Raw genomic sequence first — 114,805 nt, 5'->3', positions numbered from 1 at the left:
TGGAACCACTGTCCAGCTCATTCACGAGGGATTGTCGGAACAGCAGGAGGCGGGCCACGCCGAAGGCTGGAACCATTTCCTCGAGCGCCTCGTCCTGCTTGCCGCCAGCGGAGATGCCGGCCCGGACGAGTGGGCTGCTGCCCCGGACCCCATTGACGAACTCTCCAGCGCCGAGGCGGCCCTGGCGGTGGCCCAGCGGGTCCTCCGCGAGGTGGGGGAATCGGACCTGGGTTCAGCGACCCCCTGCGGGGACTTCACCGTCGCCGGCCTCCTTGACCATCTGTTCGGCTCGATCGCTTCAATCGGCACGGCGCTCGGCGTGACGGTGCCTGATCAGCAGTCTGCGACGCCGGAGGTCCGGATTGCCGATGCTGCGCAGGCCACCCTGGAGGCTTTCCGCGTCCGGGGCACGGAGGGAACCCTGGACATGGGCTTCGCCGAACTGCCGGCAACCGTCGTTGCCAACATCCTGAACCTGGAACTGCTGGTCCACGCCTGGGACTTCGCCAGGGCAACCGGCCAGGAGCTCAGCGTTACGCCGGTCCTTTCCGACTACGTGCTGGGTCTCGCCCGGAACACCATCAGCCCCCAGATGCGCGGCAAGAGCTTCGCCGAGGAAACCATTGTTGATGAATCGGCGGCAAGCCTGGAACGCCTGGTTGCCTTCACCGGCCGGCAGGTTGCCGGGCGATGAAGCCGCGAGTCCCGGGGGAAAGGTGCCGGAAATGGTTGATGTGGTGACGGAAATCGAGATCCGCCGTCCGCCCGAAGCTGTCTACGCTTACGCGGCCAACCCGGATAACGCGCCCGCCTGGTATAGCAACATCCAGGCCGTCAGCTGGGAAACTGACCCGCCGCTGGCCGTGGGCTCCAAGGTGGCGTTCAGGGCGGAGTTCCTCGGAAGGACACTGGAATACGTCTACGAATTTACCGAGCTGGACCACGGCAGAAAGCTGGTCATGCGCACGGCCCAGGGCCCGTTCCCTATGCAGACCACCTACACGTGGGCGGACGCCGGCGGAGGTTCCACCCGGATGACCCTGCGCAACACCGGAACGCCGGCGGGTTTCTCCGCCGTCGCCGGCCTGGTGATGACGCCGATGATGCGACGCGCCATGCGCAAGGACCTGGCAAAGCTGAAATCCGTCCTCGAAGCCGGGCTGTAAGACACCATTCCGCTGAACAGATGGGCCCGGCCGGTCAGGGCACTGCGTTGGAGAGTTCAGCCTCCAGGCGTTCGACGTCGGTGCGGTGGCAAAGTTCAGTGGCAGGCGTCATGACGGTGGCACTTCCGGCTGCCACGGCGGCCCGGAAAGCAGCATCAAGCGGGCGGCCCTGCGCGAGCCGGAGCACAAAAGCGCCCAGGAAACTGTCGCCGGCCCCGACGGTGCTGACCACCGGCACGTCCGGAACTGTCAACCGGACCAGGCCGGACTTCGAAGCGAGCAAGGCTCCGGCCTGGCCGAGCGTGAGGGCAACATGTTCCGCTGCGCCGTCAGCCACGAGGGCAGATGCCGCGTCCACCTGGCTCTGTTCCCCTTCGAGGGCGGCCCCGAAATGAATCCCCAGCTCGCGAAGGCTCGGTTTGACCAGGAACACGCCTTCGGCCAGCGCCTCGGTGAGGGCCGGTCCGGAGGCATCAACCACGCAGTGTGCGCCGGCCTGGCGCGCCAGGCGGGCGATCCTCGCGTAGAAATCCTCCGGAACTCCCGGTGGAAGGCTGCCGCTGGCCACCACGTAGCCTCCCGCCGGCATGGATTCCTTAACAAGGTCCAGGCAGGCCTGCCACTCCGGTTCGCTGAGCTCCGGGCCCTGGAGCACGAACCGGAATTGCTTCCCCGTGGACGTTTCATCCACGGTGAAATCCTGGCGTGTGCTCCCCTGGATCCGAACCGCAAGGGACGGGATGCGCTCGGCTTCGATGAGCCTGCGGTAGGCCTCCCCGGTGGGGCCGCCCGCGGTGTACACCGCCAGTGTCTGTCCACCGAGCCGCTGGATGACCCTCGCCACGTTGACGCCCCCGCCGCCCGGATCCAAGCGGCTCGCACCGCACCTCAGCTTGTGGCCGCTGCTGACCCGCTCCGTCGAGGTGCTGATGTCCAACGCAGGATTCACCGTGAGGGTGAGGATCGGCTTACTGCCCTGCTGCTGTGAGGCGTCCATGGCCCCAGCATAGGAGGCGTGCCCTTTGGGGCCATAGGCCTCCGGCGCTTCGGAAAACCTGCCGCCCGCCCGTTTGAACTGCCACACTGTTCCTGATGCAGGCATTCTTCGACGGACTCCTTAACGCCAGCCCGCTGCTGGTGGCCTGCGTCGTGTTCGCCCTGGTTTTCGCCGAAGACGCACTCTTCATCGGCTTCGTCATCCCCGGCGAAACGGCCGCCGTAGTGGGCGGAGTGATCGCCGGAAAAGGCGGCGTCCCGCTGCCAGTGATGATTGCGGTAGTGGTTTCCGCCGCAATCCTGGGCGACACGGTGGGCTACGAAATCGGCAGGCACCTGGGACCGCGGCTGATCTCACGAAAGATCTTTGACCGGAAGCGGCCCCAGCTGGAGAAAGCACAGGAGTTCCTCAGGCGGCGGGGAGGCCCTGCCATCTTCCTGGGCCGGTTCACCGCCTTCTTCCGCGCCGTGATGCCGGCGCTGGCCGGCCTCAGCGGCATGCCCTACCGGCGCTTCGCACTCTGGAACATCACCGGCGGCGTGCTGTGGGGGAGCCTCTTCGTGACCCTCGGATACCTGGCCGGCAACCTGTATGACGAGGTGGCGCGCACTGCCGGTAGCGCCGCGGCCATCGTTGTTGCCGCAGTGGCGGTGGCTGTCCTGGCCACCTGGCGGATACGACGGCATCTGGCCGGGGACGCCAGCCGCTGAGGCCGTGCAGGCGCTAGCCGCACGATCCGGGAATAAACACGCGTAGAATTGGCTACCCAGCTGGTGGTCAGGGACTCCACAGCAGCGCCCGCCGGGTGATTTCTTCCCGCAGCGTGCCGCACATTACACCACGGCGACTTAGTTCAAGGTGGTAGTGCGGGAATAAGGGTGCGATGGTGTAGGTTGCATTCCCGTCAGACAAGAACATCAGAAAAGAGAAACCCCCAAAGTGGCAACCGATTACGACGAAGTACGATCCGACGTCAAGGAATCCCAGGAGAACTCCCTGGAGGCGCTTCAGTCCGCCAATGCCCCCGATGCGCGAAGCGTCGTCCGGGAGCTGGATGAGACCGACGCACTGGACGACGGCATGGTCCCCGGCGGGGAGTTCGTCGCCGAGGAACTGGTGGTCCAGGTCATCCCGCAGGCGCAGGACGAATTCACCTGCTATTCCTGTTTCCTGGTCCGTCACCGCTCCCAGATCGCCCGCGAAAAGAACGGCCACGCCTATTGCGTTGATTGCGAAGGCTAAGGGCCGCCACGCCGTCTCCTGCCATCCCTGAGCCCGGGAGACGGGCCCCGGAAACCTCACGGAAACGTGACCGGCCTACTGTGGTCACAAAGCAGTACGTTGAAGGGATTTCCGATGCATCTGATGCCCCGTGAGCAGGAAAAGCTCATGATCGTGGTCGCCGCAGACCTTGCCCGGCGCCGCCAGGCCCGCGGCCTGAAGCTGAACTTCCCTGAGTCCGTGGCCATCATCAGCTATGAACTGATCGAGGGTGCCAGGGACGGCCGCACCGTCGCTGACCTCATGAGCTACGGCACCACGCTGCTGACCCGCGACGACGTGATGGAGGGCGTGCCCGAGATGATCCACGACGTCCAGATCGAGGCCACGTTCCCGGACGGCACCAAGCTCGTCACTGTCCACGATCCGATCCGATAGGGGCAGGCGATGATTCCAGGTGAGTACGTTCTCCGTTCAGCGCCCGTGGTGATCAACGCCGGACGCGAGGCGGCCGACGTCGTCGTAACTAACACCGGTGACCGGCCCGTGCAGGTGGGCTCGCACTACCACTTCGCGGAAGCGAACGCCGCCCTTGAGTTTGACCGCAGGGCCGCCTACGGCCGCCGGCTGGACATACCGGCCGGCACCGCAGCCCGGTTTGAGCCGGGGGACAGCAGGACTGTCCGGCTGATCGAACTGGCCGGCAGTCGCGAGGTGTACGGCCTCAGCAACGCGGTCAACGGCGCGCTGGCCACGGCCGATCCCAAGGCAGGAATGGGGGACGCCTCGTGAGCTTCGAACTGACGCGCAAGCAGTACGCGGACCTGTACGGCCCGACGACGGGTGACTCCATCCGTCTCGCGGACACCGAACTGTTCCTGGAAATCGAAAAGGACCTCACCGTATACGGCGAGGAAGTGGTGTTCGGCGGCGGCAAGGTGATCCGCGACGGCATGGGCCAGAACGGCCAGGTGACGCGGGACGGGAACGTCCAGGGCAGTATTGGTTCCGGCGGCGGAGTGCCGGATACCGTCATCACCAACGCCGTCATCCTGGACTACACCGGCATCTACAAGGCGGACGTGGCGATCAGGGACGGCCACATCCTCAAGATCGGCAAGGCCGGCAACCCGCAGATCGCCGACGGCGTGGACATCGTGATCGGCGCCAGCACCGAAATCATCGCCGGGGAGCGGAAGATCCTCACCGCGGGCGGCGTGGACACCCACATCCACTTCATCTCCCCGGACCAGGTGCCCACCGCCCTCACCAGCGGCGTGACCACCATGGTGGGCGGCGGCACCGGGCCGGCGGAAGGCACCAAGGCCACCACCGTCACTCCCGGCAAATGGCACATCCAGCGGATGCTGCAGGCCACCGAGGGGATGCCCATCAACATCGGCCTGTTCGGCAAGGGCCACGCGTCCGCCGTTGAACCCCTCGCTGAGCAGATCCGGGCCGGCGCGATCGGGCTCAAGGTCCACGAAGACTGGGGCTCCACCACCTCGTCGATCGACAACTCCCTGAAGGTGGCGGACGAATACGACGTCCAGGTGGCCATCCACACGGACACCCTCAACGAGTGCGGCTTCGTGGAGGACACCATTCGGGCCATCGGCGGCCGGGTGATCCACACGTTCCACACTGAAGGCGCCGGCGGCGGCCACGCCCCGGACATCATCAAGATCGCCGGGCTCCCGAACGTGCTGCCGGCCTCCACCAACCCCACCCTGCCGTACACCCGCAACACCATCGAAGAGCACCTGGACATGCTGATGGTGTGCCACCACCTCAACCCGGACATCCCGGAAGACGTGGCGTTCGCCGATTCCCGCATCCGGGCGGAGACCATCGCCGCCGAGGACGTGCTGCAGGACCTGGGGATCTTCGCCATCACGTCCTCCGACTCCCAAGCCATGGGCCGGGTGGGCGAGGTGATTACCCGCACCTGGCAGGTGGCGGACAAGATGAAGAAGCAGCGCGGGGTGCTGAAGGACCCCCGGGGGGAGAGCGCGGCCGGTGCCCATGGTTCCGAGGACAGCGACAACTTCCGGATCAAGCGCTACGTGGCGAAGTACACCATCAACGCCGCGATCGCGCAGGGCATGGCCGACTCCATCGGCTCGGTGGAGGAAGGCAAGTTCGCGGACCTGGTGCTCTGGGACCCCGCGTTCTTCGGGGTGAAGCCGGAGCTGGTACTCAAGGGCGGCCAGATTGCCTACGCCCTGATGGGCGACGCCAACGCCTCCATCCCCACCCCGCAGCCGCGCACCATGCGTCCCATGTTCGCAGCGTTCGGCAAGGCGGTGCAGCAGTCCTCCATCACGTTCCTGTCGCAGGCCGCGATCGACGCCGGGGTGCCGGAAGAGCTGGGCCTGCAGAAGGTCATCCGGCCCGTATCCGGGATCCGCACGCTGTCCAAGGCCGACCTCAAGTTCAACGACGCCACGCCGGACATCCAGGTGGACCCGGAAACGTACCAGGTGACGGTGGACGGCGAGGACATGACCTGCGAACCGGCGGACGTGCTGCCCATGGCGCAGCGCTACTTCCTTTTCTAACCTCCCGAGCACCGGAGCACCCCGTGATTATCGAAAAGATCCTCGGCAACCTGCACGACCTCCCCGCCGCTGAGACCGCGGCCTTCGCTGGGCTGCACCAGGAAAAAGTGGTGCTGCCCAGCGCCCAGCTGGTCAAACGGATCCAGCGCGTCACCACGGACCACGGCAAGGAGATCGGAATCCGGCTGCCGTCCGGTTCCGGGGACCTGCGCGACGGCGACATCCTGCACGTGGCCGACGCGAACATGATCGTGGTGTCCGTGCTGCCCACCGACGTCCTGGTGGTGGCGCCCCGAACCATCCACGAGATGGGTGTGGTGGCGCACTCCCTGGGCAACCGTCACCTGCAGGCCCAGTTCTTCGATTCGTCCTCCGAGTACGCGGCCGAGGTGATGGTGTGCGCCTACGACCACACCGTGGAGGACTACCTCAAACACGTCGGCTTGCCCTACGACCGCCAGGAACGCGTCATGCCCGTCCCCTTCCGCCATGCCGAACACAGCCACTAGCCACCAGCTGGCGCTCCAGCAGCTGACCGACTCCGCCCTGCCCACGGGGGCCTTCGCGCACTCGCTGGGCTTTGAGACCTACATCGAGCGCGGCCTGGTCCACGACGAGGCGTCCTTCGGGGTGTGGCTTTCGGCGTTCGTGGGGCAGCAGCTCACCTATTCCGACGGCCTGGCCATCCGCTTCCTCTACGAGGGCGTTCCCGTTGCGGAACTGGATGCGCTGCTGACAGCACAGCTCCTCCCTCGGCAGCTGCGGGAGGCGAGCACCAAGATGGGCACCCGGCTGCTGGAGATCGGCTCCGAGGTTTTCCCTTCCCCGGAGCTGGCGGAGTACCGGGAGCTGGTGACCGCCGGCCGCGCCGCCGGCCACCAGCCGCTGGCGTTCGCCGTCGTCGCCCGTTCCCTGGGGGTGCCGCTCACCGAAGCCCTGGCCGCCTACCTTTTCGCCGCCGTCACCTCACTGACCCAGAACGCCGTCCGCGCCATTCCGCTGGGGCAGAACGCCGGCCAGCGGCTGCTGCGGAAAGCGGCCGACGACGTCGCTGCCGCCGTCGGGCGGATCGGCCGCCTGGCGCCGGACGACTTCGGGGCCGTCAGCCCCGGACTGGAAATTTCCCAGATGCGGCACGAACGCCAACGTGCCCGCATGTTCATGAGCTAGCAGGAGGACACCATGTCTGAACCCATCAAAATCGGCATCGGCGGACCGGTCGGTGCCGGCAAGACCCAGCTCGTGGAGCGTCTCACCCGGCATATGAGCCGCGAAATCTCCATGGCCGCCATCACCAACGACATCTACACCATCGAGGACGCCAAGATCCTGGCCGCCAACGGCATCCTGCCCGAGGACCGGATCATCGGCGTCGAAACCGGCGGCTGCCCGCACACCGCCATCCGCGAGGACACGTCCATGAACACGGCGGCGATCGAAGAGCTCAAGAAGCGCCACCCGGACCTGCAGGTGATTTTCGTGGAATCCGGCGGCGACAACCTCTCGGCCACGTTCAGCCCCGAGCTGGTGGACTTCTCCATTTACATCATCGACGTGGCGCAGGGCGAGAAGATCCCGCGCAAGGCCGGCCAGGGCATGATCAAGTCCGATCTCTTCATCATCAACAAGACCGATCTCGCGCCCCACGTCGGCGCCGACCTGTCCGTCATGGAACGGGACTCGAAGGAATTCCGGGGCGAGAAGCCGTTCTGCTTCACCAACCTGAAAACCGACGAAGGCCTCGACGCCGTCATCGAATGGGTGCGGCGCGACGTCCTGATGCTCGACCTGACGCAATGAGGCAGAACAGTTCCGCTGCCGTCTCACCAGGGCCTGCTGCCGCGGGTGATAGGGGCCGTGCCCGCTTCGCGGTGCCCGCCACGCCGCGGCCCCTATCACCCGCGTCCGCTGATCGGCCCGAGATGGGTCGCCTTAAACTTCTCATTACGGAACGCTGTGGGAAATCCATTGCCTCGAGGCAGTTCCATCAAGGCGCCCTCCGTGTTCTGCGGCCGCACTACCTGGATGAGTCCGGGCAGGTTTGTTATGTCATGGTGAATCCTGGCGGGGCGTATCTTGGGGCCGATCTCTATGTCATCGACGTGGAGGTGGGCGACGGGGCGAGGCTGCTGCTGACCACCCAGTCCGCCACGAAGATCTACCGGACTCCAGGGTCGTTTGCCGAGCAGCGGATGACCCTGCGGCTGGGGGAGGGGGCGCAGCTGGAGCTGGCCCCGGACCAGCTGATCGCCTACCGGGAGGCCAGCTACCGGCAGAACACGCACATTACGGTGCGGCCGTCGTCGAGCCTGGTCATGGCTGAAGTGGTCACGCCGGGGTGGTCCCCCGACGGGGCGTCGTTCCGGTATGAGGAGCTGCGGCTCCGCAACGAGATCCATGTGGAGTCCCCCGGGGTCACCGAACTGCTGGCCCTGGATAACCTGCTGATCCGGCCGCCGCTCAACGACGTCACCGGCATGGGGTTCATGGAGGGCTTCAGCCACCTGGGCTCGCTGGTGGTGGTGGACGCACGCGTGGACCAGGCGCTCGCCGACGAGTTCCATGCGCTCACTTCAGGCCATGACGCCTACACCGGAGTGTCCCTGACGGCATCAATCGGAGGAACCGCCGGCCTGGTGCTGCGGTCATTGTCCAACTCCACGGGGGAACTCAACCGGCTGCTGGGGGCGTGCACCGCCCTGCTGCGGAACCGCTGGCACGGGCAGGCGCCCCTGAACCTGAGGAAGTACTGATGACCGCTCCCACCGGGTTCGCCGCGATGTACCGGGAACGGGAGCAGCTGCCGCTCCGGACCCGCTTGCTCTTCGCCTTCGGCGCGGTGGCCGCATTGCATCTGGCCGCCGTCGTACTTCTGCTGGCCGGAAGCTTTGGGGCCGGGACTATGGAAGGGGCGCAGCCGCTGGCGCTGGGGCTGGTGCTCACTGCGTACCTGGCGGGCATCAAGCACAGCTACGACTGGGACCACCTCGCCGCGATCGACAACTCGACGCGGAAGTTCGTGGCGCAGCACAAGGACCCGGTGAGCGTGGGGTTCGCCTTCAGCCTGGGCCACAGTTCGGTGGTGATCCTGGCCGGAATCCTGGTGGTGGGCGGCGCGGCAATGGTGGGCCGGTTCATGGAGGACGGCACCACCGGAAACCTGGTGCTGGGCCTCATCGGCAGCGGCGTTTCCGGGTTGTTCCTGCTGGCCATGGGCCTGTTCAACGGCTCGGCGTTCATCCGGGCAGCGCAGGCATACCGGAAGGTGCAGGGCGGCGGGCAAGTTCGGGACGAAGACCTCGAGGCGAAGGGCTTCGTGGCACGCCTGCTGGCCGGGCCCCTGTCCAGGGTCCAGCGGCCGCGGAACATTTACGTGATCGGTTTCCTGTTCGGCCTGGGTTTTGATACCGCCACCACCATCGGGCTCCTGGTCATGGCGACGGCGGCATCCCTTGCCGGAGTCTCCCCGTTCATACTCCTGGCGCTGCCCTTGGCGTTCACGGCCGCCATTACCCTGTGCGACACGGCCAACGGTGTGGCCATGATGCGCATGTACCGCCGTGCCATCCACCATCCGCAGCGGAAACTCGGCTTCAATGCGCTGGTCACCGGGATCTCGGCCGTGTCCGCCCTGTTCATTTCGGCCATCACCCTGGGCGGATTCTTCAACGCGGCGTTCGGATGGCACGATCCCCTCACCACCTGGCTGGGCGGTGTGGACCTGGGCGAGGCCGGACTGCTGCTGGTGGCCATGCTGCTGGCTGCCTGGGGTGTCGCGGTGTGGCGGGAGCGGTGGAAGGGCCGCGCGCAGGCCGTTTAGCGTGGCGGAGACGGGTCCTTGATACAACCCATGACGCGGGCCCGGGCGGGTGGCAGGATAGGACGCATGGAACTGCACATCACCGGGGACCCGGCTGCCGACAAACTACTCAGCGACGACGCGTTTGCACTGCTCACCGGCATGCTGCTTGACCAGCAGGTGACCATGGAGTCGGCGTTTGCCGGTCCCGAAAAGATCAGGACCCGCATCGGTTCCATGGACCCGGCAGCGATCGCCGGGTATGACCCCCAGGACTTCGTCGAGATGTTCAAGGAGCGCCCGGCCGTCCACCGCTTCCCGGGATCCATGGCCGGACGCGTCCAGGCGCTCGCGGAGACCGTGCACCAGGACTGGAACGGGGACGCCACGGCCATCTGGACCAAGGGCGACCCCGACGGCAAGGAAGTGCTCCGCCGGCTGAAGGCCCTGCCGGGCTTCGGCGAGCAAAAGGCGAAGATCTTCCTGGCGCTGCTCGGGAAGCAGTGCGGCCTCAAAGCCGAAGGATGGCGCGAAGCCGCCGGCCACTACGGCCAGGAGGACGCTTTCCTGTCCGTGGCCGACATTGTGGATCCGGAGTCCCTGGTCAAGGTGCGCGCCAGCAAGCAGGCCGCCAAGGCCGCTGCCAAGGCCGCGAAACCCGCCGGGAACTGACCGCCCGGCCATCGGGGACGGCGTGAAAGGCGGGACCGTGAGTGAGCAGCCTGCAGGCAGGCCCGTTTCCCTCTGGGCGGCCACCAGCGGGCCGACCAGCTACCCCGCGCTCGGGGAGGCCATCGACGTCGATGTGGCCGTGATCGGCGGCGGCATTGCGGGTCTGACCACTGCGCTGGCGCTCAAACGGGCCGGACAGACCGTGGCCGTGCTGGAAGCGGCCCGGGTGGGCACCGGAGTCACCGGGAACACCACCGGGAAAGTCACGTCCCTGCACCGGCTGGCCTACACCGACCTTGCTGCACATCACGGCACAGAGGCAGCCCGCCTCTACGGGCACGCCAACGAGGCAGCGATTGAGCATGTGGCCGCCACAGTGGCGGACGAAGGGATCGACTGCGGCTTCCGGCGGGTCGCCAACTACACCTACGCCGAATCAGACCGCACGCTCGCCCTGGTCCGGGAGGAAGCGGCTCTCGCAGCCAAACTTGGACTTCCTGCGTCCTTCACCACCGACGTGCCGCTGCCGTTCGCGGTCAAGGGGGCGGTCCGCTTCGACAACCAGGCGCAGATCCATGCGCTCCAATACGTACAGGGACTGGCCCGCGCCGTGGACGGGGACGGCAGCTTTGTCTTCGAGGAGTCGCCCGCCACGGGGTTCCGCGACGGCGTTCCGGCGGTGGTAGACACGGAGCGGGCCACAGTCCGCGCTCGCGAGGTCATTGTGGCGACGAACGTGCCGTTCGGGGACAACGGAACCTTCGACGAACGGTGTTACCTGCACCGCTCGTATATCGTTGCCGCCCGTTCCGGAATGCCCCCGCAGGATGCCACGTTTGTCAGTGTTGACGAGCCGATGCGCTCCATCCTGACAACAGACGTCGACGGCGTCAGCTATGTTCTGGCCGGTGGTGAGGGACATCCCGCCTCGGAGCCCGCCGACTCCGCCGAACGCTACCGGAGGCTCACCGCCTTTGCCGGGGACCGCCTGGGCGCCGGGGAGATCGCCTTCCGCTGGTCCACCCAGGACGCCATGCCCGCCGACGGGGTGCCCTACGTCGGGCGCCTGTCGCCGGACTTCCGGCATGTCCACGTGATCACCGGACTGCGCAAATGGGGGCTGACCAACGGAACGGCCGCTGCCCTGATCCTCCGGGACACCTTCCTGGGCCGACGCAACCCCTGGGCGGCACTGTTCGACAGCACCAGGTCGGTCCGCTTCACCGGTGGGGCGCCGGCGGCGCGGGCGCCGGCAATGCACGGGCAGGATGCGGTTCGGCCGGAGGCACCCGCTCCAGCGTCACCGCAGCCGGGCCAGGGCAGGGTGGTTGACGTGGGCGGCGCGAAGACCGCCGTTTACACCAGCACCTCAGGAGAGGTCAGCGCGGTCTCGGCCGTCTGCACGCACCTGGGCTGCACCGTGGAGTTCAACGCTGCCGACGTGACCTGGGACTGCCCGTGCCACGGCTCCAGATTCACCACCGACGGGACGGTAATCCAAGGCCCGGCCACCAGGAACCTCGATCCCGGCCAGGCGCCTGCCTAGGACAATCATCCTGGCGCCTTTCCCCGGGCAGGGTCCTCTTCCAGCGACGCAACGCCGCCATCACACGCATGGACAGCGCCCAGTACACCACTCCGGCGGCAAGCGAAGCGGCCACCGCCAGTGCAGGGCTGATGTCGACCAGCATCGGATAAACCAGCCAATGGGTGAGGTAGGCGTAGAGCGAGGACGCAGCCAGCAGGCCAACGAAGCGGTGCAGGCGGGCGGGCACCGGGATGCTGGGGAGCCAGATGAGCAGGAGGACACCGACAACGAGCGTCGCCTCACGGTTCGGGTTGTCGAAGAAGCCCGGAACGGTGAGCACAGTGATGGCCGTGACAGCGAGCCGCCGGGCCAGGCCTTGCGAACGCGCCACCGCCCAGCCGAGTGCGAACAGCCACAGTACCGGTCCGGTGTTGGGCACCTCGGGGTCCACCAGTTCAAAGCGTTCCAGCAGCCCCACCCCTGTCAGCACCAGGGGGAAAGCCCAAGGGAAGCGCCGCTCCGCGCGGTCCGCCCAGGGAACGGCCAGCAAGGCGGCTGCCGCAGCAAGGATGTACACCAGCACCTCCACAAACCAGAAGTGCCACTGTGTGGTCACCTCTTCCGGGCCGATGATGGCGTTGAGGAGCAGGACGTTGGCGAGGCTGTACCGGTCAGTGAGCAGGTAGGCCGCGCCGATGAAGAGGACGCTGGGAACAACGACCCTGCCGAGGCTGCGCAGCTGGCGGCGAAGGCGGGGCAGCCGTTCGCCGGTGAGCTGGAAGCGGGCAAAGTTGAACCCGGCGACGGCCATCAGAACGTGCGCGGTGCCCTGCCAGCTGAAAAGCCCAACGTGGGTGCTGACGATGAACACGATCGCGAGGGCCCTCAGCACAATCCCCGTCTCCAGCGGGGCAAAGAACCGCCTGCGCCGTTGTTGCGGGGGCTTTCCGGGGTTCGTGAGTTCGGGGTTCATGAGTTCGCGGACCGTGCGCACATGCCAGTCGGGCGGGAGGTTGCCGAGGGCTTTTTCCAGCCGGACGGAGACGGCCACGTAGGACAGCGAGTCTCCGCCGAGGGTGACGAACGTGCTGTCGTCCGTGACGTCGTCGTGCTCCAACTGTTCCGCGAAGATCTTCCGGACGTCCGCCGGTCCCTCGTCAGGGGCGGAGGCGGGCGCATCGAATGTGGGTGCGGGGGCCGCCCTCGTGGCGGCGAGCTCCAGGATGGCCGGGTAGTCCACCTTCCCGCTCCCCAGCCGCGGAAGGTGCTCGACGCCGTGCACGTCGACGGACGGGCGCGGCAGGCCCAGGCTCTGCGCGAGGACCTTGCCCAGCAGCCGTTCATCGTGGTCGCCTTCCACGGCGACGACCAAGCCGTCGTCGGATCCCGTGCAGGCCCCGGCGACGCCCAGCCCGGAGAGGACCTGCTCCACCTGCCCGAGATCCACGCGCAACCCGACCACCTTGACGAACCGGCTCCGCCGTCCCACGATCTCGTAGATGCCGGCGGGATGCTGCCTGGCCAGGTCGCCGGTACGAAGTTCGGTAAGGGTTCGGCCCGCCGAGAGGTCGTCCGGGCTCTCGGCATAGCCGAGCATCACGTTCGGGCCGGAATACACGAGCTCGCCGTCGTCCAATCCCGGAACCGGGTCTATCCGGAAGGAGCCGCCCGGTACGGGGATGCCGATGGTTTCCGGCGCGGTTTCCGCCAGTTCAGGGGGCAGGTAGGCCATCCGGGCCGTTGCTTCAGTGGCCCCGTACATCACAAACAGATCCCAGCCCCGCCGCCGGCCCAGCCGTGAGAACTCGCGCACTTGCTCAGGGGCAAGCCTCCCGCCGGCCTGCGTCACGTAGCGCAGGTGCGGCAAATCCATCCCGGTGAACCCGACGCGGTCCAAAAGCTCAAAGGTGTAGGGGACTGCTGCAAAGGATGTCGCACCACGGGCGGCAAAAAGGTCCCAGAAGCACGGGTCGACGACGGACAGATCCGTGAGCACCAGCGCGGCACCGCGTGCCAGGTGGCTGTTGATGACGGAAAGCCCGTAGCAGTAGGACATCGGCAGGGTCGTGGCCGCACGGTCCTCCGAACGGATGCCCAGGTATTCGGCGATGGACTCCGCGTTCGATTGCAGATTGGCGTACGAGAGGCGCACGAGTTTTGGCGACCCGGTGGATCCCGAGGTGCTCAGGAGCAGGGCGAGGTCGGGATGGAGTACGTGCGATGTGCCGGGCCGCACTTCTTCGACGGCCGGGCGGCCGGCGCCGTCTCCGGACCGGAGAATGACGTCGGGTCTGTAGGCAGCTGCGATGGAGTCAACGGAGCCCGGTTTGTCCGCGGGAACCAGGATGAGCGGGTGGCCGGAGGAAAGGGCTGCCAGGTAGGCAACCAGCGAATCCAGGTCGTTCTGAGCGGCCAGCAACACGAGGCGCCGCACGGGACCCAGACGGTCCGCCGCCGCATCGACCAGGTCGGCCAGTTCCCGGTAGGAGAGGGACGCCGACCCCGTCAAAACGGCAGGACGATCGCCGTGCCGGGCGAGACTGCCAGCGAAGGTTGCCGGGCCGAGGTCATGCCCTGTGTCAGGGCATGCGAGGGGCGGGGCAGGAATCATGGTGGTCCTCAAATCCGTACTTAGGCTGGCCTAACCACGAAACAATACCGGTGATTGCCGGAATTAAGAAAACTTTATGTGCCCTATTTCTCCAGCCGTTTTTCTAACCCGGGAGGTCATCGACGTCTGTGTGGCCAGCCCGGTAGGACTCGTCCGGCCCGTGGAGACGGCGGACACCGCCCGACTTAGGGGGCGGCGGCGTAGTTGAACCGCTCGACGACGGCGCTCCCCTTGGGGACGGAGACTCCGACGACGCGTCCGGTGAAACCGCCGGCCACTTCGGTGGACAGGTACCGCCCGTCCAGCCGGGCGAGCGTTATCGCGCGGCCGTCCTGCAGCAAGCGGAGGGACACCTCGTCCGGGCCGGTATTCTTGCCCGGCTGCCCCGCAAGGGGCGCGTCCGCGCACGCGATCTCCAACTGGACGTTGCCCGCTGACGCCGCACCGGACACCGCCCGAGGCGCCGTTCCAAGGACCTGGTGCAGCGGCCCGATCTGTGCAACGGCCCGGACCTCTTGTTCGGACGCTTCGACCGCGTACCAGTGGGAGTCGTCGATTCTGAGGACGAGCCGGACGGACGCGCCCTCCGAAAGGCGGAACGTTGCACGGGCGCTCCACGCAAGGTCCCTCACCCTGGTGGCGAGGACGGGAGCCTTTCCGGGTTCTCCTCCGCTGATGAGGAGGCCGCCGGCAGCCGGGGCCGTGAAGGACGCGGGGTCGTTGCCGGGGGAGATCCAGCGGACGTGCAACCGGTCCGAGGCAAAGTCGTCGGAGAAGGACGTGGCGCCGGCAGGTACCTGGTAACGGTCCTCGTCGAAGTGCGGCCAGCCCTGGTCCCAGGTGATGCCGGCAACAAAGGTTTCGCGCCCCAGGACGTGATATCCGGGAACCACGCCGCGGGGACGGACGCCCAGATAGGCCGCCGCCCAGTCGCCGTCGGCCGTTTCGACAAGGTCGGCGTGCCCCACGTTCTGTACCGTGGCAGCGGTGCTGCGGTGGCTGAAGACGGGGTTGTCCGGGTGCGGCTCGAAGGGGCCGGCCGGCGTCTTGCTCCGGCTGACGGACACGGCATGGCCCCGTTCCGTGCCGCCCTCGGCCAGGACCAGGTACCACCAGCCGCCGTGCTGGTAAAGATGCGGGCCCTCAGGGAAGGCGAGGCCCGTTCCCTGCCACACCTTCCGGGGCGGTTCCAGCAACTGACCGGCCAGGGGATCCAGCCGCGCCTGGACGATTCCCGACTCGTTCCCGCCGGGGCCGAAGCCCACCCAAGTGAGGTAGCAGCCGCCGTCGTCGTCCCACGCAATGTCCGGGTCGATGCCCAACGTCCCGGGTATCTGGACCGGATCACTCCATGGCCCCGCCGCGTTGGCGGCGTGCATGAGCAAATGGCCGCCGCCGAAATCGCTCATGTTCGTGGTGACGAACCAGAACCTGTTGTTGTGGTGCCGGAGGGTGGATCCGAAGATGCCTCCTGACGGGCGGCGGTCGCCTGCGGCGAACTGGCTCCGCCGGGTGAGGATGTTCCCGATCTGCTCCCAGGTGACAAGGTCCCGGCTGTGGAAGACGGGCGCTCCGGGAAAGTATTCGAAGCTAGATGTCGCCAGGAAGTAGTCCCCGCCCACGCGGCAGATAGTGGGGTCCGGGTAGAAGCCCGGGATGACGGGTGTGGTGGCGGCTGAGGATGTGGCCGGCCGCGCCAGCCCGACTGCACTGTCAACCACCAGGGCTCCGTCCGTAGCAAAGTGTTCACTGCCCGTCCTTGCTGGGCGGGAAGTCCCTACGCTACGTCGTTGGTTTCCGCTGCCGAACCGGGCTTGTCAATGGTTGGAAGGCCCATTTTTGGCTGGCCGGAAGGACCGTCCCGTGACTGGCCCAGAACTCGCGGAGCGGGCCCCGGGGATCGAACTCCACCCGCGGCCCGGCGTCGAGGACCATCGTCGCCCGGACCCCGCGGCGAGCCCGGACCCCGGTGTGATCCCGGTATTCGGGCCAGGGCGGCAGCCCGGCCGCCACGGGTGCGCCGGACCCGGCAAAGGCCGACCACGCCGCGCTCATCCACTCGGCCAGGTCCGCCGGCGCCTTCCCGCAGGTCAGGTACGCCGCTTCCGCCGAGTCCAGTTGCCGGAACACGAACGGAATCTCCAGCGCATGGCATGAGCCGAGCTTGCCGCCCATGGCCGGGCTCTTCCACGTGAACAAGTAGCTGAAGTTCCTCCCCGTCGAACCGCTGCGGGCGTCGAGGAGCCTGGTGGTCGGTTGCCGGTACTGGGCATCTGACAGGTAGGCCTCCAGGAGTTGCTTCCCGGTGGGCGCGGTGCCCACGGTTTCAGCGAGTGCTTCCGCGTAGCGGGCCCGGTCCGCGGCCGGATCTCCGCTGTGTTCGGCCATCATCAGCTCCACCCGGTCAGCGAGGTCGGGCGGATCCGACGGCGACGCGGGCCTGAGTTCCACGGCAAAGGAACCCTCATTCAGGTTGGTGCCGGCCAAAAGGTCCACCCCCGCGTTGAGCCCCTGACGGATTGCGGCCAGCGGCGGCTCAGGAATTGCCGGCGTGGCGGTGGCGGGCTGGAAAGGAAGGGCAACGCCAAAGGTGCTGCCGGCAGACGCCTTGCCCAACGCCTCCTGCGCTGCCAGTAACCGGGCCACGGGCAGGGTCAGCAGTTCCGCGGCACGCGTCGGGTCCAGGCCGCAGTGCCGCAGGAATTCCCCGGTGATTTTTCGCGATTCTTCGGTGGTCCGGACCCGCTCGGCGGTACCGCTTTGCATGATGGCGCGCCGGAACAGTCCTTCCGAGGCCGGCATGCCCAACAGCGTGCCCACGGCCGCCGCGCCTGCGGATTCGCCGAAAAGAGTCACGTTGCCGGGATCGCCGCCGAAGGCCGCGATGTTGCGGCGCACCCAGCGCAGCGCCTCGAGTATGTCCAGCAGGGCAGAGCTGGACGAGTCCGCGTACTCCGGACCGAGGAGTTCCGGCAGGTGCAGGAAGCCCAGCGCTCCCAGCCGGTAGTTGACGGCGACCACCACCACCTCCAGCGCGGCAGCCAGCCTGCCGCCGTCGTGCAGTCCGCCGTTGTTGGACCCGGTGAGGTACGCGCCGCCGTGGACCCACAGCATCACCGGCCGGGCGCCGCCCGTGCCGCGGGTCCAGACGTTGAGGTTGAGGCAGCTGTCCTCGTCCCACCGTTCCGCGCAGCCGTCCGACGGCGGCAGGAACGGGTCCGGGTTCTGCGGCGCCATGGCGCCCGGCACCGTGCAGTCCCGGGTCCCGTCCCAGGGACGCGCGGGCACGGGCGGCAGGAAGCGGCGCAGCCGGGCGGGTGATTCCGCGTAGGGGATCCCCAGGAAGCGGTGCAGGGTTCGGCCGTCCGCAGTGCCGTCCGCCGCGCCGGCTGCAGCAAGGGCCGTGCCGCGGACTATGCCGTCAGGAGTGGTTGCGAGGCTCATGGCAGGGTCACGCCTGTGCCAGGTGCCGCACTCCGGCACTGACCTCGGCCTTGAATCCGAGGTTTCGGGATACCGCCCTTGCGGTGGCCTGGACCGCGGGCGCCAGCACGTTCGGGGGAGTGGCGCCGTCGGGAACCACAATGGAAAGGGCGGCGGCGACGGCGCCCTGGGCGTCGAAAATGGGCGAGGCCACGGACACTGTCCGGGAAGGCGCTGACCTTCTGATCATGGCCACGCCCGTGCGGCGAACGTCGGAGAGGGTGCGCCTGAGCTGACCCTCCGGCATGGCGTCCACGCCGGCCTCGACGTCAGCGGGCTGACGGATGACGGCGTCTTGGAAGGCCGTGTCCGCGCCGGCCAGAAGGACGAGCCCGACGGCGGTGGACCGCAGTGGCGCGCGGCCGCCCACCCGGTAGGCCACTTCCGTAGCCTCCTTGGAGGACAGCCGCTCGATCAGGACGGCCTCGTTCCCGTCGCGCACTGCCAGCAGCACGTGGTGGCGCGTCACTTCGAAGAGGTCCTCGAGGTAGGGCAGGGCGATTTCCCGCACGCCGTGGCCGCGGGGCGACAGGGACGCGACTTCCCAGAGCCGCACGCCCACCACGTACCGGCCGTCGTCGAGCCTTTCCAGCGCCCCCCAGGCCACCAACCGGGCGATGAGCCGGAGCGCAGTTGGAGCCGGTATGTCCGCGTACCTGGCCATCTCGGAAAGCGTCAGGGCCCGACGGCGGTCGGTGAAGACCGCGAGGAGGCTGAGTGCACGGTCGATGACCGGTTCGCCCTGCTTCGGCCTCTTGCCGCGGATCGCCGCGGGCGTGCCGGGTCCGGCGCTGTCCGGATGCCTTTCCGGGGCTGCTGTCATTTCACACCGTTCCTTCTTCGTCGCCAGTGACGTCCACCACCCTAGTGTTCCACCCAATGAAACTCCTAGCTGGTGCTCCAGGCTGGCTCATGAACAACCTGGCTGTTTTTTGTGCCCGTGGATACAGGTTCATCTTGCACATCCGGGCGCGCTCAGGCAGCACGATGCCGGGCACGTAGCGTTCTCCGCGAGACGTGCCCGGCGTTTGAAAGGCAATCTGCTAGGAAGCGGCCTCCTGCGCCTGGAGGCTGTCCATTTCGTCGGCCAGGACGGTCAACTCGACGCTGCCCGGCCGATCCACCGTGCTGTTGATGCGTACCGCCGAGCCGCTGTGGGCTGATTCGAGCACCGATTCCATGACTTCAAGGACGTGGTAGGCCAGGGTCCCGCCCGCCCGGGGTTCGGCTCCGTCAGGGGTGGAAGCGAGGTCCGCGATGCCAAAACCACGCCCGGCATCGACGTACCCGGCCGACACCGGGAGGGGTACCCAGGTGTCGGCGCCCAGGGAAAACAGCTGGACCTCGCCGTCAAAGTGGTTGGGGTCCGGCACAGCCAGCGACCCGCGTTCCCCATGGATCTCGATGTTCGGCGACTTGGACTTTACGGCATCGAAGCTCATGAACAGTGTGGACAGCGCGCCTGAGGCATGGACCAGGACGCCGGTGACGTGGGAGTCGATGTCTACGGGGACAGTTTCGCCCTGGCGGGCCCCGGAGCCGATGGTGCGTTCATTGCGCGTGTGGCTCGCGGCGCCCACCACTGAGACGACAGGGCCCAGCAGGGTTACGAGGGCGGTCACGTAGTAGGGGCCCATGTCGAGGAGCGGACCGCCGCCGGGCTGGTAGTAGAAGTCCGGGTTCGGGTGCCACCGCTCGTGGCCGGGTGTCACCATGGTGGCGGAGGCCGAGATGGGTGCGCCGATCAGTCCGTCATCGATCGCTTTGCGGGCGGTCTGGATGCCGGTGCCGAGGACGGTGTCGGGCGCGCATCCGACCGCCACGCCTGCCTCGCGCGCTGCGTCCAGCACCTGGCGTGCCTCCGCAATCGTGGCGGCAAGCGGCTTCTCGCCGTACACGCTTTTGCCCGCTGCGATGGCCTTCAGCGCCACTTGGGAGTGCGCGGCCGGGATGGTCAGGTTCAGGACAAGTTCGACGTCGTCCGCCGCGAGGAGCTCGTCAACGGATACGGCACGAACACCCTCATACTGCTCTGCTACCGCTTGGGCGCGCGCCGGATCCAGGTCCGAAACGGCCACCAGCTCAATGTCCTTGAGCTTGCGGAAATTAGTGAGGTACTGCGCGATGATGGCGCCGCAGCCGACGATTCCTACTTTCAACGGCTTGCCCACAGCAGGCCCCTTTCGATGATGGTACGGACGTTGTCGTCCTGGAGGATTTCGACACGGTGGCCCGGGGTGGCGACGAAGATGCGGCCCTTGCCCCACTGCCGCGTCCAAATGGCCGGAGAGGTGACTTCGCGGTTCCACGGGTCCCACTCGCGGACTTTCTGGGTGGTTGTGGCGAGCACGTCGATGTAGTCGTCCGAGAGCACCCAGTATTGTTCGGTGACAAGGTCGAAGTCCTTAATGCCCCGGGTGATGGAGTGCTCGGCGGCTGCTGGAAGCATGTTGACCGTGTAGGGCACGTAGTTGTCCGACTGCTCGCCGATGCACTCGTCAGGGTGCTTGCCGGGGTGGCAGGCGAACTGGCCGCCGATCAGGTGGAGGTAGTCGGAGTTGTTCCGGTAGGAATCGGCGATCCCGCCGTGCCAGCCGGCCAGGCCCGTGCCGTTTTCGATGGCGGTGCGCAGCCCGGCGAACTCGTCCTTTTCGATGGTGGTCATGGTCATGCATTGCATGATCAGGTCCACGCCTGCCATGTACCCGGCGTCGGCGTAGACCTTTGGCGATTCCTCCACACGGACGTCATAACCGTGGTCTTTGAGGTACGGGATGAAGAGCTCGGTGGCCTCATAGGGCTGGTGTCCGTCCCAGCCGCCGCGGACCACCAGGGCATTTTTGCGTTCTGTCATGTCGGGGTTTCCTTTGTTCAGCTAACGGGCCGGGGCAGGCCCGCTCAGACTTTCTGCCATTGGCTGGAGTTGGCCGCACTGGACTCCACGGCTGCCAGGACCCGCTGGACCTGCAACGCGTCCGCGAATGAGGGTTCCGGCTGGCGGTCTTCGCCGATCGCGGTGACGAGGTCCACTACTTGGTGCGTGAAGCCGTGCTCGTAGCCCAGTCCGTGGCCGGTGGGCCACCAGTTCCCGACGTACGGGTGCTCCGGCTCAGTGACAAAGATCCGACGGAATCCGGCGTCGGGGGATTCGGCTGCGTCGTAAAACGACAGGACGTTCATCTCCTCGAAGTCGAAGGCAAGTGAGCCCCGGGTTCCGTTGAGTTCCAGACGCATGGCGTTCTTCCTTCCCAGCGCGTAACGGGTGGCCTCGAAGACACCGACCGCGCCGGTGGAAGTAGCTCCGCCGTCGAACCGGGCGCTGAAGATGGCCGCGTCGTCGACCGTCACGTTCCCGCGGGGCGCGTCGCTGCTGAGGTCGCCGTGCCCGCCCAGGCCGACAAGGTCCCCGGCAAGGGGGCGTTCCGGGACGAATGTTTCCAGCAGTGCCGAGACGCCGGTGATGTTCTGTCCGGTGACCCACTGGGCAGCGTCGATGCTGTGCGCCCCGATGTCTCCCAGGGAGCCGGATCCGGACTTGGCCTTGTCCAGCCGCCAGGTCATGGGGGCGTTCTCGTCGGAGAGCCAGTCCTGCAGATACTGGGCACGGATGTGCCGGAGGTCGCCGAGCCTGCCTTGTTCGACGAACCGTTTCGCCAATGCCAGGGCGGGAGTCCGGCGGTAGCTGAAGCCGCACATCGAGAGGATGCCCTGCTTGGCAGCAGTCTCCGCCGCGAGAGTCATCCTTTCTGCTTCCTCAACGGAATTCGCAAGCGGCTTCTCGCACAGCACATGCTTTCCGGCCTCAAGGGCGGCGATCGCAATCTCGGCATGCGTGTCGCCGGGCGTGCAGATGTCGATCAGGTCTATGTCGCCGCGCTCGATCAGGCGCCGCCAGTCCGTCTCAACCGATTCCCAGCCAAGCTTGCCTGCTGCGGCCCGCACGCCGTCGGCGTTCCGGCCGGCAACGGCGGTGAGCCGGGGCTGCAGCGGGAGGTCGAAGAACCGGGGCGCCGTGCGCCAGGCGTGGGAGTGGGCTGCACCCATGAACGCGTAGCCCACCATGCCCACCCGCAGGGGTTTGTGATTGGTCACCGGAGTTCCTTTCTACTTGCTGAAGCCGGCGGTGAGGCCGCTGAGCAGCTGGCGGCGGGCGACGACGTAAATCACCAGGAGGGGGAGGGTCGCCAGCACGACGGACGCCAGAATGGCCGGGATGTTCACGCTGAACTCTCCCTGGAACGTCCAGAGCGACAGCGGCAGGACCCTGGTCGCGGGGCTTTGTGTCAGGATCAGCGGGAACAGGAAGCCGTTCCAGACGTGCAGGGCGTTGTAGATGCCGACGGTGATGACAGCCGGCTTGGTCATGGGAAGGGCAAGCCGCCACATCATGGCCCAGTCTGAGCAGCCGTCCAGCCGCATCGACTCGAACAGTTCGTTTGGCACATCCCGCATGAAATTGGACAGGATGAGGACGCTGACCGGGATGGCAAAAGCCACGGACGGCAGGATCAGCGCCAGCAGTGTGTCATACAGGTGGGCCCTGGTGATCATCCAGTAGATCGGGATGATGGTGGCGTGGAGCGGGATAGCGAGCCCAAGGAGGAACAAGTTGTTCGTCAGGCTCAGGAACCGGCTCCTGCCCCGGACGATGGCGTACGCAGCCATGAAGGACACCAGCAGGGCTGGGAGCACCGTACCGAGGGTGACGATGAGGCTGTTGGTGAAGTACGTGACGAAGTTGTTGTCCAGCACCAGCTTGTAATTGTCCAGGGTTGGCTCCGTGGCCGGGAGCATCGGATTGGAGGTAAAGAATCCGGCCTGGTTCTTGAAGCTGGTAATCACCACGTAGTAGATCGGGATGATGATGATCGCCAGCCAGAGCCAGCCGCCCAGGCCGCCCAAAAGGTTTGGCCGCAGCCGTCCCGGGCCCTTGGTGCGGGGGACAGGTTTTTCAGCGACACTGCTCGTGGCCGAGGAAGGAGGAATCGGGAGTTGAGTCGTGGACGCCATCAGGCACCTTCCAGTTGGCTAGCGTTGCGGTTCTTGCCGCCGAGGCGCTGCAACAGAAGCGCAAGTCCCAGACCGATGACGATGAGCATGACACCCAGTGCGCTGGCGGCTCCCATGTCGTTGGCTTTGAAGCCCGTCAGGTACATATGCAGCGGGAGGAGCCGGGTGCTGTAGCCCGGTCCGCCACCGGTGAGCACGAAGATGAGGTCGAAGTATGCCAGACTTCCGACCACCATCAAGGTGGAGGAAGTGATGACGGTGTACTTCAGCTGGGGCAGGGTGATGTTCCAGAACTGGCGGAAGCGCCCTGCACCATCAATTTCCGCTGCCTCGTACAGCGACGTGGGAATCTGGCGGACGCCGCCTTGGTAGATCAGTGTGTGGAAAGGGACAAACTGCCACGCGATCACGAAGACCACCACGAAGAGCACCAGATCGGAATTCCCGAGCCAGTCCTGGGCAAGGATAGGCATGTTGAATCCGGGGCCCAGGCCGAAGTTGGGGTCGAGCAGTGCTTTGAAGGCAATCGCAACCGCGGCAGAGGACAGCAGCAGCGGCAGGAAGTAGAGCACGGCCAAGGCGGCACGGTATTTCTGGCCGCCCGCGGTGAAGACGCCCAGCAGCAGGCTGACCGGTGCCTGGACAATAAATGAGAAGAACATGACCTTGGCGGTCACCACCAAGGCGTTGCCCGTTACCGGATCCGTCAGGACCGTGGTCCAGCTGGACAGGCCTTCCGGCTTGATCTCGCCCAGCCCGTTCCAGCTCGTGAAGCTGAGGAAGACGACGCCGATCAGCGGGACGACCGCAAATGCGAGGAAGAAGAACAGTGCGGGGGCCGCGAGCCACCCCGAGGGGCCCGCGTCGCGGACCCCCCGGTGAGCAGAACCAAGAGATGTCACGGTCTCTTACTTCCCGATCGTGGCGTTCATGGTGGTGATGAACTGGTCCGGGCTGATCTTCTTCAGGAAGATCTGGTCCAGGTTTGACAGCATCGCATCGCCCTGTGCCGGGCTGAGCGCCTGGTCCCAGGAGAGCGTGAAGTTGGGCGCGTTCTTGGCCATGCCGTAGACGAAGGTCAGGAAGTCTTTGTCCGGGGAAGCTTCGAGTTTGCTTTCGATACCTGTGACCACCGGCACGGCTCCCGAGTTGATCAGAGCATCGGTATTGGCGTCAGTGAACATGCCGTCCTTGACGTAGTCCAGGGCGGCCTTCTTCTGCGCATCAGTGGCTTTAGCGGAGATGGACCAGAAGTTGGACGGGTTGCCTACGACGTTGGCCGGGTCCCCCTTGCCGCCGGAAACGGTGGGGAAGGTGGTGTAGCCGAGCTTGCCGCTCTTGACGAAGTCGGCGGCGTCCTTCTTCATGCCCTGGTAGATCCAGCCGCCCTGGAGGATCATGGCTGCCTTGCCGGTGTACATCAGTGCCTGGTCGGCGTTGCTGTCAGCGGCAACGGACGAGAAGCCGTTAATGAACCCGCCGGCGTCCACCAGTTCCTGGATTTTGGTCAGCGCCTCTTTCACGGCAGGATCGGACCAGGCTCCGGGCTTGTCGGCTGCGATGTTTGCGAAGACGTCGGGGCCGCCGATGCGCTCAACGAGGTACTCAAGCCACATCAGATCCGGCCACTTCGACTGTCCGCCGAGCGAAAACGGCGCGACGCCGGCTTCCTTGAACTTCGGCACGAGGGCCATCAGTTCGTCCCAGGTCTTGGGCGGCTGCGCACCGACCTTGTCGAATACTTCTTTGTTGAAGTAAAGGACTACCGGCTGGACGTTGTTGTTCGGCAGGGCGTAGGTCTTGCCATCCACTTCGCCGTTCTTGAGCACGGACGGAAGGTAGCGGTCCCTGACCTCCGGGTTGTCCTTGACGAAGTTGGACAGGTCCTCCACCTGGCCGGCATCCACATAGGACTTCAACACTCCGCCGCCCCAGCCATAGATGAACGTGGGGCCTTCGCCGGCGCCGACGGCGGTTCGGACCTTGGTTTTGTAAGCATCGTTGGCGAAGAAGTCCAGTTTGATCGACTTGTCCGGATTCGCCTGGTTCCAGTCGTCCACCGACTTCTGCAGTACCGGCTGGTTACCGCCGGTCAGGCCCCACATGCTGGCCGAGCCACTGCTGACGTTTGACTCGGCAGGACCAGAAGAACCGCAAGCGGCGAGGCTTAGTGCCACTCCGGCGGCGGAAACTGCCAAGGCTACCGAGCGCAACTTTCGAATTTTCATTTCGTTTCCGTTCATCGTCCGGGCTCAACGCTGGGTCCCGGTAACGTGTGACGAGGGCCAGCCGTTCTCTGCTTCGAGGTGGAGTGCCCTGATCAATTGGTCCGTGGCCGCACTGGCAATCGTCGAAACATTTCGAAACCTTGCGACCGGTGAAGTAAATCTAACGGTGGTGCGGATCACAGTCAAGGAATTTCTTGCTCGGTTTGTGACTCATCCACCGGCATGGTTGACGATGCGCGGATCGGAAGCCAAGATAAGAGCAAGCGAAATGTTTCGAAAAGACGGGATTATCCCTTGGCCATGAACGCACGCGCGGAAAAGACGACCCTGGCAGCTGTCGCCTTGCAGGTCGGGGTCTCAACCCCCACGGTCTCCAAGGTGGTAAACGGCCGTGAGGACGTGGCGCCGGAAACGCGTGCCCGCGTTCTTGCCGCCCTGGAGCAGGCGGGGTACCAGTCGCCCCTTCAGCGCCGCTCCGCCACTAAGACCGCCACGGTGGTTGAGGTGGTTGTCGACGTGCTCACCGCGGCCTACACGGTGGAGGTCCTGAACGGGATACTGCAGTTCGCCGCTGGAGCCGATGTTGAAATCCTGGTGAGCGCCACCGGTCCGGCAACCTCAAGGGAGAACAACCCGGAGCGCCGCGCCCAGCGAATCATAGACGAGGGCAGGGCGGGAATGATTGTGGTGACATCAGCCTTCAGCGAGGCTCAACTGCACGCGTTCCGGCGCCGCCAGGTTCCCGTCGTCGTGATCGACCCGCTCAATCCGCCCCCGGCGGACGTGGTCAGCGTAGGAGCGACGAACTGGGCGGGCGGCAAGGCGGCAACGGAGCACCTGTTGGAGTTGGGGCACCGGCGGATCGCCTACATTGGCGGCATAGAGCGGGCCGAGTGCAACCAGGCGAGGCTGCACGGCTACATGGCCGCGCTGACGGCTCACGGCGTGCCGGTCGATCCCCGGTACGTCATTTCCGGCGGCAGGTTCCGGCGTGACAGCGGAACGGCCGGGCTGAAGGCACTGCTTGAACTTGATGAACGGCCCACAGCCATCTTTGCCGCAAGCGACAGCATCGCACTGGGTGTTTTGAGTGAAGCAGCCCGTCAGGGCATCAGGATTCCGGAAGACATGAGCCTCATTGGCTTCGACGGGACAACCCAAGGTGAGGAGTCCGTCCCGGCACTAACCTCCGTGGCCCAGCCGCTGGAGGAAATGGGGCGGGCTGCATTGCGGGCATTGCTCCGCCAGGCCCGCGGGGAGGTTCTCGACTCCCGCCGCGTCGAATTGGCCACGCAGGTGATTGTCCGTGACTCTACGGCCCCGCCTGCGGCCTGAGCGCATCTTCTCGAAAGGGAAAACCGCGGAGCGGACCCCTGGCCGTCACCCGAAATAGCGTCGGACCAAGGGCCGCCGAAGGTGGCTCAGGTCAGGCCGGCTGCGCTGCCTCGCTTGCCAGCGTCACCTCACGCTGCGCCGCGTGCGCCTGCCGGCCCAGCCACCATGCGCTCTCCTTGGGGGTCCGTTCCTGGGTGTTCCGGTCCACCGCGATCAGGCCGAACTTCGGACCGTAGCCAAAGACCCACTCGAAGTTGTCGAAGGCCGTCCAGGCGATGTATCCCCGGACGTCGATGCCGTCGGCCAGGCAGGACGCCACGCCGGCAACGGCCACCCGGAGGTAGGCCACGCGCTGCGAGTCGTCGTCCGTCGCCAGCCCGTTTTCCGTCACGATGACGGGAATCCTGGCGACGCGGGCGGCCTCCCTAATGGTGGCTTCGAGGGCCTGGGGGTAGATTTCCTCGCCCATTTGGTTTGTCGGCACGCCTTCCGGGGCGGAGGCGAGGCCGTCTGGCCCGAACACAGTCCGGCCGTACGTCTGGATCCCCACGAAGTCGTCTCCGCGGGATGCCTCAAGGAAGCGCTCATTGACGGTGCGGCGCACGCGGTCGGCACGCTCCTGGCCGCCTTCCGCCGCCTGAATGTCGGTGTTGGCGAGCGTCCACCCCACCATCAGCTCGGGGCGCCGGGCCTTGATGGCCGCGCGGCCTGCCCGATGGGCCGCAAGCATCACATCGAAGCCGGCCTCCGAGGCTGTGAACTGGAACGGAGCTATGCGCCGGGCTTCGACGCCGAGGCGCTCCGCCGCTGCGGCCCACAGGGGCACTTCCGACCTGGATTCCGCGGGTTCACCGCCGATGCCGAGCTCCCGCAGCAGCCACGGCAGGTTCGGTTCGTTCAACGTGCAGGCCACGCCGATGAGATCGCCGAGGTGCTCTGTCACCCGGTCGCAATACCGGGCGAACCGCGCCGGCGTCTCCGGGTCCTCCCAGCCGCCCACCTCGAGGAGCCACCTGGGCGACGTGAAGTGATGGTAGGTGACTACCGGGGTGAGTCCGTGCTCGTGGCAGGCTTCCAGCATTCGCCGGTAATGGTTGAGTTCCGCGATCGAGAACCGGCCTTCCACGGGCTCGATGCGCGCCCACTCCACCGAGAAGCGGTAGGTGGTGAAGCCGAGTTCAGCGATCAGGGCGATGTCCTCGCGGTAGCGGTGGTAGTGGTCCACGGCATCGCCGGACGGTTCAGCAAAAATCGTGCCGGGGAGGTGCTCCAGGAACCAGGTGTCGCTGTTGACATTGTTCCCCTCGACTTGATGGCCGGCGCTTGCGACGCCCCAGAGGAAATCCGGGGGGAAGGGGGAGGAGGTAGTCATGTGGTTCCTTTCCATGCGCCCAGGCGGCTGTGCATGGGCTGACTGTCCATCGTCCGCGCTCAAGGCCCGGCGGGGATGGCGGTTTTCATTGGGTGACAAACTCATCGCCGGAGCGTTTGGTCCACGAGGCGCCTCCGCCGTGACGGCCACCACATAAGTATTTCAACCAATGAAATCCTCGTGTCTCCGGCAAACAGCCGCCACTGATGCTTGAGGGGAGCCGGCCACACGCCTGGCCCCCATAACTGTTTCCCTCCGTTGTCACATCAGAATGCAAAGGCGCACTACATGAAACTTCTGAACTCCACGGCTCGTGCGAGCTCCGCCGTACTGGCCGGAGCGCTCCTCCTGGGATCGTTGACCGCCTGCGGCGGCTCCAGCCAGGCGACTGCCAAGGCGGACACCAGCAACCTGACCCTCGCCATCGATAGCGACTCAGCGTCGTTCGGGTTTGATCCGCTGCGTGTTGCCGACGCCCAGCGGCAGTTCTTCGAAGGCCTTTACGAAAACCTCATGACCCTCCAGCCGGACGGCTCCGCCGGTCCAGGCCTGGCGAAGGAGTTCAGCTACAACGCGGACAACACCGTCCTGACGCTGACCCTCAAAGAGGGAGTCACCTTCACGGACGGTTCCACCCTGGACGCCGCTCTGGTCAAGGCCAACTTTGACCGCCGCACGGATCCGGCGCTAAGTGCCTACTCGGCGGTCGCCAAGGGCGGCGCCCAGGAGATCACCTCGGTTGACGTCGTCAGTCCCACCCAGGTATCCCTCACGTTTGCGAAGCCCCAGCCGGGCTTTGAAAAGAACCTCACTGCCACCATGGGCATGATTGTCGGCAAGACCGGCGTCGCGGATACCGCCAGCCTGGCTGCAACCCCGGACGGCTCCGGACCGTACACCCTGGATCCCTCCACGGTGAAGGGCAACAAGTACGTGCTGGTCAAGAACGACAAGAACCCGGACGCTTCAAAATACGCCTTCAGCAAGGTCACCTTCAGCGTCATCCAGGATCCCCAGGCCCGTGCCAACGCCCTCGTCTCCGGCCAGGCCGACGTCGCCATGCTCACCTCCCCCACGGTGGACTTCGCAAAGTCCAAGGGCCTCGGCGTGTCCCAGATCGGCGGAACCCTGCACACCATGGTTTCCTTCGACAAGACCGGAAAGACCGCCCCCGCCTTCGCCAGCGAGAAAGTCCGCCAGGCGTTTCAGTACGCCATCAACCGCCAGTCACTGGTGGACGCACTACACAAGGGAGATATCCCGGCATGGAATGCACTTCCCAAGGATTCCGCAGGCTTCACCGAAGAGCTGACAACCAAGTTCGCCTATGACCCGGCGAAGGCCAAGAGCCTCCTGGCTGAGGCCGGCTACGCTGACGGCTTCGAGTTCACCATCGTCGGCAGCGCGGAAACACAGACGGACCTGCAGGCCGTCCAGAAGGATCTTGCCGCCGTCGGGATCAAAATGAACATCAAGATGGCCGCCTCAACGGATGAAGCCTTCGCAGCAGTCGCCACCACACCCCTCGGCTACGCCGCCCTCGGCTGGGACAATCCGGTAGGCCTGATGTACGGCGTGGTCCTGAACGGTTTCACCAATGTGCAGAAAGCCACCGACGAGCAGCTGACGGCCGCTACCGGCGAGGCCGCCGCCGCGAAGGACGACGCCGCCAGGAAGACCGCCCTCACCAAGCTCAACACCCGCCTGGTGGAATCCGGCTGGATGATCCCGCTCTACGAGTCACTCACCAACCAGGGCTACAACACCAAGAAGATCAAGCAGGTGGAGTTCGCCGGTACCAACGCCTACCCGCTGCTCTCGTCCTACAAGCCGGCCAGCTAATACCCGGCCAGCTACTCACCGGCTCTGCCGGGGCTGCCCTCCGCGCAACGGAGGGCAGCCCCGGCAGGTCCTGACCGATGGAGGTCACCATGGCACTATTCATTTCCAAGCGCCTGTTGATGGCGCTCGCCACCGTGCTGGTGGTTGCAGTGTTGGCATTCCTGCTGGTGCACGCAATGCCCGGCAGCCCCGGAGCTGTTTCGCTCGGAGCCGGCGCGTCCCAGGAAGCCATCGACGACGTAAACCAGCGGCTTGGCTGGTCCGATCCCCTTCTGGTCCAGTTCTTCCGCTGGCTGGGTGGCGCGGTCCAGGGCGATCTCGGGGTCTCCCTCATCGACGGCCGCTCCGTGTCCGCTGACCTGGCCAACCGGCTCCCGGTGACCGCGTCGCTCGCGGCCGGCGCGACGGTGCTGAGCGCCGTCCTGGGCATTGCCCTGGGCGTGACCGCAGCCGTGCGCGGCGGCCTCGCGGACCGCATCGTCGGGGGAATCTGCGGCCTGGCCGTGGCACTGCCCGCCTTCTGGATCGGCATCATCTTTGTGTACCTCTTCGCCGTCCAGTCCTCGGTCTTTCCGGCCACCGGCTACGTTCCCTTCGACGTCTCGCCGCAGGACTGGGCCATGTCCCTGGCACTGCCGGTGATCACCCTGGCCGTGGGCGGAGCGGCGTTCATTGCCCGCCAGACCCGGGCTTCCATGCTTGAGGCGCTGCAGCAGGAACATATTCGAACCCTCCGGGCCACGGCCACTCCCACCTGGAAGATCCTCTACGTCCACGCCCTCCGCTACGCCAGCCTTCCCATCGTGGCCGGCATCGCCCTGCAGTTCATCGGATTGTTCGGCGGCTCGGTCATCGCGGAGCAGCTGTTCGCCATGCCGGGCCTGGGCCAGGCAGTCCAAAACTCCGTCAGCACCCACGATGCCCCGTCCGTGCAGGGTGTGGTGGTCATCGCCACCGTTGTGGTGGTGGCTGTGAACCTGGTGCTGGAACTCGCCACCAAGTTCCTCGACCCGAAGTTGCGTGCCTCATGATGCCCTCCATCGCTCCCGCCCCGCTCCAGCGCAAGAACGCGCTCGCCCGGTTCTCCGCCCACCGCCTGTTCGCCTCTCCGGGCGGCGTGGCGGGCGTCATCTGGCTGGCCGCCCTGGTGGCCGCATCGCTGACCGCCCCATGGTGGCTGCCGTACAAGACCGAAGACCAGGACTTCACCGCCGTCCTGTCCGGGCCCACCCCGGCCCACTGGCTCGGTACCGACGAACTCGGCCGGGATCTCCTCAGCCGCATCTTCGCCGCCGCCGCAGGCACCCTCGGAACCTCACTGATCACGGTGATTGTCGGCGTCGGGCTTGGAACGGTCCTGGCGATGCTGGCGGCCGCCGCCGGCGAACGCGTTGAGGCTGTCATCAGCCGGGTCACCGAAATCATGATGTCGCTGCCCGGCACGGTGATCATCCTGGCCGTCATCGGCGCAGTAGGGACCAATATTCCGCTGATCATGGCGATCCTGGGCGTCCTCATCTCCGCCGGAATCTACCGCGTGATGCTCGGCCAGGCGAAGTCCCTCCAGTCCCAGCTCTACGTGGACGCCGCCAAAGTTGACGGCGTCAGCACGCTGAGCATCAGCCTCCGGCACGTCCTGCCCGGCCTGACGAACACCATCGTGGTGCAGTCCGCCCTCATCTTCGCCGTCGGCATGCTCATCCAGGCCGGCCTCGCCTTCATCGGCTTCGGCCCGCCCATCCCGCAGCCCAGCTGGGGCGGCATGATCCAGAGTGCGTCCCAGCACGTCTATGACGCCCCGTGGCTGATGGTCCCCACCGGCGCCGTCCTCGCCCTGACTGTCCTGGCGGCAAACGCCATCGGCAATGCCCTGGGCAAGACCCCCGACGCCACCGCCTCCCACCTGCCGTCAGCGGCGGCCCGCCGCCGGCATGCCAGTGTTGTGGCTGCAGCCGGAGCCGCCGTCGGAGCCGTGGCTCCTGCCGAAGGCACAGACGCCGCACCTGTGAATGGCCAGCTCAGCGTCCGCGGACTCTCCGTAGGGGTCGACGGCGGAACTCCGCTGGTCACGGACGTCTCGTTCGACGTCGAGCAGGGAACCGTGCTGGGGCTCGTCGGTGAGTCCGGCTGCGGCAAGACCATGACGGCGCTTTCCCTGCTGGGACTGCTGCCCTCCGGGGTCTCGGTAACGGGGGGCCGGATCCTGTGGAACGGCAAGAACCTTGCCACCGCCACGGAACGGGACATGGAAGGCATTCGCGGCCGCGAAATCGCGCTGATCTCCCAGGAACCCATGCGCGCCCTGGACCCCATGTTCACCGTGGGCTACCAGCTCACCGCCGCCATCCGGCGGCTCCGGAAGATGGGTAAGGCAGAGGCCCGGAAAGAAGCCCTCAGCCTGCTTGAAAAGGTGGGCATTGTGGATGCCGAACGCATCCTCAAGACCTATCCGCACCAGATCAGCGGCGGCATGGCCCAGCGTGTGGCCATCGCCCTGGCCCTCTCCGGCCGTCCCCGGCTGCTGGTAGCCGATGAGCCCACCACCGCGCTGGATGTCACGGTCCAGGCTGAAATCCTGTCCCTGCTCCGCTCCCTGGTGAAGGACACCGGCATGTCGGTGGTGATAGTGACGCACGACCTCGGCGTGGTGGCGGATATCTGCGACAACGTGGCCGTCATGTACGCCGGCCAGGTGGTGGAAAGCGGCCGGACCGCCAACATCCTGGACAACCCCCGACACCCCTACACGCTGGCCCTCCTTGCCGCGGACCCGCACGCCAACTCTGCGGCTGACATGCCTGAACGGCTGGCCACCATCAGCGGCCAGGTCCCGCAGCCCAAGGACTGGCCAACCGGCTGCCGCTTTGCGGCCCGCTGCCAGTTCGCCGGATCGGCTTGCGCCACCCCGGTGCCGTTGCTGGCCTCCGGTTCCGAGGAGGGACTGGTCCGCTGCGTCAAAGCCGACGAACTGGCCGTGGAAGGCCTGGAATGGCTTGCCACCGAAGTGCCCACGCACCGAGTACTGAAGATCGTTGAAAAGGACCTGGCATGAGCATCGAGACGGCGGAACGGCAGGACACGGCGGCAGTTGCGCCGGAGCAGCCCATGCTGGAAGTCAAGGACCTGGTGGTTCGCTACGGCCGCGGGCGAAAGGCTGCGGCGGTCCCGGCAGCAGTGGACGGGGTGAGTTTCAGCATCCTCCCCGGCGAGACGGTGGGCCTGGTAGGGGAGTCCGGGTCAGGAAAATCCACCATCGGCAAGGCGATCCTCGGCCTCCAGAAGAGTGCCGGCGGCACCATCACCTACCAGGGTGAGGACATCACCCACGCCGGTGCTGCAAAGCGCCGAGCCCTCGGCGGTGAACTGCGGGCCGTTTTCCAGGACCCCAACTCCTCGCTGAATCCGCGGCAGACCGTTGGTGCTTCGCTGGCGGAACCGCTCCGCCTCCGCGGCGTTACTGCCGCGGAGGCACGGGAGAAGGCCGAAGCCATGCTGGAACGCGTGGGCCTGCCGCGCGAAGCCGTGGACCGCTATCCCAGCCAGTTCTCCGGCGGCCAGCGCCAGCGCATCGCGGTGGCGCGCGCCCTGATCTGCGACCCCCAACTGGTGGTGTGCGACGAAGCCGTCAGCGCCCTGGACCTTTCCACCCAGGCCCAGGTGCTGAACCTGCTGGCCGACCTTCGGGACGAACGCGGGCTGAGCTACCTGTTCATCGCCCACGACATCTCAGTGGTCCAGTTCCTCGCCCAGCGGGTGGTGGTCCTGTACCGCGGCCAGGTGATGGAAAGCGGGCCGGCCGCTGCAGTGACGGAGGCACCCAAACACCCGTTCACCCAGGCCCTTGTGGCTGCCTCACCCGTGCCGAGGCCGGCGGAGCAGGCCCAACGGCGCGCGGCACGCGAAGCCCTGGGTGTGCGCACTGCCGCCGCCGCGGCCGTATCACCGGGCGGCTGCCCCTTCAGCCAGCGCTGCCCGCTGGCAACGGAACTGTGCACAACCGAACGGCCCGCGCTGCGCAAGGTGGGCGCATCCGACGTCGCCTGCCATTACGCCTGAGGGAGCCCACGTTGACTGAACGCGGTGCAGCCCCATGCCCCACGCGCCTCCGGACCGAGAACCTGCGCCAGGCCTTCGGCATCACCAAGACGGCCCCGCGGTTCAGCTGGACGCCGCCGCAAGGCACCGTCCGGCAGGCCGCCTACCAGCTCACCACGAGCAATGGCTGGGACACCGGGCGCGTGGACAGCGGAGAGCGCAGCTCGGTGCCGTACGCCGGCCCGGACCTTAGTTCCCGCGACCGCTTCGAGTGGAAAGTCCGGACCTGGAACGTGGCACCGGACGGCACCGAGGCGCTGTCCGGCTGGGCCGAGCCCATGGCCGTGGAGCTGGGCCTGCTGCACCCCTCCGACTGGAGCGCCCGGTGGATCGGCCCCGACGAGCCGGTGATCCCGGAACCTGGGCAACGCCCGGGCTATTCCCTGCACCGCGACTTCTGCTTGGATACCGTGCCGGATGCCGCCCGGGTCTATGCCACGGCGCACGGGATCTATGAACTGTTTATCAACGGGCAGCGGGTGGGGGACCAGCAGCTCACCCCCGGCTCCACGAGCTACCACAGCACGCTGCAGGTCCAGGCCTTCGATATCGCCGACCTGCTCCGGCCAGGCCCCAACACCGTGCGCGCCGTCCTCACGGACGGATGGTTCCGCGGCTCCTTCGGGTTCACGCGCGACGCCGACATGTACGGAACGCAGACGGCGTTCCTGGCGCAGCTGGAAATTGAGTCCGCGGGCGCCCGGACGGTTATCGGCACCGATGAGTCGTGGCTGGTTTCCGCGACGGAGATCGTTTCCGCGGACCTGATGGCAGGCCAGCACGTGGACCTCCGCCGAAGCCGCGACGCGGCTGATGGCCAAAAAGCCGGGCACGCGGTCCTTCGCGACGGCCGCTTCGAGGCGCTGGCCTTCGAGACCCTGACCGGGCCGGTGGCGCCGCCCACCCGGATCGTGGACGAGCTGGCCCCGGTGTCCATCACCCGCCTGGCACGCGGCAGCCAGATCGTGGACCTGGGGCAGAACATCAACGGCTGGGTCCGGCTCAACCGGCTGGGCGCAGCCGGCACGGAGGTGACGCTGGTGTACGGGGAAACACTCGACGCCGACGGCGAGGTCACCCGGGACCACCTCCGCCCCATCGACTTCAAGAACCCCGGCCAGTTCCTCGACGCCGGGCAGGTGGATTCGGTGGTCTCCGCGGGCGTGCCCGGCGAAGTGTTCGAACCGCGACACACCATCCACGGCTTCCAGTTCGTCTCCGTCCGCGGCCTGGCCGAAACGCTGCAGCCGGAGGACATCGCGGGCTGCATGGTCCAGACCGACCTGGAACCCCTGGGCACCTTCAACTGCAGCGACCGCCGGCTCAACAAGCTGCACGAGATCGTGGACTGGAGCTTCCGCGGCAACGCCTGCGAGGTCCCCACGGACTGCCCCCAGCGCGAAAAGGCCGGCTGGACCGGTGACTGGCAGCTGTTTGTTCCCGCCGCGGCCTACCTCTACGACGTGGCAGGTTTTTCGCGGAAATGGCTCAACGATGTCCGCGCCGACCAGTGGGACAACGGGGTCATCGTCAATATCTCGCCGTCCCCCGGGCCGGCGGTGACGGGTGCCGAGTTCATGGCCTTCACGAACGGGTCCGCAGGGTGGGGGGACGCGATCGTCATGGTGCCCTGGGAGATCCACCTCGCCACCGGTGACACAGTGCTCCTGGAAGAGAACTGGGACGCGATGAACCGGTGGCTCGGCTTCATCCGCCGCACCGCGGAGGGAAACCGGCACCCGGTCAAGGCGGCCGCACAGGCCACACCGGCGCCACACGAGCAGTACCTCTGGGACACCGGTTTCCATTTCGGGGAATGGATGGAACCAGGTGGCCCGGCGCCGGACCTCTTCGCCTCCCGGTCCATGGACAACGGCATCGTGGCCACCGCCTACTACCGGCACTCCTCTGCCATCATGGCCAGGGCTGCTGCCGTCCTGGGCAAGGACGCAGAAGCCCGCGAACTCCGGGACCTGTCCGAGAATGTCCGCCGGGCTTGGCAGCACGAATACCTGCTGGCCGACGGAACAGTGCGCGGAGGTACTCAGGCCAACTGCGTGCGGGCGCTAGCCTTCGACCTGGTGCCGGACGCTGCCCGCGCCGCCGTCACGGAGCAGCTCGCCAGCCTGGTCAGGGCGGCGGGCACCCACCTGGGGACCGGCTTCCTTGCCACGCCGTACCTGCTTCCGGCGCTCGCCGACAACGGACAGCTGGACCTGGCGTACGACCTGCTCATGCAGGACTCCGCCCCGTCCTGGCTGGTGATGGTGGACCGCGGCGCCACCACCATCTGGGAAGACTGGAACGGCCTCGGCCCCGACGGCAGCGCGCAAGGTTCGCTGAACCATTACAGCAAGGGCGCCGTAGTCTCCTTCCTGCACCGCTACACCGCCGGACTGCGCCAAGCCCCGGGGAGTGCGGGCTGGGAGCGGGTCATCATCGAGCCCAGGCCGGGTGCCGGTCTGACCTCCGCCAGCACCTCACACAGTGGCCCGCAGGGCCTTATCGGAGTGGACTGGACCATCCACGACGGCGTGCTGACGCTCACGGCCACCGTTCCGCCCGGAACCACGGCGGACGTCCGCCTGCCCGGTGAGCCGGCCGCCGCCGTCGGGCCCGGCACCCATACCTTCGCCGCCGCTCCGCCGCGCAGCGCAGAAACCTCACCCGACCTTGCAAGGAGCACTCCATGACCCAGGAAACCGATACCACCACAGCCCCGCGAAGGATGCCCGCACCGCCTCCCTTCCCGGCCTTCCACGCCCCGGGAACGCCCCATCCGGCGTCTGAGGTATCGATGGTGCACCGCGAAGTCAGCTATGCGATCGCGGTCGGCTTCCGGCGTTTGGCGATGGACATCTGGCTGCCGCGCGACGCCGCAGGACCGGTCCCTGTGGTGGTGTGGATCCACGGTGGAGCCTTCCAGCTTGGTGACCGCCGCGAACTGCCGCCCACCTTTGCTCCGGATTCTGTTTTCCGGCTCCTGAACGAGGCCGGCATCGCGTGCGCCACCGTGGATTACCGCCATGCCCTGGAAGCACCGTTCCCGGCGCAGCTTCACGACCTCAAGGCGGCTGTCCGGTACCTCCGGGAGCACGCCGGGGCCTTGGGTATCGACGCGGGCCGCATCGGCGCCTGGGGCGAGTCGGCCGGAGGACACCTCGCCGCGCTACTGGGAGTCACGGGGTCGCGTGAGGACCTCGAGGGCGGGCTGGGAGTCCAGGGGCACTCCAGCGCCGTCAGCGCCGTCGTCGATTTTTACGGTGTGTCCTCGCTGCCGGACATGCCGCCGATGAATACGCCCTCCGGCCTGATGTCCGGTGCCCTCGTGGCCGCCGTGCCGCCGGGCATGACCATGGAACCAGGTCCCATGCTGGTGGGCGGAACTGCCGATCCCGCCCTGCTGGCGGCGGCCAGCCCGCTTGGCCACGTGACTGCCGACGCACCGCCGTTCCTGTTGATCCACGGCGACAGCGACGGCCTGGTCCCGCTGTCCCAGAGCGAACTGCTGGCCGCGGCGCTGACGGACGCCGGTGTCCGCAACGAACTCGTCACCATCCGAGGCGGCGACCACTGCTTCTTCTTTGCCGAAGACCAGCTGGACGGAATCCTCGGCATGGCAGTGGACTTTCTCGTCCGCGAGCTCTAAATCCGCGGGGTTCAGCGACAGGCCTGACGGCGGGCGGTAGCATGCCGCTATGGCTATCGCACGCTACCCAAGCTTTGTTATTGACTGCCCCGACGCCGGTGCCCTTGCGGGCTTCTACGCTGCCCTGCTCGGCTGGAACATCAAGGCCGAGGATGGCTGGACCGAGATCCGCCCTGACGACGGCAGCAACTGTATTTCCTTCCAGCAAGTCGACGACTACCGGGCGCCGGAATGGCCGGGCCAGACCGTGCCCCAGCAGATGCACCTTGACCTCGTGGTGGCGGACCTGGACGAAGGCGAAAAGGAAGCCATCAAACTGGGAGCCACCAAAGCGGACACGCAGCCCGGCACCACCTTCCGCGTTTTCCTGGACCCTGCCGGCCACCCGTTCTGCCTTTGCTCGGACTGAGTTATTCGCCGGGGCCCCGCGGCAGCGATCCGCCGCCCCGGCGAACAGCCTGATGGACGCAATTTCAGTCAATGAAACTTCGCTAGCGGGGGTGTTGGCGATTCCGGGACGCTGGAGGAAGCACTGAATCCTCCTGCTTCTTTGACGAATCGAGCCGACGTTGACTCACCACACCCTGCGTTTCCCGTTCCAGGACTCCGCCCTCCCGGTGGCCCGGCGCGTGGAGGACCTGCTGTCCCGGCTGACGCTGGAGGACAAGGCGGGCCTCATGTTCCACGACGTCCTTCCCTTCGCGGCCGGCACCGGGCCGGCCCCTGAACTGATCGGCAGGCGGCGGCTTAACCACTTCAACATCCTGGGCGCAGCCGTCAATGCGCGGGACCTTGCCGAGTGGCACAACAGCCTCCAGGAGATCGCGCTGGCCACCGGGCCGGGCATTCCCATGACACTGTCCACCGATCCGCGCCACGCCTACACGGACAACCCAGGCACGTCGGCGCTGGCCGGACCGTTTTCCCAATGGCCCGAAGCCCTGGGCTTCGCTGCCGTTGGGGACCCCGACGCCGTCGAGGAGTTCGCGGACATCGCCCGGCAGGAGTACCTCGCCGTCGGGATCCGCTCCGCCCTGCACCCGCAGGTTGACGTTTTCACCGAGCCTCGCTGGTCCCGCGGCGGGATGACCTTCGGCGAATCCGCCGAGATGGCGGCCGAACTGGTGGGCGCGTACGTCCGCGGCTTCCAAACGGGAACGTTCGGCCCGGCGTCGGTGTCCACCATGACCAAGCACTTCCCGGGCGGCGGCCCGCAGCTCAACGGCGAGGACCCGCACTTCAGCTACGGCCGCGAGCAGGTGTACCCCGGCGGCAACTTCGACTACCACCTGCTGCCGTTCAAAGCCGCGATCGCCGCAGGAAGCCGGCAGATGATGCCCTACTACGGCATGCCGGTGGGCACCCCGTACGAGGAAGTGGGCTTCGGCTTCAACAAGGGCATCCTCACGGACCTGCTTCGCGCCGAACTCGGCTTCGACGGAGTGGTGTGCACCGACTGGGGGATCCTCACGGAAGGGGACATCTTCGGCCGTGTCTTCCCCGCCCGCGCCTGGGGCGTGGAGCACCTCAATCCGGAGGAGCGGATGCTCAAGGCCCTCGACGCCGGCGTGGACCAGTTCGGCGGCGAAAGCTGCGTGGAGCTCATGATCGCGGCTGTCCGCGTGGGACGGCTAAGCGAAGCCCGGCTGGATGCCTCCGTCCGGAAACTGTTGGCCGAGAAGTTCCTGCTGGGACTGTTCGAAAACCCGTTTGTGGACGCCGGCGCGGCAGACGCGACCGTGGGCACGCCGGAGTTCAAGGCCGCCGGCAGGGCCATGCAGCGCCGCTCCTACACCCTGCTGAAGAACCAGGAATTTGACGGAGTTCCGCTGCTTCCGCTCAGCACCGGCACACCCACCAACGTCTACGCCGAAGGGATCTCAGCCGGCGACCTTGGCCCGGCATTCACCGTGGTGGCAACAGCGGAACAGGCGGACGTGGCGATTATCCGCCTTCGCACCCCGTTCGAGGTGCGCGGGGAAGGCTTCGAATCCTTCTTCCACTGCGGCAACCTCGCCTTTGCCCCGGCTGAGGTGGAGCGGCTCACCGCCATCTGCCGCACCGTCCCCACCATCATCGACATCAACCTGGAACGGCCCGCCGTCATCCCCGAACTGGCCGAGCACGCCGCGGCGCTGCTGGCCAACTACGGTTCCGACGCCGACGCCCTGCTGGACGTCCTCACCGGCCGTGCTGAGCCGGAAGGCAAGCTGCCGTTCGACCTGCCCCGGTCCATGGCCGCCGTGGAAGCCTCCCGCGAGGACGTTCCCTTCGACACTGAAAACCCTGTCTTCCGCTTCGGCCACGGCCTCTCGCTGACTGCTACAGACCCCGCCGCAGCCCTCACCGCAACCTTTGGAGCCACCCGATGACCACAACCCCCTCCGCCCTCCGCTTTGAACACCATGAGGAGCCTTTCGGCATCGGCGAAGTCCGGCCGCGGCTGTCCTGGCAGGTCAGCACCGAAACACCGGACTGGAGGCAGGCCGCCTACGAGCTGGAGCTCGGGCCCGACGAAAACAGCATGGCCAGCTACGGCCGGACCGAATCCGCCGAACAGCTCCTCCAGCCCTGGCCGGCGCCGCCGCTGCAGAGCCGTCAGCGCGTCGCCGTCCGGGTCCGCGTGTGGGGCAACGACGACGGCGGTCCCTCCGAATGGGGCCCCGTCACCTACGTGGAAGCCGGGCTCCTGAACCCCACGGACTGGCAGGCGGCCATGATCCGGCCGGCCTGGCACGAAGCGAGCGAGGACACGGAACCCGCCTCCCGGCTGAGCCGGACGTTCGAAGTCACCGGCCCGGTGGCCTCCGCACGCCTCTACGCCAGCGCCCACGGGGTCTACGTCGCCTCAATCAACGGCCGGCGCGTCGGCCGCGACCGCCTGGCACCGGGCTGGACCAGCTACCACCACCGACTCCGCTACCAGACGTACGACGTCACCGACTACCTGCGGCCCGGCCCCAATGTCATCGGACTCGAACTTGCCGACGGCTGGTGGCGCGGCAACCTGGGTTTCCAGGACAAGCGCAACACCTACGGTGACCGCACAGCGGCCATCGCCCAACTGGAAATCACCGACGGCGGCGGCAGTATCACGGTCATCGGAACCGACAGCTCCTGGCTGGCGGGCAGGAGTCCGGTGCTCGGGTCCGATCTCTACAACGGCGAAACCTATGACGCCCGGCTGGAGGACGGCGGCTGGGCGGGGGCCGAGGATGCCGTCCTCGATCCCGTAGTCGTGGAGGACTTTGATGCATCGGTGCTGGTGGCCCCGGACGGTCCCCCGGTGCGGGCCACTGAAGAGCTGCCCGTACGCGCCGTGCTGGGCACACCGTCCGGGAAGACCATCCTGGACTTCGGCCAGAACCTGGTGGGGCACGTACGCCTCCGGGTCAGCGGCGAGGCCGGCACGGAGCTGGTGCTGCGCCACGCCGAAGTCCTGGAACACGGAGAACTCGGCACCAGGCCCCTGCGGGTCGCCAGGCAGACCGACCGGTACGTACTGCGTGGCAGCGGCGAGGAGATCTGGGAACCTGAGTTCACCATCCACGGCTTCCGCTACGTGGAGGTGAGCGGCTGGCCCGGTAACCTGGACCCGCACGCGTTCACCGCCGTCGTCATCCACTCGGACCTGGCGCGGACCGGTACGTTCGAATGTTCCGACAGCATGCTGAACCAGCTCCATTCCAATGTTGTCTGGGGGATGCGCGGCAACTTCGTCGATGTGCCCACGGACTGCCCGCAGCGCAACGAACGGCTCGGCTGGACCGGTGACTTCCAGATCTTCGCGGCAACGGCGTCCTTCCTCTACCGGATCCCCGGGTTCACCGCCTCCTGGCTGAAAGACCTGGCGGCCGAGCAAGGAACCGACGGACCCCCGCCGCTGGTAGTCCCCGAAGTGACGTTCGACAAGCCGCCGTTCCCTGTCCGCCCGGTGATGGCGGCGTGGGGTGACGCGGCCGTGCTGGTTCCCTGGGTGCTGTACCAGCGCACCGGCGACCTGGAGTTCCTGCGCCGCCAGTTGCCGGGAATGATCGCGTGGCTGGATGCTGCTGCCCAGGCTGCAGGGCCGGAGCTGCGGTTCGAACAGGGCTTCCAGTTCGGTGACTGGCTGGACCCGGCAGCTCCGCCAAACGAACCGGGTGAGGCCCGGACGCCCTGGCAGCTCGTGGCGCAGGCCTACCTGGCGTACTCGGCCCGGGTGGCTGGCGAGGCCGCGGAGCTGTTGGGCGAGGATGCCACTGGCCTCCGCGAACTCTCGCGGCGGGCCGCCGCGGTGTTTCGCGAGCGTTACATTGCCGACGGCGGCGAGCTGCTGCCGCCCACCCAGACGGCCTATGCCGTGGCGTTGAGCTTCGGACTGCTGGAAGGCGGGGAGGAAGCAGTGGCCGCCGCCGGACTGGCTGCGGCAGTGGAAGCCGACGGCTATCGCATCGCCACCGGCTTCGTGGGGACCCCGCTGGTGTGCGACGCCCTAACCGACCACGGCTACACGTCGGCGGCCTACCGCCTCCTGCTCCAGACTGAATGCCCGTCCTGGCTGTACCCCGTGACCATGGGCGCCACCACCATCTGGGAGCGCTGGGACTCCATGCTTTCGGACGGCAGTATCAACGAGGGCGAGATGACGTCCTTCAACCATTACGCCCTGGGTGCCGTGGCCGACTGGATGCACCGCAGCCTGGCCGGGCTGGCTCCGGCTGGACTTGGCTACCGGAAGCTCCTGATCCGTCCCATGCCCGGCGGCGGATTGGACTGGGCGCAGGCCCGGCATGAAACCCCCTACGGTGTGGCCGGTGTCCGCTGGGACCTGGCGGACGCGGACTTCACGCTGCAGGTGACCGTGCCGGCGGGCTGCACCGCCACTGTGGTGCTGCCCGACGCTGACGGCACCACCCATGACGTAGGCTCCGGAACGCATTCGTTCAGCTGCGCCGCGGCGTTGCCCTACGGCGCCGCCAGGGCACCCGAACTCGCGGCACGGCCATGACCGTGGACCCGGAGCTGGCCGGCCTCATGCACCACGTGGCAGGCGCCGGCTCCTTCGCCGAGCTCCTTGCAGATCCCTCGGGCCAGCAGCGGCTGGAGGCCTTCGGCGCCGGCACGGCCCTGTACACGGCGCCCGACGTAGCAGTCCGGACCGTGGACGTACCGGGCCCCAACGGCCCGGTGCCGGTGCGCATTTACGGCGGGCCGGCGTCGGGCTCTCTAAGCCGGGACTCTTTCGCGGCGGCGGCTTCCGACGGCGGCGCCGCCGCAGGCGGCGCACCCGGCGGCGCACCCGCCCTCGTGTGGTTGCACGGCGGCGGTTTCGCCGGGGGCGGGCTGGACATGCGGGAAGCCGACCAGCTGGCGCGGGAAGTGGCCGCCAGGAGCGGAGGTATGGTGCTGTCCGTCGATTACCGGCTGGCCCGCGACGGCGTGCATTTTCCGGTGCCGCATGAGGATGTCCTGGCGGCCTGGCTGTGGGCCGTGGAGCACGCCGCGGAGCTGGGGGCTGACCCCCGCACACTGTGCCTGGGCGGAGCCAGCGCCGGCGGCAACCTGGCAGTCGGCGCTGCCCTCTACCTCAAGGATTCGGGCCGCCACATGCCCTCAAAGCTGGTGCTCGCCTACCCTTTCCTGCACGCGGAGCTGCCCGCATCAGGGGACCCGGAAGCTGCCCGCATGGCCGGACTTCCGGCGATCCTCCGCTTCACTGCCGACGATTGCCGCGCCATGGTGGAGAACTACATCGGCGGCCCCATCCTGATGGCTTCCTCCTACGCCATGCCCGGGCACGCGGATCCGGCCGGACTGCCGCCGGCCGCCGTCCTGGTATCCGAATACGACGACCTCCGCGGCTCCGCCGAGCTGTTCATTGACGGTCTCCGGGCCGCAGGGATCCCCGTGGAGTGCAGGCTGGAGCCGGGCGCCACGCACGGGTACCTGAACCACTCGGCCGGACTGGGAATTGTCCAGCGGGGACTGCAGTTCCTGGCGGACGAAGTGGGCTCGGCGAAGCCCTTCCAATGATTGAAATTTCCCGTTTCCACCGGGGCTTCCGTCCAGCAGGCTTAGGAAAGACGCCGGATCGATCCTGATACCGGCCATGGCAACGGATGGAGTCATAGATGACTGCAGGACAAGTCCTGAAGGGGATCGAGTTTTCGCATCCCGGCGGGTTGCCGTTGCTGCTGGACCTCTACCTGCCGGCGGCGGGAACCCTCCGGGGTCCGGTGCCGGCCGTTGTGCATTTCCACGGCGGAGGCTGGCGGATGGGGGAGCGCTCCTCCCTCGGCCCCGTGACGGACGGGTTTTCACTGACTCCCTTTGAGCGGCTGGCGGCGGCCGGGTTTGCCGTGGTGTCTGCGGACTACCGCCTGTCCTCGCAGGCCGTGTTTCCGGCCCAGTTGGAGGACGCCCTGGCGGCGGTCTCCTGGATCCGGGCCCACGCGGCGGACTTCAACGTCGACCCGGGCCGGATCTTCGCCTGGGGAGATTCCGCCGGCGGCCACCTTGCCTGCCTGGTGGGCTTGGGCGCGGACGGTTCCGGCGCCCCCGCCGGTATTTCGCCCGTTGCCGCCGTCGCCGCCTGGTACCCGCCTACTGACTTGATCCGGATGGGCGCCCAGGCCCTGCCCGACGCCGTCGCAACAGCTGACGACCCCGGTTCCCGGGAGGCACTCCTCATCGGGGCGCAGCCGGCTGATGCCCCGGACAAGGCAGCCGCCGCAAGCCCGCTGAGCTACGTCGGCGGACACGCGCCGCCGTTTTTCCTGGCCCACGGCACCGCCGACCGGTTCGTCCCGCCCGCGCAGGCCACCACCTTTGCCGCGGCGCTGGAAGCTGCCGGGGCCGACGTCGAACTTCTCCTCATTGAGGGCGCGGACCACATGTGGCTGCTGCCGGACAAAGACCCGGCCGCAGCACAGAAGGTTTTGGACGCCACCATCGATTTTTTCCGCAGGCAAGCCCAGGCCTCCTGACCTTGCACCTCCTGACGTTGCACCTTCTGACGTGAAACCAGCCTGACCGGCATTCCTTGTGCCCGGGCTAGACCTGAAAGGCTCCACATGCAGTACATCGGCATCAACCACCGCGGGGAATCCTGGGCAGCGGCCCTGGTGGATTCCCGCGTTTTCCCGCTGGCGCCCGTGGGCGAGTTCTGGGCGGACGCCGCCGGCTGGCAGGACAAGGCTGTCTCCCTGACGGCTGGCAGTTCCCAGCCCGCCGCGTCTGTATCCGCCGCCAAAGCATCCGGCGCCTCACAGCCCGACGCCCCACAGTCCGACGGCGGCTCGCTGGAGCGCGGCAGCGTCACCGAGGTACCGCTGGTGCCCGCCTCGGCCCGGGTCATTTGCGTCGGCCTCAACTACAGGGCCCACGCCGCGGAGGGCAGCTACAAGGACCAGGATCTGCCGCCTTACCCCACCCTGTTCGGCCGCTGGACGGCCTCCCTGTCGGTGGGAAATGTGCCGGTCCCCGTGCCCGCCGGTGAGGACGGCCTGGACTGGGAAGGCGAAGTGGCGGCGTACATCGGCCGGCGTGTGGAATCAGCTGACGAGGCCGAGGCGGGCGGAGCGGTCTTTGGCTACTCCACCTTCAACGACCTGACCGCCCGCCGGGCCCAGAAGCTCACCACGCAGTGGACCCTGGGCAAGAACGGCGACTTCACCGGCCCCCTTGGCCCGCTGGTCAGCAGCGACGAGGTGGGCGACCTCCGTGACGGCCTGCAGGTCCGCACCCGGGTGAACGGCGCCGAAGTCCAGAACGGCAACACGCGGGACATGATCTTCTCCGTGCCGGCCATCATCTCGCTGATGAGCCAGACCCTTACCCTCCATCCCGGCGATGTGATCGCCACCGGAACCCCGGAGGGCGTGGGCTACGCCCGCACACCACAATGGCTGCTGCAGCCGGGCGACACCGTTGAAGTGGAAATCGAACGCCTCGGCACGCTGACCACCCCGGTCGGCGACATCTCACTCCGCGGCCGTGCCTGATGGTTACCCTGCAATCCGCATCTCCCGACAGGCTGCCGGAGGAGGTGCAGGTACTGATCTCCGGCGGCGGCCCCAGCGGACTCTTCCTCTCGCTGGACCTGGCGTCCCGCGGCATCCCCAGCGTAGTGATCGAGCCACGGACGTCCGTGGATCCGGCCCGGCCCCGCGCCAAGACCACCAACGCCCGCACAATGACGCACCTGCGCAGGCTGGGACTGGCGGACGCACTCCGTTCCGCAGCTCCGCTTCCCGTGGACTACGCCCAGGACGTGACCTTCTGCACCGGCCTCACCGGCCCGGCAGCCCATGAGCTGCGGACCTTCAAGCAGGCCTTCCAGTTGGTGCCCGGCCGCTACGGGCCGCAGCCCGAATGCGGCCAGCAGGTTCCGCAGCCCGTCCTGGAGGAAGTCCTCCGCGCGGCGGTGTCCGAGGCTCCGCTGGTCACCCTGCTGACCGGGTGGCACGTTGAAGACGTTGCTGTTCACCCGGGGGTTGCTCTTGCCGGGACGGCTGTGCCCGGAACCGCAGTGCCTGGAACCGCCGTGCCCGGGACCGCAGTGCCTGGAACCGCAGTGCCCGGAACCGCAGTGGTGGTGGCGGATGGCGCCGGACGTACCCGCACCATCGCCGCCGACTTTGTGATCGGGGCCGACGGCGGGTCCTCCGCCGTGCGCCGCAGCCTGGGCATCCGACTCGAAGGCGGCTCCGCCGCACTGTCCAACATCAGCATCATGTTCCGCTCCAAGGACCTGGGCTCCGCAATCACCCTGCCCCCTGCCGTCCAGTACTGGGTGGTGGGTGCGGAAACAGCCGGAATGGTGGGCCGGATGGATCTCGCCGACACATGGTGGGCCATCATCCAGGGCGTGGACGCCGCCGCAGCAAGCGTGTTGACGGACGAGGACGCCGCCACCATGGTCCGCGAACTGGTGGGCGCAGAGGTGGATGTCGACGTGGTGGCCACGGACCCCTGGACTGCCCGCATGCTCCTGGCCCCCGGTTACGGCCGCGACGGCGTGTTCCTGGTGGGCGATGCGGCGCACCTGAATCCGCCATGGGGCGGCCACGGCTTCAACACGTGCATCGGCGACGCTGCGAACCTGGCCTGGAAGATCGCGGCTCGCCTCGCGGGCTGGGGCGGGCCGGAACTCCTGGCCAGCTACGGGCTGGAACGCCGTCCGGTGGCGGCCCGGACTATCCGGGACGCCGCAAACAACGGCGAGGCGCTCGCCTACCATTTCGCTGATCCGGCGCTGCGCAGCACCGGCGACGACGGCCGCCGGGCCAGGCAGGCGGCCTACCAGGCGCTCGCCGTGAAGCAGAGCGAGTTCGATTCGCTGGGACTGGTGCTCGGCTACACCTACGGGGATTCGCCCCTGGTGGTGCCGGATGGCTCGCCGGTTCCCGCTGAGGACCCCATCCGGTACGTCGCTTCGGCCAGCCCGGGCGCGCTGCTTCCGCATGCCTGGCTGGCTGACTCCACGTCCGTCTACAACCTCCTCGGCCAGGGCTTCACGCTCCTTGCAGATGCCGCAACCCTGGGCGGCATGCCGGAAGTCAGGGTTTTCACGCCGGTACTCGAAGCAGCGGCCCGGCAGGGCATCCCGGTGACCGTCACCGCCGTCGGGCCTTCCGACGACGGGACGCCAATGGCGGACCTGTGGGGAGCCGACGCGGTGCTGGTCCGTCCGGACCAGCATGTGGCTTGGCGCGGCAGCGCGCCGGAAGCTGCCGCGGCAGCACTGTCCGTGGCCGCCGGTTGGGGCAGCTCAGCCGATATTTCTTCTCAGCACCCGACGCAGTACAACGAAACGCAGTACAACGAAAGGGACTCCCGTGTCAGCGCCGTCATTCCGTGATTTTCTTTTCGCTCCTGACCATCCGCGGGTGGCCGGGATCCGCGGCCTCACTGCCCGGGACTATGCCGAGGCCGCCAAGTCCGATTCCTTTGCCGGGCCCATGATCAAGGGCTGGGACGCGCTCTATCCGGAACAGTTCAAGGGCATAACGAACGACGGCGTCATCCGCCGAGGGCTGTATCCGCTGGAACCAGCCCGGTCCGGCGAGGAAGCTCCCACGGCCGCGATGGTGGCTGCCGGGCGGAAGTTTTTGGAAGTGGCCACGCCGGAGCAGGCGTCCCGGTTGAGCTATGCCGTGGACGCCCACGAGTGGCAAAGCTGGGCCAACCCGGAGTTCATGCAGCATGACACCGGGCTGCGGCTGGATGAACTCGATCCGCCTGTCCGCGATGCGGCGCTGGCGTTGGTGGAAGCGAGCCTGAGCCCGGCGGGTTTCGAGCTGGCCAGGAACCTCATGCGGATCAACGGGTTCCTCGGTGAACTGGTGGAACTGCCGCTGCTGATGAACGAGTTCAGCTACAACTTCGCCCTGTTCGGCGATCCGTCCGAGACCGAACCGTGGGGCTGGCAGCTTTTCGGGCATCACGTGGCGCTGAACTGCCTGGTGGCGGGCACGCAGCTGGTGATCTCACCTGTGTTCCTCGGAGCTGAACCCGATGGCATCGACGCCGGTCCGCACCGGGGCGTCAAGGTCTTCAAGGAGCGCATCGCGCTGGCCCGGCAGCTGATGGGGGCGCTGCCTGACAGCCTCCGCAAGGATGCAACGGTCTATGGCGCAATGGTGGATCCGGCCATGCCCGAAGGCCGGATCCACCCCGGGGATGAGCGGCACCTGGGCGGATGCTTCCAGGACAACCGCGTGATTCCCTACGAGGGCATTCCGGTCAGCTCGATGCCGCCAGAGGCCCGGGCCGTGCTGGATGATCTGGTGGAGGACTTCATTGCCTATCTGCCGGACGGGCCGAGGGCCGCGCGGCGCAGGGAAATCCAGGAGCACTACGGCGAGAGCTGGTTCAACTGGATCGGCGGCTGGGAGGGCCAGGAGGCCTTCTACTTCCGGCTGCAGAGCCCGGTGGTAGTGATGGAACTGGACCACCATACGGGCGTCTTCCTCAGCAACGACGAGCCGGCGCCATTCCACATGCACACCGTCCTGCGCACGCCCAACGGCAACGACTACGGCCGCGAACTGGTGCGCCAATTCCAATCGGCTGCTCCGTAACAGCCGTTATCCGGGGCGAAAAGGGCGCCTACGGAGCAATCGATGAACCCCTGAGAGCAGAAGTGGCCCGGACTTCCTTGCGGAGGTCCGGGCCATTGTTGTTGGCGCTTGTCAGATATCCAGTGCCGCGCGGCGCTGCGGCGGGGGACCGACCACCGTGAGGTCCATTTCGGCCTGGGCGCGGGCGAAGCCCTCCCTGTCCATGTACGGGGTACCGCCTTCGGTGTACATGTAGTCCTCGGTGGGCTTATTGAAGTACTCAAAGAAACCGTCAAAGACCGACGGCGTCAGGAAACCCACCATCTGGGTGTTGTGAGAATCGAACGCGAAGGAGTGGACGGTGCCGGCCGGGGCGTGCAGGAAGTCACCCTTGGTCAGGAGTACCTCGCGGCCGTTGGCGTAGAGCCACATCCGCCCCTCGGTGCACAGGAAGTTCTCGGTGTGCTCCGAGTGGAAGTGCAGCGGAATGTACGGGGACTTGGCTCCCTTGGTGTGCACCGCGAAGTAGTTTGAACCGGTGTTCGCCGGCCGGGAGAGGTAGGTGAACATGGTCTGGTAGCTCACCAGGCGGTCACCTTCGCCGGCGCTGAGGAAGTACGGGCTCTGGGCCGCCGGCAATCCCGCATCCTGCTGGAAGGTAGGCGCAACGCGCTCCACCTCCGGGAAGGTGATGCCGAATTCCGCGCCCACTTCGGCCTGCTCCTGGGCGCTGCGCTTGTGGCCCGCGTGCACGGGCGGGACATGCGAATCGATGGGAGTGCCGACGCGTTCGTAGTAGGCCTCGGCGCCGCCGGGGGTCATCCAGTTCAGGAAGCGGGTGTAGTGGCTGGCCATGCGGTAGGCGTGCGGGGTTCCTGGCGGGATCACCACTGAATCACCCGGGGTGAGGATGCGGCTCTCACCAGGCAGCCAGACGTGCAGGATGCCGTCGAAAACGTACAGGGTCTTGTGCTCCACCTTGTGGCTCACGAAGGGGGATTCGGCTCCCATGCCTCCGGAGATATAGGCGGCGCTAAAGATACCTCCGGTGTCCGCAGCGCGGGCGATGACGGTGACCAGCTGCCCGTTGATCTCGTACCGGGCGCCCTCGCCGGAGGCCATGTAGTAGGGGACAGCCTCGCCGGGCAGCGCGTTCGCCACCGGGAGTTGCGTGTTCATTTCCTCAACGCTGAGGGACATTGGTTCCTTCTTTCCAGTCCGGAGCTTCGCCGTGGCGTGGTCACCAGCATGCCCTCAAAGCCGTCCGTCCGGCGTCAGAGTTTCCAATGAGTGAAATACATTCCGTCTCACGGGACTGCTGTCCGGTCCGTTCAGTGCACGGGGTCAACCAACACCGGCACCATCAGACCGAGTGCGCCGGTGAGGGACAGGGCGGCGCGGACATGGTTTGCCCGGGTCCATGGCTGTTCAAACGCATCCCACATGGCCTCCAGTCCCCGGGGCCCTGTGCTGGCAAGCCTGTTGTTGAGCGGGACGTTCACTGCCATGGTCAAGGCCCAGCCGGTCAGGTACGCCATGGATCCGGCCACCCTCAGGGGCGTGGAATGCTGGGGATCGGTTGCCGCGGCGATGATGTTGGCCCCGCAGGCAGCCGCCGTTCCGAAGAAGAGGATCATGAACGGCGGCGTGACCGCCCGTTCGTTGATCGCAGCCATCGCTGCCGCTGCTTCAGGTGCGGGCCGCCGACGCAGCGCCGGCATCACCACAGCCGAAAAGGCAAAGTAAAAACCGCCCGCCACAGCGGAACCCGTCCCGGCAACCACCGGAAGCCACGCGTTCACAAGGAGGCCTTGGACGTGGGCTTGGAAAATGAACTTATGATCGTCATAACCTCAGCCTTCCGGCTTGGGGCTGGACGATGAATAGCTAAGCGTCCACTCAGCATCTTTGATCGTCTAGGCTCAGGGCATGGATCCTATGACGGAGTTCCTTGCCGGCCCCCAGGCGCGGCAGGCCTTCACCCTTCGGGTCGCGCTGGATCCGCCGTTTGCCATCGACGTCCGTGACAGGGCCGCGCTGACGGTGATAGTCCCTGTGCGGGGGACAGCCTGGGTTACCGCCGGAGGCGAAACACAGGCTGTGAATCCCGGCGAGGCCGCCACCGTCAGGGGACCGGACTGCTACGTCGTGGCGGACTCGCCTGACCGTGCACCCACCGTGGTGATCGGGCCGGACCAATCATGCCAATCGCCGTCGGGCGACCGCTTGGAGGTCACCATGCGGCACGGTGTCCGAACGTGGGGCGATCGGGAAGACGCTGAGACGGTGATGCTGATCGGTACGTACCAGAGCGATGCGGCGGTGGGCCGGCTCGTTACCGCGGTCCTGCCCCGGCTCGTCGCGTTCACCGAGGACGAGGCGGATCCGGCACTGCTGGGGATGCTGCACCGGGAACTCACGCTTCAGGGCCTCGGCCAGCGGACCGCCCTGGACAGGGTTCTGGACCTGCTGCTCCTCCACCTGGTGCGCGCCTGGGCCGCACGCCCCGGGACCGCAGTGCCCGGCTGGGTATCCGGCAACCGCGACCCGATCGTCGCCGAGGCGCTTTCCCTGCTGCACCGGGAGCCCTCGGCCCCATGGACTGTTGCTGAACTGGGCAGGCGTGTCCACGTTTCCCGGGCCGCGCTGGCCGCGCGGTTCCGTAGCACTGTGGGACAGCCACCCATGACGTACCTAACGGCGTGGCGCCTGGCTTTGGCTGCCGACCGCCTCTCGACGAGTGCTGACACACTGGCCGTGATTGCTGCCCGGGTGGGGTACAGCAACGCCTTCACCTTCAGCACTGCATTCACCCGCGCGTACGGCAGCAGTCCGTCGGTATACCGGGCATCACAACGGGGTGGCGTCCAGCCCGGTCCCCACCGCCCTGCCGGTCAAGTTGGCTAGGCGGCCGGCCGGTAGGGGCACAACGAAGCCAGGAAATAGCCGCCATTCAGCACCGGAAGTAGTGGTTCCGTCTGGGTACTTGGCGTGGGTCGATGTGGGGTGGCGGGATGAACCACGGGACGCCCGTTTTGACCTGGATGTGCCACTGCTCCTTGTGGATCAGGTGGTGGTGATGGCTGCACAAAAGGGTGCCGTTGTCCGTGCTGGTGGTTCCGCCATGTGACCAGTAGCTGATGTGGTGGGCTTCGCACCACGGGGCCGGGATGGTGCAGTCCGGGAACGCGCAGCCCTGATCTCTGGCGGTGATGGCTTTGCGGATGTGGGGCGGGAAGATCCTCGTGGTGCGGCCGACGTCCAGGATCCGTCCCTCGCTGCCGAGCAGGACCGGGATGATGTCCGCGTCGCAGGCGATCTTCCGGACGGTGCCGGCGGTGACGGGGCCGGTGAATGTGAACGAGCCTGTGCCGGTTTTGGTGGCGGTGGTTGAGGTTCCGGTGCTTGACGGATCCACACTGTCCAGCTGGTCCACGCGTTCCAACCGTTCCAACAGGTCGCGGTAGTCGATGGTGACCATGACCTGCGGCCGCAGTCCGCCCGCAGCAGGCAGACCTCCGGTGCTGAGGCCTGCTTTGGAGGCGCCCACCAGGCCGTCGAGGAGCCGCTGCGGACGGGTCCGCAGGTCCAGGGCATCGGCTGCAGCGGTGTCCGCGTCGCCGCTGCGGGTGCGGGGGTTGGTGGCGATGTTCATCGCGGTCAGGAGGGGCTCAAACTGGTCCGGGGTGGCGAAGACTTCAAAGTGCTGGAGCCCGCGGCGGGGCTGACGGAGGAACACGCCCTGGCGGCGGCGGAGTTCTTCCTCGGACGGTTCGGAGCCGTCCTGGTCGAGCCCGTCGACCCAGCGCCGGGCGACCCGGGCCAGGAAATCGGTGTCGTGTTCCGCTGCCGTGCTGGTGAGGTTGTGTTCCATCCGGGCCACGGCGTCTTCGGGGGCATGATGGCGGACCCGGTCCAAAGCCAGGGTGATGATGGTCGCGGCGCGGGACGCAACTGTTCCCGCAGCCACGGCCGCGGCGAGCTCGGGCCGTTCCGGCGGCTCGGTGTGCCCGGTGATCCCGGTCCTCGGGAGCAGAGAGTCGGCCAGGGCGAGCCGGCGGCGTGCTTCGGCGGTGCCGATCCGAAGCCGGGCACGGAGGAAGTCGGCTGCGTTCCGGCACCCGTCATCAACCGGGTCCGGGGCCCGGGTTTCTTGAGTTTCAGTTCCCGCGGGCGTCTCGGTGGCCGGATCACACCCGGTGCCAACGGTTTGGCGGGAGGCCCAGCCAATGGGCCCGTGGACGGCTGTGGCTTCGCCCCACCCGGTGGCCCAGCCAACCGCGGCACCGGAGCCCGAGCCAGCCCGCGCAGCCGCCTGGGCCTCCCGCCGGGTCCGGTCTACGGCCCCTGCCGCGACCACCTGCAGAAATTCAAGGTTCCGGGACATTTCCTCGACCTCGGCGGCAAAGTCCGCCGCCTCCCGAAAGCCCATCATCCCGGCGTCCTCAACCGCCGTCGAACTCAAAGCCCCCAGCAGCGCAAGGATCCGGGCCAGATCACCGTAACCGCCGCCGTCGGACGCCAATGCCTGAGAAGGCTGAGGCCCGGCGGGGACACTGCGCAGGCCCGGACCGGAAGCGAGCCGAACAGCAGAAGCGGCGGCGGGCAGTTTGGCCCATCGCAACGCCCCTCCTGCTGCAAGTTCCCCCATGACTTCCATGGGATAAGTCTGCCGCGGGGGTCGGACAATAATGCTGGCCCGCGCACAGGCCCTACTTCGCGCCGTATTCCTCGTCGGTCACGTGTTCGCCCCACGCAGTTTCCGGGCCCTCCTGGTCTTCGCCCAGGCCTTCCCACATGGCGAGGTGGCACATGAAGTGGTCAGCGGCAGCGCCGTGCCAGTGCTCTTCACCCGGCGGCGTGTAGATGGTGTCGCCGGGACGGATCTCGATCACCTCGCCGCCGCGGGACTGGACCAGGCCGCGGCCCTCGGTCACGTGCAGGGTCTGCCCATTCACGTGCGAGTGCCACGCGGTATGGGCGCCCGGGGCGAAGCGGACCATGTTCACGCGCAGTTGCGACGGTGCCTCGCCCTTGGCGATGACGTCGAACCAGACGTCGCCGGTGAACATTTCCGCCGGCCCCTTGTTGCTTTGCGTTTTGGGCTGGATTTCCAACAGTTCTCCTCAATCGCTGGTTACCCGTCCCTGTGGGGACGGCATTCCACCCCGTCAACACTAGGAGCCGTCGCCAGCTGCAGGGAGGCCCTGCCAGTACCTGTACCAACAGGACCTTCCGCGCGCGCAGGGAACGCGGTTTGCTGGATAGGCAGCGAAAACTTCCAAAGGAGCACCATCATGGCACCAGAGACCCCTTCGAAAGCCCAGCAACTGATCGGTGACGTCGCACCCAAGCTCGTGCAGCTCACCGACGACGTGCTGTTCGGAGACGTCTGGGAACGGCCCGGCCTCTCGCCCCGCGACCGCAGCCTGATCACTGTCGCCCCGCGCTCACGTCGCTGTACCGGACCGGCCAGTTGCCATCCCACCTGCGCCTGGCACTCGCGAACGGCGTCACTGCCGACGAACTCGTGGAAGCCATCACCCACCTGGCCTTCTACGCCGGCTGGCCCAACGCCATGACGGCCGCCACCGCGCTCAAGGAGGTTCTTGCAGAACAGGCGACTGAACAGCCGACGACGGCGCATGCCGGCTAAGCCGTCCGGCCCGCCGCTACTGCCCACTACCCCCTAAACTCCGAAAGGATCCTCATGCGAGCAACAGTCATGTACGGCGCCGGCGACGTGCGCGTGGAAAACGTGCCCGACGCAGCCATCAAGGAACCAACAGATGCTGTGGTGCGGGTGGTCCTGTCCTGCGTGTGCGGGAGCGACCTGTGGCCATACGCCTCCCTCCCCGCGTCGGATCACGGCCGGCGCATGGGGCACGAATTCCTCGGCGTCATCGAGGACCTCGGGTCCGACGTCCAGGGCTTCAAACGGGGCGACCTCGTGGTGGCGCCGTTCGTCTGGTCGGACAACACCTGCGATTTCTGCCGGGAGGGGCTGCAGACGTCCTGCCGCCACGGCGGCCAGTGGGGCCACAACCTCGACGGCGGCCAGGGCGAAGCAGTGCGCGTCCCACAGGCACAAGGCACTCTGGTGAAGCTGCCTGTGGGCGAGGACTCCCCGCTGCTTCCCTCCCTGCTGACGCTCTCCGACGTCCTGTGCACCGGACACCATGCCGCCGTTACGGCGCGAGTGAACCCGCGCACCACCGTGACGGTGATTGGCGACGGCGCGGTGGGCCTGTCCGCCGTGATCGCCGCCAAGCGCCTGGGCGCTGAAAGGATCCTGCTCATGGGCCGCCACGAGGACCGGACCGGCTTGGGCCGCGAATTCGGCGCCACGGACATCATCACCGAACGCGGCGAGGAGGGGATCGCGCGGATCCGTGAACTCACCGGCGGCGACGGCACGCACACAGTGCTGGAGTGCGTCGGGACCCAGGACGCCATCAACACCGCGATCGCCGCTGTGCGCGACGGCGGTGCCGTTGGTAGGGTGGGAGCTGCCCAGTACACCGATGTGCCCATGAATTTCGGCACCGTGATGCGCAATATCACCCTGACCGGCGGCGTGGCCCCTGCCCGGGCCTACATTGAAGAACTCATGCCTGACATCCTCGAGGGAACAGTCCAGCCCGGCAAGGTGTTTGACCAGACTGTGGCCCTCGATGATGTTCCCGCCGGCTACCGCGCCATGGCGGACCGTACAGCGCTCAAAGTGCTCATCCGCCCCTGAAACTGTCGTTCAACCACCTACCGAACCTCATCACCCAACGGATCCAACGATCACCCAACATTGGAGAAAATATTGCTTACCGCTAACGCTTACGCCGCCCCGTCCGCTGACGAAGACCTGGTCCCCACCACCATCGAACGCCGCGACGTCGGCCCCCACGATGTGCTGATCGAAATCAAGTACGCCGGCATCTGCCACTCCGACATCCACACCGTCCGCGGTGACTGGGGACCCCAGCAGTACCCGCTGGCACCCGGACACGAAATCGCCGGAATCGTCACCGAAGTGGGAGCCGAAGTCACCAAGCACGCCGTCGGCGACCGTGTCGGCGTCGGCTGCATGGTGAATTCCTGCCGCGAGTGCGTCAACTGCCAGAAGGGTGAGGAGCAGTACTGCCTCAAGGGCAACATCGGCACGTACGGCGCCGTGGACCGCGACGGCACCATCACCCAGGGCGGCTACTCCACCCATGTCGTGGTGACCGAAGACTTCGTGGTCCGGATCCCGGAGGGCATCGAGCTCGACGTCGCCGCGCCGCTGCTGTGCGCCGGCATCACCACCTACTCGCCGCTGCGCCACTGGGGTGCGGGCCCCGGCAAGAAGGTCGCCGTCGTCGGACTGGGCGGTCTCGGCCACATGGCCGTCAAGATCGCCCACGCCATGGGCGCCGAGGTCACCGTGCTGTCCCAGTCGCTCAAGAAGCAGGAAGACGGCCTGAAACTGGGCGCGGACCACTACTACGCCACCAGCGACGAGAACACCTTCGCCGACCTGGCCGGCAGCTTCGACCTGATCATCAACACGGTCAGCGCCTCGATCGACATCAGCTCCTACCTGCAGCTTCTGACCCTCGACGGCGCCCTGGTGAACGTCGGTGCGCCGGCAGAACCCCTCCCGGTCAACGCGTTCGCACTCATCATGGGACGCCGCTCCTTCGCCGGCTCCATGATCGGCGGCATCCGCGAGACCCAGGAGATGCTCGACTTCTGCGCCGAGCACAACCTGGGTGCCGAGATCGAGGTCATCCCGGCCGGGAAGATCAACGAGGCCTACGAACGCGTCCTGGCCTCCGACGTCCGCTACCGCTTTGTGATCGACACGTCGACCCTCAGCTAATCGCCACCGCACGGTAGCGACCCGAAAGTAGCAGCAACTAAAAAGCAGCGCCGCCCTCAGGAGAGGGCGGCGCTGCTTTGGCGGTTAATATCGACCAGTCGGCCGCTAACCGGCAGTCATCACGTGCGTGAAGTGGTCGTACCGGATGGTGAGCGGGCCGCCGTCGTGCACCAGGCTGATGTTGGCGCCGTTCGGCGATCCGCCGGCACCGTAGCTCACAGCCCAGGACCTGTCCAGGGCGGCTTTGAACTCATACGTGCCGGCCTTAAGGCCCTCCACGGACAGCTTCCACACCAGATCGTCCGGGTCCAGCGCCAGCTGGGCCTGATCGCAGGCGGGCATCCAGACGTCCGGGCACCCCTGTTCCGCGTTCATGCTCCCCGCGGCCGCGACGGCGCCGGGCTGCTGTGACGCGTAGACCGGGCTGAGCAGGTGGGTCGTGTGGTCGTACCGGAACGTCACGGCCCCGCCCGGGTGCTCCAGCACGATGTTCGCGCCTTTCAGTGCGCCGCCTGCTCCATAGTTCTCATCCCAGCCGCCGTTGAGCGCGGCCTTGAACTCGTATGTGCCCGCCGGCAGTTTAGGCAGTGTGAGGCGCCAGACCTTGTCCGCCGGGTCCAGCGTCATAAAGGCCGCCGAACAGGTCGGATCCCATTCCCCGCAGCCCATCTCCGAGTTCAGGCTGCCCGCCACGGTCACGGAGTCCGGCTGCGGGATCTCCCCGGCCACCACAGTCCGGATATCGCTCACCACGTTCTCGGCGCCCGGGGCTGACATGGTGGCCCGGTAGCGGAGTTCGGCGCCGTCCGCGAGGCCAAGCGCCGCAATGTCGTCAAAGACCGTGTAGGCCGGAGACGAGCTGTCCGAACCAATCGACGCCCACGCGCCGCCGTCCACGCTGCGTTCGAAGCTGACGGTGTAACCGGCCTTCTCCGGGCTGGCCGTGGCGCTGACTTCCACGGTGCCGTCCACGCTGCTTCCCTCCGCCGGTTTCTGCATGGCGAGGACCGGGGCGGGAACGGTGCCATTCCGGGCGGCGCTGACGGACGTGTGTCCGCCGTTGTCCAGAACCACTGCGCGGTATTCCACGGCAGTACCCGGGTTCAGCTCCGTGACCTCATGGAACACCTGGTACGGGGCGGTATCGTCCGTGCCGATCGGCTCCCATTCACCGCCCGCTGTCCGTGCCTGGAAGGTGACCTCGTAGAACGAGGAACCGTCGACGTCGGCCGCCACCCGGATCCTGCCGTTGTCACCTTCCGCCGTGGCCGGCTCCTGGAGGGCGACGGCGGGAGCCGCCTTGGAGTGGGGGATCCGCCCCGACGATTCGTAGACCACCGCGGAGAGCGGCGGAACGGTGACGCTGAGCTTGCCATCGTCGGCCGTCTTGACCTCGGCGGCGGAAGCGCCGTCGTCGCCTGTGTCGCCGTAAATTCGTGTATAGGTGCGCTTGGCAATAAAGGTGGGCACCGCGGCAGTCTGTGCGGTCCCGCTGTTGTTAACCGCCACGACATACTCGCGCTGGTCCGTTGCGTCAGTGCGGGAGAACGCGTAGATGCCCTGGGTCTCCGCTGCGTACCGGTTCTGGTGGGCGCCGTTGCGCAGGGCCGGGTGCTCGGCGGTTAGCGCCGCGAGTTCGCTGATCTTGCTGTACAGCGGGTGGGCGGTGTTGAAGTTGTCCGTGGCATGGGTGGCATCGGTGCCCAGCAGGTCATCGTCGAGGTACTCCGGCACCTGGCTGGCGAAGAGCGTCTGGCGTGCATCCTGGTCCCCGCCGGGGCCGGTGAAGCCCTGTTCGTCCCCGTAGTACACCACCGGGTTGCCGCGCGAGAAGTACATCAGTTCGTGGGCCAGCCTGTCCCGGGCAACGCGTTCGGCGTCGTCCGCACCGGGGTTGTCCGCGGCGATGAAGCTGCCGATCCGGCCCATGTCGTGGTTGCCCAGGAAGGTGGGCAGTTGGTAAACGTTGGAGTCGGCGTCCGTGTACCAGTCGTCGCCGGCGAAGAACGTCTCCAGCTGGCTGGCGGACTGGCTGCGGGAGGCGAAGTTGCGGGCGGCGTCCTGGAACGGGAAGTCCAGCACAGCCTGCATCTTGTTGCGGGTGGTGAACTGCGAGGTGAAGCTCTTGGAGGTATCGAAGACCTCGCCGAACATAAAGAACTCGTCCTTGCCCTGCTCCTTGGCGTAGTCCAGCACCCTGGGGCCGAACTCCTGCCAGAACTCGTCATTCACATGCTTCATGGTGTCGATCCGGAAGCCGTCCACACCGAATTCGCCGATCCACGTTTCATAGATGTCCGCCATGCCGTCCACCACGCGGGGGTGCTCGGTGAAGAGGTCGTCCAGGCCGAAGAAATCCCCGTAAAAGGAGTCCTCGCCCTGGAATGTGGTGTCGCCGCGGTTGTGGTACAGCGTGAGGTTGTTGAGCCACGACGGCACCTTGAGGTCTTCTTCTGCCTCATCCAGGACCGGCGTGTAGGGGAAGGACTTGGCCGGATTCAGCTCCGGGAACGTGTCCGTTCCGGCGTAGTCGCGGTCGTCGAACTCCTCGCCGGCCGCCGTCTTGTAGGGCTGCGTGTCCTTGGAGATGTAGGGCTTGCGGGCGTCCTTGGGGTCTTTCCCGTACCCGATCACGTCCGCGGTGTGGTTGGTGATGATGTCGAAGTAGACCTTCATCCCGCGTGAGTGCGCCTCGTCGATCAGCGATTTCAGCTCGGCGTTGGTGCCCAGATGGGGGTCGATCTGCGTGAAGTCGGTGACCCAGTAGCCGTGGTAGCCGGCTGATTTGTCCTCCGGCTGAACCGCTTTGTTCTTGAAGCTCGGCGTCAACCAGATGGACGTGGTGCCCATGCCCTGGATGTAGTCAATCTTGTCCAACAGGCCCTTCAGGTCGCCGCCGTTATAGAAGCCTTTTTTCGTGGGGTCGAAGCCGGAGACCATCGGATCCCCGCCCAGCCCGCCGTCGTCGTTCGCGGTGCTTCCGTTATTGAAGCGGTCCGCCATCACAAAGTAGAAGTTCTCGTCCGTCACCGGTGCGCGGAGCGAATGGGAAGCTGACGGCGCATCGGGGCCTATCGGCTCCGGCGCCGCGTAGGCCGGGGCCGCCAGCGCGGCGGCGGCCACCAGCACCGCAACCGCCGCGGCGACACCCCTGGCCGGCTGGCTGCAGGGCGGATTCTTGGGGTTCGAACTGCGGAAAAACACGATAGGAAAACCTTCCGGATAGCGACATTGCTGCTGTGAAGGATGATGCGGGAGACGGCTTCTGAGAGCCAAGTCACAACTGTAAGCGCTTGCACCGACTTTTTCCAGCAAGTTCCCAAGGTTGCTTGCTATCGTTCCGCGTTCGGTAGCATGAAACCCACCGACCGCAGCTAAGGGAGCCTGCTTTTGCCGCCAGAACGCCCCATCCAGTCCGGCCGGACCGCGACGTCGGATAGTCCGGAAGACGTCGTCTGCCGTCTCCGGGCCGCAGGCTGCGTTTTCGCCGAGGAGGAAGCACGCCTGCTGACCGGCGCTGCCGGCTCCGCCGCTGAGCTGGACGCAATGATCGAACGGCGCGCCGCCGGGCTGCCCCTGGAACACATCCTTGGCTGGGCCGACTTCTGCGGGCTTCGCGTCGGCGTGACCACCGGAGTGTTTGTGCCACGCCGCCGCACCGAGTTCCTCGTCCGGCAGGCGGAACTGCTGCTCGGCGGCACCACCCACGACGGCGCAACGTCCGACGGCGGCACCACCCACGACGGCGCAACGTCCGCCGGCGGGCGGCGCGCCGCCGCCGCGCAGGCCGTTGTCGTTGACCTTTGCTGCGGTTCCGGTGCCGTGGGGGCGGCCCTGCTGGCGCGGGTGGGCGGAATCGAGCTGCATGCCTCGGACCTGGACCCGGCCGCAGTATTGTGCGCCAGAGGGAACATCGAACCGGCTGGCGGGCACGTCCATGAGGGTGATCTCTTCGAGCCGCTGCCGGCGCGGCTGCGGGGCCGCATAGCCGTCCTGCTGGCCAACGCCCCCTATGTCCCCACGGCCGCCATCGGCACTATGCCGCCGGAAGCCCGCATGTACGAGCCGCGAATGTCCCTGGACGGCGGCCCGGACGGGCTGGACATCCAGCGGAGGGTTATTGCCGGCGCGCCGGCCTGGCTTGCACCGGGCGGGCATGTGCTGATCGAGACAAGCCGCGGCCAGTCGCGGCGGACCATCAGGCTTATGCGGGAGGCAGGTCTGTCCACCCGGCTCGCCCGCGACCCGGAACTGGACGCCACGGTAGCTATAGGTACGGCATCCTAGAAGCCCGCAGCTGCCCTGTTCTCCGCGGCCCGGGGTGATCCCGCCAGGAGTTCGGAATAGAACCGGAGGTACTCCCGGACCATCCGCTGGGAACTGAAGCGCTGCTCGGCCGCCCGCCTGCAGTCGCTGCGGCGCAACCAGCTGCAGCCCTGCAGCGCCTCTGCGAGGCCCTGCAGGCTGTCAGCCAGGAACCCCGTTTCGCCGTCGCTGATGATTTCCGGGGCGGAACCGCGGCGCGTGGCCACTATCGGAGTGCCGGCGGCCAGGGCCTCGATCATCACCATCCCGAACGGTTCCGGCCACTGGATGGGGTTCAGCAGTGCCACCGACTCGCCCAGCAGCCGGTACTTCTCCGCGGAGGCAAGCTCACCAAGGTATTCAACGTCCGGGCCCAGCAGCGGTTCGATCACGTCATGGAAGTAGTCCAGCTCAAACGGCTCGCGCATCTTTGCGCCGATCCGCAGCGGAATGCCCGCCTGGCGCGCCACCATAATGGCCTGCAGGAGGCCCTTGTTGGGGTGCATCCGTCCCAGGAAGCACGCTGCGCCGTTGTGCGACGGGCTGTACCGTACGCCGCGGACGTCAATGCCGTGGTGGATGACCGCAGCGATCTTCACGTCACGGGAGGTGGAAGCCTGGTGGTGGGAAATGGCCACCAGTGCCGTCTCACGCTGCATGGCCCGGTAGATCCGAGTGAGGTCTTCGTCGAAGGGTCCGTGCAGAGTGGTGACGCGGGGAATGTCCTGCATGCTCCGCTGGCACAGCGGACCGAGCAACGTGTGGTCGTGGATGATGTCCACGTCCCCCATGGCTTCGTACGCGCGGAGCACATGCAGGATCTCCTGCCGCCCCGAGTCCATGCTCAGCTCGGACGATTCCGGGAAGCCCGGAACCCTCGGAACGGGACAGGTGCTGTCACTCGAAGCGGCCAGCACAACGTCGTGCCCTTCCTCCGCGAGCCCCGCGGCAAGCGTGTGGACCACGGATTCCGTTCCGCCGTAGCTTGGTGGGGGAACGGGAATCCATGGTGGTGCCAGGATGCCAATACGCATTGCGCCTCCTACATCAGCCGGCCTTCCGGCCGGGGTCGTGGTGGACCCGGATCAGGTCCGCCAGGGGTTCCTGCGTCCCCAGATGCAGTTCAATCGACGGCGGCAGCCCCGTCACGTGTGCGGCATTGCCCGAAACCTCGATGGTGAGGCGGGAACCGGCCAGCGGCACCTGTTCTTTTTTGAGGTAGCCGAATCCGTCCGGGAAGGAGGGGCTCAGCCAGAGACGGCCGTTGGGAGCGGAAGGATCAAAGCGAAGAAGGACGCGGATGAGATGGATGGGTGTGGCAGAGGCCCAGGCCTGCGGAGAGCACGACGACGGGTAGGACACCGGGGGCAGGCCCGTCTCGCGAGGGAAGCCGCAGAAAAGTTCCGGAAGCCGGCCGCCGAAAGCCTCCGCGGCGTCGAAGATGGCCATGGCCACCCGCTGCGATTCCTCGATCAAGCCGTACCGCATCAGGCCGCCGGCAATCAGGGCGTTGTCATGGGGCCACACGGAGCCGTTGTGGTAGCTCACGGGGTTAAAAGCGCCCATGGTCGAAGCCAGTGTGCGGACTCCCCAGCCCGAGAACATGTCCGGTTCCATCAGGCGCTGCGCCACGAGGGGTGCCTTGTCGTCGTCCACGATTCCTGACCACAGGCAATGTCCCATATTGGAGGCGCATGCGTCCACGGGCCGTTTGTCCTTGTCCAGGGCCACCGCGAAGTACCCGCGTTGCGGCAGCCAGAACCTGCGGTTGAACTCCTCCTTCAGTGCGGCAGCGCGGTCACCCCAGCTGCGGGCAAGGGCGTTGTCGCCGGCGTCCTGGGCCAGCAGTGCCCGGGCTATGTAGGCGCTGTAGACATACCCCTGGACCTCGCACAGGGCGATTGGCGGTTCGGCGAGCGTGCCGTCCGCGAAGTTGATCCCGTCGTAAGAGTCCTTCCAGCCCTGGTTGATAAGACCGTGCCTGGTGGCGCGCTCGTATTCCACAAAGCCGTCGCCGTCGCGGTCCCCGTAGTTGGTCACCCAGTCCAGCGCCCGGTCTGCGTTGGGGAGGAGCTCCTGTACCGCCCGGGGCTCCAGCCCCCAGCGGCTGATTTCACCCAGGAGCGTGACGAACAGCGGTGTGGCATCGGCCGTACCGTAATAGGTCCTGTCTCCGCCCAGCGACAGGGCGGCGCCTGAACCCAGGCGCACTTCGTGGAGGATCCGTCCGGGCTGCTCCTCCGTGATCTTGTTGACCTTCTGGCCCTGGTATTCGGCGAGCGTCTGCAACGTGCCCAATGCGATTGCGGGATCCACGGGCAGCGCCATGAGTGAGGTCAGCAGGGAGTCACGGCCGAACAGCGCCATGAACCAGGGGGCGCCTGCGGCGATCACGGTGCGGTCCGGATGGGCAGGGTCCGCGATCCGCAGCGAGCCCAGGTCGCGCTGGCTCTGGCGCATGGTCCTTTCAAGGGCGGCATTATCCATGCTGATCTGGGGTGCAGCGGCGCGCCAGGTCCGGTGGCGCTGGGCGGGAACCGATTCGTGTTGAGGAGTGTTGGCGGAGAACCTGCCAGCCGGTTCGTTGCCGTCGGAACTCGGTGTGACCACAATCGTGGCGGTCCACGATCCTTTGGCGGGAACGGTCACTTTGTACATCACCCCGTGGCGGTTCATGACTGCTCCCGGGGCGCGGACTGTCACTGCCAGCAACCTGCCATTGTGGCGGCCGCTGATGATCAGCCGGTCGCCTTCGGGCCGGTGGGAGGGTCGTAGCTGCCGGGTCTTGCGGCCGGCTTTGACTTCGAAGAGGTCCGCGAAGTCGGCCTCCACCGCCAGTTTGAGGCTGCAGGGCGCCGGGGCGTTGGAGTAGTTGCGCACGGTGAGGGTTTCACGGACTCCGTCGCCCACCTGCCGGTCCCGCTCGATTACCATCGGCCGGTCGGCGGCCCCGTCGGGTTGGGGAGCCCGGCCGGTGAAGACGGCGCGGTAGGGTTCCGGGGTCACCGCCATGAGCCCTTCCACCACGTGGTCGTTAACCAGCAGGTTCCACCGGGACAGGATCCGTGTGTCTTGGTAGAAGACTCCGTGGGCCAGTCCAGGGTCCAGGTCACCATTGCCGGCAGAAATGAAGAACGATGACCCTTCAACGATTGTCACAGCGTTGTGGCCTATGGACCCGGCCGTGTCCAGGTTCCAGCCGTTCATGCGCACCGCCGGGCAATCGGCAGCGCCGCAGATGACGGGGATACGGCGGCCAGGCGTCGATAGCTCATGAATTCACTCCGGACCGAGGATTCAGCGGCTGACTTCTTAGCCACCCACATTCTAGAATTCCGCGCTGGCTCGGACAAGGTGCTTTGGACCCTTGCGGCGGGGGCCTGCGGGCAAAAAGGACCGACCCGCCCGGAACCATGGGTCCGGACGGGTCGGCGCGACTCCTGTGACGGTTCTAGGTCCGCTCAGGGTTCGTGTTGGTGGCGGCGCCGGCAGGCGTAGCGCCACCTTCGTCGGACCAGTCCTGCCCGGTGGAATCACTGCGCGCAGGATCGCTGATGACGTCCGGGGCGGCGTCTTTGGAGGCGCTGCCGGACGAGCTGCTGCTGTCGGCAGTGCCCAGGTTGACCGTCTCCGGGTGCGTGCTGTGGGACGGGACGTAGTCACCGGCCGGCAGCTCGCTTTCCGTGGCGGGAACGCCGGTTTTGGCAGTGCTGTCCTTGTTTGCCTTGGTGTGGTCTGTTGACTTGTCCCGGTGGACAGCGGAGCTGATAACGGTGCCCGCGCGGCGGGCAGCCTCGGTCAGCTGGTCGGAAACTTCGGGAGCCTTTTCCTTGACCGCCTCAGTTGCCGCAGTGACTTTGTCCTGCACCGGTTTGCTGTCCCAGAGTGCCGCGGCCCTCGCCTTGATTTTTTCGTAGGCGGCGCGGCCGGACCTTGACCCCAGGACGAAGCCCGCTGCCATTCCGGTACCGAAGAGAAGTTTCGATTTCATGTTGTACTCCTGCTCTGTGAGAAGGTTCCGTACTCGGGCGGCCCGCATGGGCGCCCGCAGATGAGGCCGCAGCCGAATCCTTCCTGAATGAAAAAACGGCCCCAGGAAGAAATCCCGGGGCCGTTTCTCAGGCCGGACTCCGCTTTAGCGGGCCGTGCGCTTGGTGATCATGCCGTAAACAAGCAGGACGATGATCGCACCGCCAATGGCCAGGAGCCATGTGGACAGCGAGAAGAACTCGTTGATGCTAACGCCGAAGAGCAGGCTGCCAATCCAGCCGCCGAGGAATGCACCGACGACGCCCAGGATGAGCGTCATGATGATGCCACCGCCCTGACGGCCGGGGAGGATTGCCTTAGCGATTGCTCCGGCGATAAGGCCCAGAATCAGAAATGCGAAAAAACCCATTTTATCGTTCCTTCTTCTTTCATTGAGGAGGTGCCCGGATCCCGGGCACGCTACATCCTTCTACCCAATACTAATCATGCTTAGTATTAATCTGCCAGTCGGCGGCCCTGTGAATTCTGTGGAGCGCCGATTTTCAGTGGCCTTGGACGTCAGAATTGACTCCGGACTCCTCACCTCCGTCCAGCGTGGAGATTGCTGTTGTGTCCTCCGCATCCAAGGCAAAGCCGAAGATGTCCAGGTTTTCTTTCATGCGTTCTGGATTGGCCGACTTGGGAATGGCAACCACGCCCTGCTCAACCAGCCAGCGGAGCACGATCTGGCTGGGTGTCTTGCCATGCTTATGGGCGATCCTGCCCAGTACTGGCGCGTTCAGGAGGTCGCTGCCCGCCCCAAGCGGACTGTACGCCTCGGTGACAATTCCGTGCCGTCGGTTGTACGCGACATCCACGATCCGGGTGACGGCGGGACTGAGCTGGATCTGGTTGACAGCCGGCACAACATCGCTTGCTGGCATCAGCCGTTCCAGGTGCGCCGGCTTGAAGTTCGAGACGCCGATTGACCGCACCTTCCCATCAGCCTGAAGCCGCTCAAAAGTTTTCCAAGTAGAGATGAATTCATCCCGGCGGGGGAGCGGCCAATGGATTAAAAGCAGGTCCACGTAGTCCAGCCCGAGGCGCTTAAGCGACCCGTCCAGCCCCGCCACGGCCCTGTCCTGACCTTGGAATTCGCCGTCCAGTTTGGTGGTGATGAACAATTCAGACCGGTCCAGGCCGCTGGTGCGGATGCCGTGCCCCACACCTTTTTCGTTGCCGTATTTCACCGCGGTATCGATATGCCGGTACCCGGCTTCCACGGCGTCCACGACGGCGGCAGCCACCTGCTGGTCGTCCAGCGGCCAGGTCCCCAGTCCGATCTGGGGAATCCGGTGTCCGTCATTGAGCTCAATCACTGGTGAAAGTGCCATTCCAAGAGTCTTTCCTATCGGAGTCGGTTTGCACAGATGTCGAATGGCACGGTATTCCAACGATTTCGCGGTCAAAGCGCTGCTGCAAGACTTACCAGGCGTAGTCTTCCGGGGCGGTGCGGTGGCCGGGGAAGATGTCGTCGAGGCGCTTGAGCGCATCCGCGTCGAGCTTGACGTCCAGCGCCCGGATGGCGGCGTCGAGCTGCTCCTGGGTGCGGGGACCCACGATCGGTGCGGTTACTGCGGGCTGGTGCAGCAGCCAGGCGAGGGCAACATCCCCGGGTTCGTGGCCGAGGTCGTCCGCAAGGTCCTCGTACTGGCGGATCTGGTCCTGGTGCTTCTTCAGCGTTTCGGCCGCCCGACCTTCGGTACGCCGGACGCCGTCGCGCTCCTTTTTCAGCACGCCGCCCAGCAGACCGCCGTGCAGCGGCGACCACGGGATCAGCCCCAGCCCGTACTGCTGCGCGGCCGGGATGACTTCCAGTTCCAGGTTGCGGGTGAGGAGGTTGTAGATGGACTGCTCGCTGACCAGGCCGGTGAAGTTGCGCCGGGCTGCGGATTCCTGCGCCTGGGCGATGTGCCAGCCGGCAAAGTTGCTGCTGCCCGCGTAGAGGATCTTGCCCTGCTGGACAGCCACGTCCATGGCCTGCCAGATTTCGTCCCAGGGTGTCTCGCGGTCGACGTGGTGGAACTGGTAGATGTCGATGTAGTCCGTCTGCAGCCGCTTGAGGCTAGCGTCCAGCGCCCGCCTGATATTCAGGGCAGACAGTTTGGACTCGTTGGGCCGGTCCGTCATGGTGCCGTAAAGCTTGGTGGCCAGCACCGTGCGTTCGCGGCGCTCGCCGTCCCCGGCGAACCAGCGGCCGATGATTTCCTCGGTCCAGCCGCGGTGGCCGGTGCCGCCGTAGACGTTGGCGGTGTCAAAGAAGTTGATGCCGGACTCCAGGGCGGAGTCCATGATGGAGTGCGCGGCCGTTTCTTCGGTCTGGGGCCCGAAGTTCATGGTGCCTAGGCACAGGCGGGAAACCTTCAGGCCGGAGCGGCCAAGGTGGGTAAACTGCATGCTGAGGGATCCTCTCTATTTGTTGGTCGAGCCTTGGAGTGAGCGGGCCCTTCGGCTACATCTGGCTGAAGGCGGCGACGGCGGGGTCGGCGCCTGCGCGCGCGCCCGACTCCAGGGCGGTGATTTGGCCGAGTTCGGCGGGGGAGAGTTCGACGGCGACGGCACTCAGGTTCTCCCGCATGCGCGCCGAATCGGCTGATTTGGGGATGACGATGGTGCCTTGCGCGAGGTGCCACGCCAGCACGACCTGGGCCGGAGTGGCGCCGTACTTGCCGGCAAGATCCTTCACGGCGGCTGCATTCAGGTCGGCGCCCTGGCCGAGCGGGCTGTAGGCCTCCACGGCAATGCCCAGGTCCCGGCACTTGGCGGCCAGTTCCTGCTGCTGGAACGTGGGGTGGATTTCGAACTGGTTCACCGCCGGGACCACGTCCGCCGCGGGGAGCAGCGTGTCCAGGTGTTCTGAGAGGAAGTTGGAGACGCCGATGGCACGGATCTGGCTGTTGGCGTAAAGCTTCTCCATCGCTTTCCAGGCTTCGGTGAAGAGCCCCTGGGACGGAACCGGCCAGTGGATCAGGTACAGGTCCACGAACTCGACGCCGAGTGCCTTGCGGCTGTTCTGGAAGGCTTCGTGGGCGTTGCCCTGTTCGCCGTTGCGGAGCTTGGTGGTGATGAAAATGTCCTCGCGGGGAATCCCGGAGGCGGCGATGGCAGCGCCGACTCCGGCCTCGTTCCGGTAGGCGGCAGCGGTGTCTATGTGGCGGTAACCTGCTTCGAGCGCGTCTTCGACGATGCGCTGCGTTTCTTCCGGCGGCACCTGGAACACGCCGAAGCCGAGTTGCGGGATCTGAACTCCATTGTTGAGGGCTAGCTGCGGGATGGTGTCTTGGTGCATCTGGGACATCGTCAGTTCTTCCGGTCGTTGGGTCCTGGGTGGCAAGCGGTTCGCGCGGTTTAGGCGGCCCGGGTCAGGCGGGTGGGAAACCGCTTTCATACTGGCTATTCATCGAGCCTATGCACTTTGCTGGTCCCTGTCAGCAGGGATGCCTGTTCCTGTTTTTCCTAGGACTGGCAGTCCTACGTTCGTTGTAGATACGAGTCGTCGCGGCCATGCACAATGGAAGGCATGGGTCAGAGCGCCGAGTTTGGAAAATTCCTGAAGGCCATGAGGTCACGGTTGAAGCCGGAGGAAGCCGGGCTGCCCGGAACCTCCGGCGCCCGGCGGGTCCCCGGGCTGCGCCGCGAGGAAATAGCCCGGCTGGCGGATGTAAGCACTGACTACTACACGCGCCTTGAACAGGGCCGGAACATCCACCCGTCCAGGGCGGTGCTTGATTCCGTGGCCCGGGCATTGCGGCTGGATTCCAGCGAGCAGGCGCACATGATGGACCTTCTGGAAAACTGCGCGGAATCCCAGCGCTCACCGCTCCAGGCGCAGGGTGTCCGCCAGGCGCTGCGCCAGCTCCTCGGTGCAGTGGGCGATGTTCCCGCGCTGGTCCTGGGCCGCCGCAGCGACGTTCTCGCAGGAAACCGGCTGGCCTTCCTGCTGTTTGCCGATTTCCCGGCCATGCCGGCAGGGGAGCGGAACCTGACCCGCTGGCTCATGCTTGAGCCGTCCGCCCGCGAGCTGTTCCGCGACTGGAAAGCCGTGGCGGCTGAGGCCGTGGGTGCCCTACGCGTGGACGTCGGGAGGCACCCGAACGATGCCCTGGCCAATCAGTTGGTGGGAGAACTGGCGGTGCACAGCGAGCACTTCCGGCAATGGTGGGCCGGGCACCGCGTGGCGGCGCCCTCCGCGGGTAGCCTCCGGCTCCACCATCCTGTCGTGGGCGACCTGGACCTGAATTTTGAGAACCTGGTACTGCCGGACGACCCGGACCAGGTCCTGCGGGTGTTCTCCGCGAAGCCGGGATCGCCGTCGGCGGATTCCCTTACCCTGCTGGGCAGTTTCGGCGCCGGCGTGGCGGGCGGTGAGCCGGAAGCAACGGCCCCTGCTGTGCAGCTGCCACATGAACAGGGCTGATTCTGGGCAAACGCCCATTGGGGGAGTGTGGCTGGTTTCCTAGCCTTGGGGTAGACCTTTTTCACTACCAAGGATGGGATTCAACGATGAAGCGCATCGCACTGCTCCGCGAACGGGTGGCCACCGCCGGCGCCACAGGAACCCACTGCCCGGCTTCCGGACTGTGGGCTCCTGTGGACGCACCGCATGATGGGCAAACCATTTTTGAGGGACACATTTTCCCGTCGTACAACGGCTCGCCCACCCTCTGGCGCCGCAACACGTCGGGCGAAACCGCCCGCTGAAACCTTGAGCTTTAGCGTTCCAGCCGGAACCCCAGTTTGATGGTCACCTGCCAGTCGGCCACCTGCCCGTTTTCCAGGTGTCCGCGGATTTCCTTGACCTCGAACCAGTCCAGGTTGCGGAGGGTCTTCGCGGCCTCGGCGATCCCGTTGCGGACGGCAGCGTCCACGCCTTCGTTTGAAGTTCCGACAATTTCAGAAATGCTGTAGGTGTGATTCGACAACTTCGCTCCTCATAATCTCCATTGACACCCGGAACTGCGGGCCGTCCCTGCAGAGTAGCGGACACGGGGCGGCGCGACTAGGGCTTTACGACGGTCATTGGACCTGTGGGGAACGGGCCCCCGCCTTTCGGTCCTGCAGGTAACGGGCCGCGTGCCACGCCGGGTCCGAACACCGGGCCCGGTTCCGGTCGTTTGGCTTTCAGGCCCAGGTTCGCGGGGCGTTGCCGGACCTGGCGAACCACCCAGGGGAAAAGGTAGTCCTTGGCCCACACCAGGTCGCTGCTTCTGGCCTGCCGCCAGCTGCTGACGGGCAGCACCTTGGGTTCCAGCGGCTTCAGGGTGTGGGTCACGTTGAGGGCTTCCAGCACCATGGCTGCGATGGTGTGGTGGCCCAGCGGGGAGAAATGGAGGCGGTCGGGATCCCACATGTGCGGAGCCGCCAACTGGCGCAGGGTCCACAGGTCGGCCACCACGCCGTCGTGCCGGGCCGCTATGGTGCGCAGGTTTTCGTTGAAGATGGCCACCTTGCCGCGGATACGGCCGAATACCGGGGTGCCTCCCCAATCCGGGCCGGTGAAGAGCACCACCGTTGCTCCGGTGGCGCTGAGGAGCCCGATGACCGGGTCCAGCTTCTCTGCCAGCTTGTCGGGATCACTGCCGCGAAAGACGATGTCATTGCCGCCCGCCGAAAGCGTGACCAGGTCCGGCTTGAGTTCAAGGGCCGGCCCTAGCTGGTCATCCACGATCTGCTGGAGCAGGCGGCCCCTGACCGCCAGATTGGCGTAGGCGAAGTCCTGGTGTCCCTGGCTCAGTTCTTCCGCAACGCGGTCTGCCCAGCCACGGACGCCGCCGGGGCTTCGCGGTTCCGGATCGCCGTACCCCTCGGTGAAGGAATCTCCCAGTGCCACGTATCGGTTCCAGGGGTGCGGAGCCGGAGTGCTCGCCGCGGAGGGTGTCCGCGCCGGTCCAGGAATGCTGAACGTACTCACGTTCCCATGGTGACCCCCGTCCCCAGGCCGAAAACAGGGCCGAAGGGCGCAATTTACGAGGCGCCGAGGCGGCCGTGAGCCGGTGTGATTCTTACGACAACATGGGGAGTCAATACCAAGGGGGGTATATGATAAAGGAAGTCCTAAAGCCAGGAGGAAGCAATGGAACTCGATCCCGCCGACATGAAGCCGGTCATCAACCGCCTGCGCCGCGCACAGGGGCAGCTCGCGGCCGTCACCCGGATGATCGAAGAGGGGCGCGACTGCAAGAGCGTGGTCACGCAACTGGCTGCTGTTTCCAGTGCCCTGGACCGGGCCGGATTCTCCATTATCGCTACAGGCCTGCAGCAGTGCATGCAGCAGGAAGACCCGAGCCTGGACAAGGCTGAACTGGAGAAGCTCTTCCTCTCCCTTGCCTAGCGGCCAACGCCTCTAGCGGCCAACGCCTCTAGCGGCCAACGCCTCGCTGGGACTTAATTCCTCGCCCAGGCAAGTCCTCAGGCCGTCTTGGCCTCGAGCACGTATGTCTTCAGGTCATCCAGCGTCTGCTGCATGTGGGCATCCATGGCACTGCGCGAGCGCGCGGCGTCCCTTGATTCCAGCGCCTCGGCAATTGCCTGGTGGTGCCCGATCGCATGTTCCTGGATGTCGCGGAACTTGGACGTCTCGGTCCGGCGCTTCTCGAGTACGCGGTGCAGCGGCTCAAACAGTACGGCCACAAAAACGTTCTCCGAGGCGCGTAGGATGACGTCGTGGAACGCGAGGTCGGCTTCCACAAAGGCTGGCAGGTCGTCCGAGTCATGGGCCTTGCGCATCGCGGCTACGTAGCTGTGGAGTACCCCGATTTCGTCGTCGCTGATGCGGCCGGCCGCCAGTTCACAGGCCCCCGTTTCCAGCATCCGGCGCAGTTCAATCAGCTGGATGGCGGCTGAGGCATCATTCACACCCTCTGACGCCGCGCGGAGGACGGCCTCAAGGGACGCCCAGCGGTTGAGCGGGTTGACGAACGTGCCCCGGCCCCGCTCCACGCTCAGGATGCGCTGCGCTTCGAGTGTTTTCATGGCTTCCCGCACAGTCATCCGGCTGACTTCGTGCTTCGCGCTCAGCTCCAGTTCGCCGGGGACGCTGGACCCGGGAGGGAACTCGCCGGCAATGATCCGGTCCAGGAGTTCATCGGCCACCACGCCGACCAGTGATTTACGTGCCAATTTTCCCCCGTTCAGCGGTGAGCGACGATTTGTCCGACAAGTCTACTTGCGCGTCCCTGTGCCTTGTGCCACACTAGCATTCAAATGTTAGATGTCTGACATCTTACAAATACCTTCCCGCAACAGAGATTTCATACACAACGGAGTGCAAAGTGCCCCTTGAAGCAGACGTACTGGCAGCCTTTCCGGCAGAGGTCCAGATTCCCGCTGAGCTGGTTGCCAACGCTGTCGCGGCGTCATCGTCGGCCGACCCCCGAGTGCTGGTAGTGCTCGACGACGACCCCACGGGCACGCAGTCCGTGGCCGACCTGCCTGTCCTCACCCGCTGGGACGTTGTAGATTTCACTTGGGCGTTTGCCCAGAACAAGCCCGCCGTCTATGTGCTGACCAACACCCGCAGCCTGGACCCGGCCGAAGCCGCTGCCCGAAACGAAGAAATCGTCCGCAACGCGCTGGCCGCAGCAGGCACGGCCGGAGCCACAGCAGGGGCAACCGAAGGAAATGCCCTCCGGCTGGGGTTCGTCAGCCGCAGTGACTCCACCCTCCGCGGCCACTACCCGCTCGAACCTGACGTCATCGCGGCCACCGTGGCCGCCGTCAGCGGCGAGGCGACTGACGGCGTCGTCATTGTTCCGGCGTTCCCCGACGCCGGCCGCGTCACCATCGGCGGCGTCCACTACATGCGCGGTACCGGCGAAAACGCCGGAACGCTGATCCCTGTGGCCGAGACGGAGTTCGCCAAGGACGCCACCTTTGGCTACGCGAACTCCGAAATGGCCAAGTATGTGGAGGAGAAGTCGCAGGGCCGTTTCGCCGCGGATTCGGTGATCGTCCTGGACCTGAACATCATCCGCGCGGCCGGGCCGGACGGCGACCCCATGGTCTCAGCGAAGGCGATCGCCGACGCGATCGAACCCGCCGCTGACTCCACGCCCATCGTTGCCGACATCGTCACGGAGAACGACTTCCGTGCCTTGGCCCTGGGCCTTGAAGAAGCGGAACGCCGCGGCAAGAAACTGCTGTACCGCGTAGGTCCTCCCTTCGTCCGTGGCCGCATCGGCCAGGAAATCCGGCCCGCCCTCAGCGGTGAGGAAGCCTATGAGGGCAACACCCCCTCCACCGCCGGCGGCCTGATTGTGGTGGGCTCCCACGTTGGCGTCACCACCCGCCAGCTCAATGACCTCACCGAACAGCACAGCGCCGCGCGCATCGTGGAGATCGACGTCGAGAAACTGCTCGCCGCTGATGACGTTGCGGAGGCCTACATCGGAACGGTGGTATCCGACGTCGTCGAGGCGCTGCAGAGCGGCGACGTCATCGTCCACACCAGCCGCCTGCTGATCAAAACCGGCGACGCCGCCGAGAGCCTGCGGATTGCGCGCACGGTGTCCGCCGCCGTCGTCGCCGTCGTGAACCGTACGCTCAAGACGTTCCCGCCGCGTTTCGTCATCGCCAAAGGCGGCATCACGTCCTCGGACGTGGCAGCCCACGGCCTGGAAATCCGGCACGCGATAGTCCGCGGGCCCATGCTGCCGGGCATCGTATCCCTCTGGGAGCCGGTGGACGGTCCCGCCAAGGGCATCCCGTACATCGTCTTCGCCGGCAACGTGGGCGACGACGAATCCCTCACCCAGGTGACGCGCAAACTCAGCAACACTTTCTAAACCTCCCCACCGGCACCACCCCTTCAATGGAGAACACCATGACCAGCAACTACACCATCACCGTCCTGGGCCTCGGCGCCATGGGCCTGCCCATGGCCACCCGTTTGGCCAGCCAGCTCACTGTCCACGGCTTCGACATCGCCGAACCGCGGCTGAAGCTCGCCGAAGAAGCCGGGATCCGCACTTTTGCCTCCGCACGCAAGGCCTCCGAAGGCGCCGACGCCCTGCTCCTGGCAGTGCGCAACGGCGAGCAGCTCAACGACGTCCTGTTCGGCGAGAACGGCGTGGCTTCCGTGCTCAAGCCGGGCGCCGTCGTCATCCTCGGCAGCACCGTGGGCACCGAGGCTATCCCGGCCACCGTGCACCGGCTGGCCGAATACGGCGTCGACCTGGTGGACGCACCCCTGTCCGGCGGCCCCAAGCGCGCCGGTGAGGGCGACCTGCTGATCGTGGTGGGCGCATCGCCGGAGGCGCGGGAAAAGGCCCGCCCCGCGCTGGAGCTGCTGGCCTCCACCCTCACCGTCGTGGGGGACAAGCCCGGCGACGGCCAGGCCCTCAAGACCGTCAACCAGCTTCTCTGCGGCGTCCACATCGCCGCCGCCGCCGAGGCCCTCGCTCTGGCCGACGCCCTCGGCCTGGACCAGGAGAAGACCCTCAAGGCGCTCGAAGCCGGTGCCGCCGGTTCGTTCATGCTCTCCAACCGCGGCCCCCGCATCCTCGAGGCCTACACGGAGGAAGGTGCCGAGGTGCTGAGCCGCCTGGACATCTTCGTCAAGGACATGGGCATCGTCGGTAAGGCCACCCGCGCCGCCGGCCTGGCCGCGCCCGTCGCTGCGGCAGCCGAGCAGCTGTACCTGCTGGGCCAGGCCCAGGGCCTCGCCGCCGCCGATGACTCCGCCGTCATCAAGGTCGTCGCCCCCACCAGGCGCACCGCCTAACACCCGCTCCGAACTCCACAACAATTAAAGCCCGACGACGGCGGTCCCCCCTCCGCCGTCGTCGTACCACCCCGTCGTAGTACTACCCGTTCCGGGGCCAGCAGTCCTGGCCTGTCAAAGGAGACACTCCCCAAATGAACCCCCTGATCAACTCTTTGATGGTGCGGGCCGCTGATGCCCCCGCCATCAAGCCGGCCGTGGAGCTGGGCACTCCGCTGCTGCTGACCATCGCCGCTCTTGGCATCGCACTCCTGCTGGTCATGATCATCCGCTTCAAGATCCAGGCCTTCGTGGCACTGCTGACGGTCAGCATCCTGGTGGCCGTGGCGTCGCAGATCCCGCTGAAGGACGTCTTCACCGTGGTTGCCAACGGTGTGGGCGGCACCATGGGCAAGGTCGCACTGTTGATCGCCCTCGGCGCCATCCTGGGCCGAATGATCGAAGTGTCCGGCGGCGTCCAGTCGCTAGCCTCACACTTCACCGAAAAGCTTGGCGCCAAGCGCGTCGCAGTGGCGCTGACCGCCGTCGGCTTCCTGGTGGCCATCCCGGTGTTCTTCGAAGTCGGCGTCATCGTCCTGGTGCCGATCGTCTACGCGTTCTCCAAGATCGCCAAGGTCCACCCGGTCAAGTTCGGCCTGCCCATGGCCGGCATCATGTTGTCCATCCACGTCGCCGTGCCGCCGCACCCGGGCATCGTCGCCGGGGCAGGCGTCTTCGGAGCCGACATCGGGCTCATCACGCTGATCTCCCTGATCATCTGCATTCCCCTCGGTTTCCTGTCCTACTGGGTTGCCAGCATCATGAACCGCAAGGAATACGAACTCCTCCCGAGCGTCAAGGCACAGGTTGACGAGTTCGGTTCCGCCTCCCTGGTGAATGTGGGCCACGACGGCCCCGGTGCCAAGGCCATCGCCCCGCCGCGCCCCGGACTGATCATCTTCCTCATCGCCGCACCCATCGTCCAGATCCTCCTCGGCACCGTGGGCACCCTCACCATCAGCAAGGACAACTTCTGGTACGGCGTGGCTGCGTTCGTCGGCAACCCCTTCCTGGCGCTGCTCGTCGCGGTTGGGTTGTCCTTCTTCCTGCTCGCCGTCCGCCGCAACTGGTCGCTGCGGGAAACCGGCGAGATCTTCGAAGGCGCGCTGCCTCCCATCGCCTCCATCCTCATGGTGGTGGCCGCCGGCGGTGTGTTCGGTGAAGTCCTGCGCACCTCCGGCATCGGCGCGGCACTCTCCCAGACCCTGGACCACCTTGGCCTGCCCCTGATCGTCCTCGGCTTCATCATTTCCCTGGCACTCCGTGCCGCCCAGGGTTCCGCCACCGTGGCCATCGTCACCACCGCGGGCCTGCTGACCTCGGCCGTGGCGGAAGGCGGCTACACACCAGCCCAGATCGCCGTGCTGGTCATCGCCATCGGCTTCGGCTCCCTGGGCCTGTCCCACGTGACCGACGCCGGCTTCTGGACCGTGGTGCGGTACTACGGGCTCACCGTGTCCGACGGCCTCCGCACCTGGACCGTCCTCACCACCATCCTGGGCCTGGCCGGCTTCGCCCTGACCTTCGTCGCCTGGATCCTGGTGGGAGGCCTGAGCGCCTGATGCGTGCCCGACTCGACCACCTGGTGGTTTCCGCCCTCCAGCAGGGCGCAGCCGTCCCGGCCTTCACCTGCTACGACTTCACCACCGCCCTGGCCGTGGTGGCGGCGGCGGAAGAGGCCGGCCGCGGCGCCATCCTGCTCGTGGCCCCCAAGACCGCGGCCACGCCCAACGGGCTGCGGCTCATCACCGCCCTCCGCGGACTGGCGGACTCCGCCGCCGTCCCGATTGCCGTGCAGCTGGACCACGCTTTCGATCTCCGGGTGATTGCCGACGCCGTCGCGGCGGGGGCGGATTCGGTCCTCGCCGACGGCTCGTCCTTGCCGTATGAGGACAACATCGCGCTGGTCCGCGAAGCGCGCGCCCTGCTGGCAGCGCAAGGCCATGCCGACGTCGTAATTGAAGCGGAACTGGGCGGCCTGGCCGGTGACGAGGACCGCGCCTTCGGTGCGGACACCGCCGGGCCGTTGACGGACGGTACTGTCACCGCTGCCGCCACAGGCACAGGAGCTGCCTCCGCCGGGTTGACCGATTCCGCCCAGGTGGAGGACTTCGTTGCCCGCACCGGCGCACAGCTGCTGGCCGTGGCCGTGGGCAATGTCCACGGGAAGTACAAGGGGGAGCCGCAGCTGCGGTGGGACGTGCTGCAGGACATTGCGGTGCGCACCCACATCCCGCTGGTCCTGCATGGCGCTTCCGGCATTCCGGCGGAGGAACTGGTCAAGGCCGCCGCCATGAACGTGGGCAAGGTGAACTTCAACACCGAACTCCGCACCGGCGTCCTGGCCACGCTGGAATCCGAGACCGCTTCGCACCGTGCCGACGGCGAAAACCTCCAGGGGTTGCTGGGGAAGTGGAACGCCTCGGCCAAGGACTTCGCCGCCGGCGCCCTGTCCACCCTCACGAAGTAAGGAGTTTTTGTCCATATATCGCGAGTTGGAGGGCCATTAGCTCGCGATAAGTGGACAAAAACTCCCAACGGGGGGTCCTCTGGGGCCAGCCTCAGGTCGGCTGGACCCTCATCCTCGCGTCCTGCGGCTCCATGCTGCTCGCCGCCGCCGTCCTGGCATTGAGCGGACGGAAGTACCTCCGCGCGGCCGCCACGCAAGGCACGACGCCGCTTTTCGCCGTCGTGCTGGGCCTCCTGGCGCCGCTCACCGCCTGAGCGGCGCCCGCGGCCGCCTGAGCGGCGGTTTCTGGCCCTTGACTGCCGCCCGGCGGACAATGGACAGTACGCAGGGAATCGTTCCGCGTCCGTAGGGAGCGCAATGGGTGTTCCACAGCAGCCGCAGCCGCAGCAACAGGCAAGCGCAGGGCAGGTCCTGCCCGCACCGGACCGCGACGTTGTGATCGACCTTGCCCGCTTCTTCTGCCTGGCGCTGGTGGTGGTGGGGCATACCATGATGGTCAGTCCCGTGCTCCACCCGGACGGCACTGTGACCACCGAGAACACCCTCGCCGTGCAGGACTGGTTCGAACCGGTCATCTGGATCTTCATGGTGATGCCGCTCTTCTTCGTGGCCGGCGGTATCACCGGGTTGCAGTCCTGGCGACGGCTCAAGGCCAGCGGCGGGACCGGCCTCGAGTTCGCCCAGGCCCGACTGCTCCGCCTTATCCGTCCGGCCGCCGCGCTGCTGGCCGTGATGTTTGCCGGGCTGTGGGCGGCGCGGCTGTTCGGCGTTGAGCCGCAGGTGGTGGAGCTGATCGTCACCGGCGCCGGAATGCCGCTCTGGTTCCTCGCCGCATATCTGGCCGCCCAGCTGAACATCCCGCTGCTCGCTGCGCTCCACGGCCGCGCCCCCTGGCTTTCACTGGCAGGCCTCACCGCGCTGGTGGTGGCCGTGGATTGCTTGCGCGGTGCCCTGCCGCTGCTTGCCTACGCCAACATCCTCTTTCTGTGGTGCGCCGTCCAGCAGCTGGGGTTCATCCTCGCCGACGCTACGGCGGGGAAGCCCCGAGCCTCCACGCTGATAGCCGTCATCGTGGCGAGCAACGTCCTCCTGGGTCTGGTGACGGGCCTGGGGCTGTACCGCGGCAACATGCTGGTGAACCTGAACCCGCCCAACTTCTGCCTGCTGCTCCTTGGCGCGGCGCAGGCGGCGGCGCTCCAGCTCTCCCGGCCGGTGCTCACCGGAGCTGCCTCCGCGCGGTGGGTCCGGGCAGTAGTGGGGCTGGCCGGACGGCGGGCCATGACTGTATACCTGTGGCACCTGCCGCTTCTTGCCGCGATGTCCGGGCTGCTCCTGCTCACGGACTTCCCAAAGCCCTCGGCCGGGACGGCTGAATGGTGGTGGTCGCGGCCGCTGGTCCTGCTCGGCATCATCGCCCTCCTGCTGCCGGTGCTCGCCGTTTTCGGACGCCTGGAGGAACGGACGACGGCGGCGGCCCGCTCCCGCCGTCGTCCGGCCGCCGCAGTGGTGACCGCCGTCGTCGTGGTGTTCATCCCGGTGGCCGACGCGGCGGTCAACGGACTGACGCTCGCCCTGCTGGGCGGGGGAGCGGCGTGCTTTACCTTGGCCGTGCGCCTGCTTGGCCGGATTCCCGCAAGGGTCGGCGCCGCGCCGGACGGCGCGCCGGGCGCCCCCGGCGGACCATTGCCACAGGCGCCTTTAAGTGCCAATGTCGAACCATGACGGAGAACACGGTATCCACGGAAGACACTTTCAGTCCGGACGTCACCACCATCCGGAATGATGCCCTCCACCGCTACGAACTGCGGGTGGGCGGGAAGCTGGCAGTGGAGTCGCGCTTCGTGGACAGACCCGGGCACGTGGACTTCATCCACACCGACACCGCGAAGGAATTCAAAGGGCAGGGGCTGGCAAAGGTGCTTGCGCACTTTGCCCTCGACGACGTGGTCTCGTCAGGGAAGCGGATCATCCCGCATTGCCCCTTCATCTACGGCTACCTTAAAAAGCACGACGCGTACGGCCAGTTCATCGACTGGCCTGAGCAGCCGCCCACGGACGAGGTGACCGCCTCCTAGGGGAAGTGACCTAGCCGTCGAAGTGTGTGGCTGGTGCTTCCGGGGCGAATGATTCAACGAGCTTTTCCGCCACGAGCCGGAGCTTCTGGTTCCGGCTGCTGGATGCCTTGGTGAGGATGGACATCGCTTCCGCCTGCGAGCACCGGTTTTGGCCCATGATGATGCCGGCCGCCAGGTCTATGGCCGTGCGGGACTCCATGGCGGACCGCAGGTCTGCAGCCAGTTGCTGCTGGACGCCGATCCTTACCGCAAGGCGAAGCGCCTTCTCCGCCTGCGAAGCGAACATTTCCGCCTTCCGAATGGCGGCGTCGTCGAAAACGTCCGCCGTGGGAGCAAAAACGTTCAGGGCAGCGGTGGCGCCTGAGTCCAGGGTGAGCGGGACGCCCAGCACACTCAATTGCCCCAGCGACGCAATGGCGTGGCAATACTCCGGCCACCGGGAGTCGGCGCGTGTGTTCCGGACCAGAACTGTGGTGCCCGTGGACATCGCATGGAGGCAGGGGCCCTCACCGTAGTTGTGCTGGATCTCGTCGAAGAGGCGGGCCTCCGGGTCGCTCCAGGCTGCCGTGGTGGTCCGGTGGTGGCGGTTCATCGTGACGGCGCAGGAAACCTCCTGGCCGAGGGTGCGCGAGAGGGCGCTGGCGGAAAGCTCGCAGAGCTCCGCCAGGAATCCGTTGACGTCCTGGCTGCTGATGACCAGATCCTGCAGCTGTTCGGCCACGGATGCGCCCAGCGTGATCTCGTCCATCTTTCAAGTCTAGTTCTGAGCAGGGCCTGGTTACCCGGCGCGATGAGCGCGGCTTGTGGCGGGGGCAACTAAATCGTATGGTTTAGGTGAGTTATGAAGCTGGCTCTTGGATGTCTCATTTGGAGAAGCTTTGAACCATAAGCTGCGTGTACTGGTCCGTGTGGATATCGACCCCGGACGTGTGACCCTCGAAGTCACCGGCTGCCTGACTCAGGCCAATTACCCCGTGCTGTTGCACATCATGCGCCGCGGGCGCCGGCTCTCACCGGAGCAGGACATCACCGTGGACCTCCGGAGCGCATTCCATCTTGACCCGGAAGTCCTGATGTACCTGCGCCACATTGCCGGACACGAGGCTGAGGGCGGGCACAATCCCGAATCCCGCGGAAGCGACGTCGAAGCTTTCCGGCTTACACTCGCCGAGCCCGCGGAACTACCCATCTGCCTTGAGCATGCCGGACTGGCAGGCGGCGAAGAGGCCACCCTGGACAGCAAGATCAACGCTCTCCTGGACGCTGACGCCGCCTCCGGCTTTGACATTGACGCATCCCAGACAGTTGTGGGCGAACAGCGAACCATCGAGGGCCTGGAGTTGTCCGAGTACCTCGAGGGGAACCTGGATCCCGCATCGACGGTCCGGGCTTTGTCCGACGATGCCCTCGGCAAATTGGCCGACGCCCTGTACCGGCACCTGGACACCCGCAGTCCTTCCTTCGGCGCGCACACCTGGTACGAGCTGGCGGCCGAGGAACTCCACCTGCGGCACCTGACGGAGCCAGAGGGCCCGTCCCAGGAGGAAATCGCCGCCAGCTGACGTTGCACGGCTGCCCGCGCGGCACCGGCTGCCCGGGTCATGCCATAGGCGGACACGTGGGCCCAGCTGCCGCATGTGCGGATAGTGTTGGACTGACTCAGGTCAGTCAGCCGGTCCAGCTCCCTTGGTCTCACTTCGGAGCCGGATCCTCAACGGGCGGCTGACTCCACCGACGAGGACCCAGGGGGACATCCGGGCCATGACAACACGGCGGCTGATTATCAGGCTGATCGTTCTGGCCACCGCCATACTGGGCCTGAACTACATCATTTGGCGTTGGATGGTGTCCATCAACTGGGAGGCCTGGTGGATCGCAGTCCCGCTGGTCCTGGCCGAGACCTACTCCTTGGTGGACTCCTTGTTGTTCGGGCTCACCATGTGGCGGTACAGGCAACGGGATGCTCCGCCCCCGCCGCCTCCCGGCCTGACAGTGGACGTGTTCATTACCACCTACAACGAGCCGCTGGACCTCGTGATGGGGACGGCGCGGGCCGCCAGGAACATTGAGTATCCGCACAAGACCTGGATCCTCGACGACGGCAACCGGGCCGAGCTGCGGGCCATCGCCGAAGCGGAAGGCATCGGCTGGATCACCCGCTCCGAGGACTGGGCCAACCGTCCCCGCCACGCCAAGGCCGGCAACCTCAACAACGCACTGCTCGCCACCGACGGCGAGTTCATGCTGATCCTGGATGCCGACCAGATGCCGGACCCCCGGATCCTGGACCACACGCTGGGCTATTTCAACGACCGCAGGATGGCCCTGGTCCAGACTCCCCAGGTGTTCGTCAATGTGCCGCCCAACGATCCGCTGGGCAGCCAGGCACCGCTGTTCTACGGGCCCATCCAGCAGGGCAAGGACGGCTGGAACGCAGCGTTTTTCTGCGGTTCCAACGCGATCATCCGCCGGGAAGCGCTGATGCAGCTGGGTGTCATGCGCTACGTCTCGGAAACGGAGCTGGCACTGAACAAGGCGCTTCGGACAGCGGACAAGGTGGTGGCCAAGGCGCGGCGCCAGCTTGGGCCCGGGCAGGAACGGCTGGCGGCCGCACTGTCCACTGTGGCCACGGACCTGCAGCAGGTCCGTCGTGAGCTGAGCGACGGCCAGGCCATTGCCGATGTCACGTACCGGTTCCAGGAGCGCGTGGACGCCGTGGCCCGGAACCTGGTGGCGGAAGACTTCGCGGCGCTGCACGCGGAGCTGAACTCCATCGAAGGGCTGTCCCGGACCATCGGCGTCGACGGTTCGCTCGCCGTCGTCGACGATGTTGCGCTGGACAGGCTGTCGCAGCGCGACTGGTCCCCGCTGGGAGCGGTGGAAACCGTCCGCGTGCTGGTCGAATCGGTTAACGCCGAGAAAGCCGGCGAAGCGCAGGCGCTCATGCCGCTGGCCACCATTTCCGTCACCGAAGACATGGCCACGTGCATGCGGCTGCATGCCCTCGGCTGGGAATCCGCCTACCACCACGAAAAGCTGGCCGACGGGCTGGCCCCCGAGGACCTCGATTCGATGCTGACGCAGCGGCTCCGTTGGGCGCAGGGCACCATGCAGGTCATGTTCCGGGAGAACCCGCTGCTGCAAAAAGGCCTGAGCCTGGCTCAGCGGCTGATGTACCTGGCAACCATGTGGAGCTACCTTGCCGGTTTCGCCGCGGTGGCCTACATCGCCGCCCCGGTCATCTACCTCACCCTCGGGATCCTGCCGGTGCAGTCGCTGAGCAACGAGTTCTTCCTCCGGCTCATTCCGTTCCTGGTGGTCAACCAGATCCTGTTCCTGGTGGTGGGGCGCGGAGTGAAGACATGGCGCGGCCAGCAGTACTCACTGGCCCTCTTCCCCACCTGGATCAAATCCGTCACCTCCGCGTTCGGAAACGTGTTCCTGGGCCGTGACCTGGACTTCCGGGTCACGCCCAAGACGCTCCAGGCCCGCAACCGGCTGCCGTGGCACCTGGTCCGGCCGCAGCTGATCGCCATGTCTGTCCTGGTCCTGGCGGCACTGGTGGGCGTCATCCGCCTGCTGCTGGGCCAAGGGGACCTCCTGGGCAGCTCCGTCAACTTCGTGTGGATTGCCTTCGACCTGCTGATCTTCAGCGTCGTCATCGAGGCCGTCCGCTACCCCGGCTACGATGCCTGGCTGGACAGCAACAAGAAGAAAGAGGAAATTCCGTGATCGAATTCAACAATGAAACCCTGGCCAACGGAGTGGGCGTGATCCGTCCCGTGGGCCGGCTCAACATGGTGTCGGCGCCGCACCTGGGTGCCAACATCGACTCGCTCATTAGCGACGGCACGGTGCGGCTGGTGGTGGACCTCGCCGGCACCGACTTTATTGACTCATCCGGCCTTGGCGCCCTGATCACCGGGCTGAAGAAGACGCGGCAGGCCGGCGGCGACCTTCGGCTGGCCAACCCCACAGCGCAGATCACTGCCGTCCTGGAAATGACCAACCTCAACAAAGTGCTGCAGCCGGTCGCTACGGTGGACGGGGCCTATTGATGAGCCGCCAGTTCAGCCTGCGCGCCGCCGCGGTTCCCGAAAGCCTGGAGCTGATCCATCAACTGCTTGGGGACGTGTGGGAGGGCGAACCCGGGATTGAACCCATGGACCGCATCAGGTTCGAAACGGCGCTCATCGAGGTGGCCTCCAACATCATTGAGCACTCCCAGCCGGCCGGCACCGAACCCGTGCGGTTCGTCCTGGCGGTGGAATGCGAACCGGAGCGGCTCTATGCCGAATTCACCGACAACGCCAAGCCGGCCGGAATCGACCTCGCGGAGGCGGTACTGCCGGAGGACATGTCGGGAAGCGGTCGCGGACTGGCCCTTGCCAAGGTGGCGCTGGACCAGTTCTCCTACGCCAAGGAGGACGGCGGAAACCGGTGGACCCTGCTCTGCCGGCGAAAGTCAGCGGCCAACGCCACGCATTAGGCGGCATAGTCTGCCTCAACAGCGGCTCCGGCCACAGTCAATGACGTTCCATTGAGCCCCGACAACCCCGCCATTCCGCCAATTTAATAATTAGCTCATAAAAGTTTGACTAAAAGGTTCACCTAAGTAAGGCTTGCCTTGCTACCTTAGCGCGCCTCCAAACGCCTACCAAAGGAAAACCTTGTGACGCTGTTGCCCCGTGTGGACGAGAAACCCCTGGATCTGCCCGCCCCGACTGCCGGGAACGATTTCGGCTCCCGGGTAGAGCTCGCCCTCGCCGCCACCAACCACCTTTTCAACTCCCGCAATGCGCCCCGCTACGTGGCGCAGGTGCTCCAGGGCGTCAATGCCGTGGCCACCAAACTGGAGCGGACCTCCCGGCCGTTTACCGGCGTCGGGCCGCAGGAACTCAGGGCGCGCGTCGCCGCCGTCGACCTTGACCGTCCGCTCCCGGATACCGCCGCCGCGCTGGCGGAACTGGAAGAGGTGTACCTGCGGGACGCCGTGTACTTCCACGACGCGAAGTACGCAGCCCACCTGAACTGCCCCGTCGTGATCCCGGCGCTGGTGGGGGAGAGCATCCTCTCCGCCGTGAATTCCTCCATGGACACGTGGGACCAGAGCGCGGGCGCCACCATGATCGAACGCCGGCTGATCGACTGGACCGCGGCGCGGCTGTCCCTGGGTGATGCGGCGGACGGCGTGTTCACGTCCGGCGGGAGCCAGTCCAATTTCCAGGCCCTGCTCATCGCCCGCAACCATGCCGTGGCCGGACTGCGGAAGGTTCCTGGCTACGAAACCCTCCGGCTGCCAGGGCTGCTGGACAAGCTGCGCGTCTTCACCTCGGAGGACAGCCACTTCAGCATCCGCAAGTCCGCCTCCATGCTGGGACTGGGGTACGACGCCGTCGTGCCGGTGGCGTACGGGGCGGACCACCGCATGGATCCAGCCGTGCTTGCCGGCGCGCTCGCGCAGGCAGCCGACGCCGGCCTGGTCCCGATGGCCGTGGTGGGAACCGCCGGGACAACCGACTTTGGTGCGGTGGACCCGCTCCCCGAGTTGGCCGCCCTCGCCAGGGCCTACGGCGCATGGTTCCACGTGGACGCCGCGTACGGCGGCGGCCTGATGCTCTCCGGCCGCTACGGTCACCGGCTGACCGGAATCGGCCTGGCTGACTCGGTCACCGTGGATTTCCACAAGACCTTCTTCCAGCCCGTCAGCTCCAGCGCCCTGCTGGTGCGGGACCGGGCCTTGCTGCGGCACGTGACCTACTACGCGGATTACCTCAACCCGGAAAGCGCGGCCCTGGCGGACATCCCCAACCAGGTGGACAAAAGCATCCAGACCACGCGCCGCTTCGACGCCCTGAAGCTCTGGCTCACGCTCCGGATTATGGGAGCCGACGCGGTGGGTGCCCTGCTGGACGAGGCGATCGACCTCGCAGCCCGGACCGGCCGGGCCCTGGCCGAAGACCCCGACTTCGAACTGGCCGCCGCGCCGCAGCTGAGCACGCTCGTGTTCCGCTACCGCCCGGTCCTGGCTGACGGCACCCGCCTGGCTGAAGACGCCGCGGATACCCTCAATCCGGCGATCCGCGCCGCGGTGTTTGCCTCAGGCAAGGCGGTGGTTGCCGGAACCACGGTGGCCGGAAGGCACTACCTGAAGTTCACGCTGCTCAACGCCGAGGCCACCCCGGAGGACATCAACACGATCATCAGCCTGCTCCGCAGTACCGGCGAAGCGCTGCTTGCCGGGCGGGAGGCGGCGGCGTGAGCGGCGCACACATCTTCGACGTCGCAGGTATCGGCGTCGGGCCCTTCAACCTGGGCCTCGCGGCGCTGAGCGAGTCCGTCGCCGGGCTGGACGCCGTCTTCCTGGAGCGCAGCGACTCGTTCGACTGGCACCCCGGGATGATGCTGGAACCGGCCCACCTGCAGGTCCCCTTCATGGCAGACCTCGTAACGCTCGCGGACCCCACATCGCCTTATTCGTTCCTGAACTTCCTCAAGCAGACGGGCCGGCTGTACCGCTTCTACATCCGGGAAAACTTCTACCCGCTGCGCGCCGAGTACAACCAGTACTGCCAGTGGGTGGCCGGCCAGCTCGATTCGGTACGGTTCGGCGCAGACGTCCGGGAGGTCACGTACGACGACGGCGTGTACACGCTTTCCGTGGCCGGCCCCGCGGGGCCGGAGGTGCTGCGCGCGCGGCGGCTGGCGCTGGGCACCGGAACGTCGCCGTATGTGCCGGCGGCCTGTGAAGGAATAGTCGAAGCGGCAGCCAACGGCGGCGGAGTGGTCCTCCACAACGCCGAGTACCTGTCGAGGAAGAGTGAGCTGCAGCGGCAGCCGAGCATCACCATCGTGGGCAGCGGCCAGAGCGCGGCGGAAATCTACTACGAGCTGCTGCAGGAGATCGACGTCCACGGGTACCAGCTCAACTGGGTCACCCGGTCCGGCCGGTTCTTCCCGTTGGAGTACACCAAACTCACCCTGGAAATGACGTCGCCTGAGTACGTGGACTACTTCCATGGACTGCCGCAGGAACAGCGCGACGGCCTCATCAAGGGCCAGAAAAACCTGTACAAGGGCATCAACTCCGAGCTCATCGACGCCATCTACGACCTCCTCTACACCAAGAGCCTCTCCGGAATCGTGGATACCCGGCTGCTGACGCACTCGGCTCTCACCGGGGCAACGTGGGACCCCGAGTCCGGCGTCCACACCCTGCAGCTGCGGCACGGGGAACAGGGCGCGGACTACTCGCTGGACACCGCAGCCGTGGTGCTTGCCACCGGCTACGGCTACCGCGAGCCGGAGTTCCTGGCCGGGGTACAGGGCCGCATTGCCCGGGACAGCGCCGGCAGGTTCGCCGTCGAGCGCAACTACAGCACCGGCGTCGAGCCCGGCGAAATCTTCGTCCAGAACGCCGAACTCCACACCCACGGCTTCGTCACCCCGGACCTGGGAATGGCGGCCTACCGCAACTCCTGCATCCTGCGCGAGATCTGCGGCCGCGAGGTTTATCCCGTGGAACGAAGCATCGCCTTCCAGCAGTTCGGGGCGCCAGCGTCGGGGATGGCGGAGTCGGCCTTGGGTGAGTCGGGGATGCCTGAGCCGGCGATGCCTGAGCCGGCGGGGGTGCAGGCATGAGCTTCACCTTCAGCTGCTTCGATCCCGAGGCTGACGCAGAGCTCCTCCACGGCTGGGTGACCCTCCCGTACGCCTCCTTCTGGGGGATGCAGTCCGCCACCATGGCGGACGTTGTGGAGGAATATGCGAAGATCCAGGCCAGCGGGCATCACCACGCGCTGCTGGGGCTCGACGACGGCGTCCCCGCCTTCCTGATGGAGGAGTACCTTCCCGCATTCTCGCCGCTGGCAGGGTTGTACGCCGTGCAGCCGGGGGACATCGGGATGCACCTCCTGGTGGCCCCGCCGGCCGGACCGCCGCGCGCCGGCTATACCGCCGCCGTGATGGAAACTGTCCTGGACCGGCTTTTCGCCAAGGACCGGGTGGAACGCGTGGTGGTCGAACCGGACGCCCGGAACCACAAAATCCACGTCCTCAACGAGCGGCTGGGCTTCCAGCCCGCCGGAGAAGTGACCCTCCCGGACAAGCAGGCCCTCCTCAGCTTCTGCACGCGGGAGGCCTTCCACACGGCCCGCGCGGCCCTCCATTCACCCCCGGGGCGCCCGTCCCCGATCCACCCATCCCCGATCCGCCAGGGAGCACCACTATGACCACCGCTGACCTCGAATCCGTCCTGACCGCAGGAAACGCCGCCACCCACCTCACTCCGGAGCGCTGGGCCGCGGCCAACCGGCATCTGGTCCGCAAAGCGCTCGCCGAGTTCTCCCACGAGCGCATCCTCAGCCCGGAGCGGACCAGCGCCGGGGACAGCACCTGGCCTGGTGCAGGGGACCGTGCCCTGTCCGCACCACAGCTCCACGCCTACCGGGTGCTGAGTGACGACGCGTCGGTGGAATACCGGTTTTCCGCCAGGATCCTGCCCCTTGAGCATTGGTCCGTGGACGCCGCCTCTATAACGTGCAGCCGCGACGGGCAAGACGCACCCCTGGATGCGCTCCGGTTCATCACCGAATTCCGCGACGCCCTGGGGATCCGCCGGGAGATGCTCCCGGTCTACCTTGAGGAGATCAGCAGCACTCTTTCCAGCCACGCGTACAAGCAGTGGGCCGGCCAGCCGTCGTCCGCGGAACTGGCGGCAGGCGTCACCCGGGGAGAGGACGCCGCCACGGACTTCCAGGCCATTGAACGCAGCATGACCGAGGGCCACCCCTGCTTCGTGGCCAACAACGGCCGGCTGGGCTTCAGCATCAGCGACTACCGCGCCTTTGCCCCGGAATCCGGCGCCCCCGTGCAGCTGGAATGGATTGCGGTGCACCGGAGCAAAGCGGTGTTCACCTCCAGTTCGGGGCTGGACTACGCCGCCCACCTTGAGGCCGAACTGGGGGCCGGCGCCCTGGCCTTTTTCGACGCCGAGCTCGGCGCCCTTGGCCTGGATCCCGCTGCGTATTTCCTCATGCCGGTGCACCCGTGGCAGTGGGAAAACAAACTGACCGTCACCTTCGCGGCCGAGATCGCCCGGCAGCACATCGTCCACCTCGGGATAGGCGCGGACAGCTACCAGGCCCAGCAGTCCATCCGGACGTTCTTCAACACCACCGCGCCGGAAAAAACGTACGTGAAAACCGCCATGTCCGTCCTGAACATGGGCTTCATGCGGGGGCTGTCGCCGGAGTACATGAGGGCCACGCCTGCCATCAATGACTGGCTCCAGGAACTGATCGGCAGCGATGACGCCCTCCAGGAGCGAGGGCTGGCCATGATCCGCGAGGTGGCCGCCATCGGATATCACAACGAATACTACGAGGCAGCCGCGGCCAAGGAGTCGCCCTACCGGAAGATGCTGTCCGCGCTATGGCGGGAAAGCCCGCTGCCGCTGCTCCAGGATGGTCAGCAGCTGGCCACCATGGCCTCGCTCCTGCACGTCGATGCGGCGGGCAAACCCATGGTGTCCGCACTGATCGAACAGTCCGGGCTGGAACCCGGCGAATGGCTGCGGGGGTACTTCGAGGCTTACCTCGTTCCGCTGGTGCACTGCCTGTACCGCTACGAGCTGGCGTTCATGCCGCATGGCGAGAATGTGATCCTGGTGCTCCACAACGGTGTGCCGGTGCGGGCCGTCATGAAGGACATCGCCGAGGAAATCGTGGTGATGGGGGACAGGCTTGACCTGCCGGAAGCCGTATCCCGGATCAAGGTGGATATCCCGGACGGCGAGAAGGTCCTGGCCATCTTCACCGACGTGTTCGACTGCATCTTCCGGTTCCTCGGCGCCCTCCTTGAGGAAGACGGCGTGCTCCGGGGCGAGGAATTCTGGCGCATCGCGGCGGGAGCCATCCGCGATTACCAGGCGGAACACCCGGAACTCGCGGACCAGTTTGCCCGCCACGACCTGTTTGCCGCGGACTTTCAGTTCTCCTGCCTCAACAGGCTGCAGCTGCGCAACAACCAGCAGATGCTGGACCTCACTGACCCGTCCGGAGGCCTCCAGATGGCCGGCCGGCTGGCGAATCCGCTGGTGCAGTTCGCCTAGGCGGGTTCCGCCGAGATGGCATGTCACGGCAGTCGTGGTCGCGGAAACTGCCGTGATGTGCCATCTCGGCGCAGGCCAGGGGAGGCGCCCGGGGCGAGGGGCCATTAGGCTTCTGCCATGAGCGCACAAGTTCCCGGAACCACTGCCCTGATCACCGGCGCCACGGCGGGCCTCGGCGCCGAGTTTGCCCGCCAGCTCGCAGAACAGGGCCACCACGTAGTGCTGGTCGCCCGCGATACGGAGCGCCTGCGGGCCGCCGCCCACGAACTGGAGAACAACTACAGCATCACCGCGGAAGTGCTCGGCGCGGACCTGACGGACGACGCCGGAGTGGCCGCCGTCGTCGAACGCCTCTCCGACGCGTCCCGGCCGGTGGAAATCCTGGTCAACAATGCGGGGATCGGGCTGCTGAAGCCCTTCGACCAGAACAGCCTGGACGAGGAACGCAGGCACCTCCGGCTGCATGTCCAGACGCCCCTGGAACTGTGCCACGCCGCACTGCAGGGCATGCTGGCGCGCGGCTCGGGCCGGATCATCAATGTGGCCAGCGTTGCGGCGTTTGCCAACCGGGGGACCTACTCGGCGGCGAAGGCCTGGCAGGTAACGTTCAGCCGTTGGGCCAATCTGGCGTACGCCGGCCACGGGGTGAAGGTAACGGCGGTGTGCCCGGGTTTCACCCACACCGAATTCCACGACCGCATGGGCATGGATAAAACCGTGGCCCCGCGCTGGCTGTGGCTGCACGCCGATCGCGTGGTCCGGGAAGGGCTGGCGGACAACGAACGCGGCCGCGCTGTGTCCATCCCGACGAAGCGGTACAAGCTGGTTGCGGCGGTCTCGCGGTTGCTGCCTGCCCGGTTCACCGCCGGCCCGCCGAAAAAGCCTGCGAACCAGGATTCCCCCGGCGCCGGATCAGCACGATAACCAAAATCCCGATCACAGCGCCCACCACGGTTTCCACCGCGCGTTCCGTGATGAGGATATAGGGGTCCGCGGGGGCGGCCAGCTGCGTCATGAGCAGGATCACCGGGGTGAAGGACACCATGGCCAGGCCATAGTGGCGGGTCATGAAAAGTTCAGTGGTGAACTGGAAGACGATGACCAGCAACGCCAGTACGGCGGCTTCCGCTCCGGGGAACAACCGCAACGGGGCCCATGGGCCCGGAAGAAGCACGACGGCGACCAGCACCAGGCCGAGGAAGGTCCCCATCATGCGGTGGAGGCCGCGGTGCACGCTGCTGGGCAGGTCGGCTCCGGCGAGGGGGACGGCGGCAGCGGCCATGGCCCAGTGCGGGTGGCCGCTGCCGCTCAGGACGCCAACCGTGCCGGCGGAACCTACGGCCAGGACGTATCGGGCCGCGTGGATCATTGCAGCCTGCCTCCGAGGTCCGCTCAGCGGTGCGGCCGTCCGGGCTGCTCCGGGCCGCCACGTCCGGCCGCGGACCCAGCCGCCAAAGCCGATCATTATCGAAAAGGCCGCGGACGCGGCGGCGATGAGAAGCGCCGCGAACCAGGGCACCGTTGTGGGGACGGAAGCGCAGGCGCCCAGTGCAAGGATGCCGAAGAACGGGCCGTTGGGCTTCAGGTTCACCCTGTCGGAGAACACCGAGCCCACACCGGCCAGGAGGGCCTCCACCCCCACCAGCCACCACGAGTGCAAGTGGTTGACGGAAAGGAAGACGCCCACGGACACGCCACTGAGGAGGACCAGAGCCGCCTGGGCCTGGTGGGCGAGACGCAGCTGGTGGGGCTCCGAGCGTCCGTACATTCCGGTGAGGGCGCCGAAGACGGCGTAGATCATCAGGTCCGGGCGCCCGAGGAAGAGGAGGGCGAGCGACGGCACAGCCACGCTCACGGCAACGCGAAGCGCCGACAGGTGATCGTTGTTGGCGGGGCCAAGGCTGTGCAGGGCGCGGAGATGCCGGACGAGGGCCTCGTTCACAGGTCCCTCCGATCATCCGTGCTGTCGTTCTTCCGTGCGGTCGTCTGTGTGTTCTTCCGCCAAAAAGTCTGCCAGACGCGCGGGAGGCCTGCTTTGCACGCTGTCATAAACCAACATCATGCAAAGCAGGCCGCATCGGGCGGGGCGCTGGACTACAAGGTCAGGCCCTCGCAGGAACCTTTTCGGTTTCCCGCAGCTCATCCTCAAACGGCATTTCGTCGAGGTTGATCAGCGGGTTCTCATCCTGGGTGGCCACGAGCTCATGGGCCTCAGCCTGGGTGTCCACGCTGGGCATGGAACCCGGCAGTGGACGGTTGGCCGATTCCTTCAGGAAGTAGATGGCCACTGCACCGATGGCCGAGGTGGCCATCAGGTAGTACGCCGGCATCATGTCGTTGCCGGTGGCCGTGATCAGCGCCGCCACGATGAACGGCGTGGTACCGCCGAAAATCGCCACGGAGAAGTTGTACGCGATGCCCATGGCGCTGTATCGGCTGGCCGTGGGGAACTGGGCAGGCAGGGCCGAAGCCAGGTTCGCCACGTAGAACGTGACCGGGAAAGCGATCAGTGCAAGGCCGGCCAGGGTCGACCAGATTTCGCCGACGCCGATCAGCAGGAAGGCCGGCGCTGCCAGCACGATGGTGCTGACGGCACCGATCCACAGGACAGGGCGGCGTCCGATGCGGTCGGAAAGCTTACCGGTCAGCGGAATGCACAGGCTCATGACGACCAGTACGGGGATGGTCAGCAGTGTGCCGTGGACCGGATCGTAGCCCTTGGACTCCGTGAGGTAGGTCGGCATGTAGGACGTGAGCGCGTACCCGGCGGTGTTGGCCGCGGCCACAAGGATCATGGCAACAATGATCGGGCGCCAGTTGGCCTTCACAACACCCACGGGGCCCTTGGCGGCAACATCCGAGGACTTGGCTGCTTCCTTGCCGAGCTCTTCCTGTGCGTCCAGGGTTGCCTGGAACTGCGGGGATTCCTCAATCTTGCTGCGGAAGTACACCGCGATGAGGCCCAGCGGGCCGGCGAGCAGGAACGGAATACGCCAGCCCCACTCCTCCATGGCAGCCTGGCCCATGGTCAGCTGGAGGGCTGACACGAGGGCGGCACCCATGGCAAAGCCGAGGTAGCTTCCCAGGTCAAGGAAGCTGGCGAAGAAGCCGCGGCGCTTGTCCGGGGCGTACTCGCTCACGAAGGTGGTGGCTCCGGCGTACTCGCCGCCGGTGGAGAAGCCCTGCACGATCTTCAGCAGCACCAGCAGGGCGGCCGCCCACAGTCCGATCTGCGCGTAGCCCGGGAGGAGGCCGATGGCGAACGTACTTGCAGCCATCAGCATCAGGGTTGCTGCCAGGACCTTCTGCCGGCCCACCTTGTCACCGAACCAGCCGAAGATCACGCCGCCGAGCGGGCGGGCGATGAAGGTGGCGGCAAACGTGCCCAGCAGGAACAGCGTCTGCGTGGACGGGTCGGATTCCGGCAGGAATACCGGACCCATGGTGGTAATCAGGTAGCCGAACACGCCGACGTCGTACCACTCCATGGTGTTACCCACGATGGTTCCGCCGAGTGCTTTCTTGAGCATCGGCTTGTTGACGACGTTGACGTCGGAGACTTTGAGTCTGCGGCGAGGCAACAGCCTCGGCTTCCTGGCGCTGTTAGGCGCCGCACCTTCGGGGATAATTCCTGGCACTATATTGTCGGTTCCGCGGGCGTTGTCCACGCCTGCTGAAGAGTCGGTCATGCTTCGGTCTGTGGGCATTTGGGCTTCTCCTGTGGAGGTCATTTGCTTGCGACTTGTAGCTGCCCCGCTCCGGGCAGGCTTTCAATTTTACGCGATTCCCATGGTGTTTCCGAGTTCGGTGGCGTATGATCCGGGTTTTCGACACCTACCAGGGCCTGAAGTGAAAATTCTTTTGCGCTGTTTCACCGCGCCAGCACTGGAAATCCGGCGCCTTGGCGCATCGTTACCAAACCTTTTTCTCCGACCGGCCCAAAATGTGCCCCAAAGCGCCGAAAAGTGCCTTTCAGCCCCCGCCGGCCTGGCGGTCGTGAAGGCGGTGCCGGGGGTTCCAACCGGCCGGATCACTGCCTAAGGTTGACCCATGGGAACACTGATCCCCGGATAGGCCGTTTCAGCGTGTGCGCCCGCTCCGCATGTTCCGATTCCGCACCACAACATCCCGCACCATAAAGGAGTGCTTCCATGACCGAGAAGGACAACGCCCAGAGTGCTGAACCGCAACCAGCCCCGGACGCAGAAACGCCGAAAGCCGGCCAAGGCATCAAGTCGCGGCTGACGGATGCCCAGCGGGAAGTGCTGGCCAGCAAGTCCCGCGGCGGCACCGGGTCGCAGAGCGTTTCACACGGCCACAAACCCACCCATGCAAGCGGCAAGCAGGGCCCTGCCGAGAAGAAAGTCCGTTGGTAGGCCCTGCAGACAAGCCCTGACTGCAGACCTACTATTGGTGGACACTTCATTTCAACGCGGAAGGAAGAGCGTCATGACTGAGAAAAATCCCGGCGGACACCTTGAGCCGGAACTCGCCAGTCACCTGGCGGAGTCCATGGACGAGGCGCCGGCCCCGGAGACGGAGCCCGCCGCGCCCCCGGCGGCTGATAACGGCCCCAAATGGCCCGACGGAAGCGGAAAACGCAAGCACCCGAAGGAACGCGGTACGCTGCACGGCCGCGAGCATGAGACAGCAGTGGGAGCCATCCACCGGACCAGCCGGCCGCAACTTCCGCACCACGACTAGGGGTCCCCGGGACCGGGCAGGCTCGGACAGGCTCCGGCACGCGGGCGCGCTGGCGTCAGCCGGACTCCGCCACGACGTCGTCGGCGTTTTTGTCCAGGCGCCAGCCGCGCCATACCGGGTGCCGGAGCTTTCCGCCGCCGGTCCATTCCCCGAACGTCACCTCGCCCACCAGTCCAGGGGTTACCCAGTGCGCGTCGGAGGAATCGGCGGCAGGTACGTCCGTGAACGGGGAGGTTTTCCTCGCCAGGGTGTTCAACTGCAGCCGCAGCTCCTTCAGTTCCCGGTCGCTGAAGCCGCTGCCCACGCGTCCCACATACCGCAGCGTGGCGCCGTCGGGGATGCCCACCAGCAGCGACCCCACGGAGTTTTGCCTGGACCCCTTGCCGGGGCGCCAGCCGCCCACCACCACTTCCTGGGTGCGCTCGAATTTCAGCTTCAGCCATGACTTGCTGCGCTCGCCGCTGACGTAGCGGCCGTCAACGCGTTTGGCCATAATGCCTTCCAGCCCCAGTTCCCTGGCGCTTTCCAGGAGGTGTTCCACCTCGTGGTCCAGGACCTCGGACAGGTGCACGGGGCGGCCGTCCGGCCACTCCAACTGCTCCAGGCGCGCCCGCCGCTTCCGGAGCGGCATCCTGCGGATGTCCTCGCCTGCGACGGACAGCAGGTCGAACACCATCAGTTGCACGGGCGTGGCGGCCTGGGCCTTGGTGACGTCGGCCGCTTTGGTCAGTTTCATCCGTGTCTGCAGCAGCCCGAAATCGGGCCGCCCGGAAGGCCCGATGGCGACGATCTCGCCGTCCGCGATGAAGCTTTGTTCCGGCCAGCAGGCGCGGTCCGTCAGTTCCGGGTAGCTTGCTGACACGTCGTTGCCGTTCCGGCTGATGAGCCGGATCCTGGCGGCGTCGGCAACGATGAGCGCACGCACGCCGTCCCACTTCAGTTCGAACTGCCAGTCCAGGCCGCGGAGGTCGGCGGCGGTCCCGGCCCCGGCCAGCATTGGCGAGAAATCATGTACTAAACCAGGCGAGTAATCCAGCGCTGAAGGCCGGACATCAGCCGCGTCGTCCTGTTTCTGTGCCCGTGACGGGGCGCGAGGTGCTGGGGGAGCCGCGTGCGGCTTACGGTCCATCAGGTGGATGAGCCACTGTGCTTGTTCGGCCCCGCGGGGTGCGTCGCTGTCCCGGCTGGTCCTGATCAGGGCGAATTTCTTCGTTCCGCCGAGGCCGCCGCCGTCAGCCCCAGTGAGGGTGGCAATGACTTCCTTGCCCGCGATCCATTTGTCGCATTCGTAGTACCCGTGATCCCAGATGCTGACGGTTCCGGCGCCGTATTGGCCTTTGGGGATGGTGCCCGCGAAATCGAGGTAGTCCATGGGGTGGTCCTCCGTCTGGACGGCAAGGTGGTTCTGGGCTCCGGCAGTGGGTACGCCCTTCGGAAGGGCCCAGGACACGAGTACGCCGTCCCGTTCCAGCCGGAAGTCGTAATGCAGCCGGCTGGCATGGTGTTCCTGGATGACAAAGCGCTCCCTGATGGTGCCCGCAGCAGGGTCCGCCCGGTGCCGGTCCGCGCTGAACGGTTCGGGCGTCCCTTCCGGATCCCGCATGGAGCGGTACTTTTCCAACCGCGGGTCTCCGCTGCCGCCGTCGGACTTTCCACGTCCTGCCCCGCTGCCGGCGGATCCGCCGCCGGAACCATCGCCGTCGGTATGGCCCTGCAGGTGGCCGCCGCCTGCGGAGACCGCTGCAAACGGATCCTTGCCGTCCTTTACCCGCCGCATGACCTCCCGGTAGTCCAGCTGCAGCAGCTTGGGGGAGGCCAGTTCGCGCCAGGTCCGCGGCGCGGCCACCGTGGGCCGGAGCCGGCCGCGCAGGGAATACGGGACAATCGTGGTCTTCGCCGCGTTGTTCTGGCTCCAGTCCACCAGAACTTTGCCCGTGCGGAGCGTCTTTTTCATGTCGCTGACGGCAAGGTCCGCGTGGTCCGCCTCCAGGGCGCGGGCCAGTTCATGGGCGAACTCGGAGATCTGGTCCGAGCTCTGCGTGCCGTCGAGTCCGGCATAAAGATGGATGCCCTTGCTGCCGCTGGTCACGGGAACGGGGTCCAGACCAACGTCCTGCAGGATGGCGCGGGCAAGCCGGGCCACTTCGACGCACTCCGCCAGGCCGGCGCCCTCGCCGGGATCCAGGTCCAGTACCAGCCGGTCCGGGTTCATGGGATTCCCGTGCGGGTCCACGCGCCACTGCGGGACGTGTATTTCCAGCGAACCCATCTGGGCCAGCCAGGTCAACGTGGCGGCGTCATTGACCAGGGGGTACTGGTTGGTGCGCTCTTTATGCCTGATGGAGGCGCGCGGAATCCAGCCCGGGGTGGATTCGTCCAGGTTCTTCTGGAAGAACATCTGGCCTGGAGCCTCGGCCGTGCCCACGCCGTTGACCCAGCGCTTGCGGGTGGCCGGCCGGTTTGCCGCAGCGGGGATCAAGACAGGGGCGACGGCGGCGTAGTACGCCAGGACGTCCGCTTTGGTGGTGCCCGTCTCCGGATACATCACCTTGTCCAGGTTGGTGACCACCAGTTCGCGGCCCTGGACCCGGACACGTTCCCTACTGCCGGCCAAAGGTCTTCACCTCCGGGCAACTGTGATGTTCACTTGATCCATGAGAGCCATCTGGAAAGGCGCTATCGCATTTGGGCTGGTCAACGTGCCGGTCAAGGTCTACAGCGCCACGGAGGACCACGACATCGGGCTCCATCAGGTCCACAACGCCGACGGCGGACGCATCCGCTACCAGCGCCGCTGCGAGGTGTGCGGCGAGATCGTTGACTATTCGGACATAGACAAGGCCTATGAGGAGGACGGCCGCACGGTGATCCTCACCCGTGACGAGCTCAAGTCCATCCCGGCGGAGAGCAGCCACGAGATCGAAGTGGTTCAGTTTGTTCCGTCCGAGCAGCTCGATCCCATGATGTTCGAGAAGAGCTACTATCTGGAACCGGATTCGAAGTCCCCGAAGGCGTACGTCCTCCTCCGCCGGGCACTCGAGGACACGGACCGTGTGGCCGTGGTCCAGTTCGCCCTCCGTGAGAAGACCCGGCTCGGCGCTTTGCGGATCAAAGACGACGTCCTGGTGCTGCAGTCGCTGCTGTGGGCGGACGAGGTCAGGGAAGCGGCTTTCCCCGCCTTGGAGACCACCGTCCGGATCTCCGCCCAGGAACGCGAAATGTCCGCCGCCCTTGTTGACTCCATGGCCGGGGATTTTGAGCCCGGCCAGTTCACCGACGACTACCAGGTGCAGCTCCGCAAACTCATCGACGCGAAGATCGAGCAGGGGGAATCCCTGGACACGGAGCAGACGTTCGGCGCCGAGGCCGCCGAAGCTGGAACCGGCGAAGTCATCGACCTGATGGAGGCCCTGAAGCGAAGCCTGGAAAAGAAGCGGGGCGGCGGCGGCGCCGCAGCGTCCGACGACGCTGAAGCTGCCGACGGCGACAAGGCGCCCGCCAAGGCGGCCAAGGCCGCGCCGGCCCGGTCCGCTGCTTCGAAGGGGACGGCTGCTTCGAAGGGGACGGGTACCAAGGCCGCGGCGTCCAAGACCCCAGCCAAAACTACAGCCAAAACGCCCGCCAAAACGGGAACAAGGGGCACGGCGAAGGAAGCCGCTTCGGACGAACCGGCAGCCAAGGAACCGGCGAAGAGCCGGCGAAAAGGGGCCTGAGTTACAGTCGCCCATTGCTGCCGGTCAGGAGTTTCTGAGAGCTGAGATGAGCTCACTTTTCTTCTTGGCGGAGTAACCCTTCAGCCCTATTTCTTTGGCTTTGGCCTTGAGCTGGGCCACTGTCCAATCTTCGTAGTCGCCCGATTTTCCGCCTTTGCGCCCCACTGCGGAGCGGCCCCTTTTGGCAGCGGCGTTGGAAATACGGGCAGCCTTCTGCTTCGAAGCGCCGTCCTCGCGCAGTTCCTCGTACAGTTCCGGATCCTTGAGGCTGGGGTTCTTCTTCTCAGGCATGGCTGACCGGATCCGATGGTTCTGCGTCGTCAATGAAAGGGTCCACGCCCGCCGGACGCTGCGGAGAGGGAACCGGCGCGTGGGGAGGGGTCTGGCCGTGGGGAGTGGCGGCGGCGTGGGGATGGGCCGGGGCGTTGGCTGCGAAGCCTGCTTCTTCCTCGGTCTCCTCCACCTCGCCGTGGTCCACGGCGGAACGCCAGGCGCCCGTTTCAATGCCCCGGGATTCGATGAACTGTTTGAACCGCTTGAGGTCGGAGCTGATCTGGTGGCTGTCCGCTCCCACCGCGGAACCGGCCTTCTCCACCAGCCCCTCGGGCTCCCATTCCAGCTCCACGGTCACCCGGGTGCGCTCTGGTCCGAGGGGTTCGAAGGTGACCTCACCGGAGTTGCGCGGCTTGTCCGTGCTCACCCAGGCAATGCGCCGGTCCGGCAGCTGTTCGGTGATCTGGGCGTTGTATTCGCGCCTGACTCCGGCGATGTCCGTCCGGAAGTGCAGGGAGGTCTCATCGATCTGTTCGACGGACTCCACACCCCTCATGAATTCCGGGAATGATTCGAACTGGGTCCATTGGTTGTACGCGGTGGACACGGGAACATCCACTTCGATGGTTTCGTGCAAAGTCGTCACTGTGTCCTCCTCTTTCACCCCGGCGGGAGCATGACCCGGAGACGGGTTGTTGAACGGCGTGTCGCTACGCTGTCCACGCTAACCGGGCCCTACGGCAAAAACAAGAACTTACTAAGGTTGCTTAGTGACGGTGTTTGACACCTTTAAAAGCAGCGGCCGGCCCGCGCGCCCCATGCCCGCCATGCGGGACTTGCCGGGGCGCAGCTGGCCGGCCGCTGACTGCCGTGCTGCTGCTTGTTCACTGCGGGGCTGCCTGGCCGCCGCGGGCGGACTGTATCAGCCCGCCGTGCCGCTATTCGGCGTCGTGATCGGTTTCCAGGATCTGGACCAGGTGGTCCAGGGCGGTGTCGGCGCCGTCGCCCTCGGCGCGGAGGACCACAACGTCGCCGTGCGAGGCGCCCAGGCTCATGAGGGACAGGATGCTGGCGGCGTCCATGGCTTCGTCGGCCGGTTCGCCCTGGCGGGCGATGGTGATCTCGTGCGGGTACTCGCCGGCTGCTTCGGCAAAGATGGCGGCGGGGCGGGCGTGGAGGCCCACGCGGCTGGCGATGGTGGCGGTGCGTTCGAACATGTGTGCTCCTTGGATATCAGGTCGAGACAGGTGGTTGGTAAGGCTACCGGACCGGGTCAGACAGTTACTGGAACCGGCTCAACGGTATCAACGGACTTGCGGACGGCCCAGCGCTTGAGGGCGATCACTGCCAGGGCGGTGACGACGGTGCCGGCAAGGATTGAGACAACGAACATCAGGAAGTTGTCGATGGCAAAGAAGACGAAGAAACCGCCGTGCGGTGCCTTCGAGCCCACCGCGGTGGCCATGGAAAGTGCGCCGGTGACGGCACCGCCCAGCATGCTGGCGGGGATGACGCGGAGCGGATCGGCTGCGGCGAACGGGATGGCGCCTTCGGAGATGAAGGATGCGCCCAGGAGCCACGCCGCCTTGCCGTTCTCGCGCTCAGCCAGGCTGAAGCGCTTCTTGTCGAGGACGGTCGAGGCGAGGGCCATGGCCAGCGGCGGCACCATGCCTGCGGCCATTACGGCTGCCATGATCTGCCACGGTGCCTGATTGTCCAGCGTTGCGGCGCCAAGGCCGGCGACGGCGAACGAGTAGGCAACCTTGTTGACCGGGCCGCCGAGGTCGAAGCACATCATCAGGCCCAGAATGACGCCCAGGGCGATGGCGCTGGCGCCGGTGAGGCCGGAGAGCCAGTTGTTCAGGCCAACGGTGATGGCGACGATCGGGGCGCCCAGGATCAGGAACATCAGGCCGGAGGCGACGAGCGATGCGACCAGCGGGATGATCACCACGGGCATCAGGCCGCGCAGCCAGCGGGCCACCTGGATCTTGCCGATGGAATGGGCGATGTAACCGGCCAGAAGGCCGCCGACGATGCCGCCGAGGAAGCCTGCACCCATGAACCCTGCCACGGCGCCGGCCACGAAGCCCGGTGCGATACCCGGGCGGTCGGCGATGCCGTACGCGATGTAACCGGCCAGTGCCGGGACCAGGAAGCCGAGGGACAGCGCACCGATCTTGAAGAGTACGGCACCGAGGTAGGCGCCGAGCGGGCCCCAGGCGTTCTCAGGGTACTCGGTGGGCAGGTTGAAGATGCTGTTGTCCACCACGATGGTGTCCGCGAACTGGGTGATGAGGTAGCCGCCCATGAGGAAGCCCAGCGCGATTAGCAGCCCGCCGCCGGCTACGAACGGGATCATGTAGCTGACGCCCGTGAGGAGCGCCTTCTTGAGTTTCTGGCCGATGTGCTCGCCCTTTTCGGTGGCTTCGGCCTCGGCCTGCTCCTCGGCGCCGAAGTGCGGGACGCGGCGGGCATTGGGGTTGTCGGCGGCGGCGAGTGCTTCCTGGACCATCTTGTCCGGCTCGTCGATGCCGCGCTTGACGGGTGCGTTGATGACCGGCTTGCCGGCGAAGCGCTCCTTGCCGCGGACGTCCACGTCCACCGCGAAGATCACGGCGTCGGCAGCGGCGATCACTGCGGGGTCCAGCGGCTTGGCGCCGGAGGAGCCCTGGGTTTCCACCTGGAGGTCCACTCCGACTTCCTTGGCGGCTGCAACCAGCGAGTCTGCGGCCATGTAGGTGTGGGCGATGCCCGTGGGGCAGGCTGTCACAGCGACGAGGCGCTTTGGGCCCCTGCCGGCGGCACCGGCAGCGGCACCGGTGGCGGCGCCTGCGGATGGTGCAGTAGCCGCGGCTGCAGTTGCTCCTGCCGCTGCGGGTGCAGCTGCGGCGGCCGGCTTGTCGGCCAGGGCGCCCTCAACCAGTTCGACGATGTCGGCCTGGGTGTTTGCTGCCCGCAGCGCCGCCGTGAAGTCCTTTTTGATCAGCGAGCGGGCCAGCTTGGACAGGAGCTTCAGGTGCTCCTGGTCCGCGCCTTCGGGGGCTGCGATGAAGAAGATCAGGTCCGCCGGGCCGTCCTTGGCGCCGAAGTCAACGGACTGCGACAGCCGGGCCATGGCCAGGGTGGGGACCGTCACCGCAGTGGAACGGCAGTGCGGAATGGCAATTCCGCCGGGGACGCCGGTGGCGGTCTTCGACTCACGGGCAAAGGCGTCCGTGAAGAGGCCTTCGGCTTCGGTGGCGCGGCCGGTGGCGGCAACCCTGCCGGCCAGATGGCGGATCACGTCCTCGGGCGAATTGCCCAGGTTCTGGTCTAGCTCGACCAGTTCAGTAGTAATGAGCTGAGTCACTGTCAGTCCTTCCGGAGGGCCGTGATGGTTACGGCATCAGGGGTGGTTTGGTGGACCGCCGGAACTGTGGAGCCCGGCAGGGAAGCGGCAGCGGCACCATGAGCCACGGCCTGACGGAGGCAATCGGCCGGGGCGGCGCCCTGGCTGGAAGCGAGCAGGTAGCCGGCGAGGGAGGAATCTCCCGCACCGACCGTGCTCACGGCTTTGACCGGCGGATGCGTGGCCAGCCACGCGCCGTCGGACGTCACAAGTACCGCACCTTTGGAACCGAGCGTTGCCAGCACGGCACCTACACCGGAACGCACGACGGCGGCGGCGGCTGCCGCGGCAGCCTCCGGATCCGCCTCAAGTTCGTCAGCGGTGGACGCCGTGGCGAAACCGGCTGCGGCAGCCAGTTCAGCCAGTTCTTCGGCGTTGGGTTTGAGGAGGTCCGGCATGCCTGCCGCGTCGCCAGAGACGGCGGCGGCGAGGGGAGCGCCGGACGAGTCGACGGCGATGCGCGGGGCCGCGCCGTCGTTCATAGAGCGAAGCCGCCGGGTGACGGTGGCGTAGAAATCGGCCGGAACTCCGGGTGGGAGCGAGCCTGCCAGGACAACCCAGCTGGCACCGCGGGAACGCTCCAGCAGCAGCCCGATCAGGGCTTCCTGCTGGCCGTCGCTCAGGACCGGGCCGGGTTCGTTGATCTTGGTGGTGACGCCGTCCGGCTCCGTCAGCGCCACGTTGGTGCGCAGCGGTTCGTGGATCGGGAGGGCGGCATAGGGAACGCCGCCGTCACGAAGCCCCGCGAGCACGGGATCGGAGTCGCCGCCGGGGAGGACGGCCACTGTTTCCAGTCCGGAGGCCACCAGGGCGCGGGAAACGTTGACGCCTTTCCCGCCGGATTCCTGGCTGACGGAGACGGCGCGCTGCACTTCGCCGCGCAGAAGGGGGGAGGGGAGGGCTACTGTGCGGTCGAGGCTCGGGTTCGCGGTGAGGGTGACAATCATGCGATCACCACGTCCACGCCGGCGTCAGCAAGCGCCGCTGCGAGTTCCGGGCTGGGGTCACTGTCTGTAATCAAGGTGTCCAGATCTTTCAACGAGGCGAACTGGACCAGCGTTTCCGCATCCAGCTTGGACGAATCGGCCAGCACCACAATGCGGCGTGCCGATTGGACGAAGGCGGCCTTGACGGCAGCTTCTTCAGGATCGGGCGTGCTCAGTCCGAAGGCCGAGTGGATTCCGTTGGCGCCAATGAAGGCGATGTCCGGACGAATCTTGTGGGCCGCTTCCACGGTGGACTGCCCCACCGCCGCCTGGGTGAGGCCGCGGACCCTGCCGCCCAGGAGGTGGAGGGCGATGCCTGGCTCGCCGGCGAGTTTGGCGGCGATGGGGATCGCGTGGGTGATGACCACCAGTTCGTTCTCCGAATCGGAGGACGGGGAAGCGGAGGGGTCGGCCAGGCGCAGGGCGATCAGGTCGGCCAGGGCCTCGGTGGTGGAGCCGGCGTCCACCAGGATGCTGCCGGCAGGGTTCTGCGGGATGAAAGCCAGCGCGGCCTCGGCGATGCGCAGTTTCTCCGGCTGCCGCTGGATGGTCCGCTCCAGGATGCTTTCCTCTGTGGTGCTGACGCGGTCCGGGGCGACGGCGCCGCCATGGACCCGGCGCACGGTGCCGGCCGATTCGAGCGCGGCCAGGTCGCGGCGGACGGTTTCGGTGGTGATGTTGAAGCGCTCGGCAAGCGCAGTGACGCTGGCCCGGCCGCTTTCGGCGACCAGGCCCGCGATCAACTGTTGGCGCTCCTCGGCGAACACTTACCCTCCATTGCGTAATTTACTGCGGGTCCTTCAGTGATGGCTTGCAGTGACTGCCATCACACGATGTTGAATTGCTTGACTTTATCTTTGTTCGTGTGGGTTTGTCAATGAAAACAACACGAACACAGATCGGGCGTTGAGGGTTTTTGTCCACATCGAGGGAGTTGGAGGCCTCCGAAGTCGCGATAAGTGGACAAAAACTCAGGGTGGGACGGCGGAAGCCGGGCCGGACCGTGATGGTCTGGCCCGGCTTCCGGTGTGTTCGATTGCGGCGCACCTTGTCCGTGGGCGACTTCCCGTGGACAACGGCGGCCGGAGGATCATGGCTAGATGCCGCCGTCCCGGCTCTCGTTGCGGACAATCCGCTCGCCCGTGTTCGGGTCCACCACGGACCGGGTCTCACTCACCCGGCGCGTGCGCCCCGGCGAGGCCAGCACCAGCGAAGCGATCAGTCCGATGACGCCGACGGCCATCAGGATGTACCCGATCAGGGTCTGGTCCACGTACGGGATCAGGCCGGGGGTGATGGCCCAGGCCAGGATGGCACCGAGGGCGATAAGGAAAATGGAGGAACCGATTCTCATGACTTGCTCCTAGCTGTCCGGGGGACTTGCGGGCAAAACTTGATCAGCATGCTGTCTAGCGACAGGCTACAGGCCACCCCCTGCCGTTTCAATGAACGGGACAGCGCGCGCCGGGGCTGTGTCCTAGTCGTTATTCTGCGCGGAATGCCTGGTCTGAGGCACTACCGGCAGCCAAGTAACACGGGCAGCCCGACGCGTCTCCCGCGTACTGTGGATTGCGCACGCATCCTCCGGCCAACCGGAGGCCGGCCCCGCCGCGGCGTCAGCAGATCCGTTGCCAGCAGATTCGTTGCCAGCAGATCCGGCGACAACAGATTCCAGGAGCAGTGTTACCCATGTCTGAACTAGTCCCCGCGGTAGTAGTCACCGGCCTGGGAGCAGTGACTCCCGTCGGCTCAACCGCCGGCGAAACATGGGATGCACTCCTGGCCGGACGTTCCGGGATTGTGTCCCTCGACGAGGAATGGGCCGCCGGGCTCCCGGTGCGTATCGCGGGACGGGTCACCGCTGATGTCCCGTCGCTGCTGTCCACGTTGGAATACAAAAGGATGGACCGCTGCGGCCACCTGGCTCTCATCGCCGCCCGCGAGGCCTGGGCGCATGCGGGCCGGCCCGGCGTTGACCCGGAGCGGCTCGCCGTCGTCATCGGCTCCGGCTACGGAGGCCTGGACACCACTCTCGAGCAGACACGCACGCTGGACGGGAAGGGGCCACGGCGGGTCTCCCCGCACACGCTCACCCGGATCATGGTTAACGGCCCCTCCGCGTGGGTCTCCATCGACGTCGGTGCCCGCGGCGGGGCGCGGACTCCCGTCAGCGCCTGCGCCTCCGGGGCCGAAGCGATCTCGCAGGCCGCCGACATGATCCGCAGCGGCGCAGCAGACGTGGTGATCGCCGGCGGTGTGGATTCCTGCATCAACGGCCTCACGATCAGCGGGTTCGCGCAGATCAGGGCGCTGTCCACGCGCAACGACCACCCGCTGGCCGCCTCCCGGCCCTTCGACCGGGACCGCGACGGCTTTGTTATGGGTGAAGGCGCCGGGATTGTTGTGCTGGAACGCGAGGACCATGCCCGCGCCCGCGGGGCCAACGTGCTCGGGGTTATCGCCGGCAGTGCCGTCACCTCCGACGCCGTGGACATCGTGGCGGCCGATCCCGCCATGCAGCGCCGCGTCCTGCAGAAAGCCATAGCCGCCGCCGGCCTCACCGGCGACGACATCGGCTTCGTCCACGCCCACGCCACCTCCACCCCGGTGGGTGACCGGCTCGAAGCGGAAGCCATCGGCGCCGTCGTCGGACATTCCGTCCCGGTAACGTCCACGAAAAGCCTCACCGGGCACCTGCTGGGCGGGGCTGGAGCCCTGGGCGCCATTGTCACCATCCAGGCGCTGCGCACGGGTGCCATTCCCGGCACGCTCAACCTGGACAACCCGGATCCGGACATCCACCTCAACATCGTGTCGGAGACCACCCGGGGACTCGGGGCGACGGCCGGCATTTCCAACGCCTTCGGGTTCGGCGGCCACAGCGCCTCGCTGGTGATCACGGCAGGCTGAGTCCCGCCAAGGGGTCCTGCCTCGGGAAAGTTAGGCTGTTGCGATGGAGACAGTCGTATGGTCCAGGCCGGAGAACCAGCGCGCCGGAACGCCGCTGCTGGTGATGATGCATGGCTACGGCACGGACGAGGTGCGGATGTCGGACCTCTTCGACCAGTTGCCGCCCCAGTTCACTTGCGCCGCCCTGCGCGCCCCCAAAGTGATCGGGGACGACTACGGCTGGTTCCTGCTGGACTATTTCCTGACCCATGACTTCGCCGACGTGGTTTCCGTCAGCAATTCGGTGTTCGACTGGATCAATTCGGTCAAAGCGCAGCACACCAGCGTGAGCCTGCTGGGCTTCTCGCAGGGCATGGCCATGGCCAGCACGCTGCTGCGGCTACGGCCGCACGACTTCCGGGCTGTGGTGGGGCTGTCCGGGTTCGTCCTGGATAACGAGCTGCTGGCCATGAGCGAATCGTTCGACAGCAAGCCCCCGTTCTTCTGGGGCCGGGACAAGGCGGACCTGGTGATTAATGACGCCGCGGTGGAGCACACCGCGGACTGGCTGAACCGGAATACGCAGCTGACGGCGCGGACCTATCCCGGAATGGGCCACACGATTTCCAAAGCGGAGATGGTGGACGTGAGTGCCTTCCTGCGCCACTACGTCCTGCGCTGAGGCGCCGACTACCACGCTCCCTCGCCCGGGAAATCTACAAGAATCCGCACCTGCGGGGTAAAACCAGTTGCGCGCTAAATTTGTAAGCGCTTACACTCTTCTTCGGCCATGTACCGGGCTAAGGACTTCAGAGGAAGAAAGGGCTGAGCCCGTGTCGCATGGCTAGAGCACCGCGCGTGACCATCCAGGATGTAGCCGCATTGTCGGGGCTGTCCATTTGCACCGTTTCCCGTGCACTGCGCGGTCTGCCCAACGTTTCCGGGACGGCCCACCTGAAGGTGGCGGACGCCGCCACCAAGCTCGGCTACAAGGCATCCTCCGCGGCATCGCGCCTTGCCGGCGGAACTACGGGGTCGGTCGCCATCATCGCGCCCACTGCCACGGCATGGTTCTTCGCCCAGGCCGTGGAAGCGGCCGAGGAAGTCTTTGCAGACAGCGGCTTCGATACCGTGCTCATCAGCCTCCGCAACACTCCCAGCGTGCAAAGCAGGGTCTTCAGCGACCTGGACGCGCTGGCGCAGCGCGTGGACGGAGTCCTGCTGCTCAACATCGCGCTCACAGGCGGCGAAATCGAGGCCCTGGCCTCCTCCGGGCTGGCCGTTGCCAGCGTGGGCATGCACAACGTCCCCTGGGACAACGTGGGAATCGACAACGAGGACGCGGCCTTTCAGGCAACCAGCCACCTGCTGTGCCTGGGGCACTGGGACCTGGCCATCCTTTCCGGCCGCGAACCGGGGGAGGGCTCGGTGGTCACAGCCACGGACCGCCTCAACGGATTCCGGCGGGCGCTTGCGGAGCAGCACTTAACCGTTGATCCGGACCTGGTGATGGACGCCGGTTCGAGCATCGAAGGCGGCCGCCGGGCCATGACCGAACTCATCGAAAACCGCAGGATGCCCTCCGCAATCTTCGCCGGCTGCGACGAAACTGCCTTCGGCGCGCTCATGGCCCTGCGGGAGCTCGGTTTGTCAGCACCGAAAAACGTGTCCATCATAGGAATAGACGATCATCAGATGAGTTGGTTCCTGGGCCTGAGCACCATGGCACAGCCGGTAGCCGACCAGGGAGCCTTTGCGGCCAACCTTCTCATCGAAGGACTCCAACGTCCGGGGCCGTTGAGTGCCCCCGCCAGCCACCTGCTGGATACCAAGCTGATTGAACGCAAGAGCACGCGACGAAAACGCTGAGCGGAAACGCTAATCCCGGGCACTGACGCCCCCGCCACCGAACCGGCCACTGGCCGCGTACTTCCGGCCCTCACCAAATACCTGCAGTATCCACGCACGTCCCCCTGCCGTCGTCTGAAAGGACACCGAGTACCCCATGCCTGAACTTTCCCACAGCACCACGGGCAGCAGCACCACCGGCAGCACCCGCGGCTGGACCGGCGCTTCGGCCATCCTCTTCGACCTCGACGGCGTCCTCACGCCCACGGCGATCGTCCACGAGCGCGCGTGGCAGGAGCTCTTCGACGGCTACCTGCAGGACGTGCCGGAAGCGGACGGCTACCGCGAAAGCGACTACTTCGACCATATCGACGGCAAGCCCCGGTTCGACGGCGTCCGGGACTTCCTCGCCTCGCGCAGCATCGTGCTGCCCGAGGGTCCCGCGGACGACGACCCCGCCAACAACACGGTCCACGGCCTCGGCAACCGCAAGAACAAGGTCTTCAACGACATCGTCGAAGCCGGCGGTGTGGCCCCCTACGAAGGCTCGGTGCGCTTCCTGGAAGCCGCGCAGGCGCTGGGACTCAAGGTCGCCGTCGTCTCTTCCTCCCGGAACGCGCCGGCTGTGCTGCAGGCGGCAGGACTGGCGCACCACTTCCCGGTGGTGGTGGACGGCGTCGTCGCCGCCGCTGCCGGGCTGCCCGGCAAGCCCAGCCCTGCCACCTACGACTACGCAGCGCAGCTGCTGGACCTCCCCAGCGAGGAATGCGTAGTGGTTGAAGACGCCGTATCCGGTGTCCAGGCCGGGAACGCAGGCACCTTCCATTCGGTGATCGGAGTGGACCGGGGAGCCGGCCGGCAGACACTGCTGGACGCCGGCGCCACCCTCGTGGTCGAGGACCTGAACGAGCTCCTCTAAACCCGCCAAACGCACCCCCAACCTGCACCAACGCCAAAAGGAACCCCAACAGCCATGGCACTCATCACCTCTGACCGTGCTCGTTTCCCGAACGACTCCTGGCAGCTCGTGGAGACCGTCCACCTTCCCGGAAACGCCGGAACCCTGGAAACCCTCTTCAGCCTGGGCAACGGCCATCTCGGCATCCGCGGCGCCCACTGGGCCTCCGCGGACGCCGACCTGCCCGGCAGCTTCATCAACGGCTTCCACGAAACCTGGGACATCAAGCACGCGGAGAATGCCTTCGGCTTCGCCCGCACGGGCCAGCGGATCCTCTACATCCCGGACGTCAACAACTTCACGGTAATCATCGACGGCGAAACGCTGACCCTGAGCGAATCAACGGTGCTGGACTACCGCCGCTCGGTTGACTTCGCTACCGGCATCTACGAATGCCGGATCGTCTGGCAGTGCCGTTCCGGTGCCACCGTGACCACCACCGAGCGCCGGGCGGTGGGGTACCAGTCCCGCGGCACCCTGGGCATCAGCCTCGAAGTGGCCGCGGACCGGGACGTGTACGCGGACGTGACCTCCTCCGTGGTCAACCGCCAGGACCAGCCCGTGGAGGACCACTCCACCCACGATCCGCGCCGCGCCGGACGGCACGCCGGCCGCGTCCTCCTGCCTGTACGCCTCGACGGCGGGGACGGCTCGCTGCGCCTGTCCTGGGAAGCCGCCGAGTCCCGGCAGCGCGTGGGCCTGGCCGTGGACCACTGGACCTCGGCCGAGGTGCAGCCGTTCGAGACCCTGGTGGACCAGGACGACAGCAGCGTCCGGTACGTCCTCGCCGTGGGTGCGGACCAGCCCTTCCGCCTCGAGAAGAGTGCCAGCTACGCCGTGGCGCGGGCCTTCCGGGAGGGGGCCGTGGACGGCGGTTCCGCGCAGGACCCCTCCGAAGCAGCAGAGAACGCCCTCCAGCCCGTCAGTGCGATCTTTGCCGAAAGCGAGGCGCACTTCCGGGAATACTGGGCCACCACGGACATTGTGGTGGGCGGCCAGCCCGAACTGCAGCAGGCCATCCGCTGGAACCTCTTCCAGCTGGCCCAGGCCACCGCCCGTGCGGACGTTGCCGGCATCCCGGCCAAGGGCGTCAGCGGCTCCGGTTACGACGGGCACTACTTCTGGGACCAGGAGGTGTACCTGCTGCCGTACCTGACGTACACCAATCCGGACAACGCGCGCCAGGTGCTGGAGTTCCGGCACGAGATGCTGCCGGACGCCAAGGTCCGCGCCAAGGAACTGAGCGTGGACGGCGCACTGTTCCCCTGGCGCACCATCAACGGGCTCGAGGCCAGCGCTTACTACGCCGCCGGCACCGCGCAGTTCCACATCGCCGCCGCCGTCGCCTTCGCCACCAACAGGTACATGTGGGCCAGCGGCGACGAGGACTTCAAGCACGGCATGGGCGCGGAGTTGCTGATCGAAACCGCCCGGATGTGGGTCTCCCTCGGCTTCTTCGGCAAGGACGGACTCTTCCACATCCACGGCGTCACCGGCCCGGACGAGTACACGGCCGTGGTGAACGACAACCTCTACACAAATGTCATGGCGCGGTTCAACCTGCGCACCGCGGCGGCCCTGGACCACCCGGAAATCGACGACGCCGAACGCGAACTCTGGGAGCAGGCAGCCATCCGGATGCAGCTGCCCTACGACGAAGACCTCGAGGTGTATTCGCAGGACAACGACTTCATGACCCTGGAGCCGTGGGACTGGAGCACTCCCCGGTCCAAGTACCCGCTGTTGTTGAACTTCCACCCGCTGGTGATCTACCGCCACCAGGTCCTCAAGCAGGCGGACACCGTGCTGGCAATGTTCCTGCAGTGGCAGGACTTCACGGCCGACGAAAAGCGGCGCGCGTTCGACTTCTACGATCCAATCACCACCGGCGACTCGACCCTGTCCGCCTGCGTCCAGGGAATCATGGCCGCCGAGGTGGGCTACGGGAAAGCCGCGCTGGACCACTTCACCCACGCGCTGTACATCGACCTCGACGACACCCACGGCAACACCATCGACGGCGTACACATCGCCTCCACGGGCGGTGTGTGGAGTTCGCTGGTCAGCGGCTTCGCGGGGCTCCGCGACCAGGGCGACGTTCCGTTCTTCGACCCCCGGCTGCCCGTCGAATGGGAGGGCCTGACTTTCCACCTGAAGGTTCAGGGACGCCTGCTCCTGGTGGAGCTGGACCAGGGATCCATCGGCCTCAGCATCCGGGAGGGCGAAACCCTGGCGGTCAACGTCCGCGGCGAGCAGCTGACTGTCGGCAAGGACGTTACCCGGGTGGCGCTTGCCCCGGTCGGCGTGCCGGAGCCCACCATCTTCCCGAGCGGACTTCCGACGGCGTCCATCCCGATCGTGCGCGCCAGCAGCTAAGCGGGCGGTAGTCCCAACGGGCAGTAGTCCGAACAGACCGGCGGGATCAACCGAAAGGTTGATCCCGCCGTCGTGCTCCGGCGAAAGACTGGAGGAGTGAAAAAACTCTTCCATGCCTCGTTTGCCTACGCCATCGCCGGAGTCCTCTCCGGCCTCTACTACCGGGAATTCACCAAGGTCAACAACTTCACCGGCGAGTCCCAGCTGGGCCTGGTGCACACGCACTGGCTGGTGCTGGGCTTCATCGTTTTGCTGGTGGTGCTGATGCTGGAGAAGGTCTTTGCCATCTCCGCGGCGGCGCCAAGGCTCTCAGCCTGGTTCTTCTGGATCTGGAACGCCGGCGTGGCGGTGACCGGCGGAATGATGCTGGTTAAGGGAACTCTCGTGGTTTCGGGTGCCGACGCCGGTTCAAAAGCCCTGGCCGGGATCGCCGGCACCGGGCGCATGCTGCTCACCGCCGGCCTGGTGCTGCTCTTCCTGGCGCTCCGGAAGGCCTTGGCGGCGGCTGCACAGACTGCTGCTCCGCTGACGGAAGCTCCCGGCCGCCTGCCCGCAGCCACCAAGGCATAGCAGCCTATGGGCTGTCCGCGGGCTCCCGGTCCTGGGCGCTGCGGTCCAGCGGATGCGCCAGCTCGTCGGCCGGCATCCGGGCCACTACCATGGCCACCACGGCCATCACCGGGCACACGCCGCCGGCCACCAGGAAGATCACCCACGTGGGCACCACTTCCGCCACGGGCCCCGCCAGTGCCATTGAGACGGGCATCAGGGCCAGCGACACGAAGAAGTCCAGGCTGGACACGCGGCCCAGCAGGTGTGGAGGGACGCGGCGTTGCAGGAGCGTCCCCCAGATGACCATGCCGGCGCCGCCGGTGGCACCGAAAATGAACAGTGCCGCGGCAAGCATCCAGAAGCTGTCCATGATGCCGACTGCCGCGAGGGGAAGGCTGCCGGCACCCCACGAAACCATCATCACCGTGAGGTAGCGGCGCGGCAGGGCAAAGGACGCCGTGGCCAAGGAAGCGGCAGCCCCGCCCGCGCCCATCACGGCAAGCAGGAAACCGAACATGCGCGAATCGCCGCCCAGCTGGTCGCGGACAACGAACGGCAGCAGCACCTCGATAGGTCCGATCAGGAACAGTACCGAGATGCAGGCCCAGACCAGCGTCCACAAAAGCCACGGCGTCCGGACCGAGTAGCTGACACCCTCGCGGAGATCGTGGAAGAAGGACGTCCGGGCCCGTTCGACGCCGGGCCCGCCGTCGGCGCCGTTTCCGCCGCCGGGACCGTTTCCGCCGCCGGGACCCGTTCCGCCGCCACCGGGGGCTTCAAGGGCGTGCTGCCCGAGGAAGTTGAGGACGATGAACGCGAGGAGGTGGCACGCCGCCACGCCCGTAACGGCGTGCGAGGGGGACAATGCCGCCACCAGGATGCCGGCGACGGCGGGCCCGGCCGCCTGCTGCAGGATGGGCCGCATGGTCCCCTCCATGCCGTTGGCCGCCAGCAGGTCCTCAGGCGGCAGGATCCTGGGCAGGATCGCCGAATAGGCCGGGAAAAAGAAGGCAGCCCCCACGCCCAGGACAAAAGCGCCCACGGCCAGGTGCCACAGTTGCAGCCACCCCGCCAGGGCTAGTCCGCTGATGGCGGCGATCACGGCGAGGTTGGTGCCCTCCACTGCGATGATCAAAAGCCGCTGGGGCACCCGGTCCGCTGCTATGCCGCCAGCCAGGACGAACGCCACCAGTCCCACGCTGCCCGCGGCGGCAACGAGGGACAGCTGAAGCGGGCCGCCGCCCAGGTGGATCACCTGGTAGACCATGGCAACAGCCCACATCCCGGAGCCGAAAATCGAGATGGCCAGGGCTGCGATCAGGACCCGGTATTCGCGGTGCGCAAAGGGCCTGAAGGCTTTGGGGGTGGGCATATGGATAGTTTAGGCCCGCCTCACCGGCCGCGCCGCAGAGGCGGCCGCTGCAGCCTGACCCGCCCGACATCCGTACTAGGCTCAGCACATGGGGAACAGTCCGGCCGGCGCTTCGCGCCGAAGCATGGCATTCATCGGGAGCAATCCGGGACTGGCGCTGCACCCGGTGGACCGCGACGGCGTCCACATCCCCGGCGAGCCCGCCAGTTGCTTCGCCTCCTTCTGGATGGCCGACTGGTCCAGGTGGGGAACCGGAAGCGCCCTGCTGGTGGCCACCCGGCAGGGGTGGCGCAGCTACGGCCCCAACGGCTATTTCGCTGAAACCCTGGCCAAAGAACTGGCCTGCTACTTTCCGGAGGCAGCCCGTTTCCCGCTGGCGGAAATCGTCCACACCCAGGACGAGTTCGACGTCGAACTCGACATGGAGCGCGGTTTCCGCGCCGCGGGGCGCAAGGCGGAGCTGGAAATCAGCGGAGTCCTGGACCGCCGCCAGTTTTCGGCGCCCGACTTCCAGCTCGGCGGGAACAGTGCCGCCCTGACGAACGTCTACCTTCCATGCAGCACCGGACGGCTTGCCGAATTCGGCGTGGAATGGCCGGGCTCGGCCACGGTGTATCCCGGGCCGCGCGGACCGTCGTCGTCCGCGTATATTGCGGTGGCCGAATCCTGGGTGATGTAGCAAGGTGGCTTAGTGTTAAGGATGAGGGGCAGCCGTGTGCTGCTCCGCCCGGAGTAACTACAGTTGCGCCGGCGGCTTGTTCCCGTTCCAGGAAAGGTGACGATGGCCATGCGGAAGAACCCGGCAATGAGACTTGCACAAAAAACCGCGCACAAGGCGGTGTTCGACTCCCAAGGCAAACCAAAGCCCGGATTGCACGGCATGCTGCTGCGGGCCGTCGAAATCCAGCGCCCCCTGGTGCTCGCCAACCTCCGGCGGCTCCAGCGCAGGCACCCGCGCGCCACGGCAGCGCAGCTGGCGGACAAGCTGGAACGCGACTACCTGCTGGCCGTGACAGGCGGCGGTGCACTCGTGGGCGGCTCCGCCGTCATCCCGGGAGTTGGCACTGTTGCCGCCCTGGGCCTCTCCGCCGCGGCCACTGTCGGTTTCCTCGAAGCCACTGCGCTGTACGCAACCTCCCTGGCTGAGCTGCACGGCATCCGCATGGTGGATCCGGAAAAGGCCGGCACCCTGGTCATGGCCATCATGCTGGGCGAGGAAGGGACCGCCCTCCTCGGGAGCCTCAGCGGCCAGGCCGCGGGCCGAAGCAAGGGCCCCACGGACGCCTGGGGCTCCGCCTTCGCCCGCAAGACCTCTTTCCCTGGCTTCGGCTCGGTGCGGGACCGGATCCAGCGGGCATTCCTCCGCAACCTGCTGCAGCGGCAGGGGACGGCGCTTTTGGGCCGCGCACTGCCGTTCGGCGTCGGTGCCGTGGTGGGCGGCGTGGGCAACCGCGTGATGGGACGCGCCGTCGTCGCCAGCGCCAAGGAGGCGTTCGGCCCCATGCCGGACACGATTCCCGGCGAACTGACTCCCTCCGGCAGCGGAGATTCCGGCCGCGGGACGTCCGGCAGCGCCGGGGCCCCGGCCGCCATTGATTCCGCGGGCGGCCCAGGTGCGGGTACCTCCGGTGGAGACTCAACCGTGAAAGGCGGATTCATTGGATCTGAACGCTGACCTGGGGGAGTCCTTCGGCTCCTGGACCATGGGGGACGATGCCGCCATGTTCCCGCTCATCACCAGCGCCAGCGTGGCCTGCGGCCTGCACGCCGGCGACCCCGTGACCATGCTGGACACCTGCCGGGCAGCCTTCGAGCTGGACGTCCGGGTGGGTGCGCATGTGGGGTACCCGGACCTGCCCGGCTTCGGCCTCCGGTCCATCGACATGACCTTCGACGACCTTTTCGGGGCCGTGCTCTACCAGCTCGGTGCCCTCGACGGCGTGGCGCACGCCGTCGGGGCGTCCGTGGATTTCGTCAAGGTGCACGGCGCCCTGTACGAGCGCACCATGCTGGACGCCGAGCAGGCTTCCGCCGTGGTCGCCGCCATCCAGGCCTACGATCCCGGCCTGCCCATACTGGGCCTGCAGGGGTCCGCGCTCCTGTCCATCGCCGCGGAAGCAGGCCACCCGGTGTTCCATGAAGCCTTCGCGGACCGCGCCTATCTGCCGGACGGGAGGCTCCTGCCGCGCACTGCTGACGGGGCGCTGCTCGAGGATCCCCGGGAGATCGCCGAACGCGCGGTCCGGCTGGCAATCCACGGTGAAGTGGAGGCCGTGGACGGCACCGTGGTCAGGCTGCAGCCCCATTCGCTGTGCGTCCATGGCGACACCCCGGGCTCGGTGGAAACGGCAACCGCCATCCGCAAGGCGCTGGAAGCGGCAGGCGTGGAGCTGGAACCCTTCGCCTAGGCATTAAGCGCCTCCCTAAGCCCGCCCCCCTAAGCCCGCCTCCGGGAAGCGCGAGCGGACACTTGCGGCCCTTGCTGAAGGGTGCTCAAGTGTCCGTTCGCGCCTGGAGCGGT

The 114,805-nt window shown here is 66.6% G+C and carries 104 protein-coding genes and 1 pseudogene (1 of these 105 cut by a window edge); 66 read left to right on the top strand and 39 right to left on the bottom strand.

All coding sequences use genetic code 11. The features are described 5' to 3' along the window. Positions 1-694, top strand: partial view of a TIGR03086 family metal-binding protein gene (locus WMN78_RS00945; protein ID WP_340531497.1) — the 3' portion only. It extends 284 nt beyond the left edge of the window; 694 of the gene's 978 nt are visible here — the last part of the coding sequence; the start codon falls outside the window, past its left edge; the stop codon is at positions 692-694. Between the two features lie 31 nt (positions 695-725). Next, positions 726-1,166, top strand: coding sequence for an SRPBCC family protein (locus tag WMN78_RS00940; protein WP_340531496.1), 441 nt, complete (start codon positions 726-728; stop codon positions 1,164-1,166). 34 nt (positions 1,167-1,200) lie between these two features. On the opposite strand, the gene WMN78_RS00935 is transcribed toward WMN78_RS00940, so the two are convergent. Continuing rightward, positions 1,201-2,268 (bottom strand): 1-phosphofructokinase family hexose kinase, encoded by a 1,068-nt coding sequence (locus tag WMN78_RS00935; protein ID WP_340531495.1) that lies wholly within the window; start codon positions 2,266-2,268, stop codon positions 1,201-1,203. On the opposite strand from WMN78_RS00935, the gene WMN78_RS00930 reads away from it, so the two are divergent. From WMN78_RS00930 to WMN78_RS00875, 12 genes are all read left to right on the top strand, one after another. Continuing rightward, positions 2,259-2,873: a DedA family protein gene (locus tag WMN78_RS00930; RefSeq protein ID WP_340531494.1), complete on the top strand. Its 615-nt coding sequence runs from the start codon at positions 2,259-2,261 to the stop codon at positions 2,871-2,873. The genes WMN78_RS00935 and WMN78_RS00930 overlap by 10 nt on opposite strands. A 229-nt stretch (positions 2,874-3,102) precedes the next feature. After that, on the top strand, positions 3,103-3,405 hold the full coding sequence (locus WMN78_RS00925) for a DUF4193 domain-containing protein (RefSeq protein WP_028270561.1): 303 nt from the start codon (positions 3,103-3,105) through the stop codon (positions 3,403-3,405). 114 nt (positions 3,406-3,519) lie between these two features. Then, on the top strand, positions 3,520-3,822 hold the full coding sequence (locus WMN78_RS00920) for an urease subunit gamma (protein ID WP_011690112.1): 303 nt from the start codon (positions 3,520-3,522) through the stop codon (positions 3,820-3,822). Between the two features lie 9 nt (positions 3,823-3,831). After that, positions 3,832-4,176: an urease subunit beta gene (locus tag WMN78_RS00915; RefSeq protein ID WP_340531493.1), complete on the top strand. Its 345-nt coding sequence runs from the start codon at positions 3,832-3,834 to the stop codon at positions 4,174-4,176. Continuing rightward, positions 4,173-5,945: an urease subunit alpha gene (gene ureC / locus WMN78_RS00910; RefSeq protein ID WP_340531492.1), complete on the top strand. Its 1,773-nt coding sequence runs from the start codon at positions 4,173-4,175 to the stop codon at positions 5,943-5,945. Before WMN78_RS00915 ends, ureC begins: the two co-directional genes overlap by 4 nt. 23 nt (positions 5,946-5,968) lie before the next feature. Next, entirely contained in the window at positions 5,969-6,454 is a 486-nt protein-coding gene (gene ureE / locus WMN78_RS00905; protein WP_340531491.1) for an urease accessory protein UreE, read from the top strand. Beyond that, positions 6,435-7,115: an urease accessory protein UreF gene (locus tag WMN78_RS00900; protein ID WP_340531490.1), complete on the top strand. Its 681-nt coding sequence runs from the start codon at positions 6,435-6,437 to the stop codon at positions 7,113-7,115. Before ureE ends, WMN78_RS00900 begins: the two co-directional genes overlap by 20 nt. 12 nt (positions 7,116-7,127) lie before the next feature. Further along, complete coding sequence (gene ureG / locus WMN78_RS00895; protein ID WP_340531489.1) at positions 7,128-7,745, top strand: urease accessory protein UreG; 618 nt, start codon at positions 7,128-7,130, stop codon at positions 7,743-7,745. 122 nt (positions 7,746-7,867) lie between these two features. Beyond that, on the top strand, positions 7,868-8,698 hold the full coding sequence (locus tag WMN78_RS00890) for an urease accessory protein UreD (RefSeq protein WP_340531488.1): 831 nt from the start codon (positions 7,868-7,870) through the stop codon (positions 8,696-8,698). Next, on the top strand, positions 8,698-9,765 hold the full coding sequence (locus WMN78_RS00885) for a nickel transporter (RefSeq protein WP_340531487.1): 1,068 nt from the start codon (positions 8,698-8,700) through the stop codon (positions 9,763-9,765). Before WMN78_RS00890 ends, WMN78_RS00885 begins: the two co-directional genes overlap by 1 nt. A gap of 66 nt (positions 9,766-9,831) precedes the next feature. Continuing rightward, positions 9,832-10,416 (top strand): HhH-GPD-type base excision DNA repair protein, encoded by a 585-nt coding sequence (locus WMN78_RS00880; RefSeq protein ID WP_340531486.1) that lies wholly within the window; start codon positions 9,832-9,834, stop codon positions 10,414-10,416. Positions 10,417-10,453: 37 nt separating this feature from the next. Then, positions 10,454-11,962: an FAD-dependent oxidoreductase gene (locus WMN78_RS00875; protein ID WP_340531485.1), complete on the top strand. Its 1,509-nt coding sequence runs from the start codon at positions 10,454-10,456 to the stop codon at positions 11,960-11,962. On the opposite strand, the gene WMN78_RS00870 is transcribed toward WMN78_RS00875, so the two are convergent. The 10 genes from WMN78_RS00870 to WMN78_RS00825 all read right to left on the bottom strand — a co-directional run bounded on the left by WMN78_RS00870 (position 11,892) and on the right by WMN78_RS00825 (position 25,153). Next, entirely contained in the window at positions 11,892-14,555 is a 2,664-nt protein-coding gene (locus WMN78_RS00870; protein WP_340531484.1) for an AMP-binding protein, read from the bottom strand. The two genes, WMN78_RS00875 and WMN78_RS00870, sit on opposite strands and share 71 nt — an antisense overlap. Positions 14,556-14,740: 185 nt before the next feature. Further along, positions 14,741-16,276, bottom strand: coding sequence for a glycoside hydrolase family 43 protein (locus tag WMN78_RS00865; protein WP_340531483.1), 1,536 nt, complete (start codon positions 16,274-16,276; stop codon positions 14,741-14,743). A gap of 61 nt (positions 16,277-16,337) precedes the next feature. Further along, positions 16,338-17,999: a carboxylesterase/lipase family protein gene (locus WMN78_RS00860; protein WP_340531482.1), complete on the bottom strand. Its 1,662-nt coding sequence runs from the start codon at positions 17,997-17,999 to the stop codon at positions 16,338-16,340. 7 nt (positions 18,000-18,006) lie between these two features. Beyond that, on the bottom strand, positions 18,007-18,861 hold the full coding sequence (locus tag WMN78_RS00855) for an IclR family transcriptional regulator (protein WP_340531481.1): 855 nt from the start codon (positions 18,859-18,861) through the stop codon (positions 18,007-18,009). A 220-nt stretch (positions 18,862-19,081) separates the two neighbouring features. Further along, the gene (locus WMN78_RS00850) at positions 19,082-20,209 is read right to left on the bottom strand and encodes a Gfo/Idh/MocA family oxidoreductase (RefSeq protein ID WP_340531480.1); all 1,128 of its coding nucleotides are present in this window, start codon (positions 20,207-20,209) and stop codon (positions 19,082-19,084) included. Then, a complete protein-coding gene (locus tag WMN78_RS00845) occupies positions 20,194-20,892 on the bottom strand; it encodes a ThuA domain-containing protein (protein WP_340531479.1) in 699 nt (232 codons plus the stop codon). The genes WMN78_RS00850 and WMN78_RS00845 overlap by 16 nt, the downstream gene beginning before the upstream one ends. A 44-nt stretch (positions 20,893-20,936) precedes the next feature. After that, positions 20,937-22,130 carry a Gfo/Idh/MocA family oxidoreductase gene (locus tag WMN78_RS00840; protein WP_340531478.1) on the bottom strand — a complete coding sequence of 398 codons (1,194 nt, stop codon included), beginning with the start codon at positions 22,128-22,130 and terminating at the stop codon, positions 20,937-20,939. 12 nt (positions 22,131-22,142) lie between these two features. Next, on the bottom strand, positions 22,143-23,048 hold the full coding sequence (locus tag WMN78_RS00835) for a carbohydrate ABC transporter permease (protein ID WP_340531477.1): 906 nt from the start codon (positions 23,046-23,048) through the stop codon (positions 22,143-22,145). Next, positions 23,048-23,950: a sugar ABC transporter permease gene (locus tag WMN78_RS00830; protein WP_340531476.1), complete on the bottom strand. Its 903-nt coding sequence runs from the start codon at positions 23,948-23,950 to the stop codon at positions 23,048-23,050. The genes WMN78_RS00835 and WMN78_RS00830 overlap by 1 nt, the downstream gene beginning before the upstream one ends. 6 nt (positions 23,951-23,956) lie before the next feature. Beyond that, positions 23,957-25,153, bottom strand: a complete 1,197-nt coding sequence (locus WMN78_RS00825; RefSeq protein WP_340531475.1) for an extracellular solute-binding protein — start codon at positions 25,151-25,153, stop codon at positions 23,957-23,959. On the opposite strand from WMN78_RS00825, the gene WMN78_RS00820 reads away from it, so the two are divergent. Next, positions 25,152-25,580: a hypothetical protein gene (locus WMN78_RS00820; protein WP_340531474.1), complete on the top strand. Its 429-nt coding sequence runs from the start codon at positions 25,152-25,154 to the stop codon at positions 25,578-25,580. The two genes, WMN78_RS00825 and WMN78_RS00820, sit on opposite strands and share 2 nt — an antisense overlap. Beyond that, positions 25,577-26,611: a LacI family DNA-binding transcriptional regulator gene (locus WMN78_RS00815; RefSeq protein ID WP_340531473.1), complete on the top strand. Its 1,035-nt coding sequence runs from the start codon at positions 25,577-25,579 to the stop codon at positions 26,609-26,611. Before WMN78_RS00820 ends, WMN78_RS00815 begins: the two co-directional genes overlap by 4 nt. A gap of 91 nt (positions 26,612-26,702) precedes the next feature. On the opposite strand, the gene WMN78_RS00810 is transcribed toward WMN78_RS00815, so the two are convergent. After that, positions 26,703-27,983, bottom strand: coding sequence for a glycoside hydrolase family 1 protein (locus WMN78_RS00810; protein WP_340531472.1), 1,281 nt, complete (start codon positions 27,981-27,983; stop codon positions 26,703-26,705). A gap of 288 nt (positions 27,984-28,271) precedes the next feature. On the opposite strand from WMN78_RS00810, the gene WMN78_RS00805 reads away from it, so the two are divergent. The 14 genes from WMN78_RS00805 (at position 28,272) to WMN78_RS00740 (ending at position 48,635) form a co-directional block, all read left to right on the top strand. Next, on the top strand, positions 28,272-29,825 hold the full coding sequence (locus tag WMN78_RS00805; protein WP_340531471.1) for an ABC transporter substrate-binding protein: 1,554 nt from the start codon (positions 28,272-28,274) through the stop codon (positions 29,823-29,825). A gap of 77 nt (positions 29,826-29,902) precedes the next feature. Further along, on the top strand, positions 29,903-30,856 hold the full coding sequence (locus tag WMN78_RS00800; RefSeq protein ID WP_340531470.1) for an ABC transporter permease: 954 nt from the start codon (positions 29,903-29,905) through the stop codon (positions 30,854-30,856). Further along, a complete protein-coding gene (locus WMN78_RS00795) occupies positions 30,853-32,877 on the top strand; it encodes a dipeptide/oligopeptide/nickel ABC transporter permease/ATP-binding protein (RefSeq protein ID WP_340531469.1) in 2,025 nt (674 codons plus the stop codon). Before WMN78_RS00800 ends, WMN78_RS00795 begins: the two co-directional genes overlap by 4 nt. After that, positions 32,874-33,881 carry an ABC transporter ATP-binding protein gene (locus WMN78_RS00790; RefSeq protein ID WP_340531468.1) on the top strand — a complete coding sequence of 336 codons (1,008 nt, stop codon included), beginning with the start codon at positions 32,874-32,876 and terminating at the stop codon, positions 33,879-33,881. The genes WMN78_RS00795 and WMN78_RS00790 overlap by 4 nt, the downstream gene beginning before the upstream one ends. Before the next feature lie 11 nt (positions 33,882-33,892). Then, positions 33,893-36,613 (top strand): alpha-L-rhamnosidase, encoded by a 2,721-nt coding sequence (locus WMN78_RS00785; protein WP_340531467.1) that lies wholly within the window; start codon positions 33,893-33,895, stop codon positions 36,611-36,613. Next, complete coding sequence (locus WMN78_RS00780) at positions 36,610-37,569, top strand: alpha/beta hydrolase (RefSeq protein WP_340531466.1); 960 nt, start codon at positions 36,610-36,612, stop codon at positions 37,567-37,569. The genes WMN78_RS00785 and WMN78_RS00780 overlap by 4 nt, the downstream gene beginning before the upstream one ends. 49 nt (positions 37,570-37,618) lie before the next feature. Beyond that, positions 37,619-37,978 carry a VOC family protein gene (locus tag WMN78_RS00775; RefSeq protein ID WP_340531465.1) on the top strand — a complete coding sequence of 120 codons (360 nt, stop codon included), beginning with the start codon at positions 37,619-37,621 and terminating at the stop codon, positions 37,976-37,978. Between the two features lie 160 nt (positions 37,979-38,138). Continuing rightward, a complete protein-coding gene (locus tag WMN78_RS00770; RefSeq protein ID WP_340531464.1) occupies positions 38,139-39,941 on the top strand; it encodes a glycoside hydrolase family 3 protein in 1,803 nt (600 codons plus the stop codon). Beyond that, positions 39,938-42,559 carry a glycoside hydrolase family 78 protein gene (locus WMN78_RS00765; protein WP_340531463.1) on the top strand — a complete coding sequence of 874 codons (2,622 nt, stop codon included), beginning with the start codon at positions 39,938-39,940 and terminating at the stop codon, positions 42,557-42,559. The genes WMN78_RS00770 and WMN78_RS00765 overlap by 4 nt, the downstream gene beginning before the upstream one ends. After that, on the top strand, positions 42,556-43,584 hold the full coding sequence (locus WMN78_RS00760; RefSeq protein WP_340531461.1) for an alpha/beta hydrolase fold domain-containing protein: 1,029 nt from the start codon (positions 42,556-42,558) through the stop codon (positions 43,582-43,584). Before WMN78_RS00765 ends, WMN78_RS00760 begins: the two co-directional genes overlap by 4 nt. Positions 43,585-43,682: 98 nt before the next feature. After that, positions 43,683-44,537 carry an alpha/beta hydrolase gene (locus WMN78_RS00755; RefSeq protein ID WP_340531458.1) on the top strand — a complete coding sequence of 285 codons (855 nt, stop codon included), beginning with the start codon at positions 43,683-43,685 and terminating at the stop codon, positions 44,535-44,537. 87 nt (positions 44,538-44,624) lie between these two features. Further along, the gene (locus WMN78_RS00750) at positions 44,625-45,554 is read left to right on the top strand and encodes a fumarylacetoacetate hydrolase family protein (RefSeq protein ID WP_340531456.1); all 930 of its coding nucleotides are present in this window, start codon (positions 44,625-44,627) and stop codon (positions 45,552-45,554) included. Next, positions 45,554-47,413 (top strand): FAD-dependent monooxygenase, encoded by a 1,860-nt coding sequence (locus tag WMN78_RS00745; RefSeq protein WP_340531454.1) that lies wholly within the window; start codon positions 45,554-45,556, stop codon positions 47,411-47,413. The genes WMN78_RS00750 and WMN78_RS00745 overlap by 1 nt, the downstream gene beginning before the upstream one ends. Continuing rightward, positions 47,391-48,635 carry a DUF3500 domain-containing protein gene (locus tag WMN78_RS00740; RefSeq protein ID WP_340531452.1) on the top strand — a complete coding sequence of 415 codons (1,245 nt, stop codon included), beginning with the start codon at positions 47,391-47,393 and terminating at the stop codon, positions 48,633-48,635. The genes WMN78_RS00745 and WMN78_RS00740 overlap by 23 nt, the downstream gene beginning before the upstream one ends. A 111-nt stretch (positions 48,636-48,746) precedes the next feature. On the opposite strand, the gene WMN78_RS00735 is transcribed toward WMN78_RS00740, so the two are convergent. Next, positions 48,747-49,814 (bottom strand): quercetin 2,3-dioxygenase, encoded by a 1,068-nt coding sequence (locus tag WMN78_RS00735; protein ID WP_340531451.1) that lies wholly within the window; start codon positions 49,812-49,814, stop codon positions 48,747-48,749. A gap of 131 nt (positions 49,815-49,945) precedes the next feature. Continuing rightward, positions 49,946-50,416, bottom strand: coding sequence for a DUF1772 domain-containing protein (locus WMN78_RS00730; protein WP_340531450.1), 471 nt, complete (start codon positions 50,414-50,416; stop codon positions 49,946-49,948). A 127-nt stretch (positions 50,417-50,543) separates the two neighbouring features. Between WMN78_RS00730 and WMN78_RS00725 the strand changes: the two genes are divergently transcribed. Beyond that, positions 50,544-51,521: an AraC family transcriptional regulator gene (locus WMN78_RS00725; protein ID WP_340531449.1), complete on the top strand. Its 978-nt coding sequence runs from the start codon at positions 50,544-50,546 to the stop codon at positions 51,519-51,521. 46 nt (positions 51,522-51,567) lie between these two features. Here the strand turns inward: WMN78_RS00725 and WMN78_RS00720 are convergent, their stop codons facing one another. Further along, positions 51,568-53,274, bottom strand: coding sequence for an HNH endonuclease signature motif containing protein (locus WMN78_RS00720; protein ID WP_340531448.1), 1,707 nt, complete (start codon positions 53,272-53,274; stop codon positions 51,568-51,570). A gap of 52 nt (positions 53,275-53,326) precedes the next feature. Continuing rightward, positions 53,327-53,731 carry a (R)-mandelonitrile lyase gene (locus WMN78_RS00715; protein ID WP_340531446.1) on the bottom strand — a complete coding sequence of 135 codons (405 nt, stop codon included), beginning with the start codon at positions 53,729-53,731 and terminating at the stop codon, positions 53,327-53,329. 359 nt (positions 53,732-54,090) lie between these two features. On the opposite strand from WMN78_RS00715, the gene WMN78_RS00710 reads away from it, so the two are divergent. From WMN78_RS00710 to WMN78_RS00700, 3 genes are all read left to right on the top strand, one after another. Next, positions 54,091-54,270 carry a carboxymuconolactone decarboxylase family protein gene (locus WMN78_RS00710; protein WP_340531445.1) on the top strand — a complete coding sequence of 60 codons (180 nt, stop codon included), beginning with the start codon at positions 54,091-54,093 and terminating at the stop codon, positions 54,268-54,270. Between the two features lie 54 nt (positions 54,271-54,324). After that, positions 54,325-55,356: a zinc-binding dehydrogenase gene (locus tag WMN78_RS00705; RefSeq protein WP_340531444.1), complete on the top strand. Its 1,032-nt coding sequence runs from the start codon at positions 54,325-54,327 to the stop codon at positions 55,354-55,356. Positions 55,357-55,428: 72 nt separating this feature from the next. Next, entirely contained in the window at positions 55,429-56,472 is a 1,044-nt protein-coding gene (locus WMN78_RS00700; protein ID WP_340531443.1) for an NAD(P)-dependent alcohol dehydrogenase, read from the top strand. Between the two features lie 105 nt (positions 56,473-56,577). Here WMN78_RS00700 and WMN78_RS00695 read toward each other — a convergent pair whose 3' ends face one another. After that, the gene (locus tag WMN78_RS00695; RefSeq protein WP_425341095.1) at positions 56,578-59,676 is read right to left on the bottom strand and encodes an alpha-amylase family glycosyl hydrolase; all 3,099 of its coding nucleotides are present in this window, start codon (positions 59,674-59,676) and stop codon (positions 56,578-56,580) included. A 186-nt stretch (positions 59,677-59,862) separates the two neighbouring features. Here WMN78_RS00695 and WMN78_RS00690 point away from each other — a divergent pair, with 186 nt between their 5' ends. After that, entirely contained in the window at positions 59,863-60,759 is an 897-nt protein-coding gene (locus WMN78_RS00690) for a putative protein N(5)-glutamine methyltransferase (RefSeq protein WP_340531441.1), read from the top strand. Here WMN78_RS00690 and WMN78_RS00685 read toward each other — a convergent pair. The 7 genes from WMN78_RS00685 to WMN78_RS00655 all read right to left on the bottom strand — a co-directional run bounded on the left by WMN78_RS00685 (position 60,756) and on the right by WMN78_RS00655 (position 68,104). Continuing rightward, positions 60,756-61,811 carry a glycosyltransferase family 4 protein gene (locus tag WMN78_RS00685; protein WP_340531440.1) on the bottom strand — a complete coding sequence of 352 codons (1,056 nt, stop codon included), beginning with the start codon at positions 61,809-61,811 and terminating at the stop codon, positions 60,756-60,758. The two genes, WMN78_RS00690 and WMN78_RS00685, sit on opposite strands and share 4 nt — an antisense overlap. 13 nt (positions 61,812-61,824) lie before the next feature. After that, positions 61,825-63,984 carry a glycogen debranching N-terminal domain-containing protein gene (locus tag WMN78_RS00680; protein ID WP_425341094.1) on the bottom strand — a complete coding sequence of 720 codons (2,160 nt, stop codon included), beginning with the start codon at positions 63,982-63,984 and terminating at the stop codon, positions 61,825-61,827. 244 nt (positions 63,985-64,228) lie between these two features. Continuing rightward, positions 64,229-64,768 carry a hypothetical protein gene (locus tag WMN78_RS00675; protein ID WP_340531438.1) on the bottom strand — a complete coding sequence of 180 codons (540 nt, stop codon included), beginning with the start codon at positions 64,766-64,768 and terminating at the stop codon, positions 64,229-64,231. 144 nt (positions 64,769-64,912) lie between these two features. Next, positions 64,913-65,176 (bottom strand): GlsB/YeaQ/YmgE family stress response membrane protein, encoded by a 264-nt coding sequence (locus WMN78_RS00670; protein WP_307048289.1) that lies wholly within the window; start codon positions 65,174-65,176, stop codon positions 64,913-64,915. Between the two features lie 133 nt (positions 65,177-65,309). Further along, positions 65,310-66,140: an aldo/keto reductase gene (locus WMN78_RS00665; RefSeq protein ID WP_340531437.1), complete on the bottom strand. Its 831-nt coding sequence runs from the start codon at positions 66,138-66,140 to the stop codon at positions 65,310-65,312. 91 nt (positions 66,141-66,231) lie between these two features. After that, a complete protein-coding gene (locus WMN78_RS00660; protein ID WP_340531436.1) occupies positions 66,232-67,203 on the bottom strand; it encodes an aldo/keto reductase in 972 nt (323 codons plus the stop codon). 55 nt (positions 67,204-67,258) lie between these two features. Next, positions 67,259-68,104: an aldo/keto reductase gene (locus tag WMN78_RS00655; protein ID WP_340531435.1), complete on the bottom strand. Its 846-nt coding sequence runs from the start codon at positions 68,102-68,104 to the stop codon at positions 67,259-67,261. Positions 68,105-68,326: 222 nt separating this feature from the next. On the opposite strand from WMN78_RS00655, the gene WMN78_RS00650 reads away from it, so the two are divergent. Next, positions 68,327-69,223, top strand: a complete 897-nt coding sequence (locus WMN78_RS00650; protein WP_340531434.1) for a helix-turn-helix transcriptional regulator — start codon at positions 68,327-68,329, stop codon at positions 69,221-69,223. Positions 69,224-69,309: 86 nt separating this feature from the next. Next, a complete protein-coding gene (locus WMN78_RS00645; protein WP_340531433.1) occupies positions 69,310-69,507 on the top strand; it encodes a hypothetical protein in 198 nt (65 codons plus the stop codon). 11 nt (positions 69,508-69,518) lie between these two features. On the opposite strand, the gene WMN78_RS00640 is transcribed toward WMN78_RS00645, so the two are convergent. Then, positions 69,519-69,728 (bottom strand): dodecin, encoded by a 210-nt coding sequence (locus tag WMN78_RS00640; RefSeq protein ID WP_011690139.1) that lies wholly within the window; start codon positions 69,726-69,728, stop codon positions 69,519-69,521. A gap of 77 nt (positions 69,729-69,805) precedes the next feature. Further along, positions 69,806-70,717: an SGNH/GDSL hydrolase family protein gene (locus tag WMN78_RS00635; RefSeq protein ID WP_425341093.1), complete on the bottom strand. Its 912-nt coding sequence runs from the start codon at positions 70,715-70,717 to the stop codon at positions 69,806-69,808. 162 nt (positions 70,718-70,879) lie between these two features. Here WMN78_RS00635 and WMN78_RS00630 point away from each other — a divergent pair, with 162 nt between their 5' ends. Then, positions 70,880-71,137, top strand: a complete 258-nt coding sequence (locus WMN78_RS00630; protein WP_055801628.1) for a metal-sensitive transcriptional regulator — start codon at positions 70,880-70,882, stop codon at positions 71,135-71,137. Between the two features lie 77 nt (positions 71,138-71,214). On the opposite strand, the gene WMN78_RS00625 is transcribed toward WMN78_RS00630, so the two are convergent. Continuing rightward, the gene (locus WMN78_RS00625; protein WP_340531429.1) at positions 71,215-71,925 is read right to left on the bottom strand and encodes a FadR/GntR family transcriptional regulator; all 711 of its coding nucleotides are present in this window, start codon (positions 71,923-71,925) and stop codon (positions 71,215-71,217) included. Positions 71,926-72,077: 152 nt separating this feature from the next. Between WMN78_RS00625 and WMN78_RS00620 the strand changes: the two genes are divergently transcribed. From WMN78_RS00620 to WMN78_RS00590, 7 genes and pseudogenes are all read left to right on the top strand, one after another. Beyond that, positions 72,078-73,589, top strand: coding sequence for a four-carbon acid sugar kinase family protein (locus tag WMN78_RS00620; protein ID WP_340531428.1), 1,512 nt, complete (start codon positions 72,078-72,080; stop codon positions 73,587-73,589). Between the two features lie 38 nt (positions 73,590-73,627). Further along, entirely contained in the window at positions 73,628-74,527 is a 900-nt protein-coding gene (locus WMN78_RS00615; protein ID WP_340531427.1) for an NAD(P)-dependent oxidoreductase, read from the top strand. Positions 74,528-74,661: 134 nt separating this feature from the next. Then, positions 74,662-76,128, top strand: a complete 1,467-nt coding sequence (locus WMN78_RS00610) for a GntP family transporter (RefSeq protein ID WP_340531426.1) — start codon at positions 74,662-74,664, stop codon at positions 76,126-76,128. Then, on the top strand, positions 76,128-77,036 hold the full coding sequence (locus WMN78_RS00605; protein ID WP_340531425.1) for a class II fructose-bisphosphate aldolase: 909 nt from the start codon (positions 76,128-76,130) through the stop codon (positions 77,034-77,036). The genes WMN78_RS00610 and WMN78_RS00605 overlap by 1 nt, the downstream gene beginning before the upstream one ends. 83 nt (positions 77,037-77,119) lie before the next feature. Then, a pseudogene (locus WMN78_RS00600) lies at positions 77,120-77,290 on the top strand (DUF1304 family protein); the annotation flags it as partial. A gap of 103 nt (positions 77,291-77,393) precedes the next feature. Continuing rightward, positions 77,394-78,758: an acyltransferase gene (locus WMN78_RS00595; protein ID WP_340531424.1), complete on the top strand. Its 1,365-nt coding sequence runs from the start codon at positions 77,394-77,396 to the stop codon at positions 78,756-78,758. Next, positions 78,755-79,111 (top strand): GNAT family N-acetyltransferase, encoded by a 357-nt coding sequence (locus WMN78_RS00590; protein WP_340531423.1) that lies wholly within the window; start codon positions 78,755-78,757, stop codon positions 79,109-79,111. Before WMN78_RS00595 ends, WMN78_RS00590 begins: the two co-directional genes overlap by 4 nt. Before the next feature lie 10 nt (positions 79,112-79,121). Here WMN78_RS00590 and WMN78_RS00585 read toward each other — a convergent pair whose 3' ends face one another. Beyond that, positions 79,122-79,859 carry a GAF and ANTAR domain-containing protein gene (locus tag WMN78_RS00585; protein WP_340531422.1) on the bottom strand — a complete coding sequence of 246 codons (738 nt, stop codon included), beginning with the start codon at positions 79,857-79,859 and terminating at the stop codon, positions 79,122-79,124. Between the two features lie 130 nt (positions 79,860-79,989). On the opposite strand from WMN78_RS00585, the gene WMN78_RS00580 reads away from it, so the two are divergent. The 9 genes from WMN78_RS00580 to WMN78_RS00540 all read left to right on the top strand — a co-directional run bounded on the left by WMN78_RS00580 (position 79,990) and on the right by WMN78_RS00540 (position 90,146). Further along, a complete protein-coding gene (locus WMN78_RS00580; RefSeq protein WP_340531421.1) occupies positions 79,990-80,673 on the top strand; it encodes a hypothetical protein in 684 nt (227 codons plus the stop codon). A gap of 199 nt (positions 80,674-80,872) precedes the next feature. After that, positions 80,873-82,843, top strand: a complete 1,971-nt coding sequence (locus WMN78_RS00575; RefSeq protein WP_340531420.1) for a glycosyltransferase family 2 protein — start codon at positions 80,873-80,875, stop codon at positions 82,841-82,843. Then, positions 82,840-83,169, top strand: coding sequence for an STAS domain-containing protein (locus WMN78_RS00570; RefSeq protein WP_340531419.1), 330 nt, complete (start codon positions 82,840-82,842; stop codon positions 83,167-83,169). The genes WMN78_RS00575 and WMN78_RS00570 overlap by 4 nt, the downstream gene beginning before the upstream one ends. After that, positions 83,169-83,600, top strand: a complete 432-nt coding sequence (locus tag WMN78_RS00565) for an ATP-binding protein (protein ID WP_340531418.1) — start codon at positions 83,169-83,171, stop codon at positions 83,598-83,600. Before WMN78_RS00570 ends, WMN78_RS00565 begins: the two co-directional genes overlap by 1 nt. Positions 83,601-83,783: 183 nt before the next feature. Next, positions 83,784-85,373 (top strand): pyridoxal phosphate-dependent decarboxylase family protein, encoded by a 1,590-nt coding sequence (locus tag WMN78_RS00560; protein WP_425341092.1) that lies wholly within the window; start codon positions 83,784-83,786, stop codon positions 85,371-85,373. Then, positions 85,370-86,752, top strand: a complete 1,383-nt coding sequence (locus tag WMN78_RS00555; RefSeq protein WP_340531417.1) for a lysine N(6)-hydroxylase/L-ornithine N(5)-oxygenase family protein — start codon at positions 85,370-85,372, stop codon at positions 86,750-86,752. The genes WMN78_RS00560 and WMN78_RS00555 overlap by 4 nt, the downstream gene beginning before the upstream one ends. Then, complete coding sequence (locus WMN78_RS00550) at positions 86,749-87,342, top strand: GNAT family N-acetyltransferase (RefSeq protein ID WP_340531416.1); 594 nt, start codon at positions 86,749-86,751, stop codon at positions 87,340-87,342. Before WMN78_RS00555 ends, WMN78_RS00550 begins: the two co-directional genes overlap by 4 nt. Next, complete coding sequence (locus tag WMN78_RS00545) at positions 87,339-89,222, top strand: IucA/IucC family siderophore biosynthesis protein (RefSeq protein ID WP_340531414.1); 1,884 nt, start codon at positions 87,339-87,341, stop codon at positions 89,220-89,222. Before WMN78_RS00550 ends, WMN78_RS00545 begins: the two co-directional genes overlap by 4 nt. Before the next feature lie 117 nt (positions 89,223-89,339). Next, positions 89,340-90,146, top strand: coding sequence for an SDR family oxidoreductase (locus tag WMN78_RS00540; RefSeq protein WP_340531413.1), 807 nt, complete (start codon positions 89,340-89,342; stop codon positions 90,144-90,146). Here WMN78_RS00540 and WMN78_RS00535 read toward each other — a convergent pair. Together WMN78_RS00535 and WMN78_RS00530 are read right to left on the bottom strand one after the other, a co-directional pair. Continuing rightward, positions 90,082-91,164 (bottom strand): FUSC family protein, encoded by a 1,083-nt coding sequence (locus WMN78_RS00535; RefSeq protein ID WP_340531412.1) that lies wholly within the window; start codon positions 91,162-91,164, stop codon positions 90,082-90,084. The two genes, WMN78_RS00540 and WMN78_RS00535, sit on opposite strands and share 65 nt — an antisense overlap. 160 nt (positions 91,165-91,324) lie before the next feature. Next, positions 91,325-92,929, bottom strand: coding sequence for an MFS transporter (locus tag WMN78_RS00530; RefSeq protein WP_340531411.1), 1,605 nt, complete (start codon positions 92,927-92,929; stop codon positions 91,325-91,327). Between the two features lie 444 nt (positions 92,930-93,373). Here WMN78_RS00530 and WMN78_RS00525 point away from each other — a divergent pair, with 444 nt between their 5' ends. Then, complete coding sequence (locus WMN78_RS00525) at positions 93,374-93,598, top strand: hypothetical protein (RefSeq protein ID WP_340531410.1); 225 nt, start codon at positions 93,374-93,376, stop codon at positions 93,596-93,598. 73 nt (positions 93,599-93,671) lie between these two features. Continuing rightward, complete coding sequence (locus WMN78_RS00520) at positions 93,672-93,926, top strand: hypothetical protein (RefSeq protein WP_340531409.1); 255 nt, start codon at positions 93,672-93,674, stop codon at positions 93,924-93,926. Between the two features lie 55 nt (positions 93,927-93,981). On the opposite strand, the gene WMN78_RS00515 is transcribed toward WMN78_RS00520, so the two are convergent. Beyond that, positions 93,982-96,540 (bottom strand): ATP-dependent DNA ligase, encoded by a 2,559-nt coding sequence (locus tag WMN78_RS00515; RefSeq protein WP_340531408.1) that lies wholly within the window; start codon positions 96,538-96,540, stop codon positions 93,982-93,984. 40 nt (positions 96,541-96,580) lie between these two features. On the opposite strand from WMN78_RS00515, the gene WMN78_RS00510 reads away from it, so the two are divergent. Then, on the top strand, positions 96,581-97,639 hold the full coding sequence (locus tag WMN78_RS00510; RefSeq protein ID WP_340531407.1) for a Ku protein: 1,059 nt from the start codon (positions 96,581-96,583) through the stop codon (positions 97,637-97,639). A gap of 24 nt (positions 97,640-97,663) precedes the next feature. Here WMN78_RS00510 and WMN78_RS00505 read toward each other — a convergent pair whose 3' ends face one another. The 7 genes from WMN78_RS00505 to WMN78_RS00475 all read right to left on the bottom strand — a co-directional run bounded on the left by WMN78_RS00505 (position 97,664) and on the right by WMN78_RS00475 (position 103,643). After that, on the bottom strand, positions 97,664-97,930 hold the full coding sequence (locus WMN78_RS00505; RefSeq protein ID WP_340531406.1) for a DUF7218 family protein: 267 nt from the start codon (positions 97,928-97,930) through the stop codon (positions 97,664-97,666). Then, positions 97,923-98,558: an SRPBCC family protein gene (locus tag WMN78_RS00500; RefSeq protein WP_340531405.1), complete on the bottom strand. Its 636-nt coding sequence runs from the start codon at positions 98,556-98,558 to the stop codon at positions 97,923-97,925. The genes WMN78_RS00505 and WMN78_RS00500 overlap by 8 nt, the downstream gene beginning before the upstream one ends. A 292-nt stretch (positions 98,559-98,850) precedes the next feature. Continuing rightward, on the bottom strand, positions 98,851-99,129 hold the full coding sequence (locus WMN78_RS00495; protein WP_028270626.1) for an HPr family phosphocarrier protein: 279 nt from the start codon (positions 99,127-99,129) through the stop codon (positions 98,851-98,853). Between the two features lie 56 nt (positions 99,130-99,185). Next, complete coding sequence (locus WMN78_RS00490; protein WP_340531403.1) at positions 99,186-101,264, bottom strand: fructose-specific PTS transporter subunit EIIC; 2,079 nt, start codon at positions 101,262-101,264, stop codon at positions 99,186-99,188. Between the two features lie 2 nt (positions 101,265-101,266). Beyond that, the gene (locus WMN78_RS00485) at positions 101,267-102,250 is read right to left on the bottom strand and encodes a hexose kinase (protein ID WP_340531402.1); all 984 of its coding nucleotides are present in this window, start codon (positions 102,248-102,250) and stop codon (positions 101,267-101,269) included. After that, positions 102,247-103,056, bottom strand: coding sequence for a DeoR/GlpR family DNA-binding transcription regulator (locus WMN78_RS00480; protein WP_340531401.1), 810 nt, complete (start codon positions 103,054-103,056; stop codon positions 102,247-102,249). Before WMN78_RS00480 ends, WMN78_RS00485 begins: the two co-directional genes overlap by 4 nt. A 329-nt stretch (positions 103,057-103,385) precedes the next feature. Beyond that, a complete protein-coding gene (locus WMN78_RS00475; protein WP_305943231.1) occupies positions 103,386-103,643 on the bottom strand; it encodes a DUF6458 family protein in 258 nt (85 codons plus the stop codon). Between the two features lie 335 nt (positions 103,644-103,978). Between WMN78_RS00475 and WMN78_RS00470 the strand changes: the two genes are divergently transcribed. The 6 genes from WMN78_RS00470 to WMN78_RS00445 all read left to right on the top strand — a co-directional run bounded on the left by WMN78_RS00470 (position 103,979) and on the right by WMN78_RS00445 (position 110,930). Further along, on the top strand, positions 103,979-105,199 hold the full coding sequence (locus WMN78_RS00470) for a beta-ketoacyl-[acyl-carrier-protein] synthase family protein (protein ID WP_340531399.1): 1,221 nt from the start codon (positions 103,979-103,981) through the stop codon (positions 105,197-105,199). 43 nt (positions 105,200-105,242) lie between these two features. Next, positions 105,243-105,860, top strand: a complete 618-nt coding sequence (locus WMN78_RS00465) for a phospholipase (RefSeq protein WP_340531398.1) — start codon at positions 105,243-105,245, stop codon at positions 105,858-105,860. A 176-nt stretch (positions 105,861-106,036) separates the two neighbouring features. Beyond that, the gene (locus WMN78_RS00460; RefSeq protein WP_340531397.1) at positions 106,037-107,047 is read left to right on the top strand and encodes a LacI family DNA-binding transcriptional regulator; all 1,011 of its coding nucleotides are present in this window, start codon (positions 106,037-106,039) and stop codon (positions 107,045-107,047) included. A gap of 136 nt (positions 107,048-107,183) precedes the next feature. Then, complete coding sequence (locus WMN78_RS00455) at positions 107,184-107,945, top strand: HAD-IA family hydrolase (RefSeq protein WP_340531396.1); 762 nt, start codon at positions 107,184-107,186, stop codon at positions 107,943-107,945. 54 nt (positions 107,946-107,999) lie between these two features. Next, positions 108,000-110,360, top strand: coding sequence for a glycoside hydrolase family 65 protein (locus tag WMN78_RS00450; protein ID WP_340531395.1), 2,361 nt, complete (start codon positions 108,000-108,002; stop codon positions 110,358-110,360). Positions 110,361-110,456: 96 nt separating this feature from the next. Continuing rightward, entirely contained in the window at positions 110,457-110,930 is a 474-nt protein-coding gene (locus tag WMN78_RS00445; protein ID WP_340531394.1) for a DUF2871 domain-containing protein, read from the top strand. Between the two features lie 4 nt (positions 110,931-110,934). Here WMN78_RS00445 and WMN78_RS00440 read toward each other — a convergent pair whose 3' ends face one another. Beyond that, a complete protein-coding gene (locus WMN78_RS00440; protein ID WP_340531393.1) occupies positions 110,935-112,284 on the bottom strand; it encodes an MFS transporter in 1,350 nt (449 codons plus the stop codon). An 88-nt stretch (positions 112,285-112,372) separates the two neighbouring features. Between WMN78_RS00440 and WMN78_RS00435 the strand changes: the two genes are divergently transcribed. The 3 genes from WMN78_RS00435 (at position 112,373) to WMN78_RS00425 (ending at position 114,692) form a co-directional block, all read left to right on the top strand. After that, the gene (locus WMN78_RS00435) at positions 112,373-112,963 is read left to right on the top strand and encodes a hypothetical protein (RefSeq protein ID WP_340531392.1); all 591 of its coding nucleotides are present in this window, start codon (positions 112,373-112,375) and stop codon (positions 112,961-112,963) included. Between the two features lie 102 nt (positions 112,964-113,065). Then, the gene (locus tag WMN78_RS00430) at positions 113,066-113,959 is read left to right on the top strand and encodes a hypothetical protein (RefSeq protein WP_340531391.1); all 894 of its coding nucleotides are present in this window, start codon (positions 113,066-113,068) and stop codon (positions 113,957-113,959) included. Next, positions 113,943-114,692 carry a 5-oxoprolinase subunit PxpA gene (locus tag WMN78_RS00425; RefSeq protein WP_340531390.1) on the top strand — a complete coding sequence of 250 codons (750 nt, stop codon included), beginning with the start codon at positions 113,943-113,945 and terminating at the stop codon, positions 114,690-114,692. Before WMN78_RS00430 ends, WMN78_RS00425 begins: the two co-directional genes overlap by 17 nt. The last annotated feature ends 113 nt before the right edge of the window (positions 114,693-114,805 follow it).

Source organism: Arthrobacter oryzae, assembly GCF_037911235.1.
Taxonomy (GTDB): Bacteria; Actinomycetota; Actinomycetes; order Actinomycetales; family Micrococcaceae; genus Arthrobacter; species Arthrobacter oryzae_E.
Note: the sequence above shows the minus strand (reverse complement) of the source record. Positions and strands in the feature narration are given on the sequence as shown.

Excerpts from the sequence above, each read along its gene's own strand:
- WMN78_RS00780 (WP_340531466.1), top strand. The coding sequence starts at position 36,610 with ATGACCCAGGAAACCGATACCACCACAGCCCCGCGAAGGATGCCCGCA.
- WMN78_RS00800 (WP_340531470.1), top strand. The coding sequence starts at position 29,903 with ATGGAGGTCACCATGGCACTATTCATTTCCAAGCGCCTGTTGATGGCG.
- WMN78_RS00510 (WP_340531407.1), top strand. The coding sequence starts at position 96,581 with ATGAGAGCCATCTGGAAAGGCGCTATCGCATTTGGGCTGGTCAACGTG.
- WMN78_RS00605 (WP_340531425.1), top strand. The coding sequence starts at position 76,128 with ATGCGTGCCCGACTCGACCACCTGGTGGTTTCCGCCCTCCAGCAGGGC.
- WMN78_RS00505 (WP_340531406.1), bottom strand. The coding sequence starts at position 97,930 with ATGCCTGAGAAGAAGAACCCCAGCCTCAAGGATCCGGAACTGTACGAG.
- WMN78_RS00775 (WP_340531465.1), top strand. The coding sequence starts at position 37,619 with ATGGCTATCGCACGCTACCCAAGCTTTGTTATTGACTGCCCCGACGCC.
- WMN78_RS00645 (WP_340531433.1), top strand. The coding sequence starts at position 69,310 with ATGAAGCGCATCGCACTGCTCCGCGAACGGGTGGCCACCGCCGGCGCC.
- WMN78_RS00595 (WP_340531424.1), top strand. The coding sequence starts at position 77,394 with ATGGGTGTTCCACAGCAGCCGCAGCCGCAGCAACAGGCAAGCGCAGGG.
- WMN78_RS00665 (WP_340531437.1), bottom strand. The coding sequence starts at position 66,140 with ATGGCACTTTCACCAGTGATTGAGCTCAATGACGGACACCGGATTCCC.
- WMN78_RS00795 (WP_340531469.1), top strand. The coding sequence starts at position 30,853 with ATGATGCCCTCCATCGCTCCCGCCCCGCTCCAGCGCAAGAACGCGCTC.
- WMN78_RS00885 (WP_340531487.1), top strand. The coding sequence starts at position 8,698 with ATGACCGCTCCCACCGGGTTCGCCGCGATGTACCGGGAACGGGAGCAG.
- WMN78_RS00650 (WP_340531434.1), top strand. The coding sequence starts at position 68,327 with ATGGGTCAGAGCGCCGAGTTTGGAAAATTCCTGAAGGCCATGAGGTCA.
- WMN78_RS00765 (WP_340531463.1), top strand. The coding sequence starts at position 39,938 with ATGACCACAACCCCCTCCGCCCTCCGCTTTGAACACCATGAGGAGCCT.
- WMN78_RS00920 (WP_011690112.1), top strand. The coding sequence starts at position 3,520 with ATGCATCTGATGCCCCGTGAGCAGGAAAAGCTCATGATCGTGGTCGCC.
- WMN78_RS00860 (WP_340531482.1), bottom strand. The coding sequence starts at position 17,999 with ATGAGCCTCGCAACCACTCCTGACGGCATAGTCCGCGGCACGGCCCTT.
- WMN78_RS00940 (WP_340531496.1), top strand. The coding sequence starts at position 726 with ATGGTTGATGTGGTGACGGAAATCGAGATCCGCCGTCCGCCCGAAGCT.
- WMN78_RS00680 (WP_425341094.1), bottom strand. The coding sequence starts at position 63,984 with ATGAACGGCTGGAACCTGGACACGGCCGGGTCCATAGGCCACAACGCT.
- WMN78_RS00870 (WP_340531484.1), bottom strand. The coding sequence starts at position 14,555 with ATGATTCCTGCCCCGCCCCTCGCATGCCCTGACACAGGGCATGACCTC.
- WMN78_RS00845 (WP_340531479.1), bottom strand. The coding sequence starts at position 20,892 with ATGACAGAACGCAAAAATGCCCTGGTGGTCCGCGGCGGCTGGGACGGA.
- WMN78_RS00610 (WP_340531426.1), top strand. The coding sequence starts at position 74,662 with ATGAACCCCCTGATCAACTCTTTGATGGTGCGGGCCGCTGATGCCCCC.
- WMN78_RS00705 (WP_340531444.1), top strand. The coding sequence starts at position 54,325 with ATGCGAGCAACAGTCATGTACGGCGCCGGCGACGTGCGCGTGGAAAAC.
- WMN78_RS00450 (WP_340531395.1), top strand. The coding sequence starts at position 108,000 with ATGGCACTCATCACCTCTGACCGTGCTCGTTTCCCGAACGACTCCTGG.
- WMN78_RS00660 (WP_340531436.1), bottom strand. The coding sequence starts at position 67,203 with ATGCAGTTTACCCACCTTGGCCGCTCCGGCCTGAAGGTTTCCCGCCTG.
- WMN78_RS00930 (WP_340531494.1), top strand. The coding sequence starts at position 2,259 with ATGCAGGCATTCTTCGACGGACTCCTTAACGCCAGCCCGCTGCTGGTG.
- WMN78_RS00915 (WP_340531493.1), top strand. The coding sequence starts at position 3,832 with ATGATTCCAGGTGAGTACGTTCTCCGTTCAGCGCCCGTGGTGATCAAC.
- WMN78_RS00540 (WP_340531413.1), top strand. The coding sequence starts at position 89,340 with ATGAGCGCACAAGTTCCCGGAACCACTGCCCTGATCACCGGCGCCACG.
- WMN78_RS00685 (WP_340531440.1), bottom strand. The coding sequence starts at position 61,811 with ATGCGTATTGGCATCCTGGCACCACCATGGATTCCCGTTCCCCCACCA.
- WMN78_RS00545 (WP_340531414.1), top strand. The coding sequence starts at position 87,339 with ATGACCACCGCTGACCTCGAATCCGTCCTGACCGCAGGAAACGCCGCC.
- WMN78_RS00525 (WP_340531410.1), top strand. The coding sequence starts at position 93,374 with ATGACCGAGAAGGACAACGCCCAGAGTGCTGAACCGCAACCAGCCCCG.
- WMN78_RS00815 (WP_340531473.1), top strand. The coding sequence starts at position 25,577 with ATGAACGCACGCGCGGAAAAGACGACCCTGGCAGCTGTCGCCTTGCAG.
- ureG (WP_340531489.1), top strand. The coding sequence starts at position 7,128 with ATGTCTGAACCCATCAAAATCGGCATCGGCGGACCGGTCGGTGCCGGC.
- WMN78_RS00520 (WP_340531409.1), top strand. The coding sequence starts at position 93,672 with ATGACTGAGAAAAATCCCGGCGGACACCTTGAGCCGGAACTCGCCAGT.
- WMN78_RS00675 (WP_340531438.1), bottom strand. The coding sequence starts at position 64,768 with ATGAAATCGAAACTTCTCTTCGGTACCGGAATGGCAGCGGGCTTCGTC.
- WMN78_RS00745 (WP_340531454.1), top strand. The coding sequence starts at position 45,554 with ATGGTTACCCTGCAATCCGCATCTCCCGACAGGCTGCCGGAGGAGGTG.
- WMN78_RS00735 (WP_340531451.1), bottom strand. The coding sequence starts at position 49,814 with ATGTCCCTCAGCGTTGAGGAAATGAACACGCAACTCCCGGTGGCGAAC.
- WMN78_RS00720 (WP_340531448.1), bottom strand. The coding sequence starts at position 53,274 with ATGGAAGTCATGGGGGAACTTGCAGCAGGAGGGGCGTTGCGATGGGCC.
- WMN78_RS00935 (WP_340531495.1), bottom strand. The coding sequence starts at position 2,268 with ATGCCTGCATCAGGAACAGTGTGGCAGTTCAAACGGGCGGGCGGCAGG.
- WMN78_RS00630 (WP_055801628.1), top strand. The coding sequence starts at position 70,880 with ATGGAACTCGATCCCGCCGACATGAAGCCGGTCATCAACCGCCTGCGC.
- WMN78_RS00880 (WP_340531486.1), top strand. The coding sequence starts at position 9,832 with ATGGAACTGCACATCACCGGGGACCCGGCTGCCGACAAACTACTCAGC.
- WMN78_RS00820 (WP_340531474.1), top strand. The coding sequence starts at position 25,152 with ATGCTGGCCGAGCCACTGCTGACGTTTGACTCGGCAGGACCAGAAGAA.
- WMN78_RS00455 (WP_340531396.1), top strand. The coding sequence starts at position 107,184 with ATGCCTGAACTTTCCCACAGCACCACGGGCAGCAGCACCACCGGCAGC.
- WMN78_RS00855 (WP_340531481.1), bottom strand. The coding sequence starts at position 18,861 with ATGACAGCAGCCCCGGAAAGGCATCCGGACAGCGCCGGACCCGGCACG.
- WMN78_RS00835 (WP_340531477.1), bottom strand. The coding sequence starts at position 23,048 with ATGGCGTCCACGACTCAACTCCCGATTCCTCCTTCCTCGGCCACGAGC.
- WMN78_RS00890 (WP_340531488.1), top strand. The coding sequence starts at position 7,868 with ATGGGTCGCCTTAAACTTCTCATTACGGAACGCTGTGGGAAATCCATT.
- WMN78_RS00810 (WP_340531472.1), bottom strand. The coding sequence starts at position 27,983 with ATGACTACCTCCTCCCCCTTCCCCCCGGATTTCCTCTGGGGCGTCGCA.
- WMN78_RS00725 (WP_340531449.1), top strand. The coding sequence starts at position 50,544 with ATGGATCCTATGACGGAGTTCCTTGCCGGCCCCCAGGCGCGGCAGGCC.
- WMN78_RS00805 (WP_340531471.1), top strand. The coding sequence starts at position 28,272 with ATGAAACTTCTGAACTCCACGGCTCGTGCGAGCTCCGCCGTACTGGCC.
- WMN78_RS00590 (WP_340531423.1), top strand. The coding sequence starts at position 78,755 with ATGACGGAGAACACGGTATCCACGGAAGACACTTTCAGTCCGGACGTC.
- WMN78_RS00755 (WP_340531458.1), top strand. The coding sequence starts at position 43,683 with ATGACTGCAGGACAAGTCCTGAAGGGGATCGAGTTTTCGCATCCCGGC.
- WMN78_RS00465 (WP_340531398.1), top strand. The coding sequence starts at position 105,243 with ATGGAGACAGTCGTATGGTCCAGGCCGGAGAACCAGCGCGCCGGAACG.
- WMN78_RS00550 (WP_340531416.1), top strand. The coding sequence starts at position 86,749 with ATGAGCTTCACCTTCAGCTGCTTCGATCCCGAGGCTGACGCAGAGCTC.
- WMN78_RS00430 (WP_340531391.1), top strand. The coding sequence starts at position 113,066 with ATGGCCATGCGGAAGAACCCGGCAATGAGACTTGCACAAAAAACCGCG.
- WMN78_RS00585 (WP_340531422.1), bottom strand. The coding sequence starts at position 79,859 with ATGGACGAGATCACGCTGGGCGCATCCGTGGCCGAACAGCTGCAGGAT.
- WMN78_RS00750 (WP_340531456.1), top strand. The coding sequence starts at position 44,625 with ATGCAGTACATCGGCATCAACCACCGCGGGGAATCCTGGGCAGCGGCC.
- WMN78_RS00470 (WP_340531399.1), top strand. The coding sequence starts at position 103,979 with ATGTCTGAACTAGTCCCCGCGGTAGTAGTCACCGGCCTGGGAGCAGTG.
- WMN78_RS00615 (WP_340531427.1), top strand. The coding sequence starts at position 73,628 with ATGACCAGCAACTACACCATCACCGTCCTGGGCCTCGGCGCCATGGGC.
- WMN78_RS00495 (WP_028270626.1), bottom strand. The coding sequence starts at position 99,129 with ATGTTCGAACGCACCGCCACCATCGCCAGCCGCGTGGGCCTCCACGCC.
- WMN78_RS00530 (WP_340531411.1), bottom strand. The coding sequence starts at position 92,929 with ATGCCCACAGACCGAAGCATGACCGACTCTTCAGCAGGCGTGGACAAC.
- WMN78_RS00790 (WP_340531468.1), top strand. The coding sequence starts at position 32,874 with ATGAGCATCGAGACGGCGGAACGGCAGGACACGGCGGCAGTTGCGCCG.
- WMN78_RS00565 (WP_340531418.1), top strand. The coding sequence starts at position 83,169 with ATGAGCCGCCAGTTCAGCCTGCGCGCCGCCGCGGTTCCCGAAAGCCTG.
- WMN78_RS00670 (WP_307048289.1), bottom strand. The coding sequence starts at position 65,176 with ATGGGTTTTTTCGCATTTCTGATTCTGGGCCTTATCGCCGGAGCAATC.
- WMN78_RS00655 (WP_340531435.1), bottom strand. The coding sequence starts at position 68,104 with ATGTCCCAGATGCACCAAGACACCATCCCGCAGCTAGCCCTCAACAAT.
- WMN78_RS00900 (WP_340531490.1), top strand. The coding sequence starts at position 6,435 with ATGCCGAACACAGCCACTAGCCACCAGCTGGCGCTCCAGCAGCTGACC.
- WMN78_RS00485 (WP_340531402.1), bottom strand. The coding sequence starts at position 102,250 with ATGATTGTCACCCTCACCGCGAACCCGAGCCTCGACCGCACAGTAGCC.
- WMN78_RS00475 (WP_305943231.1), bottom strand. The coding sequence starts at position 103,643 with ATGAGAATCGGTTCCTCCATTTTCCTTATCGCCCTCGGTGCCATCCTG.
- WMN78_RS00435 (WP_340531392.1), top strand. The coding sequence starts at position 112,373 with ATGGGGAACAGTCCGGCCGGCGCTTCGCGCCGAAGCATGGCATTCATC.
- WMN78_RS00440 (WP_340531393.1), bottom strand. The coding sequence starts at position 112,284 with ATGCCCACCCCCAAAGCCTTCAGGCCCTTTGCGCACCGCGAATACCGG.
- WMN78_RS00760 (WP_340531461.1), top strand. The coding sequence starts at position 42,556 with ATGACCGTGGACCCGGAGCTGGCCGGCCTCATGCACCACGTGGCAGGC.
- WMN78_RS00825 (WP_340531475.1), bottom strand. The coding sequence starts at position 25,153 with ATGTGGGGCCTGACCGGCGGTAACCAGCCGGTACTGCAGAAGTCGGTG.
- WMN78_RS00575 (WP_340531420.1), top strand. The coding sequence starts at position 80,873 with ATGACAACACGGCGGCTGATTATCAGGCTGATCGTTCTGGCCACCGCC.